Source organism: Alginatibacterium sediminis, from assembly GCF_003610775.1.
GTDB lineage: Bacteria > Pseudomonadota > Gammaproteobacteria > Enterobacterales > Celerinatantimonadaceae > Alginatibacterium > Alginatibacterium sediminis.
This window is the reverse complement of sequence record NZ_RAQO01000006.1, coordinates 288,357-403,699: the sequence shown is the minus strand read 5'-3', so window position 1 is coordinate 403,699 and position 115,343 is coordinate 288,357. Positions and strand designations below refer to the sequence as shown.

113 protein-coding genes and 2 pseudogenes (2 of these 115 cut by a window edge) are annotated in these 115,343 nt (G+C 43.5%); 46 read left to right on the top strand and 69 right to left on the bottom strand.

The window, feature by feature from the left end:
• Positions 1–164, bottom strand: partial view of a phosphate-starvation-inducible protein PsiE gene (locus tag DBZ36_RS12655; protein WP_120355308.1) — the start only. The gene continues 250 nt to the left of window position 1, outside the view; 164 of the gene's 414 nt are visible here — the first part of the coding sequence; it begins with the start codon at positions 162–164; its stop codon lies off the left edge, out of view.
• Positions 165–372: 208 nt separating this feature from the next.
• On the opposite strand from DBZ36_RS12655, the gene DBZ36_RS12650 reads away from it, so the two are divergent.
• The 8 genes from DBZ36_RS12650 to DBZ36_RS12610 all read left to right on the top strand — a co-directional run bounded on the left by DBZ36_RS12650 (position 373) and on the right by DBZ36_RS12610 (position 10,338).
• Positions 373–1,530, top strand: coding sequence for a winged helix-turn-helix domain-containing protein (locus DBZ36_RS12650; RefSeq protein WP_120355307.1), 1,158 nt, complete (start codon positions 373–375; stop codon positions 1,528–1,530).
• Between the two features lie 263 nt (positions 1,531–1,793).
• Entirely contained in the window at positions 1,794–3,335 is a 1,542-nt protein-coding gene (locus DBZ36_RS12645) for a GGDEF domain-containing protein (protein WP_120355306.1), read from the top strand.
• A gap of 88 nt (positions 3,336–3,423) precedes the next feature.
• On the top strand, positions 3,424–4,059 hold the full coding sequence (locus DBZ36_RS12640; RefSeq protein ID WP_120355305.1) for an HAD family hydrolase: 636 nt from the start codon (positions 3,424–3,426) through the stop codon (positions 4,057–4,059).
• A 241-nt stretch (positions 4,060–4,300) separates the two neighbouring features.
• Positions 4,301–5,209, top strand: coding sequence for a LysR family transcriptional regulator (locus DBZ36_RS12635; protein WP_120355304.1), 909 nt, complete (start codon positions 4,301–4,303; stop codon positions 5,207–5,209).
• A gap of 417 nt (positions 5,210–5,626) precedes the next feature.
• Positions 5,627–6,964, top strand: coding sequence for a metal-dependent hydrolase family protein (locus DBZ36_RS12630; protein ID WP_199711859.1), 1,338 nt, complete (start codon positions 5,627–5,629; stop codon positions 6,962–6,964).
• Between the two features lie 192 nt (positions 6,965–7,156).
• The gene (locus DBZ36_RS12625) at positions 7,157–8,059 is read left to right on the top strand and encodes a hypothetical protein (protein ID WP_120355303.1); all 903 of its coding nucleotides are present in this window, start codon (positions 7,157–7,159) and stop codon (positions 8,057–8,059) included.
• A gap of 53 nt (positions 8,060–8,112) precedes the next feature.
• Complete coding sequence (locus tag DBZ36_RS12620; protein WP_120355302.1) at positions 8,113–8,529, top strand: VOC family protein; 417 nt, start codon at positions 8,113–8,115, stop codon at positions 8,527–8,529.
• A 1,038-nt stretch (positions 8,530–9,567) separates the two neighbouring features.
• On the top strand, positions 9,568–10,338 hold the full coding sequence (locus tag DBZ36_RS12610; RefSeq protein WP_120355300.1) for a PEP-CTERM sorting domain-containing protein: 771 nt from the start codon (positions 9,568–9,570) through the stop codon (positions 10,336–10,338).
• Positions 10,339–10,662: 324 nt separating this feature from the next.
• Here DBZ36_RS12610 and DBZ36_RS20525 read toward each other — a convergent pair whose 3' ends face one another.
• The 5 genes from DBZ36_RS20525 to smc all read right to left on the bottom strand — a co-directional run bounded on the left by DBZ36_RS20525 (position 10,663) and on the right by smc (position 18,442).
• Complete coding sequence (locus DBZ36_RS20525) at positions 10,663–10,815, bottom strand: hypothetical protein (RefSeq protein WP_158589095.1); 153 nt, start codon at positions 10,813–10,815, stop codon at positions 10,663–10,665.
• A 101-nt stretch (positions 10,816–10,916) separates the two neighbouring features.
• Positions 10,917–11,657, bottom strand: a complete 741-nt coding sequence (locus tag DBZ36_RS12605) for a copper homeostasis protein CutC (RefSeq protein ID WP_120355299.1) — start codon at positions 11,655–11,657, stop codon at positions 10,917–10,919.
• Positions 11,650–13,662 (bottom strand): NAD-dependent DNA ligase LigA, encoded by a 2,013-nt coding sequence (gene ligA, locus DBZ36_RS12600; RefSeq protein ID WP_120355298.1) that lies wholly within the window; start codon positions 13,660–13,662, stop codon positions 11,650–11,652. Before ligA ends, DBZ36_RS12605 begins: the two co-directional genes overlap by 8 nt.
• A gap of 122 nt (positions 13,663–13,784) precedes the next feature.
• Complete coding sequence (gene zipA, locus DBZ36_RS12595; protein WP_120355297.1) at positions 13,785–14,888, bottom strand: cell division protein ZipA; 1,104 nt, start codon at positions 14,886–14,888, stop codon at positions 13,785–13,787.
• 110 nt (positions 14,889–14,998) lie between these two features.
• Positions 14,999–18,442 (bottom strand): chromosome segregation protein SMC, encoded by a 3,444-nt coding sequence (gene smc / locus DBZ36_RS12590; RefSeq protein ID WP_158589094.1) that lies wholly within the window; start codon positions 18,440–18,442, stop codon positions 14,999–15,001.
• A gap of 209 nt (positions 18,443–18,651) precedes the next feature.
• Between smc and cysZ the strand changes: the two genes are divergently transcribed.
• The 11 genes from cysZ to DBZ36_RS12535 all read left to right on the top strand — a co-directional run bounded on the left by cysZ (position 18,652) and on the right by DBZ36_RS12535 (position 27,507).
• Positions 18,652–19,410: a sulfate transporter CysZ gene (gene cysZ / locus DBZ36_RS12585; RefSeq protein ID WP_120355295.1), complete on the top strand. Its 759-nt coding sequence runs from the start codon at positions 18,652–18,654 to the stop codon at positions 19,408–19,410.
• 282 nt (positions 19,411–19,692) lie between these two features.
• On the top strand, positions 19,693–20,661 hold the full coding sequence (cysK, locus tag DBZ36_RS12580) for a cysteine synthase A (RefSeq protein WP_120355294.1): 969 nt from the start codon (positions 19,693–19,695) through the stop codon (positions 20,659–20,661).
• A 335-nt stretch (positions 20,662–20,996) separates the two neighbouring features.
• The gene (gene ptsH, locus DBZ36_RS12575) at positions 20,997–21,254 is read left to right on the top strand and encodes a phosphocarrier protein Hpr (protein ID WP_120355293.1); all 258 of its coding nucleotides are present in this window, start codon (positions 20,997–20,999) and stop codon (positions 21,252–21,254) included.
• A 46-nt stretch (positions 21,255–21,300) separates the two neighbouring features.
• The gene (gene ptsI / locus DBZ36_RS12570) at positions 21,301–23,028 is read left to right on the top strand and encodes a phosphoenolpyruvate-protein phosphotransferase PtsI (protein WP_120355292.1); all 1,728 of its coding nucleotides are present in this window, start codon (positions 21,301–21,303) and stop codon (positions 23,026–23,028) included.
• Between the two features lie 28 nt (positions 23,029–23,056).
• A complete protein-coding gene (gene crr / locus DBZ36_RS12565; protein WP_120355291.1) occupies positions 23,057–23,569 on the top strand; it encodes a PTS glucose transporter subunit IIA in 513 nt (170 codons plus the stop codon).
• A gap of 216 nt (positions 23,570–23,785) precedes the next feature.
• Entirely contained in the window at positions 23,786–24,079 is a 294-nt protein-coding gene (locus DBZ36_RS12560; RefSeq protein ID WP_120355290.1) for a DUF1840 family protein, read from the top strand.
• Between the two features lie 28 nt (positions 24,080–24,107).
• Positions 24,108–24,419, top strand: coding sequence for a DUF1840 domain-containing protein (locus tag DBZ36_RS12555; protein ID WP_158589093.1), 312 nt, complete (start codon positions 24,108–24,110; stop codon positions 24,417–24,419).
• 201 nt (positions 24,420–24,620) lie between these two features.
• On the top strand, positions 24,621–24,974 hold the full coding sequence (locus DBZ36_RS12550; RefSeq protein WP_120355288.1) for an ArsC family reductase: 354 nt from the start codon (positions 24,621–24,623) through the stop codon (positions 24,972–24,974).
• Position 24,975: 1 nt separating this feature from the next.
• A complete protein-coding gene (gene dapE / locus DBZ36_RS12545) occupies positions 24,976–26,115 on the top strand; it encodes a succinyl-diaminopimelate desuccinylase (protein ID WP_199711858.1) in 1,140 nt (379 codons plus the stop codon).
• Positions 26,116–26,799 (top strand): M15 family metallopeptidase, encoded by a 684-nt coding sequence (locus DBZ36_RS12540; RefSeq protein WP_120355287.1) that lies wholly within the window; start codon positions 26,116–26,118, stop codon positions 26,797–26,799. It abuts the gene before it with no gap.
• A 12-nt stretch (positions 26,800–26,811) separates the two neighbouring features.
• Positions 26,812–27,507 carry a hypothetical protein gene (locus DBZ36_RS12535; protein ID WP_120355286.1) on the top strand — a complete coding sequence of 232 codons (696 nt, stop codon included), beginning with the start codon at positions 26,812–26,814 and terminating at the stop codon, positions 27,505–27,507.
• 135 nt (positions 27,508–27,642) lie between these two features.
• Here the strand turns inward: DBZ36_RS12535 and DBZ36_RS12530 are convergent, their stop codons facing one another.
• Together DBZ36_RS12530 and bamC are read right to left on the bottom strand one after the other, a co-directional pair.
• Entirely contained in the window at positions 27,643–28,113 is a 471-nt protein-coding gene (locus tag DBZ36_RS12530) for a GNAT family N-acetyltransferase (protein ID WP_120355389.1), read from the bottom strand.
• Positions 28,114–28,240: 127 nt separating this feature from the next.
• Positions 28,241–29,401: an outer membrane protein assembly factor BamC gene (bamC, locus tag DBZ36_RS12525; protein ID WP_120355285.1), complete on the bottom strand. Its 1,161-nt coding sequence runs from the start codon at positions 29,399–29,401 to the stop codon at positions 28,241–28,243.
• A 188-nt stretch (positions 29,402–29,589) separates the two neighbouring features.
• Between bamC and DBZ36_RS12520 the strand changes: the two genes are divergently transcribed.
• On the top strand, positions 29,590–30,132 hold the full coding sequence (locus DBZ36_RS12520) for a glycine cleavage system protein R (RefSeq protein ID WP_120355284.1): 543 nt from the start codon (positions 29,590–29,592) through the stop codon (positions 30,130–30,132).
• A 32-nt stretch (positions 30,133–30,164) separates the two neighbouring features.
• Entirely contained in the window at positions 30,165–30,635 is a 471-nt protein-coding gene (gene bcp, locus DBZ36_RS12515; RefSeq protein WP_120355283.1) for a thioredoxin-dependent thiol peroxidase, read from the top strand.
• Between the two features lie 21 nt (positions 30,636–30,656).
• Here bcp and DBZ36_RS12510 read toward each other — a convergent pair whose 3' ends face one another.
• Positions 30,657–31,733: an AI-2E family transporter gene (locus DBZ36_RS12510; protein ID WP_120355282.1), complete on the bottom strand. Its 1,077-nt coding sequence runs from the start codon at positions 31,731–31,733 to the stop codon at positions 30,657–30,659.
• Complete coding sequence (locus tag DBZ36_RS12505; protein WP_120355281.1) at positions 31,727–32,002, bottom strand: sulfurtransferase TusA family protein; 276 nt, start codon at positions 32,000–32,002, stop codon at positions 31,727–31,729. The genes DBZ36_RS12510 and DBZ36_RS12505 overlap by 7 nt, the downstream gene beginning before the upstream one ends.
• Before the next feature lie 106 nt (positions 32,003–32,108).
• Between DBZ36_RS12505 and bepA the strand changes: the two genes are divergently transcribed.
• The 4 genes from bepA to DBZ36_RS12485 are packed head-to-tail and all read left to right on the top strand — an operon-like array spanning position 32,109 to position 35,710.
• Positions 32,109–33,548, top strand: coding sequence for a beta-barrel assembly-enhancing protease (gene bepA / locus DBZ36_RS12500; RefSeq protein ID WP_120355388.1), 1,440 nt, complete (start codon positions 32,109–32,111; stop codon positions 33,546–33,548).
• Positions 33,549–33,575: 27 nt separating this feature from the next.
• Complete coding sequence (gene arsC / locus DBZ36_RS12495) at positions 33,576–33,926, top strand: arsenate reductase (glutaredoxin) (protein ID WP_120355280.1); 351 nt, start codon at positions 33,576–33,578, stop codon at positions 33,924–33,926.
• Positions 33,913–34,308 (top strand): DUF2069 domain-containing protein, encoded by a 396-nt coding sequence (locus DBZ36_RS12490; protein ID WP_233558134.1) that lies wholly within the window; start codon positions 33,913–33,915, stop codon positions 34,306–34,308. The genes arsC and DBZ36_RS12490 overlap by 14 nt, the downstream gene beginning before the upstream one ends.
• Positions 34,298–35,710 (top strand): FAD-dependent oxidoreductase, encoded by a 1,413-nt coding sequence (locus DBZ36_RS12485; protein ID WP_120355279.1) that lies wholly within the window; start codon positions 34,298–34,300, stop codon positions 35,708–35,710. Before DBZ36_RS12490 ends, DBZ36_RS12485 begins: the two co-directional genes overlap by 11 nt.
• A 169-nt stretch (positions 35,711–35,879) precedes the next feature.
• Here the strand turns inward: DBZ36_RS12485 and DBZ36_RS12480 are convergent, their stop codons facing one another.
• From DBZ36_RS12480 to upp, 18 genes are all read right to left on the bottom strand, one after another.
• Entirely contained in the window at positions 35,880–36,620 is a 741-nt protein-coding gene (locus tag DBZ36_RS12480) for a DUF418 domain-containing protein (RefSeq protein WP_233558133.1), read from the bottom strand.
• Entirely contained in the window at positions 36,593–36,955 is a 363-nt protein-coding gene (locus DBZ36_RS20700) for a heparan-alpha-glucosaminide N-acetyltransferase domain-containing protein (RefSeq protein WP_233558132.1), read from the bottom strand. The genes DBZ36_RS12480 and DBZ36_RS20700 overlap by 28 nt, the downstream gene beginning before the upstream one ends.
• A gap of 64 nt (positions 36,956–37,019) precedes the next feature.
• Positions 37,020–37,538 (bottom strand): GNAT family N-acetyltransferase, encoded by a 519-nt coding sequence (locus DBZ36_RS12475; RefSeq protein ID WP_120355278.1) that lies wholly within the window; start codon positions 37,536–37,538, stop codon positions 37,020–37,022.
• Positions 37,535–38,164, bottom strand: a complete 630-nt coding sequence (locus DBZ36_RS12470; protein ID WP_120355277.1) for a LysE family translocator — start codon at positions 38,162–38,164, stop codon at positions 37,535–37,537. Before DBZ36_RS12470 ends, DBZ36_RS12475 begins: the two co-directional genes overlap by 4 nt.
• Before the next feature lie 151 nt (positions 38,165–38,315).
• On the bottom strand, positions 38,316–38,663 hold the full coding sequence (locus DBZ36_RS12465; RefSeq protein WP_120355276.1) for an SH3 domain-containing protein: 348 nt from the start codon (positions 38,661–38,663) through the stop codon (positions 38,316–38,318).
• Between the two features lie 14 nt (positions 38,664–38,677).
• Complete coding sequence (locus DBZ36_RS12460; protein ID WP_120355275.1) at positions 38,678–39,304, bottom strand: LysE family translocator; 627 nt, start codon at positions 39,302–39,304, stop codon at positions 38,678–38,680.
• A gap of 111 nt (positions 39,305–39,415) precedes the next feature.
• Positions 39,416–39,721 (bottom strand): NIPSNAP family protein, encoded by a 306-nt coding sequence (locus DBZ36_RS12455; RefSeq protein ID WP_120355274.1) that lies wholly within the window; start codon positions 39,719–39,721, stop codon positions 39,416–39,418.
• 240 nt (positions 39,722–39,961) lie between these two features.
• On the bottom strand, positions 39,962–40,519 hold the full coding sequence (locus DBZ36_RS12450; protein ID WP_120355273.1) for a YbhB/YbcL family Raf kinase inhibitor-like protein: 558 nt from the start codon (positions 40,517–40,519) through the stop codon (positions 39,962–39,964).
• A 97-nt stretch (positions 40,520–40,616) separates the two neighbouring features.
• Complete coding sequence (locus DBZ36_RS12445; RefSeq protein WP_120355272.1) at positions 40,617–41,414, bottom strand: helix-turn-helix transcriptional regulator; 798 nt, start codon at positions 41,412–41,414, stop codon at positions 40,617–40,619.
• Between the two features lie 59 nt (positions 41,415–41,473).
• A complete protein-coding gene (locus DBZ36_RS12440; protein WP_120355271.1) occupies positions 41,474–41,971 on the bottom strand; it encodes a GNAT family N-acetyltransferase in 498 nt (165 codons plus the stop codon).
• A gap of 39 nt (positions 41,972–42,010) precedes the next feature.
• Complete coding sequence (locus DBZ36_RS12435) at positions 42,011–42,412, bottom strand: GFA family protein (RefSeq protein WP_120355270.1); 402 nt, start codon at positions 42,410–42,412, stop codon at positions 42,011–42,013.
• Positions 42,413–42,424: 12 nt separating this feature from the next.
• Complete coding sequence (locus tag DBZ36_RS12430; protein WP_120355269.1) at positions 42,425–42,925, bottom strand: GNAT family N-acetyltransferase; 501 nt, start codon at positions 42,923–42,925, stop codon at positions 42,425–42,427.
• 2 nt (positions 42,926–42,927) lie between these two features.
• Complete coding sequence (locus tag DBZ36_RS12425) at positions 42,928–43,332, bottom strand: GFA family protein (RefSeq protein WP_120355268.1); 405 nt, start codon at positions 43,330–43,332, stop codon at positions 42,928–42,930.
• Between the two features lie 25 nt (positions 43,333–43,357).
• On the bottom strand, positions 43,358–43,675 hold the full coding sequence (locus tag DBZ36_RS12420) for a heavy metal-binding domain-containing protein (protein ID WP_120355267.1): 318 nt from the start codon (positions 43,673–43,675) through the stop codon (positions 43,358–43,360).
• A gap of 102 nt (positions 43,676–43,777) precedes the next feature.
• Positions 43,778–44,251: a GNAT family N-acetyltransferase gene (locus tag DBZ36_RS12415; RefSeq protein WP_120355266.1), complete on the bottom strand. Its 474-nt coding sequence runs from the start codon at positions 44,249–44,251 to the stop codon at positions 43,778–43,780.
• A 49-nt stretch (positions 44,252–44,300) separates the two neighbouring features.
• Entirely contained in the window at positions 44,301–44,999 is a 699-nt protein-coding gene (gene hda, locus DBZ36_RS12410; RefSeq protein WP_325049095.1) for a DnaA inactivator Hda, read from the bottom strand.
• A gap of 64 nt (positions 45,000–45,063) precedes the next feature.
• Positions 45,064–46,062, bottom strand: a complete 999-nt coding sequence (locus DBZ36_RS12405; RefSeq protein WP_120355264.1) for a DUF2066 domain-containing protein — start codon at positions 46,060–46,062, stop codon at positions 45,064–45,066.
• A 6-nt stretch (positions 46,063–46,068) separates the two neighbouring features.
• Positions 46,069–46,695: a uracil phosphoribosyltransferase gene (upp, locus tag DBZ36_RS12400; RefSeq protein WP_120355263.1), complete on the bottom strand. Its 627-nt coding sequence runs from the start codon at positions 46,693–46,695 to the stop codon at positions 46,069–46,071.
• A 128-nt stretch (positions 46,696–46,823) separates the two neighbouring features.
• On the opposite strand from upp, the gene purM reads away from it, so the two are divergent.
• From purM to DBZ36_RS12385, 3 genes are all read left to right on the top strand, one after another.
• The gene (gene purM, locus DBZ36_RS12395) at positions 46,824–47,867 is read left to right on the top strand and encodes a phosphoribosylformylglycinamidine cyclo-ligase (RefSeq protein WP_120355262.1); all 1,044 of its coding nucleotides are present in this window, start codon (positions 46,824–46,826) and stop codon (positions 47,865–47,867) included.
• 23 nt (positions 47,868–47,890) lie between these two features.
• Entirely contained in the window at positions 47,891–48,532 is a 642-nt protein-coding gene (gene purN, locus DBZ36_RS12390; protein WP_120355261.1) for a phosphoribosylglycinamide formyltransferase, read from the top strand.
• A gap of 166 nt (positions 48,533–48,698) precedes the next feature.
• On the top strand, positions 48,699–49,679 hold the full coding sequence (locus tag DBZ36_RS12385; RefSeq protein ID WP_120355260.1) for an aldo/keto reductase: 981 nt from the start codon (positions 48,699–48,701) through the stop codon (positions 49,677–49,679).
• 71 nt (positions 49,680–49,750) lie between these two features.
• On the opposite strand, the gene DBZ36_RS12380 is transcribed toward DBZ36_RS12385, so the two are convergent.
• The gene (locus DBZ36_RS12380; RefSeq protein WP_120355259.1) at positions 49,751–50,524 is read right to left on the bottom strand and encodes a class II glutamine amidotransferase; all 774 of its coding nucleotides are present in this window, start codon (positions 50,522–50,524) and stop codon (positions 49,751–49,753) included.
• Positions 50,525–50,526: 2 nt separating this feature from the next.
• Entirely contained in the window at positions 50,527–51,126 is a 600-nt protein-coding gene (gene lpcA / locus DBZ36_RS12375; protein WP_233558131.1) for a D-sedoheptulose 7-phosphate isomerase, read from the bottom strand.
• Positions 51,127–51,376: 250 nt separating this feature from the next.
• Here lpcA and fadE point away from each other — a divergent pair, with 250 nt between their 5' ends.
• The 4 genes from fadE (at position 51,377) to DBZ36_RS12355 (ending at position 59,389) form a co-directional block, all read left to right on the top strand.
• Positions 51,377–53,827 carry an acyl-CoA dehydrogenase FadE gene (gene fadE, locus DBZ36_RS12370; protein ID WP_120355258.1) on the top strand — a complete coding sequence of 817 codons (2,451 nt, stop codon included), beginning with the start codon at positions 51,377–51,379 and terminating at the stop codon, positions 53,825–53,827.
• 311 nt (positions 53,828–54,138) lie between these two features.
• Positions 54,139–55,269, top strand: coding sequence for an efflux RND transporter periplasmic adaptor subunit (locus tag DBZ36_RS12365; RefSeq protein WP_120355257.1), 1,131 nt, complete (start codon positions 54,139–54,141; stop codon positions 55,267–55,269).
• Between the two features lie 9 nt (positions 55,270–55,278).
• A complete protein-coding gene (locus DBZ36_RS12360) occupies positions 55,279–58,431 on the top strand; it encodes an efflux RND transporter permease subunit (protein WP_120355256.1) in 3,153 nt (1,050 codons plus the stop codon).
• A gap of 274 nt (positions 58,432–58,705) precedes the next feature.
• Positions 58,706–59,389 carry a hypothetical protein gene (locus DBZ36_RS12355; RefSeq protein ID WP_120355255.1) on the top strand — a complete coding sequence of 228 codons (684 nt, stop codon included), beginning with the start codon at positions 58,706–58,708 and terminating at the stop codon, positions 59,387–59,389.
• A gap of 99 nt (positions 59,390–59,488) precedes the next feature.
• Here DBZ36_RS12355 and DBZ36_RS12350 read toward each other — a convergent pair whose 3' ends face one another.
• Positions 59,489–60,028: a manganese efflux pump MntP gene (locus DBZ36_RS12350; RefSeq protein ID WP_120355254.1), complete on the bottom strand. Its 540-nt coding sequence runs from the start codon at positions 60,026–60,028 to the stop codon at positions 59,489–59,491.
• A gap of 236 nt (positions 60,029–60,264) precedes the next feature.
• Between DBZ36_RS12350 and DBZ36_RS12345 the strand changes: the two genes are divergently transcribed.
• The 3 genes from DBZ36_RS12345 to DBZ36_RS12335 all read left to right on the top strand — a co-directional run bounded on the left by DBZ36_RS12345 (position 60,265) and on the right by DBZ36_RS12335 (position 64,876).
• Positions 60,265–60,924 carry an NAD(P)H-dependent oxidoreductase gene (locus tag DBZ36_RS12345; protein ID WP_120355253.1) on the top strand — a complete coding sequence of 220 codons (660 nt, stop codon included), beginning with the start codon at positions 60,265–60,267 and terminating at the stop codon, positions 60,922–60,924.
• A gap of 446 nt (positions 60,925–61,370) precedes the next feature.
• Positions 61,371–62,249 (top strand): NAD(P)-dependent oxidoreductase, encoded by an 879-nt coding sequence (locus tag DBZ36_RS12340; RefSeq protein WP_120355252.1) that lies wholly within the window; start codon positions 61,371–61,373, stop codon positions 62,247–62,249.
• Positions 62,250–62,584: 335 nt separating this feature from the next.
• On the top strand, positions 62,585–64,876 hold the full coding sequence (locus DBZ36_RS12335) for a bifunctional diguanylate cyclase/phosphodiesterase (protein WP_120355251.1): 2,292 nt from the start codon (positions 62,585–62,587) through the stop codon (positions 64,874–64,876).
• 66 nt (positions 64,877–64,942) lie between these two features.
• Here the strand turns inward: DBZ36_RS12335 and DBZ36_RS12330 are convergent, their stop codons facing one another.
• From DBZ36_RS12330 to DBZ36_RS12320, 3 genes are all read right to left on the bottom strand, one after another.
• Positions 64,943–66,562 (bottom strand): GMC family oxidoreductase, encoded by a 1,620-nt coding sequence (locus tag DBZ36_RS12330; protein WP_120355250.1) that lies wholly within the window; start codon positions 66,560–66,562, stop codon positions 64,943–64,945.
• Between the two features lie 65 nt (positions 66,563–66,627).
• Positions 66,628–68,169 carry a long-chain-fatty-acid--CoA ligase gene (locus DBZ36_RS12325; RefSeq protein ID WP_120355249.1) on the bottom strand — a complete coding sequence of 514 codons (1,542 nt, stop codon included), beginning with the start codon at positions 68,167–68,169 and terminating at the stop codon, positions 66,628–66,630.
• Positions 68,170–68,245: 76 nt separating this feature from the next.
• A complete protein-coding gene (locus DBZ36_RS12320) occupies positions 68,246–69,703 on the bottom strand; it encodes a coniferyl aldehyde dehydrogenase (RefSeq protein ID WP_120355248.1) in 1,458 nt (485 codons plus the stop codon).
• A gap of 140 nt (positions 69,704–69,843) precedes the next feature.
• Here DBZ36_RS12320 and DBZ36_RS12315 point away from each other — a divergent pair, with 140 nt between their 5' ends.
• Complete coding sequence (locus DBZ36_RS12315) at positions 69,844–70,893, top strand: AraC family transcriptional regulator (protein WP_120355247.1); 1,050 nt, start codon at positions 69,844–69,846, stop codon at positions 70,891–70,893.
• 22 nt (positions 70,894–70,915) lie between these two features.
• Here DBZ36_RS12315 and DBZ36_RS12310 read toward each other — a convergent pair whose 3' ends face one another.
• Both DBZ36_RS12310 and DBZ36_RS12305 read right to left on the bottom strand, forming a co-directional pair.
• On the bottom strand, positions 70,916–71,224 hold the full coding sequence (locus tag DBZ36_RS12310) for a YkgJ family cysteine cluster protein (protein ID WP_120355246.1): 309 nt from the start codon (positions 71,222–71,224) through the stop codon (positions 70,916–70,918).
• Between the two features lie 76 nt (positions 71,225–71,300).
• A complete protein-coding gene (locus tag DBZ36_RS12305; protein WP_120355245.1) occupies positions 71,301–72,134 on the bottom strand; it encodes a LysR family transcriptional regulator in 834 nt (277 codons plus the stop codon).
• Positions 72,135–72,254: 120 nt separating this feature from the next.
• Between DBZ36_RS12305 and DBZ36_RS12300 the strand changes: the two genes are divergently transcribed.
• Positions 72,255–72,908: a glutathione S-transferase family protein gene (locus DBZ36_RS12300; RefSeq protein WP_120355244.1), complete on the top strand. Its 654-nt coding sequence runs from the start codon at positions 72,255–72,257 to the stop codon at positions 72,906–72,908.
• 155 nt (positions 72,909–73,063) lie between these two features.
• Here DBZ36_RS12300 and DBZ36_RS12295 read toward each other — a convergent pair whose 3' ends face one another.
• The 7 genes from DBZ36_RS12295 to DBZ36_RS12265 form a co-directional block, all read right to left on the bottom strand.
• Positions 73,064–73,519, bottom strand: coding sequence for a YiiD C-terminal domain-containing protein (locus DBZ36_RS12295; RefSeq protein ID WP_120355243.1), 456 nt, complete (start codon positions 73,517–73,519; stop codon positions 73,064–73,066).
• A gap of 64 nt (positions 73,520–73,583) precedes the next feature.
• Positions 73,584–74,228 (bottom strand): DsbA family oxidoreductase, encoded by a 645-nt coding sequence (locus tag DBZ36_RS12290; protein WP_120355242.1) that lies wholly within the window; start codon positions 74,226–74,228, stop codon positions 73,584–73,586.
• Between the two features lie 121 nt (positions 74,229–74,349).
• Positions 74,350–74,661 carry an EthD family reductase gene (locus DBZ36_RS12285; protein ID WP_120355241.1) on the bottom strand — a complete coding sequence of 104 codons (312 nt, stop codon included), beginning with the start codon at positions 74,659–74,661 and terminating at the stop codon, positions 74,350–74,352.
• Positions 74,662–74,701: 40 nt separating this feature from the next.
• The gene (locus DBZ36_RS12280) at positions 74,702–75,502 is read right to left on the bottom strand and encodes an SDR family NAD(P)-dependent oxidoreductase (RefSeq protein WP_120355240.1); all 801 of its coding nucleotides are present in this window, start codon (positions 75,500–75,502) and stop codon (positions 74,702–74,704) included.
• A gap of 139 nt (positions 75,503–75,641) precedes the next feature.
• Complete coding sequence (locus DBZ36_RS12275) at positions 75,642–76,463, bottom strand: helix-turn-helix domain-containing protein (protein ID WP_233558130.1); 822 nt, start codon at positions 76,461–76,463, stop codon at positions 75,642–75,644.
• A gap of 478 nt (positions 76,464–76,941) precedes the next feature.
• Positions 76,942–77,103, bottom strand: a complete 162-nt coding sequence (locus tag DBZ36_RS20625) for a hypothetical protein (protein ID WP_199711857.1) — start codon at positions 77,101–77,103, stop codon at positions 76,942–76,944.
• Between the two features lie 299 nt (positions 77,104–77,402).
• The gene (locus DBZ36_RS12265; RefSeq protein WP_120355238.1) at positions 77,403–78,473 is read right to left on the bottom strand and encodes a linear amide C-N hydrolase; all 1,071 of its coding nucleotides are present in this window, start codon (positions 78,471–78,473) and stop codon (positions 77,403–77,405) included.
• 176 nt (positions 78,474–78,649) lie between these two features.
• Between DBZ36_RS12265 and DBZ36_RS12260 the strand changes: the two genes are divergently transcribed.
• Positions 78,650–79,537 (top strand): LysR family transcriptional regulator, encoded by an 888-nt coding sequence (locus DBZ36_RS12260; RefSeq protein WP_120355237.1) that lies wholly within the window; start codon positions 78,650–78,652, stop codon positions 79,535–79,537.
• Between the two features lie 279 nt (positions 79,538–79,816).
• Here the strand turns inward: DBZ36_RS12260 and codA are convergent, their stop codons facing one another.
• From codA to DBZ36_RS12235, 5 genes are all read right to left on the bottom strand, one after another.
• Positions 79,817–81,082: a cytosine deaminase gene (codA, locus tag DBZ36_RS12255; protein ID WP_120355236.1), complete on the bottom strand. Its 1,266-nt coding sequence runs from the start codon at positions 81,080–81,082 to the stop codon at positions 79,817–79,819.
• A gap of 2 nt (positions 81,083–81,084) precedes the next feature.
• The gene (locus DBZ36_RS12250; RefSeq protein ID WP_120355235.1) at positions 81,085–82,272 is read right to left on the bottom strand and encodes a PucR family transcriptional regulator; all 1,188 of its coding nucleotides are present in this window, start codon (positions 82,270–82,272) and stop codon (positions 81,085–81,087) included.
• A 10-nt stretch (positions 82,273–82,282) separates the two neighbouring features.
• Positions 82,283–83,542, bottom strand: coding sequence for a cytosine permease (codB, locus tag DBZ36_RS12245; protein WP_120355234.1), 1,260 nt, complete (start codon positions 83,540–83,542; stop codon positions 82,283–82,285).
• A 938-nt stretch (positions 83,543–84,480) separates the two neighbouring features.
• Entirely contained in the window at positions 84,481–85,398 is a 918-nt protein-coding gene (locus DBZ36_RS12240) for a helix-turn-helix domain-containing protein (RefSeq protein WP_199711856.1), read from the bottom strand.
• A 32-nt stretch (positions 85,399–85,430) separates the two neighbouring features.
• The gene (locus DBZ36_RS12235) at positions 85,431–85,817 is read right to left on the bottom strand and encodes a hypothetical protein (RefSeq protein WP_199711855.1); all 387 of its coding nucleotides are present in this window, start codon (positions 85,815–85,817) and stop codon (positions 85,431–85,433) included.
• Between the two features lie 363 nt (positions 85,818–86,180).
• Between DBZ36_RS12235 and DBZ36_RS12230 the strand changes: the two genes are divergently transcribed.
• Both DBZ36_RS12230 and DBZ36_RS12225 read left to right on the top strand, forming a co-directional pair.
• Positions 86,181–86,846: a fibrobacter succinogenes major paralogous domain-containing protein gene (locus DBZ36_RS12230; protein WP_120355233.1), complete on the top strand. Its 666-nt coding sequence runs from the start codon at positions 86,181–86,183 to the stop codon at positions 86,844–86,846.
• 77 nt (positions 86,847–86,923) lie between these two features.
• On the top strand, positions 86,924–87,856 hold the full coding sequence (locus DBZ36_RS12225) for an SDR family NAD(P)-dependent oxidoreductase (protein ID WP_120355232.1): 933 nt from the start codon (positions 86,924–86,926) through the stop codon (positions 87,854–87,856).
• A gap of 434 nt (positions 87,857–88,290) precedes the next feature.
• Here the strand turns inward: DBZ36_RS12225 and DBZ36_RS12220 are convergent, their stop codons facing one another.
• The 6 genes and pseudogenes from DBZ36_RS12220 to DBZ36_RS12195 form a co-directional block, all read right to left on the bottom strand.
• Positions 88,291–89,004 carry a hypothetical protein gene (locus DBZ36_RS12220; RefSeq protein WP_120355231.1) on the bottom strand — a complete coding sequence of 238 codons (714 nt, stop codon included), beginning with the start codon at positions 89,002–89,004 and terminating at the stop codon, positions 88,291–88,293.
• 186 nt (positions 89,005–89,190) lie between these two features.
• Positions 89,191–89,739 carry a hypothetical protein gene (locus DBZ36_RS12215; protein WP_120355230.1) on the bottom strand — a complete coding sequence of 183 codons (549 nt, stop codon included), beginning with the start codon at positions 89,737–89,739 and terminating at the stop codon, positions 89,191–89,193.
• Positions 89,740–89,949: 210 nt separating this feature from the next.
• A pseudogene (locus DBZ36_RS20620) lies at positions 89,950–90,256 on the bottom strand (transposase); the annotation flags it as partial.
• 190 nt (positions 90,257–90,446) lie between these two features.
• Positions 90,447–90,623 (bottom strand): annotated as a pseudogene (locus DBZ36_RS12205) (GNAT family N-acetyltransferase); the annotation flags it as partial.
• 360 nt (positions 90,624–90,983) lie between these two features.
• Positions 90,984–91,499, bottom strand: a complete 516-nt coding sequence (locus DBZ36_RS12200) for a DUF1697 domain-containing protein (RefSeq protein WP_120355228.1) — start codon at positions 91,497–91,499, stop codon at positions 90,984–90,986.
• A gap of 54 nt (positions 91,500–91,553) precedes the next feature.
• A complete protein-coding gene (locus DBZ36_RS12195; protein WP_120355227.1) occupies positions 91,554–91,952 on the bottom strand; it encodes a carboxymuconolactone decarboxylase family protein in 399 nt (132 codons plus the stop codon).
• 294 nt (positions 91,953–92,246) lie between these two features.
• Here DBZ36_RS12195 and DBZ36_RS12190 point away from each other — a divergent pair, with 294 nt between their 5' ends.
• Positions 92,247–92,738, top strand: coding sequence for a DUF2798 domain-containing protein (locus DBZ36_RS12190; protein ID WP_120355226.1), 492 nt, complete (start codon positions 92,247–92,249; stop codon positions 92,736–92,738).
• Between the two features lie 28 nt (positions 92,739–92,766).
• On the opposite strand, the gene DBZ36_RS12185 is transcribed toward DBZ36_RS12190, so the two are convergent.
• On the bottom strand, positions 92,767–93,252 hold the full coding sequence (locus DBZ36_RS12185; RefSeq protein WP_120355225.1) for a GNAT family N-acetyltransferase: 486 nt from the start codon (positions 93,250–93,252) through the stop codon (positions 92,767–92,769).
• A 77-nt stretch (positions 93,253–93,329) separates the two neighbouring features.
• A complete protein-coding gene (locus DBZ36_RS12180; protein ID WP_120355224.1) occupies positions 93,330–94,208 on the bottom strand; it encodes a LysR substrate-binding domain-containing protein in 879 nt (292 codons plus the stop codon).
• 140 nt (positions 94,209–94,348) lie between these two features.
• Between DBZ36_RS12180 and DBZ36_RS12175 the strand changes: the two genes are divergently transcribed.
• On the top strand, positions 94,349–95,539 hold the full coding sequence (locus DBZ36_RS12175; protein WP_120355223.1) for an MFS transporter: 1,191 nt from the start codon (positions 94,349–94,351) through the stop codon (positions 95,537–95,539).
• 70 nt (positions 95,540–95,609) lie between these two features.
• On the opposite strand, the gene DBZ36_RS12170 is transcribed toward DBZ36_RS12175, so the two are convergent.
• Positions 95,610–98,747 (bottom strand): glycoside hydrolase family 2 TIM barrel-domain containing protein, encoded by a 3,138-nt coding sequence (locus tag DBZ36_RS12170; RefSeq protein ID WP_120355222.1) that lies wholly within the window; start codon positions 98,745–98,747, stop codon positions 95,610–95,612.
• Between the two features lie 83 nt (positions 98,748–98,830).
• Positions 98,831–99,703, bottom strand: coding sequence for an AraC family transcriptional regulator (locus DBZ36_RS12165; RefSeq protein ID WP_120355221.1), 873 nt, complete (start codon positions 99,701–99,703; stop codon positions 98,831–98,833).
• A gap of 312 nt (positions 99,704–100,015) precedes the next feature.
• On the opposite strand from DBZ36_RS12165, the gene DBZ36_RS12160 reads away from it, so the two are divergent.
• The 3 genes from DBZ36_RS12160 to DBZ36_RS12150 are packed head-to-tail and all read left to right on the top strand — an operon-like array spanning position 100,016 to position 103,406.
• Positions 100,016–101,413, top strand: a complete 1,398-nt coding sequence (locus DBZ36_RS12160; protein WP_158589092.1) for a ferredoxin reductase family protein — start codon at positions 100,016–100,018, stop codon at positions 101,411–101,413.
• 15 nt (positions 101,414–101,428) lie between these two features.
• Positions 101,429–101,644, top strand: coding sequence for a 4Fe-4S dicluster domain-containing protein (locus tag DBZ36_RS12155; RefSeq protein ID WP_120355219.1), 216 nt, complete (start codon positions 101,429–101,431; stop codon positions 101,642–101,644).
• A gap of 4 nt (positions 101,645–101,648) precedes the next feature.
• Positions 101,649–103,406 carry an FAD-dependent oxidoreductase gene (locus DBZ36_RS12150; protein WP_120355218.1) on the top strand — a complete coding sequence of 586 codons (1,758 nt, stop codon included), beginning with the start codon at positions 101,649–101,651 and terminating at the stop codon, positions 103,404–103,406.
• Between the two features lie 294 nt (positions 103,407–103,700).
• On the opposite strand, the gene DBZ36_RS12145 is transcribed toward DBZ36_RS12150, so the two are convergent.
• The 10 genes from DBZ36_RS12145 to hydA form a co-directional block, all read right to left on the bottom strand.
• The gene (locus DBZ36_RS12145; RefSeq protein WP_158589091.1) at positions 103,701–104,126 is read right to left on the bottom strand and encodes a tetratricopeptide repeat protein; all 426 of its coding nucleotides are present in this window, start codon (positions 104,124–104,126) and stop codon (positions 103,701–103,703) included.
• 394 nt (positions 104,127–104,520) lie between these two features.
• Positions 104,521–104,988 (bottom strand): hypothetical protein, encoded by a 468-nt coding sequence (locus DBZ36_RS12140; RefSeq protein ID WP_120355216.1) that lies wholly within the window; start codon positions 104,986–104,988, stop codon positions 104,521–104,523.
• A 91-nt stretch (positions 104,989–105,079) separates the two neighbouring features.
• The gene (locus DBZ36_RS12135) at positions 105,080–105,271 is read right to left on the bottom strand and encodes a FeoB-associated Cys-rich membrane protein (RefSeq protein ID WP_120355215.1); all 192 of its coding nucleotides are present in this window, start codon (positions 105,269–105,271) and stop codon (positions 105,080–105,082) included.
• 9 nt (positions 105,272–105,280) lie between these two features.
• Positions 105,281–107,284 (bottom strand): ferrous iron transporter B, encoded by a 2,004-nt coding sequence (gene feoB, locus DBZ36_RS12130; RefSeq protein WP_120355214.1) that lies wholly within the window; start codon positions 107,282–107,284, stop codon positions 105,281–105,283.
• A gap of 51 nt (positions 107,285–107,335) precedes the next feature.
• Entirely contained in the window at positions 107,336–107,641 is a 306-nt protein-coding gene (locus tag DBZ36_RS12125; protein WP_199711854.1) for a FeoA family protein, read from the bottom strand.
• Positions 107,642–108,200: 559 nt separating this feature from the next.
• Positions 108,201–109,202 carry an ABC transporter substrate-binding protein gene (locus DBZ36_RS12120; RefSeq protein WP_199711853.1) on the bottom strand — a complete coding sequence of 334 codons (1,002 nt, stop codon included), beginning with the start codon at positions 109,200–109,202 and terminating at the stop codon, positions 108,201–108,203.
• 56 nt (positions 109,203–109,258) lie between these two features.
• Positions 109,259–110,206, bottom strand: coding sequence for an ABC transporter permease (locus tag DBZ36_RS12115; protein WP_120355212.1), 948 nt, complete (start codon positions 110,204–110,206; stop codon positions 109,259–109,261).
• Positions 110,199–111,083: an ABC transporter permease gene (locus DBZ36_RS12110; protein ID WP_120355211.1), complete on the bottom strand. Its 885-nt coding sequence runs from the start codon at positions 111,081–111,083 to the stop codon at positions 110,199–110,201. Before DBZ36_RS12110 ends, DBZ36_RS12115 begins: the two co-directional genes overlap by 8 nt.
• A gap of 18 nt (positions 111,084–111,101) precedes the next feature.
• Positions 111,102–111,935 carry an ABC transporter ATP-binding protein gene (locus tag DBZ36_RS12105; RefSeq protein WP_120355210.1) on the bottom strand — a complete coding sequence of 278 codons (834 nt, stop codon included), beginning with the start codon at positions 111,933–111,935 and terminating at the stop codon, positions 111,102–111,104.
• A gap of 32 nt (positions 111,936–111,967) precedes the next feature.
• The gene (gene hydA, locus DBZ36_RS12100) at positions 111,968–113,407 is read right to left on the bottom strand and encodes a dihydropyrimidinase (protein ID WP_120355209.1); all 1,440 of its coding nucleotides are present in this window, start codon (positions 113,405–113,407) and stop codon (positions 111,968–111,970) included.
• Between the two features lie 425 nt (positions 113,408–113,832).
• On the opposite strand from hydA, the gene DBZ36_RS12095 reads away from it, so the two are divergent.
• Positions 113,833–115,074: a Zn-dependent hydrolase gene (locus DBZ36_RS12095; protein WP_120355208.1), complete on the top strand. Its 1,242-nt coding sequence runs from the start codon at positions 113,833–113,835 to the stop codon at positions 115,072–115,074.
• 53 nt (positions 115,075–115,127) lie between these two features.
• Here the strand turns inward: DBZ36_RS12095 and DBZ36_RS12090 are convergent, their stop codons facing one another.
• On the bottom strand, positions 115,128–115,343 hold the 3' portion of the coding sequence (locus DBZ36_RS12090) for a TetR/AcrR family transcriptional regulator (protein WP_120355207.1). Its footprint extends 438 nt past the window's final position; the window shows 216 of its 654 coding nt (coding positions 439–654); its start codon lies beyond the right edge, outside the window; its stop codon occupies positions 115,128–115,130.

Genomic DNA, 115,343 nt, shown 5'->3' with positions numbered 1-115,343 from the left:
TAGATAAACAGCAGCAGAAGATCGGCTAAGCTTACGCTTTGCTCTTGATACATCGACCAAACTTCGTCGGCCATGGCTATAGTTGTCAGAATAGCGATAATTAGAAGGCCTATATCTTCAACTAATTCAATTGCTTTGTAGCCAAGTCCTTTCATTCTATTCATGTACAATTCCATTTGTCTCACGGTTGCTGGAATATTAACTAGCTTTATAAGCAATAGGTATTAATACTTTTGTAAGTCTGCACGTTCTAGCTACAACTCAGTCGCATGCGTTTGAATTGCTTAAATTTGCTATGTTTTTACGAATACGTTACAAACGATTCATAAATACATTTTTGCCATTAATCGTTGCCTATTCATACTGAGTCTTATGCAATCACTGTCAATCCCCCAAGCAAGAAAACTGGCTTTACTGGCCCAAGGCCTGCCAAAGCAAAGTTCGAAATCAAGCCCACTTTCAAGAACTTTAAGTGCTTTTGAGCGTTTGGGGTATGTTCAAATTGACACCATTTCAGTAGTTCAGCGCGCCCACCATCATACGCTTTGGAGCCGCAACCCAAGCTATCAATTGGAGCACCTCGATCAGCTAGTCGCTGATAAACATGTTTTTGAATACTGGGCCCATGCAGCAGCTTATCTACCCATGCGTGATTTTCGGTATACTTTAGTGCGCAAAGCTGCGATTAAATCAGGTGAACAAAAACACTGGTATAGCAAAGACCACAAACTAATGGCGGAAGTATTAAAACGCATAGAACACGAAGGCCCGCTGATGGCCAAAGACTTTTCAGGCGAAAGCTATAAAAGCAATGGCTGGGGTAGTAAACCGACCAAACAAGCCTTAGAGAATCTATTTATTCAGGGCGACTTAATGATTACGCAACGTAAAAATTTTCATAAGGTCTACGATCTTAGTTCCAGAGTACTGCCCTCACATGTCGACACCTCTATGCCAAGTGAGCAAGAATACGGGCATTTTTTAGTGTTGAGCTATCTAAACGCGCATGCTTTTGGCAATCTTAGCCAAATAACCTATCAGCAACGAAGCTTGAAACCTTTAGTAGTAAGCGCACTAGAGCAACTCTCTGAAGAAGGCAAGCTAAGCCAGCTTACAATTAATGGTGACCCATTTTACGTGCTCACCAGTGCCCTTGTTTTACTCAATAACAGACTCAACAAAAAGCAGGCCAAAATTCTATCGCCTTTTGACAATCTATTGATCCAACGAGCGCGAGCCTCTGCCGTGTTCAACTTTGATTACTTACTAGAATGCTATGTACCTGCGGCAAAGCGCCAATATGGCTACTTTAGTTTACCGATCTTGTGGGATGGTACCTTGGTAGCACGCGCGGACTGTAAAGTAGATAAATCAACTCAAGTATTGAACGTTATTTCACTGACCATAGAGTCGTCAGTGCGTCACAAGGATGCCTTTTTATCAGCCTTAGAAGCAGAGCTAAAGAATTTTGCTAGCTTTAATCAGTGCCTTAGCTATCGCATTAACCTCGTCAATATAATTGAAAACTAATACTGTGTACGATCTTAAACCTAACGGAGCTTTCCTTACACGCTGCAAAGCGTGCGTCATCGGGCTCAACTTTGAATGAGGTAAGTTAATACCAACGCTGTTATTTAGTAACAACCAATCTGATTTATTTCTCCTCAAAATGTGGGTAGAAACACGCTATTTTTTGCAAGCTCAGTACCAGTAAAAGTCATAGCTTATTTACTCTTTACGCATATACTACTTGCGTTTACTTAAATGGAATTTGTCGTAGAAGTGTCACTTAAATGCCAACCTTAGATAATCGCACCCTACTCGTCGTAACCGCTCTTATCGCGATAGGCTCAGCGCTCGCACTAATATCGCTTTGGCGAGCTCAATCAAAACCCAATGGTGCGGGGTTTTGGGCCGCAGGCATGACTTGCGTAGCCCTCGCCAGCATTTTGATTTCTGGCCGTGGGAACATTCCTGATTTTGTATCGCTCGTCATCGCAAATACACTCTATGTACTCGGTTTTCAACTTCTGTACCGGGGAATTCGAGTTTTTACCAATCAACGCCCTCTTCTTATTTTTGACTTTAGCTTGTTACCTATCACAGCATCTCTTTTTTTCTACTTTAAGTATGTTGATGACAATGTAAATATAAGAATAGTGGTGCTTTCGGCAGCATTTGTGGTGATATGCTCAGCAGTTGTGATTACCATGTTGAGGGAGCAAAAAGCCCCTTGGCGTTTTGCCGGTTATGCAGTAGCGACAGTTTTTGCACTGTTTGGCTCAGCCCACTGTACCCGCGGTTTTGTGGCTTTAATAACCCCGTCAGAACAATCGTTTCTAAACCCAAGTGTTACCTCATCGTTAGTTTTTTTGGGTGGCGTATTTATGATTGGGGGTATAGCTATTACCTTGATTTTGTTAACCCATGCAGTGCTTGAATCTGAGTTGCGCATGTTTTCGCTTGCGGTTGAAAAATCGGCATCGTCAATTATTATTACCGACCGAGACGGCTCAATAGACTACGTGAATCCGGCTTCGACTCAAAACAGTGGTTATACATCGGCAGAGCTCATTGGTAAAAACCCTAGAATTTTACAATCTGGCGAAATGCCAAAACAAGAATATGCATCGTTGTGGGGATCTATATCCGCTGGTAAAACTTGGAGAGGTGAGTTTCATAATCGTAGAAAAAATGGAGAGCTATTCTGGGAAATAGCTTCAATAGCGCCAGTAAAAAATAGAAGCGGTGAAATTAGCCATTTTGTTGCAATCAAAGAAGACATCAGCGATCTCAAAGACGCTAAGGCACGCATTCAACATCTTGCTTATCACGACATGTTGACCGGACTACCAACGCGTCAACTCGCAATGGAGCATCTTTCAAAAGCGTTAGCCGCTGCCCGCCGAGATACATCGAAGGTTGCTGTGTTATTTGTCGATTTAGATGGTTTTAAGTCGATTAATGATAATTTTGGCCATGATGCGGGCGATCAAGTACTGAAACAAACGGCTGAACGCTTGAGTTCATGTATACGCGAGGGCGATACGGTTGCTCGCTTTGGTGGCGACGAGTTCTTGGTTGTATTACCTAATGTCATTACCGATGACACAGTGACAAATGTAGCTCATCGGATGATACAAACCCTTGCTACACCTTATAAAGATGGTATGAACAGTCTAAATACCAGCGCAAGTATCGGCATCGCTCTATTCCCCGAGCATAGTGAAAACCCACAAGAGTTAATCAAACTTGCGGATCAAGCCATGTACAAGATCAAGCGCCAAAGCAAGAACAATTACGTAATCTACAAAGCTGAATCAGAACTAGATTAAGCACCATTAAATAGTATTAGTTTGATAGTAAATATAAGGAAAATTGATCTAAGGTGTATAGCCACATTCAACAAATAATAGAACAGCTATGAAACATGTCATGCTTGATGTCGACGGGACACTCATTCAATCTTATGAGCTTGATGAGCGTTGTTTTATAGCCGCTGTGCTCGAGGCCACTGGGTTGCTTATAAATCAGGATTGGGCAAACTACCCGCATGTCACGGACCGCGGCATTCTTATGCAGTTTATTGAAACTCAGGCTCCGCATTTATCTCTCGTAGAGCTAGAACCGCTGGTAAAATCTATTTTCATTGGCAATATTAAATCAGCGCTGCGTCGTGAAGCAGCCCAAGAAGTTTTGGGTGCAAAAACCTTTGTGGACAGTTTGCTTAACAATCCTCAATATGTGGTTTCTATCGCCACTGGCGGATGGGGCGAAACAGCCAAACTCAAGTTAGAGTCTGCTGGATTTGATACAGCTAAGTTAAACATCTCTTCATCTAACGACCACTACTCACGAGTCGAAATCATGAAGCTTGCTAACACGAAGGAGGGCAAAAAGTTAGATCTCCCAGTCACCTATTTTGGGGATGCGCAGTGGGATCTACAAGCCTGCGCAGAACTTGATATGAATTTAGTCATTGTGGGATCAAGAGTCTCTCATCATCAGCGTATACCCGATTTTTCACGGCCTCGCCAAGCCCTAAGTTATTTATACTAAATCAGGTGTATGCTAGCGTAAATATGAAGGCCTTCGTCACGTAAGCCAATACATATCTCCTCCACTAAGCTTATCAATGGAGAGCAAATTTCCGTGGGTAAATCTAGATTATCTTGTGCCTTAACAGACTATCTTTATACTCAAGGAAACAAGCTCACTTTTTTTGAGCTTATTTATATAGTAACAATTACACAGATTAGGTCAGCACACTGGAATATCTTACACGGAACTGTATTAGATTATGAATTTTAGCCTTGAGCAGCTCTCTGCATTTGTCACCGTATACGAAGAAAAAGCCTTTAGAAAAGCAGCTGAAAAGCTTAATAAACACCGTACAACTATTGCCCAAGTAATCACTAATCTTGAGGACCAACTTGCCGTAACACTTTTTGAGCGAAGCGCTCGCTCGGTTGAGCCAACAACCGACGCAGTTTTGTTATATCACTACGCGAAACAAGCCCTAGAACAAGCCAAAACCTTTGATAAGTTTGCACTTAGCTTATCTTTCGGTGGTCTAGAATCAGTGACCATTGCCTATTCAAGTTTAATACCTACGGTTGTCGTTTCAAAAATCCGTCGCCAGATAGATAACGACTTTCCAACAATGCGGGTCAACTTGATAATAAGGTCCAAACAAGAAATCAAAAAAGGTATACAAGACGGAAATATCCAATTTGGCATTGTAAACATCTATGAAAGTCAGGTGATCAATAGTATTGATTATACCTTTCTGGGTAACTTACCTTTCGTCCCCTATTGCCATAGCGACAACAAACTCGCCAAAATGTCTTCTAATAGAACTTTGCAAGCGATGAGTTCAGTACGCCAATTCGTACTTAAATCGATGATTGACGATGGCATGGCCGAAAAAGCGGTTATTGCAGCAAACCATGAAAGTGTGGATCAACTATCGACGATCATTTCATTGATTCAAGATAACTTAGGCTGGGCATTGTTGCCCAAAGCCGTTGTGGATTCAGGTTATGACACCCAGGAACTCGTTGAGATTCAAAGCGATAAACTACTGCAAGATTTTAAAGTACCATTCGCCTTATGGTGCCCTCATTCAAAGCAAGTCTCCGAGCTTAAAAAAACCATCGTTAAAGTACTAGACGCTTATGGCAAGCAACTCATGAATCCAAATAATTAGTTGCCGCTCTATATTGAACAGAATTTTAGCTGAATAAACACCAGTTTCCCTGTCATTTCTGTGCCTTGAGATGACAAAACTAGTTGTCGGTATACGGCTGCCCTATTGATCTACCTGTATTCAGAACCAACTCTGGTCTCTTCGACCTCGTATATCTTTTTTCACCTACAAACAGCCATTAATCTGCTTAGTCATACCCTCTATTCAAAATTGGACGGATCCTATCCATCCAATCGAATTGTTGGATATTTAACAATCGGTTTATTCTTTGGCCGTCGAAACAAGATGCGCACTGAATCGCAACGCTTCAAATAAAATAGACATAAATATTGGTCTTTCTCAATGCATATGAACACTCTGTCATTCATGTTGCTAAGTAGATCACCAATCGCTTAAACATTAAAATGAGACTTCAAAATGAAAACTAAAGTTATGCTGTTAGCACTTATCACAAGTGCAATTTTTGCTGCCCCTGCAGCTTTTAGCAAGGACGATGCATCAACTGCAACATTGATTACCGGTGCTCGTATTTTTGACGGCATATCTGAGAATTTGCTCGAAGGCCAAGATGTATTGGTGAAAGATGGCGTTATTGCACAAATTGCTAAAGATATTGATGCGCCAGCTGGCGCAACGGTTATTAACGCCGAAGGCCGAGTTTTGACCCCTGGTTTAGTATTTATGCATGAGCATCTAATGATGCAATTGTCATCGCCAGACTTACTATTTCGAGATGACCGCTACAAAGCAATTGTCGCTGGCAACATCGCTGAAGATTACCTTGAGCGTGGTATTACCACAGTCCGAGACGCTTCCGGTAATACCTATGGCTTAAAGGCCGCTATCGACGACGGTCAAACACCTGGGCCACGGATCTACCCTTCTGGTCCAATGATCTCTCAAACTTCGGGGCATTCTGACCATCGTTTCCCCACTGATAAATCCGTAGAAATGGGCGGACATCACGACCTGCTTGTTAGCGAAGGCGACTTCGTGGTTGCTGACGGTGTTCCAGAAATGCTAACGGCTACCCGTGAGAACTTACGCCGAGGATCTTCACAAATAAAGATTGCTGTTGGCGGGGGCACGGGATCGGTCTCTGACCCACTTGAAGTTGTAGAATTCACCGACGAAGAAATCCAAGCTGCGACAAAAGCCGCCAGCGATTTTGGTACCTACACGATGGCGCATGTTTACAACAACGAAGGTGTGCGTCGAGCCATCGACAATGGTGTAAAATCAATAGAACACGGTAATCTAATCGATAAAGATACTTTGCAGTACATCAAAGACCAAGGTGATGTCTGGTTATCACCTCAGGTAAGCGTATATACGTTTATTCCTGCTGGTTATACCGAAGGTCAAGCGCATAAACATCACCAAGCCTTTGAGGGCATAGACCATATGTTTAAAACAGCCAAGGAGATCGGTTTCGATAAAATAGTTATTGGATCCGATATCATCAGCAACCCTGAAGCAATTGCGAAAATTAATGAGGAATTCACCTTCCGTGCTCAATGGTTCTCGCCTATCGAAGTGATGCGCCAAGCAACATCTAAAGGTGGTGAATTATTAGAGCTTTCGGGCGTGCTCAATCCATATCCCGGTAAACTTGGTGTGATTGCTCAAGGTGCCCACGCTGATCTGCTTTTGATCGACGGAAATCCGCTAGAAGACCTTTCAGTGATGACTGACCATGAGGCAAATTTTGACTTAATTATGAAGGGTGGCGAGATTTACAAAAGCGACCTTTAAAAGTGCGACTTCGGCTAATACCTTGCTCACTAGGTATTAGCCGACAATCCAATACTAAACTTCCATACATCTAGACCTAAAAAAATCACGAACCGCTTTCGGCCATCCATACCTTTTTACTATAATGACTATGATTATTTTGAAACTCCAAGACTATTGACCAAACGACGAACTTAAACCCATAGAAGAGCAATGACCGAAACCGATCTTTTAGCTAGGGCTTTATATAGCAGCGCAATTATTCATCAACCGCACGCGTTAAAAGCAGTTGTAGCAGCGCAGCATTTGTTTATCGTCTTCGATAACGATGACACTATTTGGACTCAAACCGACGCGCTTATTGCGATTGGTAGTGTCACAACAAACGAAAGCTATTTTAGTGCGATCACAGCGCCGCAATTCTCGCAAACGCGTATAAAAAAAATATTGGCGCAAGGTATCTACCCGGCAGCCTACCAAGCGCTGTCACAATGGCATGATCAAAAAGGTTTCGCTGACATCTTTGAATACTACTTGCCAGTTGCCTTAAGCCATAATGAGTATCTATCACACAATGTAACCTTACTACTAGCCTTTCGTTCGCTCTACCCACAGCTAAATGAGAGGCAAGTACCTCCATTTCTTAATCGTGTTACCGAGTATATTAGTTCCACTTATGGGGGCCTCAAAGCAAGTGCATTAGTTACTCCAAGGGTTTACAGCCAACAACAGCTACTCGAAGTTTGCTTAGCCCAACCCAGTTTCTTTGGTCACAATCTGATAAGTTTAGCTTGGATACTTAGAAGTAAGCACTTATTGGACGAGCAACAGCTCAATATTTTATTATCTAATCTTTACCAACAAGCGACTCAGCCATTAGAGGATGTAGAAGACTGCATTGACGAGGTGATAATGCGCAGCGTCGACGAACAGGCCAATACTTTAGGCCTATTGCACAGTTTACATCACTTGGTTTTTGGGACACGCAGTAACCTACATCAAGTCACACTTGCTGATGCCTTGTATTACTTGCAGCAGCTGTTTCCAGATACAAACCAAGAGCTAGACCGAATCGCACGTTACTATGTTGCGTGGCTTGGTGTTGAAGACCAATAGAGTTTAATGGATTCCGCCAACATACAAGTGATTAAAACAAGGAGCTACATCGAATGAGCAATGTTTTCCACTATGCATTTAAGGTCAAAGACCTAGAGACAACTAGAAAGTTCTATATCGATATTTTGTCATGCAACGAGGGGCGCTCCACCGATACTTGGATAGACTTCGATCTTTTTGGCAATCAGCTCTCGGCGCATGTAGGTGACGTTAACCAAAAACTCGATTATTGCGGGCTTGTAGACGGCGTATCAGTACCAATCCCCCATTTTGGCTGCTTACTGAGCAACAGCCAATTTGAGCAACTAGCGCAGCGTTTAGAGAACGCACAAGTGAACTTTATTGTTAAGCCCCAAGTTCGATATGAGGGTAAAAGTGGTCAACAAAGCACCATGTTTGTACTCGATTTCAGCGGAAATCCTATCGAGTTTAAGTCTTTTGAAAATAGCGACGAGGTTTTTGGAAGCTAGTTAATGCTGGACGAAACAGTGCATACCCAGCCTTGAAACACGCAGACAAGTTTATTAATGCAGCAGTAATTTTGGTCAAACCATTTGTCATCTTGCTTGGCAAGTGTGCTCACAAAGAAAGCGATCAAAAAATAACTGTTTTCTCCATATAATTGGTGACCAAAACGTGAGCTTCTGATGGAAAAGTCGCATAGATTGAAATTTATATAACGCTCATTCACTTGCATGAGTAACTGTTTATTCAATTTAAAGCTTTTTATCCTATCGAAGTTAACGTACGCGTCGAAAGCTAAGCTCTTTTCAAATGCTGGGTATGAACATACTCACAATAGGCAATACAATGGATCCAACGCATCACAATATTGCCGGTGGTATGCACTAGTGATACTGCATAGCAACAATCAAAAACAAATACAGCTTTGGCCTTAAGTATAGGTGTATAATTTTCCGACACTTAGGTCTGTAGCCATGAATGTTTTCCCGTATCACTAAATACATATCATGCAGGCTTTACCGGATTTGGAGTTGTTGACATGACAGCTTATAGCCAATAACTCAAAGCATCTATACCACAAAGCCCTTAATCCGGGGCTTTAAGCAACATTTGCACGAAACCATAATAGTTATTTATTTAAAGCTTATTGGTATTATTTTGAGGATATACCGCAAAAGCAAAATGCAGTTATTTCGTTTGAATTCTGTCGATGTTGAGTATAAAAATCTATAAGCTGAAAAGCATTCAGACTAGTATTAATACGTTGCGAAGTACTTAACAAGCGCGAGAGCGCACAAGACTGCCATTGATTGTCTGCTTTTTGTCCGCTCTAAATCCTTCCATATTAGATTTTAAATCTATGCGAACATACACAAGAAAAATAAAGACTTGCTAAGTGTCAGCTATATTTACACTTTTCACTTTACTAATACAACACCAATTTCTTATGCCATTGTTTTAATGCGTTATTTTATATCTGGTGTTGTTCTTGCTTTCTATTAAATACACGTCTGACCAGTTGCTACGAAAAGGATAATGTAGAAATGAAAAAGGTACTTGTAACGCTAATAGCTATGGGTTCATTAGTCTCAACATTCACATTCGCGGGCCCGATAAATGGTACAGGTTTTATAATCCCAGACGTTATTTTTGGATCTGGTAATGCCAACGGTTCATTCACAGGGACGACCGAAAACAACGTAGAATTAGGTTTGCGCGGTAAAGTGCGATATAACTTACTCGGAGTCCCCGAAAACACCTTTAATTACGACGGTAACCGAACTTATACATTCGATCCTGCTAGCAGTAATGCACCTGCTAATCGCTCGGTATTCAACTTCGAATGGTCAATCAACTCAGACGTAATTGGTAGTGGTCAAACACCGCTCACTTCGTTTTTCTACCAGCTTGATATTGATCTTGATCCAACCGTGGGCACAAATTTTCTGAGTTTCGATCCAATTAATTTAGATGTTGCTGACCATGCCATTGGAAACAATGCCACTGGGAATGGTGAAGGTTCGGTTGCAGGAAACGAAACTGATTACGGCAACATGATTTCTACTTCAAACGTTGGTCAAAACTCTTGGAACCTTGGTTTTTTTAGCCCTGATGGCTTTGACCCACAAACAGAGGGCATGTTTACTATTGGTCTTTCTGCGTTCTTTGCCGATGGTTCGCTTGCGGCATCAACTGATATTGACATCATTTATGGTAATGTACCTTCATCTTCAGTCCCAGAGCCTGCCAGTTTAGCACTATTAGCATTGAGTCTTGTTGGTCTGCGGTTTAGCCGTCGAAAAGCAAAAGCTTAGTTCCGAAAGGTATTTGACAGCAAATGGCTCCATACTGGGGCCATTTGGGTATCCGGGCTTTACTCTAAGAATTAAGCTAAGCTGCCGCTTTAAAGGGTTTTCTGTGGTTACAATGAGATCTTGGGCAGGAATTATTATGTTGAATGGCCTATTACTCAGACTGTTTGCAAAAACTATATAAAGTAAAATATACCTTTATGTGTTCTGGGCTAAAACTTCCAGTTACTGCGTTGCGATTCTAGATAACTATTCATTACCGGTTAGCAAAGTGACTTTTCCAGCTTAGCCTTACGTGGTTTCATTAGAAATACTCTTGCATTTACATCACACTAGCTTATTTTTTGGCTTCTCTGTAGCTAGCGATAACTTTAAGGATTCGAACTCTTGCTTTAAATCTGCGATATCTCGTTTTGCGGCCAAGGCATAAGACAAGCCAGCAAGTCCAAATACAAACCCTATGATTCCCATCGCTTCCATTTTCAATTCCTTATACATTTAAGCTAGATTTAGACCCTTAAGTGAAATCAGCTTGTTTCAATTCAACCCAGCTATATATGGCTTTGGCAAGCCAAGCAAACTTAGAAAAGTCGTCTAACAGCTGCTACTTTCTTAAAATCGGTAACATCTATCCAACGATCAAGGTCCGCGTCTTGCCCCATCACCGCATTCGAGGTCCCCGTGAAAAGTGATTCACGTTTGCCTTTGCCCGAGAGGTGAACTTCACCCGCTCCGGTTTGTTCTACAATCTGCTGCGCATTACTTGCATTAAGTCCTGCGCCGGGCATGATTTTAATGCGGTCATCAGCTTGCGTAGCCATTGCTTCAAGCGTAGCAATACCTTCAATCGCACTGGCTCTCTGGCCAGAACTCAAAATACGCTCGAAACCAAAATCGATTAGAGTTTCTAAGGCATTTTGCCAATCGCTACATAGATCAAAAGCACGATGAAAGGTCAAACCTACGCCGTTTGCAGCTTCCACCAAACGTTTTAAATCAGCTTGCGGCAATAGCCCTTCGGAATCAAGTAAACCTAGTACAACGCCGTGCACGCCTAGGGATTTAAATTGTTCGATCTCAAAGCACATCATGTCAACTTCGGCGGCGCTATATACAAAATCACCACTTCTTGGGCGTACCATGGCATAGATAGGAATGGGGCTATTGGCTATGGCGTAGCTAAGTAATGCGCAGCTAGGCGATAGACCACCGAGTGCTAGCGCGCTGCATAACTCAATGCGATCAGCACCAGCTTCAATAGCGGTGTGCAGCGACTCGATATTATCGATGCAGACTTCGATTTTAACCTTAGATTTACCCATATTTTGCTAATTCATCAAGCATTGTTTGCTCATCCCAAATCTCAAGACCTAAGTCTTGTGCTTTGGTTAACTTAGAACCCGCAGATTCTCCAGCAATGACCACATCGGTTTTCTTCGACACACTGCCGGTGACTTTAGCACCTAAGTTTTGTAGCTGGGCTTTTGCTTCACTGCGGCCCATTTGATTCATGGTGCCCGTAAGCACAAACACTTTACCGTCAAATGGCAATGAGGCTTGTTCACGTTCTTCAATTTCAGGCCAATTTAGCTCAAGAGCCAAACGTTCAACTAAGTCTAAGTGCTTTTCATCTTTAAAAAAGAAGCGTAGATGTTTTGCTACTATTTCGCCAACATCAGGAACTTTTTGCAGCGTTTCCAAACTTGCACCGCTGATGGCAGGCAAGGTTTTAAAATACAGGGCAAGGTTACTGGCAGTCGCTTCACCAACCTCTCGAATACCCAAGGCATAGACAAACTTGGCCAAGGTGGTTTGTCTGGCCTTTTCGATACCTTCTAGCAATTTTTCAAGCGAGCGCTCTCCCATTCGCTCTAGATTCATGAGCGCGCCAACCTGGTCTTTCAAGTAGAAAATATCCAGAGGACTGTGTAGCAGGTTTGCGTCAACCAGCTGTTCAACCAACTTGTCGCCAATGCCGTCAATGTCGAGCGCTTTGCGCGACACAAAGTGCTTTAGCGCCTCTTTTTGCTGCGCCGCGCAACCTAGTCCATTGTTACAACGAATAACGGCTTCGCCTTCAATGCGTTCTAACTCACTGCCGCACACCGGGCACTCACCAGGGAAACGAATATCTATTGCGTCCTCGGGCCTACGTTCTAGTATCACCCGTGCAACTTGCGGAATTACATCACCGGCACGACGCACAACCACTGTATCGTTGATTTTTATGCCAAGTCGTTCAATTTCATCACTATTGTGCAAGGTGGCATTACTCACCGTAACGCCGCCTACAAATACAGGCTCCAAACGCGCAACTGGCGTTATTGCCCCAGTGCGGCCGACTTGAAACTCAACATCTTTAAGTATGGTTAACTCTTCTTGGGCAGGGAACTTATGCGCAATCGCCCAACGCGGCGCTCGCGCAACAAAACCGAGTTGCTGCTGCAAGGCAATGCTATCGACTTTATAAACCACACCGTCAATCTCATAAGGCAAATCGGTTCGACGAGCGCCAATTGACTGGTAGTAATCTAAACAACCCTTTAGTCCATCAACACGCTTAAGTTCTGCGCTGACTGGAAAGCCAAAGTCTTTTAAACGTTGTAGATTATCAAAGTGGCTGCCGGCAAGTGTTTCACTAACAGCACCTAAGGCATAAGCATAAAAGCCCAAGGGACGCTTAGCTGCCAATTTGGGATCAAGTTGACGCAAACTTCCTGCCGCGGCATTGCGCGGATTAGCAAAGGTTTTTTCGCCCTTTGCTAACGCTTCTTGATTTAGGCGCTCAAAACCAGCTTTAGGCATGATAATTTCGCCTCGAACTTCTATTTTTTGCGGAATAAAATCGCCACGTAAGCTAAGAGGTATGGAGCGAATTGTGCGAACATTGGCCGTAACATCTTCCCCTACTCGCCCGTCACCGCGGGTGGCCGCGCGTGTTAGCATGCCATTCTCGTAAACTAAACTGATAGCCAAACCATCTAACTTAGGCTCAGCGCAATACTCAAGCGGCTCATTTAGGGCTAGTCGCTCGGAAATACGTTTATCAAAAGCACGGAGTTCATCTTCGCTAAAAGCATTGTCTAAGGACAACATCGCTTGATCGTGTTCAACTTGGCTAAACGCGCTTAACGCCGCCCCACCCACACGTTGCGTCGGTGACTGCGGATCGCGTAATTTGGGATTACTGAGCTCTAGCGCTTGTAGCTCTCGAAACAGGCGATCGTATTCTGAATCCGGCAGTTTAGGCTCATCAAGTACGTAATAATGATAGTTTAACTCTTCGAGCTGTTGGCGCAGTTGTTGGACTTGATCGGCTGCTGACATATCTAAAACTCTCTTTAATAATTTGCAAAGCAAATGCGGATGACTGCCGCTTTACTAGTAAAAACTGAAAAAAAAGCCCCTGTAAACAGAGGCCTTATTGGATAGCAAGGAACACAAATAGCCTATTGAGCGGCCAACAATTGCTTGCGTTCGTATTCGCGTACCCTTTGCTGATAATGGTTCAAGGTTTGCTGCGTCAGCGGGTTACGTTGGTCGTCGACCAACAAGCCATTGAGTTCGCGAGCAATCGCAAGCGCTGTCGTATGCATCATATTGAAGTTTTTATATGGTTCTCCCGGACCAGGAACCGCCATAAAGAAGGTCATGCCACGGGTTTCAAATTCCTTGATAGTATCCATATTGAATACCCCTGGGTTAAGCATGTTAGCAACGCTATACACCACCGAACCGTGTCCAGAATTGTCCTCATGGCGATGAAATATATCCATTTCACCAAAGAACAAACCATGGCTATCTAAGCAATTAACAACGTCTAAACCACTAAACGCTTTACCGCGCTGGGCAACGACGTTTAGTACAAACACGTCTTCAGGCTGTGGATGGCTAGGTACTTCACTATCTGTGCTGGCGCTTAACTCTGGCTCAATGCGGCTCTCATTTGTCGACGGGCTAAGGCTCGGCTCACTAGGCTCTGGGTTTGCTGCAACGGGCTCAGGGATTGCATCTTCAATTTGCAATTCAAAAGCTGAACGCGTTGGATTAGTTGCAGGGCTTGGGCTTGTTTGAGCAGCTGGCGTTGGCTCAACATTTACAGCACTGGGTTCATCATCAAGAGCCGAAAACGAAAAAGCAGGCTCGCGTCGCTCACTTGGCGTTTCATTAACCGGTACCTGCTCGGCTTGAGTAAGCGCTGGCTCACTATAGGGCGATGGAGCAGATTGAGCCGGAGGAGGATTTGAGATAGTTCCATGGGCTTCTGATTCATCTAAGCCAGAAGCATTAGCATTGCTAACAGATTCTTCTGATTCACTTAAATCCTGAAAAAGAGGATCACCAATTACCCGTGCTTCGCCTAAGCCAAACTCGTCAAATCCTTGATCGTCTCGAGGACCTAAGTCCGCTTTTTTCTTCTTCGATTTAGCTTTAGTCTTAGCATCTTTAAGTTTAACGGGACGATTCTTGCGACTGCTCCAAAATCCATGGGCTAGTAAGGCAACAATTAATATGATCCCGACAACAATTAGGACTATGCGAAGTTCCTGCATGCAATACGTCTCTTTATTTTTAGTCTTAAAATGAAGGCACTAACTCGATTTATACACTATTGTGTAACACATTGCGATAGTCGACATTCGGTTTACTGTTCAATTGCACACTATTCCAACCAAGTAAGTGCTTGTTCTACATCAACTGACACCACTCTTGACACTCCAGCCTCATGCATCGTAACCCCTAAAAGCTGACTGGATTTCTCCATGCTTTGCTTATTATGGGTAATCATCACAAACTGGACCCGTTGCGACATTTGCTCAACCATATTCGCAAACCGCCCTACATTAACGTCATCCAAAGGTGCATCGACTTCGTCAAGCATACAAAAGGGTGCTGGATTTAGTTCAAATATAGCAAAAACTAGCGCTAATGCCGTTAGCGCTTTTTCGCCACCCGATAACGACATAATGCTGCTATTCTTTTTGCCCGGTGGTTGCGCCATGATACGCAAGCCTTGTTCGTTTTCATCGCTATCACCTGCAATGGGGCAGCGCTGTAAATAGGCTTTACCACCCCCAAATACTTGGGGAAACAACACTGCAATATGTTGGTTAATTTGATCAAAGGTCTGGTTAAATTGTTGACTACTTTGTTTATCAATTAATGCAATCGCCGCAGCTAACTGCTCCAGCGATAAGTCTAAGTCTCGGCGCTGTTCTATCATGGCTTCGAGCTCAGCCTGTTTGTCTTTTAGTTCCAGCTCCGCTGCCAAATTGACCGGCCCTAGCCGCTCTATTTTTTGCTGAATGTCTTCAAACTCGTGTTCAAAATCATGTTGTTCAAGCAGCCGCTCTCGGCTTGGTACTTCTAAACTGGCAAGCTCTGGATTTTTTTGATACTGCTGGTCGAGGGCTTCGAGACGCGTTTTTACTGATTCTTGTTTAAGCTCAAGCGCATGCATTAATTTGCGCTGCTTCTCAATGCTCTTTTGTTGAGTTTTAACGCCATGTTGCATCTGATCTATCAAGGTTAACCGGTCACGACGCTGTTCTAAGCTAAGATTTAGTTGCTCTGCGATTTGAGCTAACTCATGCTCTAATTTATTTAGGCGCAATTGGCTTAAGTCGTCTTGAGTTTCGACTTTGGCATGCTCCAGATTGGATAAGCTCTTATGCTGCTCAGCTAGAAAGCTTTGTCGCTGCTCAATTTGAGCGCTTAGTGCGGCAGATTTAATCTGCTGTTGATGCAAATTCCCTAGGCAGTCTTCTTGCGCTTTTTTGGCGTTTGTTAACTGCTTTTCAAGCGAGATTACATTTTGTCTCGCGCTCTCACATTGCGTTTGTAGCTGCTCAACAGCTTGCCCCTTAGCTTGCTCACTAGCGATCTGTTCTAGAACAAGTTGTAAATCTTGGCATTGTTGGCGCTGCTCTGAAAGCTGCTGTTGTATCACTTGTCGTTGCGCTTGAGCTGCATGATCTTGAGCACTTAAAGACTCCAGCTTGGACTTGGCTTGTTGCGCTTCAAGCTCAGCAACATGCTTATTATTTTGATGCGTCACAAATTGTTCTTTGGCTTCATTTAGCTGTTGCTGTATTTGGGCGCAATGTTGTTGTTGCTGCAACTGAGACGTAAGCATTTCACTGACATGCATTTTGGCTACAGCAAGGGTCTTGGTTTGAGTTTCTATATCTTGCTGCAGCCCAGACCAATTAAGGCGCTTAACAGGAAGGTCCATCAGTTGCCAATTCTGACCGATCCAATATCCTTCTGAAGTTATTAAACTTTCATGCTGTTGCAAGTGCGAACGCAAGTCCCAAGCCTGTTGAAGGCTGGTGCACAGTAGTATATTTTCAGCAAATAGCGCTAGATTTCGGGGTTGACATTGACTGGCTAAGTTTGACAGCAATGCTAGGTCGCGATGCCTCTCACCGGATTGGACTTGTTTTGGGTTAGTGAATACAGCACTCATAATGTCACTAGGGAGCGCACTAACAACTGGTACTTTCATCCATCGACTGTGCACTTGCTCAAATGCCATAGCCCAAGGCGCATTTACCGTGACCAATCGTCCCAAACTCTGCTCAGACAATTGAGAGTCACAATCTTCAAGTTGCTGATTTAAAATGTTTAGCGCTAGTTGTTGTTCGTGCTTGCTCATTTCCAATTTTTGGATAGTAGCTTGAATGCCGTCCAAGCTTAAGGACTCGATTTCAACTTGACGCTCTAGTTTTTCCGTAGCCGTTTTGGCTGTTTCAAGTAATAATTCACACGCATCAAGCTGCTGTTTTTTAGCTATCTGTATGGCTTTACTTTGCTGTAGTTGGGCTAGTTCAACTCCCTGTACAGTCATTAACTGTTGTTGCAGGCTCGACAATGATTTCTGTGCAAGAGATAATTCTTTTTGCGCACTTAGATGTTGCGATTGCTGTTGTTGCACAAGCCAATTGCTTGCATCGAATGCCGCTTGATCTTTGGCTAATTGCTGTTGAGCCTGGCTGTATTCACCTTGAATAGATTCAAGCGTTTTCCCTTGCTGTTCTAGCGTTTCAGTATGTTGTTCTTGCACACGCAACAGCTGGGTTTGCTGCTCGGTTTGTTGTTGTAGTTGTTGCTCGGTTTTGTTGATTTCAACGCGCAGAGACTGCATACGCTCCGATTTTTGTAGCTGAGCTTGTTTTGACATCGCGATTGATTGTTGGAGCTGATGCTGCTGCGCTTCTAGCTTTTGCTGCTGCTGCTGTTTTTTCTGCTGATTGTCGTATTCGCGTTCTAAATCAAGACTTACAATTTGTCGCTGATTCTCTTTTAAGGTCAAGGCTTGTTCAAGTTGATGGATTTCAGATTGAAGTTTAGTTATTTGCTGATCGTTATGTTGCGACTGAGCTACAGCTTGATTGCGAGACTGATAGTATTCTAATTGCTTTAATTCACGTTGCTGCTGGCGAAGTTTACGAAAACTAAGCGCTGACTCAGCCTGTACTTTTAGCGTATCCGTTAGCTGACTTAAGCCGGTTTCAATATCAAACAAACGTTGCATGTTGGTTTGCGTGTGCTCAATCCTTAATTGGGTTTCGCGCCGACGTTCTTTATACTTACTAACGCCTGCGGCTTCTTCGATTAGTACCCTTAATTCAGCTGGTTTAGACTCGATTAATCGAGATATCATCCCTTGTTCAATGATCGCATAGCTGCGAGGCCCTAAGCCGGTGCCTAAAAAGATATCGCTGATATCACGTTTGCGGCAGCGTTGCCCATTAAGATAGTAGTGATTACTACCGTCACTTAATAATTCTCTTCGCAAAGCAATATCGGTATAAGCACTGTAAGCGCCACCGAGCTTGTGTTCTCGGTTGTCGAAAATGAGTTCAACCATTGCTCTATTAGCCGCACTACGCCCCGAAGCGCCATTGAATATTACATCGGTCATGGATTGACCACGTAGATTTTTCGCAGATGCTTCGCCAAGCACCCAGCGTACGGCATCTATTATATTGGATTTACCACAGCCATTTGGCCCAACGATTGCGGTTAAGGCACTTGGAAAATCAACTTTGGTTACATCAACAAATGATTTAAACCCAGCAAGACGTACTTGTTTGAGGCGCATTCCAAAACTCTGCATTATTAGACACAGCAAACTGTAACAAAGCTGACTTAGCATCGCGACAAACGTTTTGATCTAAAGCTGACATCAATGTGCCATACCATCGATTACTAGCAAGAACATCAATATCAACTCAAGACTTTGGGTATTAATATTGGCAACGATTCGTAAAATGGTTATCTTGGTGACCTAAAATTTTATAGGATTATTGTGTGAACGCTCATCAGGACGCAAGCCAACAGAGACATCAAGGCTTTGCTTATCTATTACAGGGATTACAACTCATTTCCCAGCCGGGCTTACGCCTTTTTGTTGTCGTGCCACTAGTTATCAATGTTTTACTATTCGGATTGAGTTTCTTTTGGTTGTATCAGCAACTTGGAGGCTGGATTGACCAAGCTTTAGGCATGTTACCTACGTGGCTGCAATGGTTGAATATGATCCTATGGCCGCTAGCTATTATAAGTGTGCTGTTAGTCTATGGTTTTAGTTTTAGCATGCTGGCTAACATTATAGCCGCGCCATTTAACGGACTGCTTGCCGAGAAAACCGAGCAGTTCCTCGTATCGGGAGACGCTGACTCCACCGGTATTTGGGACATGCTAAAAGATGTCCCAAGAATTTTGATGCGAGAACTACAAAAAATTGGGTACTGGTTGCCTAGAGCAATCGGGATCTTTTTGGTGTTTTTGATACCCGGTGTTGGACAGGTTGTAGCAGCGCCGCTGTGGTTCATCTTTGGCGCCTGGATGATGACAATTCAATATGGCGACTACCCCTTTGATAATCATCGAGTACCCTTTAAGACAATGCGCCAACAACTTGCTCAGCACCGACTACAAAATTTGAGCTTTGGTGCCCTAGTCTCTATTTGTGCAAGCTTGCCGATAATTAACCTGATTATCATGCCGGTTTCAGTTTGTGGCGCCACCGCCATGTGGGTTGACCACTACCGTCATCAGAATCATTAATGGCCATGCCCAGGTTGCTGCAGGCAGCATGGGCTAAATTACTTATCATTCATAAGCTTGGCATACCTTCAACAATTGTATCCTTGGTTCGCCTCACTACCTTTAGCTATATCAACTTATCGCTTAATTACATAAGGTTATAAAAAAACGTTCCTTAACCTTCTCGCCCGCAAGGGATATGCTGCATGGGTAACTGAATTCAATAGACGGGTCTTGCTCCTTGTTGCAAAGCAACGGTAGTCCATCGCGATGACCCTACGTACAAATTTTAAGGAAGAATCAATGAGCAAAATTTACGATGATAACTCGCTAACGATTGGCAAAACTCCGCTAGTACGTCTAAACCGCGTTTCAAATGGCCGAGTATTAGCAAAAGTTGAATCTCGCAACCCAAGTTTCAGCGTAAAATGCCGTATTGGTGCAAACATGGTTTGGGATGCTGAGAAAAAAGGCATTTTAACTCCTGGTAAAGAATTAATCGAACCAACCAGTGGTAATACAGGTATTGCTTTAGCATTTGTTGCATCTTCTCGTGGTTACTCCATCACACTGACAATGCCAAACACGATGAGCTTAGAGCGTCGTAAGCTACTTAAAGCCTTGGGCGCTAACCTAGTGTTAACCGAAGGCGCTAAAGGTATGAAAGGTGCTATCGATAAAGCTGAAGAAATTCGCAACTCAGATCCTGAGAAATATGTATTGCTACAGCAGTTCAGCAACCCAGCTAACCCAGAGATCCATGAGCAAACGACTGGCCCAGAAATTTGGGAAGACACCGATGGCGACATCGACGTGTTCGTAGCCGGTGTTGGTACAGGCGGTACTATTACAGGTGTTAGTCGTTATATTAAAAACACGCAAGGTAAAGCAATCACCAGTGTTGCTGTAGAACCTGTTGATTCTCCTGTTATTGCACAAGCAAAAGCTGGTGAAGACTTAAGCCCAGGGCCTCACAAAATTCAAGGTATCGGTGCCGGCTTCATTCCTGGCAACCTAGACTTGGACCTTGTCGATGAAGTAGCACACGTATCGAATGATGATGCAATTGACATGGCGCGTCGATTAATGGAAGAAGAAGGTATTCTAGCGGGTATCTCGTCTGGTGCAGCCGTTGTTGCAGCTAACCAAATTGCAGCTCGACCAGAGTTTGCTGACAAAACTATTGTCGTAATACTTCCTAGTTCCGGTGAGCGTTATTTAAGTTCGGCACTATTTGCTGACATTTTCACTGACCAAGAAAACCTGCAATAAGCGATAACCCGCTTAAATTCTGTATAAAAAAGCGCCAGAACGGCGCTTTTTTTTGAGCTGCATCACAATTCTTATTTCGCAACGAAAATTAACTCTATTTTGTTTTGTCATATTCAAGCCTAATCCTATACTTCACGCAACATTAAAGCGGAGTAAATATTTCCATTTGTAACAAAAAGTTATTTTTTTGATACATATTTCTCGACAAAAAATAACTTTAGTGGAAATTTTCATATCTCCAACTACGATTTAGACTGAGTTTTAGAAATATCACCAAGCTTAGCTCGATTTTACTTTTGCTGAATTGTTCAGCGCACAACCTTAGGAATGCGAATATGTTTGAGAAAAATGTTGTTATCACCGCAGAAAATGGCCTTCACACTCGTCCAGCAGCTCAATTCGTAAAAGAAGCGAAAGCTTTCCCTTGTACTATTACTGTTGCTAGCAATGGTAAATCAGCAAGTGCAAAAAGCCTTTTCAAGCTTCAAACTCTTGGTCTAACTAAAGGTACAGAAGTTACAATTAGCGCTGAAGGTGAAGATGAGCAAAAAGCTGTAGAACACTTGGTTGCATTGATGGACGAACTTGAATAAGCAGTATTGCAACTTGGTTTTCATTGGCAACATAGGTAATTAGATTATGATTTCAGGTATTCTCGCTTCACCAGGGATAGCATTCGGTAAAGCATTGCTGCTCAAGGAAGAGAAAGTCGTTATAAATACATCCAAAGTTGCGACAGCGGATGTAGAAGTTGAAGTAAAGCGCTTTTTCGATGGCCGTCAAAAAACTTCTGAGCAATTAGAAGAAATTAAAGAAATGGCCGGTAAAACTTTCGGTGAAGAAAAAGAAGCTATTTTCGAGGGGCATATTATGCTGCTCGAGGACGAAGAGCTTGAAGAAGAAATTATTGCAAACATTCGCGATAGTCGTATGACTGCCGAAAATGCTGCGCAAAGTATCATCGAACAGAATGCTCAAATGTTGGCAGAGCTCGACGACCCATATTTGAAAGAGCGTGCTGCAGACTTTCGAGATATTGGAAATCGCTTAGTAAAAAACATTCTAGGCATGGAAATGGTTTCTTTAAGCACCATTAGCCAAGAAGTTATTTTAATCGCCAATGATTTAACCCCATCTGAAACAGCTCAAATCAACCTAGATAAAGTTTTGGGTTTTGTCACTGATATCGGCGGGCGTACAGCGCATACTTCGATCATGGCCCGCTCGCTTGAGCTGCCAGCAATCGTGGGTACCAACAATGTAACCGAGTTAGTAAAATCGGGTGACTTCTTGGTTCTAGATGCACTAAACAATGAAGTCGTTGTGAATCCAAGTGAAACACAATTAGCTCATTATAAGCGTTTACAACAAGACCACATTGAGACGAAAGCAGAACTTGCCAAGCTTAAAGACCTGCCGGCTATCACGCTCGATGGCCATCAAGTTGAAGTTTGTGCAAATATCGGAACCATTAAGGACTGTGACGGCGCTCACCGTAACGGCGCTGAAGGTGTAGGCCTTTACCGCACCGAGTTCTTGTTTATGGACCGTGACCAACTGCCGACAGAAGATGAGCAATTTGACGCATACAAAGCAGTCGTTGAGTCAATGCAAGGCCAACCCGTGATTATCCGAACCATGGATATCGGTGGCGATAAAGATTTGCCTTACCTTGATTTGCCAAAAGAAATGAACCCGTTCTTAGGATGGCGAGCGATTCGCATATTCTTCGACCGAGAGAACATTATGTTTGACCAGTTACGCGCCCTACTTCGTGCTTCGGCATTTGGTAAAGTGCGTATCATGTTCCCGATGATCATTTCTGTTGAAGAAGTTCTCAGTTTGAAAGCAACCCTTGCGAAACTCAAAGACCAATTGCGCGAAGAAGGTAAAGATTTCGATGAAAATGTCGAAATTGGCGTGATGGTTGAGACTCCTGCTGCTGCAGCTATTGCACATCACCTTATTAAAGAAGTAGACTTCTTTAGTATTGGTACCAATGACTTAACTCAGTATACGCTAGCCGTAGACCGGGGTAATGAATTGATCTCAGCGCTATATAACCCAATGTCACCTGCGGTTCTTAGCCTAATCAAACAAGTCATTGATGCTTCACATGCTGCTGGCAAGTGGACCGGTATGTGCGGCGAATTAGCTGGTGATGAAACCGCAACCTTACTGCTATTGGGTATGGGACTTGATGAGTTTTCAATGAGTTCAATCTCAGTACCAAGTGTTAAGAAACTGATTCGTAACTGTAACTTTAGTGATGTTCAAGAACTTGCAGAACAAGCGCTACAAGCGCCTACCGCTGATGAAATTACAAGTTTGGTGAACAACTTTATTAAACAAAAAGCGGTCAGCTAGACCGCTCAATCCTGATTAGGAGCACGAAATGGGTTTATTTGATTCATTCAAAAAAATGGTATCCGGTTCAAGTACAGAAACCAAAGCTGGTATTGACATTATCGCTCCAATTTCGGGCGAGATTGTGCCAATTGAAGAAGTTCCAGATGTAGTATTTGCCGAGAAAATTGTTGGCGATGGCATTGCTATTAAACCTACAGGAAATCGCATGGTTGCCCCTTGCGATGGAACCATTGGTAAAATCTTTGAAACTAACCATGCGTTTTCAATGGAAACCAGTGACGGCGTAGAGCTTTTTGTTCATTTCGGTATCGACACTGTTGAACTAAAAGGTGAAGGCTTCACCCGCATCGGTGAAGAAGGTCAAGATGTTAAAATGGGCGATACCATTATTGAGTTTGATCTTGAGTTGCTTGAAAAGAAAGCGAAGTCGACGTTAACCCCAGTTGTGATTTCAAATATGGATGAGCTCAAAGAGCTAGTAAAACATTCAGGCACAGTAACATTAGCTGAAACAGCGGTATTAACAGTAATTAAGTAATTGTTGATATTTTAATTTGAGAAGGCTATCACTGATAGCCTTTTTTGTTTTTGCATATTTGTAAAGCCCTTCACAAGTCCTTAGGTATCCTCTAGTAATCCCCTCACTTATTGTCAAAATAGCGATGACTGGCAAACCTTAGCGCCTTTGATTCCTAGAACATCTAATGCATGGTTTTGTCACCCTTTTTGTCGATGTGTTATTAAGGGTCCGCGTATGTTAGTTACGTTCAAAAGTGCAAATCATGGCGATATTGTTATGTTTGGCAGTGATGCACAGCTTCTTATTCACTGTATGGGATGTAGCGGTAAAGTCCCAGGCGCTATCCATACCTTAGATATTCCCGAAGCAAAGCACCAATTGACGAAACGCCTCAAAATTGTCGAAGAAACCACCGAAGAAATCCATCCGCACAGCCATTGGCAACCAAACTTAAACCATCGCGCTTATCCTTTGTACGAAATGCTGGAAAATGCAGAGAAATACGAGGATATTGTGTATTGGGTTTAACAATTCTTATAAACGCTTGGAAAATACTATGTTGGTCATCTTTAAAAGTAATAATCATGGCGATATCACAATGTTTGGTGATGTGGCTAAGCAGCTTATATTGGCAATGGATTGCAGTGGTAACATTCCTGCCGGATTACATGCTGACGATATACATGATGCGCTCAAGAGCCTTTTAAGTGTCGTCAACGCCCCGGCAACAGATAGCGAACAAGACGATGAAGACGCGGTAGAAAACGAAAACTGGCAACCGTCGCTTAAACAAAGAGCGATTCCACTGATCGAGATGCTTGAAGGTGCGCTTCATCACCAAGACGGAATTACTTGGGAAAACGCATAGCAGCAAGTAATCTTTAGTCGCTATCACCACCCTCTCTCTATTATCTCAATGTACATTTGGTTCGTATTGTCGGCTTAAGCAAAGCTGTTGCTTTAAACCGATAATACGAACGATTGCGTTAACAATTGAGTCCTGCTGCGCAACATGTAACAATTCAGCCGCAAAACAACATAAGATTCTCCAGATATTAAAGGACAAAGAATGCCCCAGATATATGGCATCTCAAATTGCGACACCATTCGCAAAGCAAAGCGCTGGCTTGATGACTCAGGGATTGAATACCAATACATTGATTACCGTAAAGACGGACTCGATGCAGAATTTCTCAAACACCAAGCGCAAGTCTTAGGTTGGGAAGTGCTCATCAACAAACGTGGTACTACTTTTCGACAACTTGATGACGCTGTAAAAGCAGCTTTGGATGAGTCCAGTGCAATTGAATTAATGCTAGCGCAACCCGCTCTCATTAAACGGCCTTTATTAATTCACAAAGACAAAAGCTACTTGGGTTTCAAACCACAGCAGTATCTTGACATTTTTGAAGGTAATAATTGATATGAGCATTCAAGACAGTCCTGTTCTCGCGTTAGCAAAAGACTTAATATCTCGACCTTCGGTCACGCCACTCGATTGTGGTTGCCAAGAGTTAATGAGCGAAAGACTCAAAGCTATCGGTTTTGATATAGAATCCATGGTTTTCGAAGACACTACCAATTTTTGGGCACGACGAGGCTCTGATGGCCCCCTGTTTTGCTTTGCCGGTCATACCGACGTAGTTCCAGCTGGCCCAAGTGAAGCGTGGCATACGTCGCCATTTGAACCTACCATCATCAATGGCTATCTGCATGGGCGTGGCGCAGCTGACATGAAAGGCTCACTGGCTGCGATGATCGTGGCAACAGAGCGCTTTGTTGTCGATTTTCCAAAGCACAAAGGCAGCATCAGCTTTCTAATCACTTCCGATGAAGAAGGCCCGTTTATTAACGGCACCACACGAGTCGTAGACACCTTAATGGCCCGCGACGAAATTATCGATATGTGCTTGGTTGGTGAGCCATCTTCAACTCACAGTATTGGTGACGTGGTTAAGGTTGGACGCCGTGGTTCTTTAACCGGAGACCTTGTGGTTAAGGGGATTCAGGGACACGTAGCCTACCCTCATTTAGCTAAAAACCCAGTACATGACGCAGCACCAGCACTAGCGGAGCTTGCAGCAAGTCACTGGGATAATGGCAACGAGTTTTTCCCGCCAACTAGCTTTCAAATTGCTAATATTGAAGCAGGTACTGGCGCTTCAAACGTCATACCAGGTGAATTAAAGGTTCAATTCAACTTTCGCTATAGTACTGAACTGACCGATAAAGAGATTGTAGCAAGGGTTCATTCCATGCTCGACGCCCATGGACTAGACTACGATTTAACGTGGACCTATAACGGACAGCCTTTCTTGACCCATGATGGGGAGTTTAGAAACGCCGTCAGTTCCGCCATTTCTGATGTCACTAAGACGCCACCAGAGCTGCTTACCACTGGTGGTACTTCCGATGGTCGCTTCATTGCAAAAATGGGAACTCAGGTCGTTGAATTAGGCCCGGTTAATGCCACAATCCATAAAGTAAATGAGTGCGTTAAAGTTTCTGACCTAGAACAGCTATGTGATATGTACTACCAACTACTTAAGCGTCTGTTTAGCTAAATGCCTGTATTCGACTTAAGTTTTGAGCACGTCAGTGGTCAGCTTGATGGCCACTTACAAGCTCATGAGAGCTTTGGCTCACTACTGGGCCAAACTGTGCTTGCTTTACAAAACATGAGCAACGCCGCTCAAGCTGATGGTTTGTCTATGAGCGTTGCTAGCGGATTTAGAAGCTTTGATAAACAATTGCAAATTTGGAATCAGAAATGGTCTGGGCAACGTCCATTGCTCGACGCTCAGAGTCAGACTATCGATGCCGCTGAGTTAAACGATGAACAAAAGCTACTCGCAATTCTACATTGGTCGGCTCTACCAGGCGCGAGTCGCCATCATTGGGGCTCAGACTTTGATATATATTGTCCAGCATTAGTACCGCCAAGCGAACAATTGCAGCTGATCCCCAGCGAATATCAACCAGGCGGCCATCAGTACCCGCTAGCGCAATGGCTGGAACAACACTCTCAAAGCTATGGTTTCTTTTACCCCTATCAATACTTTCAAGGCGGGGTTGCTCAAGAACCATGGCATTTAAGTCACCGAGAACCATCTCAGTCGATCAGCGAGAACTTCGAGTTATCCCGCCTCAAAGCCCTCATCGAAACCAGTAACATTTTGGGAAAAGACTGCATACTTTCGCAATTTGATATGATAGCTGAGCGCTTTATTTTTAATATTTGTCCTTAATTATAGGTAGTTATGATTTCTCCATACCACAGCGTTTACATTTTACTTTTAGGTTTAAGCTTTAGCGCATTTTTAGTACTAATGCTGCTGCTGGAGCGAGGCGAAATTTGTAAAGGTCAGCAATCTAGAATCCAAAATCAAATGGCAACTATTGCCAGTATCACAAGCCTTAGCTTAGTTGCAGGTTTTGCTGCTTCAGTTACTTTGTGGGCTCTACTACCTTTAGTAATTGCCGTCGTTAGCGCTTGGGTGTTATGTGCGAGTAAAAATAAGCTAAAGGAAAAACGTAGCATCGAAAACAAGCTATGGTGGCGTTTCGGAGCTCCGCTAGCCTTGGCTTATGCAATATTACTCTTCAGCCAATTTCCGGCTAGTATCGCAGGTCTACCGGCCGGTTTGGCACTTGGGCATTGCATGTTACTACGGGCCAAATACCGAATTGAAGCCTTCGATAAAATACTTCCTGCGGCTGCGGCTGTACTGGGTATGCTGCTTTTAGTCGTCATTTGCGTAATTGCATTACAACATGAACAAGCTCAACTTTTAGTTCAGCACTGTATTGTTTACGCTAGCTGTTTTTTGGCATCGATTCTGCTTTGGATCTGGCCTCTTTTCAGTCAACGAAAAGCACCAGCTCAATTGGTAATGATCGTCTGCTTAGGTTTATTGGTCAGTGGCTATGCTTTCTACCAGATAAGTATAATTTAAGTTCTAGCGAGAGAGTTTAAGTTTAACAATTCTTGTGCAAGCCTGCGCTATGCATCGATTATGTAGCGCTTTAGCAACAACAAATAGCGTAAAAAACCGTGTTTATAAGCTTAATGCGGTCCGTAATTAGGGCCGCTACAACTGTTTTGACATGTTATAACCGGTCACAGAAAAACCTAGTTCTTGATACAACTTCAAAGCGCGCTGGTTATGATAAGCAACCCTAAGTTTAAGCTGATTTATTCCGACTTTTTTTAGTTGTTGCTCTAATGTTTTTATAGCTTCGCGGCCAATTCCTTGCCCGCGGAAGTTTTCGAAAACAAAAAAGTCGTAAATGAAGCTAGAACTTTCACTTTGGTCAATGCTATGCCACAAGTAACCGCATAACACAGGGCTGTCACCATCGATCGATTCAATACACAGCAAACTATGTTGGTTGCTTTCAAGTTTATTTGGAAAACAGCGATCTAAAGATTCCTTCGCCATCGTAATCGCTGTTTCTGAACTGTAACCTTGGTTTTCTTCGATATCGCGAGCATAGTCTTCGACAAAATAGCAACTATATGCGGCAAACTCTGCATCTTGCATTTCACGTATATTTATCACGTTTTCATCCCTGTACATCCTTAGAGTTAATGTGTTGCTTGTTCCTTGTTCCTTGTTCCTTTTCTATTTTGAAGACAAAAAAAAGCCAGTCAACTTGGACTGGCTTTAAATTTATGGGTCAGCTGCCTTAGTCGTCAACGCCACTATCTAAGAGTATCCGCAAGTTTTCATATAACAACTCTAGAGACTTACCACGCAATACCTTGCCTTCGTTATCGGCAAAGGTTAATACGGTTGTTCGTCCATTAGATCCAATGGTTAACTCAAAGTTTCCTGAGTCAAGTTCCATGGATTGTAAGTCATATCGTGCGTTGGTTTCTTCGCTAGCGCTCTCATAAACCAAGTACATCTTACCTGCATTTTCAATAAAGTCTTCGAGTTCAAAGCCTAAGGTAGGTAACACTTGCTGTAGTCGATTCACGGTTTTGTCAATGTTAGCCAAAGCGACAAAGTTACCACCACCTTGACGATCGTAATCAAGACCAACACTTTGATCAAAATAGGCAGCCCGATCGCTATCACTCATAGCGGCAATACGTTGGCGCTCACGCTCTTCAATTAATCGAAGGTTATAGGCTTCACGTTCTGAGTTTAAGTAACCAATAACTCGGTTAAGTTCGATAACCGAAAGCCGTTGCCGCTCAAAATCATCGAGAACAAATTCATTGTTTTGACCATCAAGTAATTCTTTGGCTTCAAGTAATTCAACTTGGAACCCAGCAGTACGGCCATTCGCTTCATATTTAAACCGATATAAGAAACGTTGCTGGGACTCTAAAGTTTTACGACGAGGCCAAATCCCAGCTTCACCGGTAAAAATCATCCAGTCTGACTCAATGGTATTGTTTTCCATGTCATCCTTGAGGATTTTTGTATTTTGACTAGCTAGGTATTTACGCATTAAGCGGCCAGTAAAATCAATCGTTTCGTCTAACGAATCAACTTCATTGAGATCAAACCAAAATGTGATTCCTTGTGGGTCGTTTTGTACGCGGCTACCTGACACAAGAGGTATAACTTGTGTTGGAGACCGAACATCAACACCAGCACCAATCAAACCCGCTTGCGATTTACCAGGAATATCAAATTCAGGATTTTTACCTGGTTGCTCAACATCGCCAGGGATAATGAGTACAGGGCTAAGTTCAACATCTAAGTAATCAAAGCCACGTTCTGCCTGACGTCGTTGTTGAGTACTCTGAGAACACGCTGCTAACGTAGTGATGATACTTAGCAACAATACCGAGCGAACACCTAGCTTTGGTAGTAGTGGTGACTTTTTATTCATGGAATGACTTCCCACTTTGCATCCTTTCTTGAAAGCGCAAAAAACGACTATTAATAGCAGCGTATACTACTGAGACCGCGTAGCAAACTCAAGCAATAGACGGCTGGCAATTGGTTTTAGTTAGTGCTTTGCCAATACAGATTGAAACAAGTATCCTTGACCCACTCTAAACCTCACCATAGATATTTATGAATCAGCATTTAGTCATTACAGCGGTGGGAAACGATAGCCCTGGTATCGTGAATCAGCTAACTCAGCTTGTGAGTGATTGCGGATGCAATATTGAAAGCAGCCGAGTAGCCTTATGTGGTAGTGAATTCACCCTAGTCATGTTTTTATCAGGTAACCATCGAGCTCGTACCGAAATAGAAATGCGTTTGCCCATCGCAGCTCAAGAAATGGAGTTGATGACGGTAATAAAGCGCACTCAACAACGAGCTAGCGTAGATTTCCCGGAAAGTACTCGCTTTAGCTTTATTGTTAAGGACTCTCCAGGGATCATTGGCCGCTTTACCCAATTCATTTACGACTACCCTATGGATATGGTGTCATTTTATTCGCATTTAACCATGGATGATGGTCAACAACATTTGCATGCTCATTTCATTGCTAAGCTAGACCTAGAGGCAAACCACGAAAGCATAGAGCTTGGTTTTGCCAAATTATGTCTCGAGCTTAAAGTTATATCCCAAGATATTGAATTTATGAGTAGTGTACCCAGTATTATTTGAAGCTGAGCTTTAACTATCCAACAAGGAGTTTTATGGTTTCCCCACTTAAAGCGGGTGATATCGCCCCGCAATTTAACTTGCCTGATGAAAACGGCAATAATGTAGCGCTATCTGATTTTAGTGGTAAAAAAGTGCTGGTATATTTTTACCCTAAAGCATCGACGCCAGGTTGTACCGTGCAAGCTTGCGCTCTACGTGATAGTAAAGCGGAACTAGACCAACGTGGCGTTGTAGTGTTGGGAATTAGTCCAGACCCAAGTAAACGCTTAGATAACTTTATCCAAAAGCAAAGTCTCAACTTCAGCTTGCTTGGTGACGAAGACCATAGCGTTGCCGAGCAGTTCGGGGTTTGGGGCGAGAAAAAATTTATGGGTAAAATATATGATGGTATTCATCGCATCAGCTTTTTAATCGATGAACAAGGCCGCATTGCACACACCTTTGATAAGTTTAAAACTAAAGACCATCATCAAGTCGTTATTGATTATTTAGATAGCCTTTAGTTTCGCAATTTCGCTCAGCAGCTAGCCTGCTGAGCTGTTTTCATCCGAATTTTCATTGTGCGGCCAAGCATTTATAACTGCTTTAACTAAAGTAGCTAAAGGAATCGCAAAGAACACGCCCCAAACGCCCCACAACCCGCCGAAAACCATAACCGCCATTACAATCGCCAATGGGTGTAGATTTACCGCTTCGGAAAACAGGATTGGCACCAATACATTCCCATCAAGTATCTGAATAATCATATAAGCCAAAATGAGATAACCAAATTGCGCAGTAAATCCCCACTGGAATAAACCTACCATCGCCACCGGTATGGTTACCGCAAACGCCCCAACGAAAGGAATAACAACTGATAATCCCACCAATACAGCTAGTAATAAAGAATATCGCAAGTCCATAAATGCGAAAACGAGGTAACTTGCGCCACCAACAATAAGGATCTCAGTCGCTTTACCGCGGATGTAATTTACGATTTGCCCATTCATTTCTTTAGAAATGGCAGTCAATAGCGAGCGATTAGAAGGTAAAAAGCGGGTAATTTGAGATTGAAGTGATTTTTTATCCGCGAGCATAAAAAACACCATTAAAGGCACTAAAATAGCGTAGACCACGATGTTAGCTAAACTACCAATTGAGGTGAACGACCAACGCAAGACATCATTCCCCAAGACCATTAAACGTTCTTGGACACTGCTAACAATGGTTTCTACTAATTTAGCGTCTACTATCTCGGGATAGCGAGCGGGTAAGGATTCTAACCATGCTTGACCACTATGTAGCATTGCTGGGTACTCATATAGCAAGTTTGTCCCCTGGCGAACAATAGTTGGTAGTAAAAACAGTAATGCCACCACCACCACAAACAAGAATAGAAACAACACTAAACTACTTGCCGCTTTCCGACCGATTTTGAAACGAGAGAGAGATTCAACAGGCCAGTCCAATAAATAGGCGATCACTATGGCAACCACCAGCGGAATGAGTACTTTTCCAAAAAAGTAGAAGATGACGATACCAAGCAAGAAGATGACAAGTATTGCTGCGGCCTGAGGATCGGAAAATTTTTGGCGATACCAGCGATTAAGAATATCTAACATGAATAACTGTCTACCTCTTTGTTATTGGCTGTGGAAACAGCTTGAATATACACGTCTACGCCGCCTGAAGCTCGGCTAATTTCAATGACCTGATAGCCAGTGCTTCGAAAGTATTTAGGGATATCACGCAAGGAGCTAGGGTCATCAAGAACTACAAGCAAGCATTCATGCGATTGCAGCGTTTTTAAACGCAGTTTGGTTTGGACTAAAGGATAAGGACAACGGTATCCTTGTAGGTCAAGCTTGGCCGTTTCTCGTGGTCTATTCATATCAATTATTATTGCAGTCTTAGCAACGAGACACAATCTTAAGATTTTGTATCCATGCCCATTTCAGAGTATGCTCAGCAACAATATTAATCATCAATTGGGCTTTATGATCCGTATTCGTAGTTTGTTACTCGCCTTTGTTTTAAGCAGCTCAATATTTTCTAGCGCACAAGCGGATATTCAGATCCCGCAAATCGGAACTGCAGGTGCCAGTGCTTTATCAATAGAGAAAGAATTACAATTTGGCGCAGCTTACATGCGAATAATCCGCGCCGGTAGCCGCATGACCAATGACCCCGTGCTTAGCGAGTATGTCGATGAGCTAGGCCACAAACTGGTCGCCAATGCTGAGCAAGTTCGCACGCCCTTTACATTCTTTATGGTCACCAATGACGAAATTAATGCTGCCGCCTTTTTAGGCGGGCATGTCATGATACACACCGGTTTATTCTTGAATGCCAGCAACGAAAGTGAATTGGCCTCGGTGCTTGCCCACGAAATCGCGCACGTAACCCAGCGGCATATTGCCCGTAGTATTGAAAACCAAGCTGCAAATCAGAATCTAACTATTGCAGGCATGGTTGGAGCACTGCTATTAGGATTAGCCAACCCGGCAGCCGGTATTGCAGTATTTCAATCAACAGTTGCTGCAAATATGCAAAACTCCATTAACTATACTCGCAGCAACGAATTTGAAGCTGACCGCATTGGTATCCGCACTTTAGCCAACGCAGGTTACGACCCAACAGGTATGAGTGATTTTTTTGGTAAACTAGCCGACAAATATCGTTTTGCTAGTAAACCTCCACAAATGCTAGTGACTCACCCATTGCCCGATACACGAGTTGCGGAAGCGCGCGCCCGCGCTAATCAAATGGGGCAAAAATATGTACCGCCTTCATTAAACTACCAGTTTGCTAAATCACGTATTATCGTGCGCCATGGGACCATGGATGCGAAGGCGTCTTTGTCACACTTTGAACGAGCTCTTGAGCGTAAAGAATTTGTACTCAAAGATGCTGCGCTTTATGGGAAGGCCTTGGCCTTATTCGCGAACGAACGCTATAGCGAAGCCAAAACTATAATTTCCGACTTAGATTCGCGTCATCCTAATAACCTCTTTTTGCTTGATACACTTAGCGACATTGATTTATCTACCGACAATACGTCTCAGGCTATCAAACGTTTAGAACGTGCCAATAAACGCTTTCCGCTCAATCAGGTTGTGGTCTTGAACCTTGCAGTCGCGTATCAAAGTGCTAAACAGTATGAGCAGGCAGAAAGTCTGCTGGTTGAGTTTCTTCATGAACATCCGGATAATGTATTGGCTTGGAGTCAGCGACGAACCATCGAACAGCGTTTAGGTAAAACCGCGCAAAGCCATGTGTCGCGAGCAGAATACCTTGCCTTACATAGTGATTATCAGCGAGCCATCGACGAGCTTTACAGTGCGTTTAGCCGCAGCGAGTCCACCTTAGAGCGCGCTCGTATTGAAGCACGGATCGAGCAATTCAAATTAGCTGAACAAAAATTACAAGAGTTTTAAACTCCTGAATATATTAAAGGAATAAGCATGAGTAGTATCCGGATCTATCATAATCCTCGTTGTTCCAAAAGCCGCCAAACCCTGGCCTTACTTGAAGAACAGGGCGTAACAGCTGAAATCATCAAATATTTAGACACCCCTCCGTCAAAAGCAGAGTTAAAGTCTGTCCTTAAAGCCTTAGGTTTAAGCGCTCGTCAGCTGATGCGTACCAAAGAAACCGAGTATTCAGAGCAAGGTCTAAGTAATCCAGAGTTAACTGAAGAGCAACTAATTGACGCAATGCTGGCGACGCCTAAACTGATCGAGCGCCCCATCGTAACCAACGGTGATAAAGCTGCCATAGGCCGACCGCCGGAGCAAGTTCTTGAAATTATCTGATATTCCGAGCAATCGTTGGCGTAGCATTGCATTAGTGAGCTACCTCGGACTAATGCTGTGGGTAGTTCTTTGGCATGTGTTTATATCGCCATCCCCACAACAAAACTTATGGTTTGTATTGGTGCTGTGGTTTGTCCCTTTGCTACTCCCCTTGCGCGGAATTTTAGCCGGAACCGCTTATACCCATGCTTGGGCATGCTACATTTTGTTGTGGTACGTACTCCATAGTGCAACTATTATTGGAAACAATGATCATGAACTATGGTTGGCAATCGTTGAATTAAGTATTGCCTTAGTAAGTTTTACCGCTTGCCTATATTTTGCTAAAACACGTGGTCGAGAATTAGGCCTAGGTCTTAAAAAACTAAAAGATGAAAAGTAAGCCGAGCTCTATAGCTGTTGTCGGCGCTGGTGTTGCCGGGGTAACCCTGGCACTTCGCCTCGCACAAAAACATAAATGTCAGGTAACACTGATTGAAAAGGGTCCAAGTTTTGTCAATGGGCCGCCAATCTGTCACCTGCATGCTGGCGGAAATCTATATCGAGAAATAGACCAACAGCAATGCATCACCTTACTTGAGCAATCAATCGATACACTGCGTTTCTATCCTTTTTGCGCCAATATCCGTCCGACAGTGATCGCGGTACCTATCGATGATTCTGGCTCGCCTAATGACCTAAGCCAGCGCCTTGAAGTTTTGCGCAAACACTACGCTGCTCTAGTTGCGAAAGACCCCCTCAATCGGGTACTTGGCGACCCTAATGATTATTTTCAGTATTTTTCACGCGAGCAAATGTCACAACTGGCACTGCAAAGCCAGCCGCAACAACTTGATAAACCTGAGCATTGGATGATTGAGCTGGCAAAACAACTCGATTTCGATTCCGTTCAATGGCCTTTAGTTTTAGTTCAAGAGTATGGTTTAAGTGTGTTTCGACTCGCCGCAAGTGCCGAGTTGATGCTCAAAGAAATCCCAAATTGCGAGTTACACTTAAATACTGAAGTCATAGCTTTAAAACGCCATGCAGATCAGTGGCAGATCCAAGTTCAACGCCACAGTGAAACCTTTGATATTGAAGCCGACTATTTGATTAACGCTTGCGGATATCAGAGTGGGCAACTTGATGATATGGCCGGATTCTCTCGTCAGCGTATGGTTGAGTTTAAAGCGGCATACGTGGCGCGCTGGCCGCAGGTATCTGGACATTGGCCCGAACTGATTTTCCATGGTCAACGCGGTACCCCCAAAGGAATGGCCCAATTTACTCCTTATGCTGAGCAACATATTCAGCTGCACGGTATGACTGAAGACATTACCCTGTTCAAAGGTGGCTTAGTCACAAGCAATCTTAGCAGTGCTCAACCACAGCTTTCAGCCGAACTACAACACAAACTGAGTCATGGTTGGCCGCAAGCGGTGATTGAACAGCGCAGCCAAAGAGCAATTGACCACATTAGTCGATTTTTACCGGCCTTTAGCCAAGCCAAAGTGGCTGGGAAACCTCTATTTGGTGCGCAGCAAATTCCTGGTGACGACGCAGAACTACGCGCGGCTGATGTTTCGTTTGCTGGTGAGTTTTACGCACGGGCTGAAATCGTAAAAGCGAATTCAGCGCTCGCCGTAGCCGATGCAATCGCCGGGGAACTAGGTTTAGAGTTGCAAACCAATCCTCCATGCCTAGATTGTGCTTTAAACGCAGAACAAATCGAGCAACGAGCAATTGTCATAGCAAGACTGCGACACTACCCGGTTGCATTAGCTAAGTTTCTACCGACGACTTAAACGATCCGCAGGGCAACTTTTAGAAGGTCTTCTACCAAACTATCATGTAGCTAGCATGGAAATTTGCCTAATCAAGTACAATATGTAGGCAGAACATTCGAATTTATTGCGAATGCGCACAACCCACTTCTGATGACTTAAAACGATTCAACATGTTTGAGTTAGTTTGCTAACTGACAAATTTTCTAAACACTGACTCCAGTGGGCCCCGCTTAAAAAACCTTAGCCACAACACGCTAAGTCCAAGCGCAACCACACAAAATAAGGCCGAGCAGATAAGCGAAAACTCAATACTCTGATTTTGCAGTCGACCCATAGCTTCAATCACGCCTAGGCCAAAAATAACGTGCCCAACATAAATACTCAAGGACAGCTGCCCAGTTTGACATAGCCAAGTCACCAGCCTATTACCCGCAAATAATTGCGATATATACAAACAAATGACAATGACTAGAAGCGCTGAACTTCCAGCTGAGACAAGGTATTGTGGCAGGGGTGGAATCATTGATGTCGAGAATAGAAAAGTGACTTCTTCGCTCTTCATAGCCCAAACATCCCCGTTTCCAAGCCATTGTCTTAACTGAGAAAAACTGAACTCGACAAGCAACAAGCTTAGACTTGCGACGAGTAGCAAGCGAATACGTATTTTGGGTTGGCCTAAATCTAAACGACCTAGCCACATTCCGAAGACTAAAAACGCGGCCCAAGGAATCACGGGGTGAAAACCATTAAATAGAACATGCCGTATCATGCCATCCAAACTCCAAAAGTTCTGATAGCTTAATGAGTCCCAGTCCCAGTTTTTCTCATAATCGAAGACCAGCAATAACAGCGGAAAAAGTAGGCTTAGGAGCACTGTAATAAACAGTAATTGACGCGGCTTTAAATTAAATACAGCTGCTGCAAACAAAAAATAGAAGCCATAAAATGTAGAATGTCTGCTGGCCAGATGGGGATAAATAACAGCCCCAATGCAATGAGAACGAGGCCACGTTTGACCAAAGAACGACGGCATGCCAGCAGCTCGGAGCGCCTTCCGGACATACCACGTCGAAGCAATAAACTCACGCCAATACCTGCCAACATAACAAACAACGCTGACGCACGACCTTCCAATAAAGCGGTGGACCACAACAAAAATTTCGAGCCAGATTCAGCCTGCATGGCAATTTTAAAATTAACAATTACCATACCAAAAATAGCCAAGGCTCTGGCCAAATCAAAGCCTGTAATTCTTTGCTTCATCAATAAAATTCCTAATTGAATGTCAAAAGGAATACCCTTTGATAACTAGCCATATACCTTGTATTTAGCAGACACCCGTTGGTGATCGTTTGAGTTGCCAACATTGTAGTGCTTCGCCATCGCTATCGATCACATCGTTTTGGTAGTGGAAATTGTTATTCGCAATCACATGTAGCGATGCTTTATTTTCTGGAGCAATCAGGGCCACCACCGCGCTTACTTCGCCACTACTGAATGCCAGACCAGTCAACAGATTAACTGCTGCACTTGCCACACCTCGACCTCGCGCATCAGGTGCTACGTTGTAACCAATCTCAAGCTGTCCGCTTTGCGCTGGCCCCTTGAAGCCACAGCTACCGACAACGTGAGTGTCAGTGACGATTAAGTAGGGGTAGGCCCACCGTGCCGCTGCCCCCTGCTCAACTAACTTAGAAGCGCGCGCTAATACATGAGCTGGAGGTAGCGCTTCTTGATGAACCCTATAGCTGCTGAACATAGTTGCAGATGCATCTAGCTGCGCGAACTGCGCTTCACTGACTTGGATTAGTTTGATGGCTATGGGTCGTGTACTTTGACAATTCACACCGATTTGCTAAACGCTATTTTGCCAGCCAAACCAATTAGTAATGCACCAGAGCAGCCCTCAATGCAACGAGCATAGCCTGACACTTTAGGATTACTAAATAGCAAACTTCCGACAAGAGCATAGAGTAAGTTACAAACTGTGGCTAAAGCTGTAAAAACTAGCCCGAGCAATAACAGTTGTCCGCTGGCTGTATCACTAGATAGGTCAACAAATTGTGGTAAAAACGAAAGAAAAAACAAGCCCACTTTTGGATTAAGAATACTAACAATAAGCCCTTGTTTGAACACACCGCGCTCAGACGTAGAGCTGTTGGGTATCGAAAAGGAAGAACTTCCTTTAAGCATATTACTAATTGCGCATAGACCTAAATACAGTAAATACGCAGCCCCCAGATACTTTATAAAACCAAATGCTATAGCTGAGCTTAAAATTAAAGCAGACAAACCCAGTACAGCCGCCAAGGTATGAACAAAATAACCAAGCCCTAAACCTAAAGCCGCCATTATCCCGGCTCTGAAGTTAGCTTTCATGGTATTGGATACTATATAAACTACATCTGGGCCAGGGATAAGATTTAAAGCCAGAGAAGCCACTACAAATAGGGCAATTGAATGTAAGTCCATTTAGTTTTCCTTATCCTTTGTCGCTGCTTACCATGTTAGTAAGTCTGTGATTTTAGACGTTGTGAAGCTCAGTTACTAACCCTCGTTATCTCCTTATAAAGCATCAATAGATATGAATCAATGACTTACTTTGGGTGACGGACTTAAGGAATTACAGTTCTTCAAGACAATTTAAGGGAGCCCAAGCAAACATGTCGCAATTGTCCTGTTTTGCCGCGTATGCCCATCCATTCAAGCTATCTTTACCCAACAGAATATCGCCTACTTCAAGATTGTGTTCTTTAGCACTATAGTCCTGCATGCAGGTGACCAATGAGTCATCGAGCTTCAAAATCTGCTTTGGAACCCAGCCTTGCTTGTCTATACCTTGGCAATAAACCCAGTTTGGCCAATCGCCATTGGGATCTGACGCTTCAATAAATTCTAGTACTTCCCCCCTTTGAACAACAATTGGCTGCTGAGGAGCATCAGAATAGGCTTTGATCGCTTTATATTTCATCATCCCTTCCAATATTATGATTTGGCCGTACTGGCTATAAATACACTGTTGCCGATTAGAAAACTCCCCCCTGAATAACTGAAATATTGTTTAGAGCGCTCACTTTGAAAAAGGGCGCGAGCACTTGAAGCTAGCAGCGCGTAGGCGACTAAAACAAGCCCTGTCACCAGCGACGAAGTAAGGATTAGTATAGAAAACTGAAGCAAGGGATCTTTGTCAGCGTTCATGAATTGGGATAGAAACGCCATATAAAAAATAATCGCTTTTGGATTAAGTAAGGATGCAATAAAACCCGCTTTAAAACTGCCCATGTTTAGAGCCTGCGTTCTACAATCCGCAGACTGCGCTTTGGTGTTCTTGGCCTCTAGAATTTGACAGTAACCAAGGTAGGCCATATAAAATACGCCTAACCATTTAAAGATTGCGAATAATGTCGCAGATGCCGCAAGAATAGCGCCAACACCAAGCAATGAAAGCATCATAAGGACCGCCCCACCGACAATGTCTCCAAAAATACACATCAAAGACGCAGCCACCCCGCGCGTCAAAGCTTGGCTTATAAGCAATACTACACAAGGACCAGGTATCAGTGTCAGAATAGAAGTTGCTATTACAAATGCAAGCCACCTTTCTAGGGTCATAACGAACCTTGGTTAATTAAATAAAATCATAAACAAAGGGGGCAACATTACTATAACGACTGAAACTAGTTCGCTATCTCAATATTTACCGAGGCTTAGTGTGAATAACACTTAGTCAAATAGAGGACGAAAGAAACTTCGTTCATAACTAATAATGCACCTTGTCTCTTCGGCATAGTTAAACGCGCTAATACACGCTTTATCTAATAGCGATAAAGTCCGGTATTCTTCGTAAGCAGCTAAACTGGGGAACGAAAACAAAGCTAGGGCTTTGTTACTAGCACCTTCTGATGGCAAAAAATAGCCGTGATGCTGGCCACCAAATTTATTTACAAGTGGGATCCACAACTTAGCGTAGTGTTCAAACTCAGCACATTTATAAGGATCAATCTCGTAGTTCAAATAGCAGGTAATCAAAATAACACTCCATGTCTATAATGACTTATTGGTTAAAACTTTACTGGAAACCTAACGCGATAGTAGCAGCTTTCAGGCCAGCAATGGTCTAAATGAGCAAAATATCGGCTTTCAATAAAAGGATGATAGACGCGAGTAATTTTAACCCACATTGACGTATTAGAAGATGAGAAAACACAGCTCAACTGAGCTGTGTTGCTGGGTGCATTAGCGTTGTTCTAGCCAATAAAAACGAGCCTATTACTCGCGTTTATATAAGGCCTCTATTGAACTCGACGCGATGGTATTGGCATTAATCATATAACCAGCTAAAGCACCTGAAGCGTCGCTAGGTAGTTCCAGTGTCTCTACCGAAAGTGCATGTACGGTAAAACGATAGCGATGTACCCCATGACCAATGGGTGGACATGCACCGCCATACGCCTGGCTACCATAGTCATTGCTTATCTGGGTGCTGCCACTTGGAATTTCACTATTGGCCGCGTCTCCTGCGCCACTAGACAACTGCGAAATATGCTTCGGTATATTCACCACTTGCCAATGCCACCAACCACTGCCTGTAGGTGCATCGGGGTCAAACGCTGTGATGGCAAAACTTTTGGTCCCCTCTGGTGCTAAAGACCAACTTAGCTGCGGAGAAATGTTGTCGCCAGAGCATCCAAAACCCTGAAACTCTTGCGCTTTGCTCATGTACTCGCCCTGCGCGATATCATTACTCGATAAGCTAAAGGGAGTAGCAATAGCTAAAGTCGAAACGCTCAGCGTCATGAGAGATAAAATCTTAAGTGTGCGATACATAGTATTCCTAATTAATTGTCCATAATTGAATACTTAGCTTAGCCACTTCAGAACTCGATAATTAGCACCAAAACAATCATCTTTTTGCCCAAATCCGTCATTTTGTATTTCTTAGCTCTGAGGGCGTCAAACCAAAGCGATGCTTAAAACGTTGGGTGAATCGGGACTGGGATTGATAACCACAATCGCTAGCGATGCTACCAATAGGCAGAGCAGTGCTTTGTAGCAGATGTAAAGCAAGGCCAAGTCTAGCTTGGTCTTTTATTGCCTGTAAATTTGTACCCTCAAGCTTTAATTTCCGGCGCAGTGTTGACTCGCTCATCGCTATGGCATCACAAATACTGTCGGTACCGATGTCCAAAAAACGTTTATCCACGAACATATTATGTAAGGTGTCTTTTAACTGCGGACTGCCTAATAACGACAAGATTTCGCTGTGGCCAAGATGACATAACAAGGAAATAATCTCTCTTTTACGTGCCGACCATAATGCTTTGGGAGCCCAGCGACCACTTTGCACAAATTGCTCTAAGCACAGCTCTAGAGCCGCTGTAGTTTTACCAATATAGTAATCACGAGACGTCGAGATATTAAGCTCAAGACCGTCAAAGTCCTCAAAATCAAATTCAATAAGAAGCGCAAAGTAGCTTTTATCCTGTGGGATGTTACGCATATAAATCGCTGGACTGGCTGAGAAAAAAACAAATTCACCGGCGTGACAGGTTGCGCCCCCCGCTCTATCTAATTCTTTATCACCTTTTAAAACTACAATTAGTAGCGGCTTAGCAATGGGAACATTTAACAGCTTTTGCTCTTTAACAGAGCTATAGACTGAAAAAGCCTGTTCGTTTCCCTCATTCACTACCGTTTGAATAGTTCGGTGCAAAGCTTCCATGACATCCTTTGATATTGGTCTTAGTATGTAGTCTGTGCGTTGTTTAAAAAGCACACTCGCTAAGGCACTGCTTTTATTAAACTATAAATGTGTTCATTGTAAAATCGATCATGTTTGAAGATCGCCATTTTTTGTATAGATTCAAGCTCAAAGCCACATTTAGCCAGAACAGCCATGGACCCCTTATTCGGCGAGAAAACGCTAGCAAACAGTCTTACAATATCGCTAGTTTCAAATACCAAATCACTTAAGTCCTTCATCGCTTGGCTTGCAATCCCCTGACGCCAATAATCATCGGATATCCAGTAGCCGACTTCAGCACTGCGTCGGTGTTCAAACTCGCCTCGACTGGCGGCAATACAGCCAACGAATAAACCATTAACGGTAATCGCTTTGACTATCCCCTGTTTACTACCCGTAACAATCCACCATTGCGCATCTTGCTCGGTATAAGGATAAGGGATTTTGCTGGAAAGGTATTTGACAACACTAGGGGTGTTTAAAATTCTAAGAAGGTGCGGAGCATCCTCTAACTGAAATTCTCGAAGACTAATCATGATCGTTGTTACTATTTCCTTAAGGTCAGCACTACAGGTTTATACTGGGGGCATTTCATCAAATTGGACGACACCTTCAGGTATCAACTCCCAAGCGGCTTTAGAACCCACAAATATATGCCGACTAATGGATACTTTGGGGTCGCCATTCACACACCCCAGAGTAACGCCGTGAACTTGGTCCTTAAAAACACCCGTTAAGGTAGATCCACACTTGGAGCAAAACTGAAGACCAAAACCATGCTCTCCCACGTAGGATGTTAATAATTGTTCGCCCGTCACCCATGAAAATTCGTGTGCGCGTACCACAGCATAAGCAGATGCTTGAGCGCTGAAGGCTTTTCGACAACGCGAACAATGGCACGAACGCGCATCATGCAGACCACCTTTAACTTGGTAACGTATTGAGCCGCAAAAACACTCACCAGTAATATCACTCATGATTGTAATTCCTCAGATTGATTCATGATCTTTCTCCCAGCGCATATAGATTTGAGCCTCATCCATTGACGTTTGATAAAACCCCGCGCGCAAATATGTATTTAAAGCAGCTTGATTATGTGGATAGACGTCCAAACACAAGGCTTTATGACGCGGGAAGTAAAGACTCAAGTATTGCTTGGCTAATGCCAGTAGGCCCTGAGCAACGCCCTGACCTTGCACACTTCGACAGACATACATTTGAGTAATGGTCAGCAGGCTAGAATCATTGGCCGTTAAGGCGCATATGCCAAGCAATTGATTGTCGTTAAAAGCGCCTAGCATGCGCGCATTACAGCTACTTTGTTCAATATGTTCTTCAAAATAGAGCTTTTCCAGCTTTTTTTGTTCTACATAGTTAGAACCAAAACATTGCGGATATTCTTTAAGACTCTTTAAACGAAGGGCTCGATAGTTAGCGCTCTCAAAGGGCAGTAATTCACGAAAATCGAGAGCGGTTGCATCAGCTGCCAATGTTAGTCACGCCCTTGTGGGTAGCTTGGCAACTTGGGCAGCAACTGACTCCAGTTAGCTTTATTATGGGTATAAATTTGAGCATCAATCACAACCGGAATATCCTCATCAAAACAGCTAATAGCTATTTCGAGATCGTTTGCTTCGCTTCCCTTACTTTTAAAACCTAAACTTGAGCCACAAACCAAACAAAAACAGCGAACTGTGCCGTTGGCTGCCGTAAAATGGGTAAGTAAGTGCTCACCGCTATGCCATTGTAAGCCACTAACACTCACCAGTGTACCAAAGGCAGCACCATGAAATTTACGGCACATGCTACAGTGGCAATTAGCGGCTAATGAGCTAAATCCGCTAACGCTAAAGCTAATCTGCGAACACAAACATGAGCCTTGATATCGTTTGGTCATGGCTGTAATTCCTTAGTGCGTAGAACTAATCTTTAAGTGTAACCGCTGTACCAAAGACCATAATCTCAGACGAACCATCCATAATGGCACTGGTGGTGAAGCGGATCCCAACGACGGCATCAGCGCCTTTGTCATGAGCACTGGCAACTAAGCGCTCCACTGCCACGTCGCGCGCATCGGTGAGCATTTCTGTGTAGCCGCGGATTTCTCCACCGACGATGCTTTTTAAGCCCGCCATAAAATCGCGACCAATGTGCTTAGACTGAACAACATTACCAGTCACCACGCCGCATATCGCATCAATTTCACGTCCAGGAATGCTGTCAGTTGTAGAATAAATCATGCTTTTCTCCATCAATTTAGTTGAGGTAATACGTAGATACCTAAGCGCTAACTTTAGCGTCTGGCTGCTTTGGCTAAACTTTGATTCTAGTTTCTATGAAAACTAACCAAGCTTAAAGCTCAAAATATGCTGAGGCCCAACCGGTCCACCGAGATGCAAGTTGCCATGGTCTACAAAACCGCACTTCACATAACAGTTATATGCCGGCTTATTTCGGCAGTTTACGGTCAAGTATAGCGATTCAAAGCTCGAGTAAGCTTGCTGAGCATAGCTGGGAAGTTGTAGTAATGCTTGCTGAGCAAACCCTTTGCCTTGATGACCTTGGTCAATGAGCAGCGAGCGTATACCTAGGGCCCGTTCAGGAGAAAAGTCATTGTTCGTTGAAAATCCGAGATCAAGGATAAAAAAGCCCACCACTTGCGAGTCAGCGATGATCACATGCGGATGCTGCTGGCTATTTAATTCGGCAATGCGTTGGGGAACATTAGCTGCTGTAAACTGTTGCTGCTCCGGCATCACACTCAGTTTTGCAACATCATTTACTCTAAGCGCGGTGTACTTCTCAATGACTACCATGTTTATCCGTAATGGTGTGCTTGTTAAAAACGCTTAGCCTTTATAAAAACTAGAGGCTTAAGCTTTCTTTTACAAACGGCAAGGTTAACTTGCGCTGCGCTTGAATAGAGGCTTTATCGAGTTCATCAAGATGACTAATCAGGGTTTTCATATCTCGCGATAACCGTTTTAGCAGGTACTTTGCCACGTCCAACTCAAGCTTCATGCCGCGTTGATCGGCTCGCATTTGCAAGGCCTGTACTTTTTGAGCGTCGTTTAGCTCATTTACTTTGTAGCTTAAGCCCCAATTAACCCGAGACTCAAGATCGGCAAGTTGCAATCCAAGTTGATTCACCGGAGCCGAACCTGAAATGACAAGAGGCGCTGGCGAGTCGAGCTCTAAACGGCGATTATAGAAATCAAACAGTGCTTCTTCCCAAATGGGTTGCCCTGCGATGGCGTCTAAATCGTCGAAACAAACGAGTGCCACATTTTCTAGTCCCTCTAACACCAGAGGTGACATTTGGTCAAAACGTCGCAATGGCAAATACGCTGTTGCTAGGTTCTTTTGACTTAATAGCGCACAACAGGCATGCAACAGATGGCTACGCCCACTGCCAGGTTTTCCCCAGATGTAGGTCGCTTGGGTTAAATCTTGATCAGCTAAACCCAACAATTGATCAAGCAATTGCTGATTATCACCAGCGAAGAAACTATCAAAAGTTTCATCATCAGGTAGATGGACGGCGAGCGACAGCTGAGAGTTCAAGATAAGATCGAATCAAGCTAATAAAATATGCAGGTATTGTATCAGCTTGATCCGTGTTAAAAAACTACTGGAACACGAAGTGGTATTGATCTGCTGGATCCGCAGCCAATCGAGGCTCTAAATCGAGTACTTTTTGCAACTCTGTCCAAGAACCAATCAATTTCAATTCAAAACTAACTGAGTTACTGGTCTTGTTGAGCATGGTTAATTGCGAAATCGCTGTTTGCGAGCGCAAAAACTGCTCAAGTTGCAGTAACTTATTCAGGTTATCCACTTGCGTAACTTTGATGACTAAGGCTTCTTCGCTTGCGCTTTGCTTAATTAACTCGCCAAAGTGCTCCACCATCTGTGCGTGAACTTTTACAATCGTGTCATCAAAAACCAAGGCATTTGGGCCTTGCACTTGACCGCGTAGCACTGTTTCCAAACTCTCCGTTTCAACAATGCGCCACTGTATTTCACTATCACTGGCCCCTTCAAATTGTTTGATGACCAGCATTAACGGTAAACCATAACGCGCGGCAACTTTGGCCATATTCGAGTCAAAACCGCCCCATACATCATTAGCATCGAGCAACATCAAATCTTCTAAGTCATATACTGGTAGCAAGACATTAAGCCCAAGATCCTGCATTTGCGCATCAAAGTCTGGACTAAAGGTTGAGAGCTCACTCTGAGAATAAAGCTTACGCTGAAGCTGCTTTGACTCGGCGACGTAAAACATCAGCATACTTGGGCGTGCACTGCCCCAGTATTTGATCTCAGCTTGACGCAGTAAGGTTTCAACTTTTTGACCATCAAAACCAATAACCCGCTGTTTGTCTATCGTTGCAGAGCTTAAAACTAAGGCTTCAACCTCAGATTGGGCTTTACTTAATATCTCCGCGCGGTTCAGGTTATCATCGGCGCTTAAACGCAATATCAATTGAGCGAAAGCTTGTTTTTGGTCTTGCTCTAAGTTTTGGCTTTGCGCAACATTTACTTGGTAAAAGTCTTGCGCTGCCAAGGGCAAGCTATGCAGCGCAAAGCTGCATAGTAGGATAGTCAATAGTTTAGTCATCATTGCTACTTACTTGGTGCCAAAGATTTTGTCGCCTGCATCACCCAAACCTGGAATGATGTAGCCTTGTTCATTTAGATGGCTATCAATTGACGCTGTATAAAGCTCGAGATCTGGGTGTGCTTTTTCTAGTGCAGCGATACCTTCAGGAGCTGCAACCAATACCAACACCACAATATGTTTACAGCCAGCCTTTTTGAGCAGGTCAATGGTTGCAATCATGGAACCGCCAGTGGCCAACATTGGGTCAACTACAAGTGCCAAACGCTCGTCAATTGAACTGACCAACTTATCAAAGTAAGGCACAGGTTCGAGGGTTTCTTCATCACGATAAATACCAACCACACTGGTTTTTGCCGACGGCATATGTTCTAGAACGCCATCCATCATGCCCAAACCAGCACGAAGAATTGGAACAACCGTGGCCTTTTTACCTTTGATTTGCTCAACTTGTACGGGACCGTTCCAACCATCAATTTCAATTGATTCCATTTCTAAATTGGCAGTCGCTTCATAGGTCAACAGACTTGCAACTTCGCGAGCTAACTCACGAAAACGCTTGGTTGAGATGTCGCCTTCTCGCATTAAACCAATTTTGTGACGGATTAGAGGGTGTTTCACTTCAACAACTTTCATGGGGGATCCTTAGCATAGGTAAACACGCGTATTCTAATCGATTTTCAGCGCAGTTCCTAAAATTCTGTTCGAGGGATGCAATCACTGCTAAAATACCGCCGATTTTTGGCTATCAACAAGGTACTGACGTGGAAAAACAAGATTCGTCCCTAAGTTACAAAGATGCTGGCGTAGATATTGATGCTGGAAACGCATTAGTTGAGCGCATTAAAGGTGTTGTCAAGAAAACACACCGACCTGAAGTAATGGGTGGGCTAGGTGGATTTGGAGCTTTATGCCAACTGCCTACAAAATACCGAGAGCCGCTATTAGTAGCTGGTACAGACGGTGTTGGTACCAAATTACGTTTAGCGATGGATCTTAAAAAGCACGACACGGTAGGGATTGATTTGGTCGCCATGTGCGTCAATGACCTTATCGTTCAAGGTGCTGAACCCCTATTTTTCCTAGATTATTATGCAACTGGAAAATTAGAAGTGGATACTGCGGCGCATGTTGTTGCTGGTATAGGTAAAGGCTGCGAAATTTCTGGTTGCGCATTAATTGGTGGCGAAACAGCTGAAATGCCAGGTATGTACCATGGCGAAGACTACGATATTGCCGGCTTCTGTGTTGGTGTTGTCGAAAAGTCAGAAGTGATTGATGGCTCAAAAGTAGGTGCTGGCGATACAATTATCGCACTTGCATCTAGCGGTCCACACTCAAATGGTTACTCTTTGGTTCGCAAAATCTTAGAAGTATCAGGAGCGGATCCTCAGCAAGCATTCGGCGAGTCGACCCTTGGTGAAACTCTACTTACTCCAACACGTATTTATGTGAAATCAGTACTCGACTTGCAATCTCAAGTTGACGTGCATGCGATTTCTCATATCACCGGCGGTGGTTTTTGGGAAAACATTCCACGGGTTCTGCCAAAGAACACCAAAGCAGTGGTTGATGAAAGTTCTTGGCAGTGGCCTGAAATTTTCAATTGGCTACAACAAGCAGGGAATGTTAGCCGCGAAGAAATGTATCGTACCTTTAACTGTGGTGTTGGCTTAATTATCGCACTACCGCAAGACCAAGCTGACAAAGCCCTCGCCATATTAGCTGAGCACGGTGAGAAAGCATGGGTTATTGGCCAAATTGCTGATGCAGCAACAGACGAAGCACAAGTTGAAATTAACGCTTAACTTCGCCTAAGTATGGATACGCTATGTCAACAGCAGTAACAAAAATTGCAGTGTTGCTTTCGGGAAACGGAAGCAATCTGCAAGCTTTCTTAGATAGCACTTTGCGCGACAATATTGCTTTGGTGATCAGTAATAAAGCTGATGCCTTTGGTTTGCAACGTGCGATCGATGCAAACATAGAGCATTGCTTTATCGACCCTAAAGTCTTTGAAAATCGCGAACAGTTTGACGCGGCAATCGCAGAAAAACTCAATAAAGCGGACATCGACTTGGTCATACTGGCCGGATACATGCGCATATTAAGCGATGAATTTGTGGCTGAGTTTGAAGGACGAATGATCAACATTCACCCTTCATTGTTACCCAAATATCCAGGTTTGAATACTCATCAGCGAGCCATCGATGCTGGCGACGATACCCACGGTTGCAGCGTGCACTTTGTCACTCCAGAACTCGATGCTGGGCCGGTGATACTTCAAGCCAAGGTTCCAGTATTTGAAGGCGACGATGCAGATGAACTTCGCGCACGCATTCAAGTTCAAGAGCATTTGATTTACCCAATGGTAGCTCAATGGTTTTGTCAAAATCGGCTAAGCATGCAAGACGGACAAGCCTACTTAGACGGCAACGTTCTACCAGATGCCGGTTACGCCAACGAAGAATAGCCCCCCCAAAAGGCCTGATAAAACAGGCTTTTTTTCTTATTCCCCTCTAATTTATTTGCTCAGATATCAACCACTGCCTTTTAATCAAAATCTTAGTCTAGACAACAGTTTTGAGTTATCTAAGTTGCTAAGCTTAGCGAACTTCAACTTCCATCGAGGATTATCGATGCAATACAGAACTTTAGGCCGTAGTGGCTATCGCGTAAGTGAAATTGGGCTCGGATGTTGGCAGCTCGGCAATGATTTTGGCTCGCTTGAGCAAGACCAAGCACAGGCAATTTTAGACATGAGCCAGCAACAAGCGGTAAATTTTCTTGATACAGCGGATGTCTATGGAGGTGGTCTTAGTGAGCAACGCATAGGCGGTTGGCTCAAGACTCAGCCAAAGCAGCCTTATGTAGTTACTAAAGTCGGCCGTGATGGCGCGTTATTCCCCGATGGCTACACTAAAGCTAAAGTGGCCAAAAGTCTCAACGATTCAGCACAGCGACTTGGCGTAGACTGCATTGACTTGGCCCAGCTACATTGTGTGCCCCGCGATATTCTATTTGATGGCGAACTACTGAGCTGGATGGAAGATTTCCAAAAAGAAGGACTGATCCATCATTTTGGTGCCAGTGTAGAAATGATAGACGAGGCGGTGTTTTGCGCCGAACAACCAAAGCTCAGCAGCATTCAGATCATTTTTAATATATTCCGCCAAGATGCCGTAGAGCAACTATTTCCTAAAGCTCAGGAAAACAATGTCGGTATTATTGTCCGCCTCCCCCTAGCTTCCGGTTTACTTAGCGGCAAAGCTAGCTCACAGCGTGTATACGCTGACAACGACCATCGAAACTACAATAAAGACGGCGCAGCTTTTCATGTTGGCGAAACCTTTAACGGCATCCCTTTTGCTAAAGGCTTAGAATTAGTTGAAGCACTTAAAGGCTACTTACCAACGGGGATGACAATGCAACAGCTAGCCTTGCGCTGGATTTTGGATCACCGCGCGGTAAGCAGCGTTATTGCCGGGGCTTCAAGTGCCCAGCAGTTACAAGCTAATGCGCTATGTAGTGAGTTACCTCCCTTGCCAAGCGAACTGCATGAACAGCTAAGCCAATTTTACTTTAGCGAGGTCCGCCAGCATATTCGAGGTGGGATTTAGAGCGAAACAGACAACAAGAACACAAAGGAAGTAAGTTATGACTTACTTCCTTCTAATCAAACTGCAATAGCTTAGCGCTGGGCCAACAATACCCCGTCATGGAACAACACCGCATCGCCTGAATTCATTTTGTGCCATTGTTCGTTTACGGTTAACGGTTGCGTAGCAATCACCGTTACCACGTCATTGGGCGTAGTTTCTTCTTGGAAGTCAATGGTTACATCAGCGTCGCACAACTGCGCTTTTCCAAAAGGTGCCTTACGTGTTATCCAATGTAAATTATTACTGCAATAGGCAAACACATAGTCACCATTGCTCAGTAGCATATTGAATACGCCCAGTTCTTGTAGGCGCTTACCGCAGCGATGCACAAGTTCAAATAACTGTTGAACATCGGTGAAGCCATGGGGAAACTCATGTTGAAACTGATGTAAAATCCAGCAAAACGCCAGTTCACTGTCTGTTTCACCCACCGGTGTAAACATGCCAGTGTCTAAGGCATCATAATCGCTAAGTTGACCATTATGAGCATAGGTCCAGTTTTGCCCCCACAATTCGCGAGTAAACGGATGAGTATTCTCTAAGGCAACGTGACCTCGATTGGCTTGGCGAATATGACTGATAACCGCTTTACTCTTGATCGGAAATTCTCGAACGAGCTCGGCGATTTTAGACTGACAACTAGGCTGCGGATCTTTAAAACTACGACAGCCTTTACCTTCATAAAAAGTAATCCCCCAGCCATCAACATGCGGTCCAGTGACACCGCCGCGCTGCACCAAACCAGTAAAGGAAAAACAGATGTCAGTAGGCACATTGGCACTCATGCCTAGTAATTCGCACATACTTAAGCTTCCTGAGCCAACATTAGCTTTTCAATAAGCTGAATGAGAATATGAATAACTTTAATGTGGACCTCTTGCACCCGATCGGCATAGCCCATGTGCGCAACTCTTACCTCTACATCGGCAAGGCCGGCCAATTGACCGCCGTCTTTACCGGTTAGCAATACAACTTTCATCTGCTTTTTACGCGCGGCTTCTACGGCCTTAATGATGTTTTTGGAGTTACCACTGGTGCTGATGCCAAACAACACATCGCCAGATTGACCCAAGCCTTCGATATAACGTGAAAATACGAAATCGAATCCAAAATCGTTACTCACACAACTCATATGACTCGGATCTGAGATAGCGATGGCTGGATAAGCTGGACGGTTTTCGCGATAGCGGCCGGTTAACTCTTCCGCGAAATGCATAGCGTCACAATGAGAGCCGCCATTACCACAGGCTAAAACCTTACCACCAGCCTGAAAACTTGTTGCTAAGGTTTGAGCGGCCTGCTCAATAGCCAACAGATTAGACTTATCGGCTAGAAAGTTGTTTAAGACTACAGCCGCTTCTTGAAGTTCGCTTTTTATGATTGATTGCATGACATTAATTCGCATTGAGAAATTGCTCTTACTATAACCTCTGCCAAGATCTCATGCCATATCGAAGCCTAAATTGTGCTTGAAATCACTATTTCAACAATCAAGGCCCATCAATGTCGGCAGCTAAGTATTTGTAACGTAAGGAAGTGGCGTAATTTGTGAGTAAATTGAGTGTTATTTTTTTGTGAATGACTTGCTAATGGATGGGTCTTGAATCTACAATACTGGTTAGAGGTCTGACCTCTTAAAATTATAAGGAGATAATATGTTCACTACCCTCACCCTCATTGGAACCCTCATTGTTTTGGGAGTTATGTCTTACCACCGCGCTTCATTGCTGGCATTTAGTATCGCGGCTTTAGTGATTACTGCTGCTGTTTCAGCACTATTCTCAGTGCATGAACTTACTTGGGTTTTCTTGGTATTGTTCATCGCCGTGCTCAATGTACGCGCATTACGCCAAAGCCTAATCACCAAACCATTGTTTAAAGCCTTTAAAGGTGTCATGCCTGAAATGTCTCGCACTGAGCGCGAAGCCATAGAAGCTGGTACCACCTGGTGGGAAAGTGATTTATTTCGCGGTGCTCCCGATTGGCGTAAGCTTCACAGCTACCCAGCGCCTCGTCTTAGTGCCGAAGAACAAGCCTTTATGGATGGCCCCGTAGAAACCGTATGTAAAATGGTCAACGAATGGGAAATTTGCCATCGTGACGCTGACTTATCTCCTGAGATTTGGCAATACCTAAAAGATGAAAAATTCTTCGCCATGATCATCAAAAAAGAATATGGCGGCCTTCAGTATTCTGCATATGCGCAATCACGTGTACTTCAAAAGCTTAGTGGCGCTTCAACGGTTCTTTCTAGCACCGTCGGTGTTCCAAACTCCTTAGGCCCTGGTGAGCTGCTACAACACTATGGCACTAAAGAACAACAAGACTACTACCTACCGCGCCTCGCCACTGGTTTAGAAATTCCGTGTTTTGCCCTCACCAGCCCAGAAGCTGGCTCTGATGCCGGCGCGATCCCAGATACAGGCATCGTCTGTATGGGTGAATGGGAAGGCGAGCAAGTGCTTGGAATGCGCATCACTTGGAACAAACGCTACATAACGCTTGCACCTGTTGCGACAATTTTAGGACTTGCGTTCAAATTGGAAGACCCCGAAGGATTGCTAGGTGGTGAAGAGCACTTAGGAACAACTTGTGCTTTAATCCCAACCGATATCGAAGGCGTAGAAGTGGGTCGTCGTCACTTCCCGCTTAACGTACCATTTATGAATGGTCCAACCTCAGCTAACGATCTGTTTGTGCCTATCAGCTTCATTATTGGTGGCCAAAAAATGGCGGGTCAAGGTTGGCGTATGCTGGTCGAGTGTCTCTCTGTTGGCCGCGGTATTACGCTGCCATCGGCTTCAACAGGTGCCACCAAAACCGCAGCCTTAGCAACCGGTGCTTACGCTCGAATTCGTCGTCAGTTCAAACTACCCATTGGTAAAATGGAAGGCATTGAAGAACCGCTAGCACGCTTGGCTGGTAATGCTTACATGATGGATGCCGCCTCAAAGCTAACGGTTACCGGTATTGATTTAGGCGAAAAACCCTCGGTAATCTCAGCAATCGTTAAGTATCATCTAACCCATCGCGGTCAACGTTGTGCTATCGATGCGATGGATGTTGTGGGTGGTAAAGGCATTTGTTTAGGTCCGAATAATTTCCTAGGTCGTTCTTATCAAGGCGCACCAATTGGCGTGACGGTTGAAGGGGCAAATATTCTAACTCGCAGCATGATTATTTATGGTCAAGGCGCTATTCGCTGTCATCCATATGTACTCAAAGAAATGCAAGCTGCGGCCAACCCTGATGCAGAACTTGGCCTAAAAGATTTTGATAATTCTCTGTTTAGCCACATTGGTTTTGCCATTAGTAACTTTGCACGTAGTCTTTGGTTTGGATTGGGGGGATGGCGTTTTATCTCTGCTCCTCAAAAAGACCAAACTGCCCAGTACTATCGTCAAATTACGCGATATAGCACCCATCTTGCACTATTGTCTGATGTAGCTATGGCGACACTAGGTGGTAACCTAAAACGTAAAGAGCGTGTTTCTGCTCGTTTAGGTGATATTTTGAGTCAAATCTACCTAAGCTCTGCTACCTTGAAACGCTATGATGACGATGGCCGTAACGTAGCAGATTTACCACTACTGCATTGGTCAATTCAGGACGCACACTTCCAAATGCAACAAGCAACCGATGAACTATTGCGTAACTTCCCAATTAAGATCGTGGGCAAGTTAATGCGCTTAGTTATTTTCCCATTGGGTATGAGCTTTGAAAAACCAAGCGATAAACTAGACCATACGCTTGCGCAAATTCTGCAAACCCCTAGCGAAACCCGTGACCGTCTCGGTAACCTACAGTACCTTAGCCGTGATGAAGGCAACCCGGTTGGTATGCTAGAGCAAGCTTTGGACGATATGTTACTTGCAGAGCCAGTCTACGATAAGCTTTGTAAAGCAGCAGGCAAACGCTTTGTATTTATGTATCTCGATCGCTTGGCGCAACGCGGCCTTGATAATGATTGGATCACCGAAGATGAAGCTAAAATCCTACAACGTGCGGAAGTTGGTCGATTACGTACCATTAATGTCGACGACTTTGATCATGATGAATTGGTAGCTGGACGCCAGCCAGTTGTGGCGCAATCCAACGCAGCATAATTGCATAATGATTCACTAATATAAGCCGCTGCAAATCAGCGGCTTTTTTAGTTGCTCGGCAACATAAAATCAAATAATCGTACTTCCTTCCCAACATACTTAGCCTTCCTCCGATTTCAGTAATCACTAAAATGTCAACATTAGCATTACTATTGGTAAATTTTTAGGTATATTCCTCGCTCACCATTGTTACGACTGTGCATAAAAATGCATAAACTTGGGTCGCTACGGCAAGGAAAGCAACTACACATACAACGTAGGTAAAAGGAACGATAAGCACGGCCCTCTATTATTTATAGGGGAACACCTTCATGCAAATACGCTCTATGTTAACCAGAGCTTTTCCAATCCTAGTTTTATTCTTGGCAGCTTGTGATAATAACTCTCAAAGCAGCTCACAAGCGCCAACGGTATTGGTTAAAACGCAAGTCGTTCAACAAACTCAGTATTCCCCTAGCCAAGAATTTATCGGGCGAATTGAAGCCTACGAAGATGCCGCAATCAGTTCGCAAGTTACCGGTTACCTTCTCGAACAAGCATTTACCGACGGCGAGATCGTTGAGCAAGGTCAGCTTCTATATAAAATTGACCCTGCCGTTTATGAAGCGCAAGTTGCCCAGGCAAAAGCGTCTGTATCTCAAGCCCGCGCAGCAGTTATCAATGCCGAACTCAATTGGGAGCGCGGTAAAAGCTTGCTTCCAAATAATAGTATCAGCCGCGCAGAATTTGATGGTCTTACAGCCCAAAGGGCTAGCGCACAAGCCCAACAAGAAGCGGCGCAAGCCTTATTAAAGAACGCTTTAGTTAGCCTTGGTCATACTGAGATTAGAGCGCCGTTTACTGGACGTATGGGTCGCAGTTTAGTTTCAGATGGTGACCTTATTCGCGCCGGTTCAGGGCAATTAAGTGATTTAGTTAGCCTCGACCCTATTCGAGCTAGTTTTCGAATGTCGGAAAATGAACGCTTGGAGTTTGGCCTAGACAATCGCAATGATTACGCTAAAAAAACTGGCGAGATGGCAAGTGTCGAACTATCACTCAACAATCAAAAAACTTACGCCAAGCGTGGAGTTTTAGATTACATCGGTAACCGTATTGAATTGGCCACCGGCACTATCGAGTTAAGTGCGAACTTTTCCAATCCCAATGAGCAACTTTTGCCAGGGCAGTTTGTAAAGGTTCGGGTAAATGCAAACCAGAGTGAATCAGCTCTAGTTATCCCCCGCAGAGCCGTTCAAAGCGATCTCGAAGGTGAGTTTGTTTTAACGGTTGACCAAGACAATATTTCGACCCGCAAAAATGTGGTTCTGGGTTCTGTAATCGAACAAGGCGTGATCATTCAATCCGGTTTAAATGGTGATGAACAAATTATTACCTCGGGGCTGCAACGTGCCCGCGCGGGAACACCAGTCACTGTGATTAACGACCAAGCTGAAGGTTAAGGAAACGCCATGTTAAGTCGATTTTTTATTCAGCGTCCCAAATTTGCATTGGTCATTTCTATTTTGTTGACCTTAGCCGGATCCATCGCCCTATTTATTATACCTGTAGCTGAATACCCACAGATCAGCCCTCCTTCGGTAAGTGTATCCGCCGTATTCATAGGTGCCAGTGCTGAGACCGTCGAAGAATCTGTTGCCGAAGAAATTGAGTCCGCGGTAAACGGCGTTGAAGACATGCTCTATATGAGCTCCAAAAGTGCTAATGATGGCTCGTATAGTCTTACTATCACCTTTGATATCGGAACCGACCCCGATATGGCCCAGATCAACGTGCAAAACCGCGTTAGTCAAATTGAGTCGAAACTGCCTGCAGAGGTTAGACAACTGGGTATAAGCGTTAAAAAAGTCTCGCCAGATTTACTTATGGTCTTGAACTTTTATTCGCCAAACGGTCATTACGATGACACTTATATCAACAATTACATCAGCTTAAACGTTGAGGACCAACTACAGCGCGTCACCGGGATTAGCGATGTAAACATTGTAAGTGCTGGTGAATACGCAATGCGGGTTTGGACCGATCCGCTAAAAATGGCCAATTTGTCCATCACCAGTACCGACGTACGCAATGCTTTGACTGAGCAAAATGCTCAAGTTGCAGTTGGGTCGATCGGGGCACCACCTAACCGAGCCAATAACGAAGTTCAGTTCAATCTGTTAACCAAAGGGCGCCTTGAAACCGTTGACGAATTTGAGCACGTGGTACTGCGCGCCGCAGATGATGGCTCGACCGTTTATCTTAAAGACGTGGCTCGTGTTGAACTAGGTAAAAAAGGCTACGCTGCATTTGGGGAATATAAAGGCCAAGAAACGGTATCAGTCATCTTAACCTTGCAACCGGGCGCAAATGCTCTTGAGAGCGGTTCTGAACTCAACAAATTAATGCAAGAACTTGGCTCAGCAATGCCTGAAAATTTAAGTTGGGACATTGCTTACGATACAACGTTGTTTGTATCTGAGTCGGTTAAGGGCGTCATTAAAACGCTTATTGAAGCAATCGTGTTGGTGATCTTGGTCACCTATCTATTTTTGGGCAACTGGAGAGCAACCTTGATCCCGGTAGTTGCGATCCCAGTATCATTGATTGGTACCTTCGCAATCATGTTGGCAACCGGATTTACGATTAATACCATTACCTTATTTGGCTTAATTTTGGCCATTGGTATTGTGGTCGACGATGCCATTTTGGTGATTGAAAACGTCGATAGCACCATGAAAAACAACCCAGAACTTCATCCGCGGCAAGCAACGCTGCGCGCGATGAAAGAAGTAACGGGTCCAATCATAAGCTCAACATTAGTGCTACTTGCCGTATTTTTACCGGTAGCAATGCTACCAGGCATTACCGGCGTCATGTACCGTCAGTTTGCACTTACAATTTGTATTTCGGTGGTGATTTCATCCATCAACGCGCTAACCTTATCTCCTGCAATTTGTTCCTTGGTGCTTAAGCAAGGAAACGATAATCAGGCGCGATGGTACAAAGCTTTTAATCGCGGATTAGATTCAGTTACCCATCGTTATGGTCAAGCGGCTGGATTTTTAGTCCGTCGAACCTCGGTGTTACTGGTATTTTTTACCTTAGCACTCGGGGCAGTCATTTGGCTAAACTCCAACATTTCCACTGCCTTTGTACCGCAAGAAGACAAAGGCGGTTTGTTAGTTAATATTCAATTACCCGACTCCGCTTCACTAGAGCGAACTGCTGAAGTTAGCACTGAACTACGCGCTCAAATAGAAGAAGAGCCTGGCGTTGAGGCCGTTACACTGGCAAATGGTTATGGGTTATTGATTGGTGCATTACAATCAAACTCCGCCACCATGTTTATCAAACTTAAAAGCTGGGATGAACGAAACGCATTAGCCGGAGACCATAGTGCTGATGCAATCAGTCAGCGTATCAATAAGCGCGCATTTACCACCATTCAGGACGCCGTTATTTTTAGTTTTGGCCCACCGGCAGTCCCAGGTATGGGGGCAGCCTCTGGTTTTGAGTTTGTATTGCAAGACTCGCTTGGACGTTCGCGAACTGAGCTTGCCCGGGTTATGCAAGAACTAGTTGTTGCCGCTAATCAAGCACCTGAAATTGGTAGTGCATTCACAACGTTCCGTTCTGATGTACCGCATTTCTTTATCGATGTGGATCGCAGTAAAGCCAAACAATTGGGGGTCAATCTAAGTGACGTGTTTTCGACCATGCAAGCAAATCTCGGCTCTTTGTATGTAAACGACTTCACCATGTATGGCCGAAGTTTCCGAGTCACCATTCAAGCCGAAGATGAGTTTCGCTCAAGCTTGGATAATCTGGGGCAATTCCATGTGCGAAGTGGCAACGGCGACATGATTCCACTAAGTACTTTGGTATCGGTAGAGCAAGTTTTTGCACCCGATGTTGCTTGGCGCTACAACATGTATCGCTCGGCAGTACTGCAGGGTCAACCCGCTGACGGATTTAGCTCTGGAGACGCAATCGCTGCCATGGAGCGCGTTGCACAGCAGGTGCTAGAAAACGGCTACCAGTATGAATGGACAGGTATGGCCTTCCAAGAAAAGCAAGCTGGAAACCTTGCCATATTTGCCTTTGCACTCGCCCTGTTGTTTATCTATTTATTCATGGTCGCTCAGTACGAAAGCTGGACAATTCCTTTAGCCATTATTTTGGTGGTCCCGGTCGCCTCATTAGGCTCATTTATTGCGTTAAACTTAGCTGGTTTACCGATGAACCTATATGCGCAAATTGGTTTGGTGTTACTGATTGCCTTGGCCAGTAAAAACGCAATTCTAATCGTCGAATTTGCGCGCTTGCAACGCGATGAGCACGGTCAAGACATAGCCGATGCGGCGGTCAAAGGAGGTACGCTGCGCTTTAGAGCCGTGAATATGACCTCTTGGTCGTTTATCTTTGGCATGATCCCTTTGGTACTTGCCAATGGCGCGGGCCATATAAGTCAAAACTCGCTCGGTGTTTCGCTGATTGGAGGTCTGCTATGCGTGTTATTAGTAGGAACATTCTTCATTCCAGGCTTCTACGCAATGATCCAACGATACCGTGAAAAGTTCCATGGCGGCTCAACGAAACTGATTGAGCTTGAAGACGAATAAGACGCTAAGCAACAACAGGCACTGTGACTCAAACACAGTGCCTTTTTTATTTTTGTGGCCTCGTTTCAAAGCTCACCGATTTTCTCACTCAATGACACTGTCAAAATAAATATAGTATTTACTAAAATATCATTCGCAATTGCAGCGACTTTGGGCATAATGGCGCTGTTTTGCGATTTACGATAAGGACCTCATTTTCTGCCATACTTGGAAGGCTGTGCTGTATAACATCCGTTAGTTTTGTTTGCCAACACCACCCATACCAAGGATCCCAATGTCTATTCGTATTGCCCTACTCATCTGTTTAGTTGCCGCACCAAGCTGGGCCGATCAAAAACACCAAGAAGATCCAACAAAAATCGTCACCAAAATCGGTGTCGGCTACAATGACGAGTTCAGCTTATCAGGCTCGATTGGACTTGATGCAACACGAATGCTGAATGCTCGTATCAATGAGGATGCTAGCGAATGGCGTTTAGGCGGTTCATGGTTGTTCGAATTAGGTATTCTCAATTTTAACTTTAGCCGCTCAGAATACGATGATGGCGGCAGCAAAAATAATTATAGTCTTGGAACCTATGTACCTTTAAGTACCTTTGGCATTGAACCTTATGGTTGGATGATCTTTCCAATGGCAGGTTATAGCTATAATGACGGCGAATTTGCAACGACAACTAGCGATCCAAATCTAGGGCTTGAAACAACCTACATTCCCAATACAAGCCAAGGCGCTTATCTTGGTTTCTTTACCATTAAACCCTTGGCACATGAATTTAGTCTGATGAGCTTTGGTGGTGCGAGTAAGGGTACTGACAATTACGGCGGGTATTGGTTGGGCGCAGGTCTAAGCTATAAAATTAATACCAATCAGTCGGTTAATGGCTATGGTTTTGTTAGTGATGATGACTTTGGTCGCAAACAGAAAATTGGTTTATCTTATAGTTACCAATTTAACTAAAACTCGTATTGTTCCTTAGCTAAATATCTCACTATCTGGCGCTGCCAATAATTGCAAGCAATGGCACCCATGCGCTAGATAGTAAGCCTATCGATTTGCTTAAATTAATAGCATCTTAAAACCTAGTAAGATTAACACTACCCCACCAAAGGCTTCTGCTTTACTTTCTAGCCAAGTACCACTGCGAGCACCAATCACAACCCCCAGAGCACTAAACACAGAGGTGGTTGCAGCAATGATTAAGCATGCTACAAATGGATGGACATCAAGAATTGTTAAACTAAAGCCTGCTGCCATTGCATCAATACTTGTGGCAATGGCAAGTACATAAAGAACCCTGTGGGTGATTTTGCAAATGTCCTCACCAATCTCTTCTTGAAACGATTCATACAGCATTTTTAAACCAATGAGCGCCAATAGCACAAAGGCGATCACATGGGCATACGCTTCAACCCAACTTAACACCCCCTTTCCACCTAAATAACCAACTAAAGGCATAATGCCTTGGAACCCGCCAAAATAAGCAGCGCACCGAATCGCAAGCGAGCGGGTTTGGCTTTGATGCTTAGCTCCTAATCCGATGGATACGGCAAAGGCATCCATACTTAAAGCTAAGGCCAGTACTACAAGTTCTAACATTTACAACATCACTTCTTATCAAAACGCATTAGCCACACAATAATCAGGGCATTTTACCTAGCTTTATTCACTTGCCAAGTAGACGACGACATTAAAATTGTATTATCAAGGCAATAAGCTTTGAACACTCTGATTATGGACATCTACAACCATAATGTTTGGATCATTCGGCACTTTATCCTTATCTATTGAGTCCCTATACTGCGTCCATTATCAAAACCCAATTAGGAAATCACATGTCGCATCCCATTATTAACGACCTTAATGCTCGCTATACCGCTAAAGTTTATGACCCTAGCAAACGTGTGTCGTCGGAAGACATGCAAATATTACTAGAAGCAATTCGTCTATCTGCGTCGTCAATCAACTCCCAACCATGGAAGTTTATCGTGATTGAAAGTGATGAAGCCAAGCAACGCTTTCACGACACCTTTGCAAATAAATTCCAATTTAACCAGCATCACGCAAAAGCCGCATCTCACATTATCTTGTTTGCCAACAACCCTCGCTTCACTAAAGAAGACTATAAGAAAGTGGTTGATGTAGAAGTGAGTTCAGGACACCTTCCGGCAGAAATGTATGACAACATGCTCAACGGTGGCTTCACGTTTGCTGAATCCAATACAGACGCAAGCGGTTTTAACGGCAACTGGACCAAGGCCCAAACCTATATAGCGCTAGGTAACACCTTGCACGTATTAGCTCGTTTAGGAATAGCTTCAACACCAATGGAAGGTGTAGATAAAGAGCTAATCGGTGAAATTTTTGCTAAAGAACTGGGCGGTTTCGAATGTGAATTTGGACTCGCAATTGGTTATCACAAAGACGGCGAAGACTATAACTACGGTTTACCTAAAGCACGCTTACCGCAAGAAGATGTCATTACTGTTTTGTAAAAACGACCTTCGATTTGTATTTCTTCATTAAAAGCTAGGTTCATCCTAGCTTTTGTGTGACAAAACTAGCTTGTGTATATTATGCTCCTCCACACTCATCGAGCCAACTTAGTCCTAACGAGCAAAAACGCTTAAACTCAATCGCGATCGTCCAAAACCACCGCTTATTTCTTCGAAGTAAAGCCCTTGCAGCTCTTGTTAGTCTGTGTATTTCACGCCAAGCATTGAACTAAGCAGTTCAGTAGCAATCAAAGATATATAGATAAACAAGCCACAGCGCGTTTTTGTCTTCTATACTAGATATCTAACTGCAGCTTTAATGAGCTAAATTGTGCATTACTTCTCAATTTGAACCAGACTTCGGCTTAATCACTGATTGCAAAAATATCAGGGCGCGTATATTATAAGCCCTATAAACCATACAATAGTATTTTTAGGAGATAGAAATGACCAAACCTGTCATCGGTTTCATCGGCCTTGGCCTTATGGGCGGCAACATGGTTGAAAACCTTCAAAAACGAGGTTACCAACTAAACGTAATGGATCTTAACAAAGAAGCCGTTGCTACTTGTGTTGCGCGTGGTGCTACTGAAGCGACTTCGGCAAAAGAACTAGCAGCGTCTAGTGACATTGTTATGCTTTGCCTTACTACTTCTGCTGTTGTTGAAAAAATCGTTTACGGCGACGACGGTATCCTAGCAGGCATTAAGCCTGGTGCTGTTTTAGTTGATTTTGGTACCTCAATCCCAGCTTCAACTCGCAAGATCGGTGCAGACCTTGCAGCTAAAGGTGCAGGCATGATCGATGCGCCGTTAGGCCGTACTCCAGCTCACGCTAAAGACGGACTTCTTAACATCATGGCTGCTGGCGACCAAGCAACATTTGATAAAGTTAAGCCAGTTCTTGACGAGCAAGGTGAAAACGTATTCCACCTTGGTGCGCTAGGTGCAGGTCATACGACTAAGCTTGTAAACAACTTCATGGGTATGACGACTGTTTGTGCTATGTCTCAAGCCTTCGCTGTTGCTGACCTTGCTGGCGTTGATCGTCAACAACTATTCAACATCATGTCTACTGGTCCTTCAAACTCACCATTTATGGGCTTTTGTAAGAACTACGCAGTAGACGGCGTAAGTGACCTTGGCTTCTCAATTGCTAACGCAAACAAAGATCTAGGCTACTTCCTACAAATGGTTGAAGATCTAGGTACAGAATCTAAAATTGCTGAAGGCTCTTCAGCTAACTTGCAAGCTGCATTTGATGCTGGCATGGGTAACGGTAACGTACCAGAAATATTCGACTACTTCCTTAAACTAGCGAAGTAACTCGAAAAAAGACTTGCAGCGGCGACCTGACCTCCTAGTCCGTGTCGTTGCTGTAAGCTTTGCTATAAGTACTCCCATACCTCGCTGCCAACAACGCTCCTAAATCCCAAGCTTCCAACACCCTATCGACCCATTTCATTGAACTCTTCATAAAATGCTGCTCTATGTAGCGTTGAATAAATAGCAATTCTTAATATCGGCTTTTAGAGCTACAATTATGATAATCATATGGGTAGTTTAAATGCCAGATCTTTGGATCTTTTGTTGATTGCTCAGCTCATTTAGTCTGAATAACCGACTCACTTGTAAGTGGTAAACCTGCGAGGTATTTTTGAATGGCCTTACTTAACAAAAATATCTGGTTAGCATTTTATTTTGTAAGCGCTATTTGGGTTATTTTTTTAGGCATATCTTCCTATAGCACTTATAAACAAGTGTACAACGAATATGTTACCGAACAAATCAGTCATACCAGCATCACTAGAAGCGCACTAAGATCGTCTTTCGAACAATATGAAGTACTGCTTAATATCGTCTCAAGCCAAATCATAAAAAATGACCAAGTTGCTGATAAAGAAGATATTTTGTCGCTACTGCAGGCTGCAACTAATCTTGACTCCAGTGTGGTGGCATTTGGGTTATTCAATTTGGACGGTGAACTTTATGTGAGTGTCCCCGAAAATCCAATCCCTAAAGGCAGTTCTTTACTCGATTTTAAGCAAAGTAAATCGAGTTTTCAGAATACAACCGAGCGTGAGGGTATGCTAATAGGCCGAACCTACTACCTTGAAACCGTGGACAGTATTGTTGTTCCATTTCGCATTGCAGTTCGTGATTCTGCTGGTAAAAGCCGATTCGTGTTATCACTTGCAGTAAGCTTAGAGAAGGGCTTTACTTTTTTTGGAAATAACGTCGTTGAAAACAAACTAAAAAACACTTTCCTATATCGAGAAACTGACCGTTACTTTCAATTGGCCCCCATTGATAGAATCAACAACCCAACTATTTATCAATATCAGATCCCACAAGCGCTGGTTGATGCCTCCGTAGAGCATTTAGTCGCAAATATCGACTTTACTTACTCACAAATCAAAGAGCGGGAAATAATAGTCACTAGCGATAACCGCGATAGAGCAGGCCAAAGTCTAATGGCTTCTGTATACATGAAAGACTACAAGTTGTGGCTAATTACTGAGGTCCAATACAGTGTCATTGTTCAAACCTTCATCCAAAAAGTGAGGGTCTTGGTTTTAGCGTATTTGATCTCAATTGCCCTTATATTTTTCTTATTTCGAAACATTGCTAACAGTGAAAAAGACAAAACTATAGAGCTAAGCTATCAAGCCAATCATGACTATTTAACCAAGTTGTGGAATCGGCACTTTTTCGACCGATACTTAGCGAGTGTAGACATAAATACAGTATTTTCTTTAATTTACTTAAACATCGATCACTTTAAAGCGGTCAATGACAGCTATGGGCACATCTATGGTGACAAACTTTTAGCCATAGTGGCAAGTCGAATCAAATCAAGCGCAAAAGCAGATGAGATGCTAATTCGCTTTAGTGGGGATGAGTTCATTCTACTCAGTTTCAACAAAACTAAACAGCAAACCAGCGAGATTTGCAGTCAACTCTTGACCTGCTTTGATACGCCTTTCTCAATAGGTGAATCAGAAATTATACTCAGTGCTAGCATAAGTGTTTCCCTTTATCCAAAGGACAGTAACAATCCCAATGACATCAAACGCAATGCCGATTTAGCAATGTACAGTGCTAAGAAGGAAAAACGCACTGCTATTTTCTACGATGAATCAATGCTTTATGACTACTTGCACAAGCGAGACATTGAACATGAACTTAATAAAGCAATTGTTAACGACGAACTTTATATGGCTTACCAACCCCAATACTCGGTAGATGGAAGCGTTGTCGGTGTCGAGGCTTTAGTTAGATGGCAAAGTCCAAAATTGGGGTTTATGCCGCCAGATAGCTTTATTTACATCGCCGAGTCCATCGGGAGTATGGACCAAATTGGCACTTTCGTTATTGAACGCAGCTTAACTGACATGCTTGCTTTGCAAAAAAGTACTGGAGTACGATTCAGTGTCTCTGTCAATGTCTCGGTGAAACAGTTCAAGAAAGCCGATTTTTTTGAAAACCTTATGGCGATCATCAACAAAATTGGCTTTTGTGCGGAACTTCTGATTTTGGAGGTGACCGAAAGCGTACTCATTGAGGACATCGAGTCTATTCAACATTTAATGCTCAAAATAAAACAGCAGAATATTCGAATTTCCTTGGATGATTTTGGGACTGGATATTCATCCTTGAGTATTTTGAAAAACTTGCCAATAGATGAACTAAAAATCGACAAGTCCTTCATAGCCGACATAACGACTGATAGAGAATCGCGAACAATGATCAATGGCATCATTTCGATTGCAAAAAATAAGAATATAATCACCGTTGCGGAAGGAGTCGAAACCAAAGACATGTTAGTAGAATTAAGCAAACTAGATTGCGACGTGTTCCAAGGTTACTATTTTTCTAAACCCATCGATAAAGCACAACTAGCGTCACTGTTAAGTTCTCAGGCTACGTCAGCCACAGTTAATAAGCTGTGATTTTAACAAACCTAGCAATACTCGCTTAGTACATGCAGTTTGTTTCACTGGCAAGTACTACCCTCATCAACTAACACGCTTTAACGCTTTTCGCTGCTTAATAATAAGCGCCGCTATTTTCTCAGCGATCATAATCGTGGGTGCATTGGTATTTCCACCGACTAAGCTTGGCATAATTGAGGCATCAACTACCCGTAATCCCTGCAATCCGTGAACGCATAGTTCATTATCTACGACAGCCATCGGGTCGCTACTCGGCCCCATTTTGCAAGTGCCAACGGGGTGATATTGGGTGTCGGCTCGATTTCGAATGTCTTCAATAATAGCTCGCTCGTCATTTGGATCAACCGGGTAGAGCTGCTGTCCTCGAATGCCCTCAAAGGCTTCACTGTTAAGCATTTTATGCTGTAGCTTCCATGCCTTGATCATTAACTCCATATCTTCTTCGCTATCGAAAAAGTTAGGGTCTATGCTCATTGCAGCAAAAGGATCTGCACTGGCAAGCTTTACACTGCCTCTACTTTTAGGCCGAAGTAGTGTTACGTGGTTGCTATACCCATGGCTTAGGTGCAAGTGCCGAGCATGATCGTCGACAATGCCCACCACAAATACAAACTCAAGATCAGGCACAGCCATGTCCACGTCTGACTTAACAAAGGCGATGCCTTCAGCGAAGTTACTCGTTAGTTTTCCGCGACGTTTCAAAAACCATTGCGGCAAGGCTTTGGTTATTCGAGCAATACCACGAGGGGTAAAGCCAAATGCATCCAGCTTAGAGTCACAACGATAGGAGCTCACTAAATCAATGTGATCCTGCAGATTTTCGCCCACACCTGGCAGTTCGTGCTGGCAAGCAATGCCGTGATCACTTAAGGCGTCACTATTACCAATCCCTGAGAGTTGTAAGAGTTGCGGCGAACCAAAGGCGCCAGCCGACAAAATGACTTCTAGATTAGCAAAAAGCTGTTTTGTTTCTCCTTTATGTATGTACTCCATACCCACCGCTTTTTTACCTTTAAGTAAAACTTTTGAACTAGTAGCACCGGTAATCACGCTTAGGTTTGAACGACTAAGATGCGGGGTTAAATAGGCTTTCGCTGCGCTACAGCGCTCACCATTTTTCTGAGTGACATGGGTTTGCATGACACCAAATTGTTCGGCGCCATTGATATCCGGATTGTGGGGCACTCCAATGCTTTCGCAGCCAGCGATAAAGCAATCAACTAAGTTACTTGGCTCAATAAGTTTTGCAACGTTTAAGGGCCCGCCTTGGCCGTGATATTCGTCGTTGATGAATTCGTGATTCTCAGATTTTTTAAAGTAAGGTAAGCAATCTTTGTACGACCACCCTTCGTTACCAAGGCTTTGCCAATGGTCATAATCCGATTTATGACCACGCGCATACATCATGGCATTGATGGAACTAGAGCCACCTAATGCTTTTCCGCGAGGCTGATAGCCAAGGCGTCCATTGAGTCCTTTTTGAGCGGTAGTATCAAAGGCCCAATTGTGTAATTTAGTTGGCATAATTGCTATTACGCCAGTGGGAACTTGAATAAACGGGCTTTTATCGTTTCCCCCAGCTTCCAACAAGCAAACACGTACGTTTGGGTCTTGTGATAATCGGGACGCAAGAACACAGCCCGCCGACCCAGCGCCGGCGATAATATAATCAAAATTTTGCATGATAATTCCTTGGTAGTAACGGCACTAACAATGCCGCTACTTTGTGATATTGCACCTTGGTTTACTTACAGTTTTCTCTTTAAAATCTTGCCGGTTGCCGTCATCGGTAGGCTGTCTCGAAAATGAAATTGGCGTGGGTATTTATAATCAGCTAAGCGTTCTTTACACCAATTGGTAAGCTCACTGGCGTCACTAAAGTCATCTACAGCAATAACATGTGCATGAATTTCCTCACCAAATTTAAAATCTTCGGTACCAATCACAGCCACCATTTGAACCTTAGGATGCTGCATAAGTACTTCTTCAATCTCTCGTGGATACACATTAAAACCACCGCGTACAATCATCTCTTTGATGCGATCAACAATGTAGAGGTTGCCATGCTCGTCTATCCGGCCTATATCGCCCGAGTGGAACCATCCGCCAGCCAATGCCAGCTCTGTTGCTTCAGGACGCTTGTAGTAGCCTTTCATAACGTTCGGTCCTTTAATCAGCACCTCGCCTTTTTCGTTGGCAGCGCAGGTTTTGCCATCGCTATCCACCGTCTTAATCATTGCCCCACAAACAGCTTGCCCTACACTGCCCGCAATTCTCGGCCGATCAGGGTAGTTAAAGCTTGCGACCGGGGCCGTCTCGGATAAGCCATAGCCTTCCAAGATAGGCACATCAAATATGCTTTCAAACTGCTCAAGTACTTCGACCGCTAAGGACGCTCCACCTGATATACCTAAGCGCATATTTTGGCGAATTTGAGCGATGGATTCAGATTGCGCAGCAGCCGAAATCAGTGCGATATACATGGTAGGCACGCCAGCAAATACAGTAACCCCATGTTGATCCAGCAAAGTAAGTACTGCTGTGGGGTCAAATTTAGGCACGAGTACCATGCTTGAGCCGGACAATATAGCTGCGTTCATCAACACCGTTTGTCCAAAACTATGGAACAGTGGCAAAGTGACAAGTGCTACGTCGTCGCAACTTAAACGCATTAAGTGTTGGGACGCCATGGCATTGCTAAGCATGTTGCTATGGCTTAATTCTGCGCCTTTGGCTTGACCGGTTGTGCCTGAGGTATACAAGATAACGGCGGTGTCGTCAGCCTGCTGGCTGCTGGTTTCAAAATCAGAACCTTGCTTCGCTAGCCAAGGCATAAAGTCGATTTGTCCCGCCCCTTGAGCTAGTTGTTTGCTCTTATCAGATAGGCAAATAGAGATCATGTGCAGGCACTCAGGAGCCTGTGCAAAGCCCTCTGCCCCCATACTTTGCATGGGTAGTTCAGCTGTCCCTTCAAAACAAAAGTAGGCCTTGGCTTCACTGTCGCGCAAATGATAGGTTATTTCGCGAGCTTTAAACAACACGTTAAGCGGCACGACTACTGCGCCTAGCTTTAATATTCCATAGTAAATGGCAGGGAAAAACGGCAAGTTTGGACAGCCCAAGGCCACTTTGTCGCCAGCTTGGATCCCAAGTTCAAGCAGCCCATTGGCCACCTGATTAGCCATCGCATTGAGTTGTTGGTAACTCAAGCTTTGCGGACCACATACTACTGCCGTTTTTTCAGGGTCTATGTTTGCGATTCGTTCTAATCCTGACGCCAAATTCAACATGAAATATTCCTTTTCCACTTGTTATTTACAGCCAGCTCACCAGCAAAGGGTGAGTTGGCTATGCCAAAAATTAAGATTATGTGTCGTATCGTGTTAGATTTTTGTCTGCTTTGGAAATCCAAAGTTTTAGTATGAAGTTTTGCAACGCGCCGTTATAAGGAGCTGTAAATAAATGTATAGGGAACCAAGGCCGCATTTTAAGTATAGAACGTGCATGACTAAGTTCGCGAAAACCCTCTTCGCCATGGTAATTGCCCATACCTGAATTACCGACACCGCCAAATGGAACGCCGTGGTTAAAGGCATGAAATCCCCAATCATTTATGGTCACTCCCCCGCTATGGGTTTTAGCTAAAAGCTGATCGCATCGCTGTTGATCGCTGGTGAATGGATAGATAGCTAAGGGACGAGGACGCGCATTAATGTAGGCTTCAACTTGGTCCAAATTTTGGTAGCTCATCACCGGCAAAATGGGACCAAAAATTTCTTCTTGGCAGATCCGCATTTCAGGTTTGAGATTGCTTACGACTTGCAAAGGGTATTGACGTTTACCATTACTAGAGCCTGCGCTAGTAATGGTTGCACCTAAGTCACGTGCATCTTGTAGCAACTCTAAGTAACGCTGTTCCTGATTAGCATCAACCAGGCTGGTGTAGTCGTCATTCTGGGCGATATCTGGGTACATCTTTTGATGAGCCAACACTACCGCTTGCACAAAAGCCTCTACTTTCGCCTGTGGCACCAGTGCATAGTCTGGCGCCAAGCAAATTTGACCACTATTAAATCCTTTTCCGTGGGCAACGCGCTCGGCGGCTTTTTCAATTGAATAGTCGTCAAACACTACCACCGGCGATTTACCACCAAGCTCAAGGGTTACCGGAGTTAGGTTTTTGGCTGCATTGGCCATGATCAGCTTGCCACTAGTTGGCGAGCCGGTGAATATCAAATGATTGAAAGGCAAATGGGATATTTCCATTGCTTGCGGATGATCTCCAGCGACAATACAGACCAAATCTCTTGGGTAAATCTCATCGAGCATTTGAATCAAAACAGCGGTGGTATTTGGGCAATTAGGCGGCATTTTTATCATCACCCGATTACCAGCAGCAAGAGCGGTAATCATCGGTCCAAGTGACAAAAACAGCGGAAAATTCCACGGGCATATTACGCCCACAACACCTTTTGGCTGATAGCTCACTTGCAGACTATTGCCAGTAAACATAAGCTCTGTTCGGCGCTTCGATGGTTTCATCCAACGCTTGAGGTGCGAACGAACATGGTTGATATCTAGGATAGGCCCAAGAATGTCTGCAAACTTTGATTCCGTATGTGCACGATTTCCAAAATCTTGACTAATCGCAGTGGCAAACAGGTCTTGGTAGCGCTGTAATTGTCTTTTTAAATCCGACAAGTAATTTAGCCGCTGGTTCAAGTTTGGATACGGATTTGCGGCAAAAGCGTCTGACATACGCTCAAATAGTATTTCGAGGCTCATTTCGCTTTGTTGGTCTTTTTTATTAATCGTTTGAGACATATAAATTCTTACAACATGTAATTATATTGTTAAATTACGTCATAAATAGTAGGGTTTACAATGGTTTTTGGGGACATTTTTAGGTTATATTCGGACATGTTCGCTTTAAACTAAGGTTTTCGTAGATGCAGGAGTGAGTTGTGGAGTATTTAGCGAAGTACAATCCCGACCCTAGCCAACAAAGCTACGGGATCTTGGACTTACAATTGTTATACAAAGTGTTGCTATCCCAGCACATTGATACTCAACATTTGCTGTTGGGCAGTGGTATTCAAATAGAGCAGCTTTCATCGTCTAAAACTGCCGTTAGCTTTAATCAAAAACTGCATGTCTATCGAAATGCGCTGCAACTTAGCGGGCAGCCGCATCTTGGGCTTGAAGTCGGTATCAATTCCCGCGTTAGCGATTTTGGCATGCTTGGTTATGCTTTTTTTAGCTCAGCCAACCTTGGTGATGCCTTGCTGCTGGGGTTTAAATATCTGCGCTTGGCAGGTCCAGTATTGCGTAAGCGCATGGGTGTAGAAAATGGGATCTGTTATTTCCAAGGCGAAGGGCTGTTAGAACTAGACGAAATGCTACCGTTTTGCACCGAGTATTGGTTTAGCGCTATTTACTCGCTATGTTGTGAAGTATTAGGGGCACCTATTCACTCCATTAAGCTTAGTTTGCCCTACCCCAAACCCACTTATGCCACGAGATATGCTGACATTTTTAATTGCGAAATTGAATTTGATAGCCCGATGATGGAGTGGCAGTTTGACGCCTCAATTTTAGCGATGGATATTCCAAGTGCCAATGCTGCCACGCTAAGTACCTGTATACAAAGCTGTGAGCAAATTCAAAGTAAACTGCGCGGTGCGCATAAAACCAGTGAGCGAATAGCCGCATTACTGTTAAGTCGACCCGGACAATATCCCAGCATTGAACAAACAGCGCTAGAGTTTGGCATGAGCTCGCGCACTTTAAGACGCCACTTGGATAAAGAGAATAGCTCCTACAGCGCTATAGTGGCCGACACTCGTTTTGCAGTTGCCAGCCAGTACTTAGAACAACATCAATTGTCACTGGACGAGATTGCTAGTCGGGTAGGCTTTAGCGACGTTTCCAACTTTAGAAATGCCTTTAAAAAATGGGCTGGATTAAGCCCAAGCCAGTATCGAAAGTCGATGGCGGATCAACACCTAGCCTAAGTAAGTTAGGTGTGACTTAGGTTTAGTCTAGAATGCTGTCTAAGCCTTGAGACTTTCGTTCACTGCGGCACTCAAATGATGCCATTTCAAATTCGCGGCAAATCCAAGGTCGGTTTTCGTAAATCGAGCACATTAGCGTCTCGCGATCTAAAGCGGAGCACCAACCATCATCTAAACGTAGCATGGTTTCTGAACCCCATTGGTCGCGAGCAATATGCTCATCGGGGACACCGGTATCGCTAATAATCATTACTTCTAGCTGACAGCAGCAGGCCTGGCAATTGCCACAGGTAATTTCAGCTTCAGCTATATTCTTAATTGGTATTGTCATACGCGTTGTCGTTCGAAATCATGCTGCACTTTACCTCAAAGCAAGTTAATTGGTAATCGCTTTCATAAACCTAGATTTACGCTTTTAAAGCCAATAGTAAGTTTTCGAGTTTAGATTGACTTAATAGCGGGTGAGTTTGAACGCCAGTGAGCAGCACAATATCTACCGTTGGCAAGGCAGGCATATTATCGAGGATCTTAAGGTCACCGCTTACGCTAATTCGACCCATAGCGCCAATTGCTATGCCTTCTCTAACTATCGCTCGCTGAGCCGAAGCTGTATTGGTACAGGCCAGTAACTGATAGGGTGTGCCCCGCTTGCTTAACCCATCAATAGCAGCCGCGTGATACTTACAATCTGACTGAAACAAGGCTAAAGGCAACACCTCACAACTGTTCATTTTAAAATTCGGGTTGGCTATCCAAACCCCCTCATCTTGAGCAATCCAGTGCCCTTCTTCACTGGTTGGAGCGCGTGTCACAATGGCGGCATCCAGTTTACCTTCATCAAGCCAGTCGCGAAGCACAACACTGGGTTGATTAAACACTTGAATAGAACACAGAGGCTCAGCTTGTTTAAGTAGCCCGATTAACTTTGGCAAAATGACGTCGTTGTAGTCTTCAGGACAGCCTAAGCGCAAGGCCCGTTTATCTTCAAAACGCGAGACTTCGTTCAAGGCATTATTGTGCAAACTAACTAACTGCTGCGCATGTGAACGCAGGCTTAACCCCGCTTCACTGAGTACTAAGTTACGCCCTTCCTTGGCAAAAAGGCTCACACTCAACTCTTGCTCAAGTTTGCGCATTTGCGCACTAAACGCCGACTGACTGCGATTGATTTGCTTAGCAGCACGGGTAAAGCTACCAGTTTCAACAAAGGCCAAAAAGCTGCGTAAGGCATCAATATCCATGTCGCTGAATTATCCATCGTTTTTGTAAATAGGTGCTATCAAAACTATCCGTTAGTGCAAAAGAAAACAATCCCTTAAGCTCATTGCATCGCTTATTTAACGCTTAACAAGGACGAAACGATGCAACTCTTTATTGGAAACCAAAACTACTCCAGCTGGTCACTGCGCGCCTGGCTTATCTTTACTCAGTTTGACCTAGAGGTAGACATCAAAAAACTTAAACTGTTTAGCGACGAGTTTTACCAGCAACTAAGCCATGTCACACCGACTGCAAAAGTACCTGCTCTGGTTGATGGCTCGATTACAGTCTGGGATTCTTTAGCTATTCTTGAGTACATCAACGAAGCTTACTTAGACAACAAAGCATGGCCAAACGCGCTTAGTGAACGCGCTCATGCACGCGCTATCGCCGCTGAAATGCACTCCGGTTTTAACGATGTCCGTAATGAAATGCCGATGAATTGCCGCGCTACTCGCCAGGTTAAATTAAGCCTTGGAGCACAAAAAGACATTGCGCGAATAGATGCCATTTGGTCACAACAAATGCAGTTACACCCAAATGAATGGTTATTTGGGCAATGGTCGATAGCCGACGCCATGTACGCACCCATTGCGCTACGCATGCAAACCTACGGCATTGAGTTGTCAACTCCAGCTCAGATTTACCAGCAAAAAGTACTCAATTCAAAGGCGGTACAATTGTGGCTCGCCCAAGCCAGTTTGGAAACCGACACGGTGATGGAAGACGAAGCTGGCGAGTCATTAGTGGATTAGCTGCGTAGGGTTACTAATGGGGAGACTAGTCATCAATATGACTCCCCAACTAACTCTGGCAACCCTATAGCTACAGTTGTTCCTAACTCGTATTTGGACATAAATGAGTTACAATCTTTAGAGCACTCTTACTTTACAGGTTACTTTTTGTATTGCTAAACATTAAGTAATAACTTCTTATTAAAAACGACATATACACCCTCAAAAGTAGCAACCAACTCATCAGCACAAAATAGATTACAGGCTATTTGAACACGTCCTTTGCCTTTACGTTGAAACGCACGATGAAACCGAGACCACATTGTATGGTTGTCATACTTACATATTGCACGAACATCACCATTGGCGGGTTTCAGGTATCGAATGTTATTTTCTTGAATAACAATTTGATGCTTTTCAGCCTCCAATTGGGCATAAACTAAAGACCAACCAGCTAGAATACCGACAACAGATAAGCTGCCACCAAACACCGTATTCATGTGGTTGATGTTTATTTTCAATGGTGCGATAAGCTCGATATTTTTGACGCTACAAGTATTCACCCCAATACCCAGAGATTTTGATACTGGTATATGATGATGAAGGTAGGCTTCAAGCTCTCTATTTTTCATATAGACCGTTACCTTTTCAGAGCGCCAAAATAGTGTAAAAGTTCGATTGAGTGGGAGGCAGAAATTACGTCTTAGCTAATTCAGTTAATACTTGCTTATACGTATCCACTGATTGGGCTCCAGATATAGTACTCTCACGATTGAATACAATCGTTGGAACTCCTGATATACCCGTTTGTTTCCATTGTTGTTCCTGCGAACGGACATGATTTCGCAGAATATCGTCATCCAGACTTTTCATTGCTTCTTCTACATTGAGACCCACACTTTGCAGTTCTTGCCTGAGAATGCTTTTGTTAGAAATATCTTTTTGCTCGCTATAAAACGAAGCAAATAATCGATTTTTAAGCTCGGTTTGCTTACCTACTTTTTTTGCGTATTCGAGAAGAATATGAGCATCAAGCGTATTTACCGCTTTTAGTCCGTCAAAGTAATCGAACTTAAATCCAACGTATTCTCCAAGCTCTGTCATCTCTTTTCTGAAACGAATACTGTCTTCTAATGTGGTGCCGTACTTTCTTTTGAGGTGGGCACATAAGTCTTCACCTTCAGGCGGCATATCTGGATTTAGCTGAAACGGTTGCCACTCAACCTCAATGTTATCTTCCATACCAAGCTCTTTTATGGCGGCATCTAAACGCTTATAACCGATAATGCACCAAGGGCAAACCACATCTGACACTATATCTAATTTGATTTTCTTACTCATATTTTTCCTAATACTCCCATGATGTTAGCCTTTGATTTATTTTCTAAAATAACATTAAGCAGAACACAAACTTATTGACCATTTGTATTCTGCTCATTTTCACAGTAGAAAACTGGCGGTTTTATAATTTTTGCTCGCTAAGCTGCATTATAGGAATAGCATTGGTGAAATTCGGCACATCGGCTTTAATTTTTTCTGCATGTGGGCCAAAAGCTGTTTGAAATGACTCTATAGAATCAAATGAAATGGTACTGATTGCCACATATGGTGCGGCTTCTCCGGGAACAACACTGGCAATGCCTGCATCGACAGTAGCCCCTGTTACTGCCTCTCCCAAAAGCCCTACGATCATAGGAACATGTTTATTGCAGTAGTAATCAAAGTCAAAAGTGACATCATCTTTATTTGGGTACAGTACGTGTACTTTAATCATTGTTTTTACCTTCTTTAATCTGAGTTTTAAGTTATTGGTTTTACATTTTGTTCTTGGGCATTGCTTTGCCAATCATTGACTCACCCATTGTGGCCTGCTTTTGGTGGGAGATTATTCCAGAAAGAATAGCCGCCATTCGATTTCGTTTACCGGGAACCACAACCGCTTTTTTACCTAGACCATTGATGGCCATTTCAGCTACTTCCGCAGGGTCTTTTGCAACCATTGGCAATTTAGACCAGTCAATGCCATTATCAGCAGTCATCGGTGTGCTAGTTAGCCCCGGAGAAAGAACGGTTACATCAATACCCTTGGGTTTAAGCTCGCCATGAAGAGAAGCACCTAGTTGAAGAACATAGGCTTTAGTACCTGCATAATTTGAAAAATATGGAGAAACCATATGACCAGAAAGGCTTGATACCATTAGAATGCCACCGCGTTTTCTTTCCACCATAGCGGGTGTAAAGTGGTGGGTAAGTTGTAATACAGAGGTAACATTAAGCTGCACCATCTGTAATTCTTTAGCTAACGATGTCTTAGCAAATGAACCATTTATTTCAACACCTGCTGCGAGTACCAACAAACCTATTTCTTGCTTCACGTGCTTAACTTTTTCAACCCCTTCAGTAGTAGCTAAATCTGCTGAAACAATCATTGTTTTAATTCCATAGCGTTCCACAAGCAATGCTGCGTGCTCTTCAAGTTCTTTTTCTCGACGAGCAACCAAAACAATATTCAATCCTTTTGCTGCAATTTGACTAGCCATTTCAGCACCGATGCCAGACGTTGCACCTGTGATAAGAGCCCAATCACCATATTTTTCTTTAAAGCTGATACCCATTATTCGTTACCTTTATCTGTGTTTAGCTGATGGGGTAACTATATGGAAAGTGGAGAAGGTAGGCTCTTCAGAAAAGTTCAAATATTGCTCAGATTAGCTCAAAAGAGCCAACAGGTACGGAAGGAATAGGTGTATGGCGTCAGGCTAAACGAAATTCAGAAGGAGATAGACCGGTTTGTCCTTTGAAGGTACGGTTAAAGGTGGAAATCGATTCGAAACCCGTTTCAAAAACGATGTCAGAGATACGTAAGTTATTATCTTTCAGTAACACCTTAGCTTTGTTGATTTTTAATTTGGTTATGTATTTCATTGGTGGTTCTGAATACACCTCTTTAAACTTACGTTTAAAGGTAGAAACACTCATATGACACAATGCCGCCAACTCATTCACGCTCAGATCCGCATACAGATTACTTTGGATAATATCTTCAAATTTGGCAAAATTAGGTTTAAACATGGAAGCAAGAAAATCGAGTTCAGACGGGGCATTGGTTCTTTTCGCCATAAGAATGACAAATTCACGTAGCTTACTCTCGATAAGTAAATCATCCGCCAACTCTGGAGAGTCTAGCAATATGCTAATGCTGTCGCGATAGTTCTCAAGCAATCTATCCACTTCAACCTGCATAATATTATAATCAACCCTGTAGTTTGACTGGCTAATATCAAAGTTAAACAGTGACTGAAATATTTCAGGGTAAAGCAAGATGCCAATCGCTTCACCTACACCGTCATCATTATGGTAGCTGGTATTTTCATAAAAGTAGTTGGTGCATTTTGCTAGTACTCCGCAGTTTTTGTTCAATGAAACAGATTCTGTCTGCTCCCTGACGTTAAAATCGCCATTAGTAACAAACGCAAAGCACGCTTCGCTGTCTACAAATACACGTGGCATACGTTTGAAACTGGGTATATCTTGTTTTTGAAAAACAACACGTCCGTTATATTTGATTGTTTTCATTTTAAAGGCACCATTCAATAACACTACGATAAGGATAAATCAGATTAAAGTTGTCTACTCGCTGGCTAACTGACTACATAATGCGCCTTCTAATTCAACACCAAGGTAGCGGAGCGTGTTACCTACCTTTGTATGCTCGGGTGAAAGCTGTACCACTCGAATGTCTTTAGTTTTTGTATAGACAAGTGTTGCTTTGGTTCACCTCATAGAATGATTGCCATACAGGTTAGCGGCCAACCCAAGATTTGACGCCCATTTTCTAAGTAGGGAGCGATAGTACGAATAGCTAATCGCTTTGTGCTCACGTCTTTGGCTTGGTAAAAAGAAAGTCGCTGTTACTTAGCGAAGTAATCAAAATCCATGTCTGGTAAGGCCTGACAACACCCGACACTTTTTATGGAAAAAATGTAACTAACCTAAATCTAAACACGTTTTGGGGCAGAAATGTGTCATTGCTCCACGCTGTGACGAAAGATGTTTAAGACAGAGGAACGCTTGACTTTTCAAGTGAAAAGCTACCATCTTGATTGTCTTTCCAAGTGATCTCGTCACCTTCCTGCCAATCGAGCTCCTTTAGAAATTCGTCTGGAATTTCGAAGTAATGATTGCCTTTTTCGGTTACTTTTATCGGGACTCTCATCGATTAACTGCTCCTTAAACGATTACTCGATAGCCATCACTATAGTTTCATTATGAAAAGTTAGTCAAACCTTGCATGAAGGTTCGATGTGAACAATGGGTGCTAGCACACTTTGGGGCATAACCTAGTTAGGATGTTGTGAATAGCCTAGTAATTTAAGATTAAAGATTTTAAGTAAATAGTAGAATTGCCCCTAATTTTGGCCAATCAGCTATTCAATTAGAAACCGTACTAGGCTCACATTGGTGAAAATAGTGACTCTTTCAATGAGCCACTACTTTATTGGTCAAATGTTTAGATTAACTACAAGTAGACCACGTGATTTTTTGATCCGCGCGCGCTTGCTGGTAGATATCGGCACACATGGGTTGAGTAAAATCGACCGTTTCTGCGAAATTAATGTTGATTTGTGAACCATTCCCTTCGTTGTAATAGGTCGTGTTACCGGTTTCTAGGTTGTAGACGTAAGTCTCCCAGGTTGCATAAGATTCTTGGTTAGTAGGGTCAATCAGGTCTTGAGGGACCTTATTACCAAAGTCGAATATGCCTTTCATTTTTCCTCGTACATCAACCCAGTCAGCGTCGCCATCTAAGCTAATGTTAGCCGTAGCATGCAGGCCACGTATGTAGCGATCGGGAGAACTAATTGAACCCGGTAAGGTGGTAGCATCATCAAGGTCAAATTTTTCCGCGTACTCAAGCATGTCTTGACGTAAAGGTGCATTCGCCATCACTCTTAAGTCACTATTAATGTCTCCACGGTGAACGACCATCTTGCCACCTTCATTTAGTTGGAATAAGGCAATGTCACCCGACTTATCTTGAACCGAGAAATGAAAGCCGTGTTGATGACCTCCGATACCAGTAATCCATGCCGCTTGAAATTCACCCGCTTCAAATGCGGTTACCGCTTCTTCAACAGTGGCAAACTGAGTCACTAAAAATTGAACGATATTCGACATATGGACTGCTGGAGCCCCGGTGTCGGTCGCACTATTCACAAATTCTACGGAAGGGTTTTGGTACAACATTGAAGCAGACAAACCTTTATCGTTAATCGCTTCGCCAGAAGTGCTGTGGAACGTTTCTACTTCTACATAATCAACAGTGTGATGCTTTACTGTCCAAGACGCTGGGCTTTGGTATTCCGGTACGTCGAAGGTCGTTATTTGGGTGCCAACGGGAAGTGCCTTGGCAATGGATTGCAGTTCAGAACCGCCCCAATCAAACGAGCGAGCAACCGTTACGCCATGGGTATCGCCGCCATCCATTATAAGGCGTGAACATGCGCTTGCTGTTGAAAGGCTACCAGCAATAGAGGCCGCAGCAATGGCCGCCAAAGCAATTTTGTTGAATTTGAAGTTTTTCATGATCGTTCCTCTTAGGTTTTTTTGTAATCAGCTGATATGAAGCAAAGCAACAATCTCATTGCTGATTGATGGTGCTATCATGCAACAGAGTAGTTAGACAAAGAACAAGGCCAAGGATGGGCTAAACCCTTTCTTGTGCTAAGATTAAAACCCAAGTAAAGAATCCGGATTTTTTAATGGCAGCAACTTTAGAGCAATTAAACGCTTTTGTAATAACGGTTGATAAGGGTAGTTTCAAACAAGCGAGCTACCAGATTGGGAAACACACGTCTACCGTGAGTGGCTTAATCGCTAATTTGGAGGCAGAGCTTGGGATTGAGCTGTTTATCCGAAAACCACGATCTTTAGAGATAACGCCCGCTGGTTCTGAGCTGTATCAATATGCGAAATCGGTACTACGAGAATTTGACCTGCTCGATGTTAAAGCAAACAGCCTCATCGAAGGGCTTCCAAGCAGCCTCACCATTGCTGTTGACAGTGATCTTATGGGGGCAGAACTAAGTGCGGTTTTCGCCAGTATTTTATCCAACTACCCCGCTTTAGAGCTCAAGGTACTCAGCACCGATCCAATGCAAGTGCGTGGGCATGTATTAAATGAACAAGCAGATGTTGGCTTTGGAGTTTCACTCTTTAGCGGTCATCATGAACTGACGCTCGCTGATGGGTATTCTTTCGATGTCACCTTTGTTGCCTCACCCGCATTAGGGTTCAAAGAGCAGGTAGTCCCTTTAGAGCGAGTTCGCGGGCAGTTACAAGTTGGGGCTTTGTTTATGAAGCAACTAGGCAAACAAGATACTCACAATCTGAGTTCACGAATCATCTATAGTAATAACTCTCGTAGCACTCTGGAGTTACTCTTGCAAAGCAATGCCTGGGCTATGCTGCCAAGCTTTATTTGCGAACGTGCAATTGCCGCTGGTGATTTGGAAGAGTTCTATATCTCTCCGACAGGCTCTGTACGAGCGAATCAATGGGCAACGGAGCTGAGCTGGCTTACTGCAAAACCTAAAAATGCAGCAATGGACTTGTTTATCAAGAAAGTTGCACAACTGCCAAATCGGTAATTAGTACAAAATAATAATGATGACTTAGTCGCTCAAAATGACGTTTTGTGCACTTGATTCGTACTCAGCTTAGGTATTTTTGGACAACAGTGTTTCAGAGACGTTGCTAAATTAGCGAAGTGCGGACTAATTTATTTATGGATGAACTCCAACGATTTGACCACATTTATTGTGACACGACAACCCTCCCCCTGTCGCAGATTCTCCGGCATGAACATCGTCTGCATTGACCAAAATAGAATTAACAAGACAGTCATAATTTGGTTTATGTCTTTACGTCTAACTTACTTCAAAGCTGTGGCGTTTCAACAATTGCGCGGCTTGCCGTTGCATTAGTATGTTGCCATTGCGTACCGATAGTAGAACCTCGCCTTGACGCTGTATCACAGACAGGTCATCGCTCCCTTCGACTATGATAAAATTGGCAGGCTTACCTTGTTCTATTCCGTATTCTTCTTCTACTTGAAGTGTTTTAGCTCCATTGATTGTAATCAAGTCTAAAGCACTAGAAAGTTCGCTATAGCCCATCATATGGCAAATATGTAAACCCGCATCCAAAACCCTAAGAAGTTTGCCGTTGCCTAAGGTATACCATGGGTCTTGTATCGAGTCTTGAGCAAAGCAAACGTTCATTCCCGCTTCGCGTAATTCTTTCACCCGTGTCACTCCTCGGCGTTTTGGATAGCTATCAAAGCGACCTTGTAAATGAATACTTTCAGTTGGACACGATACAAAATTAATCTTGGATTTTTTTAGTAGCCTAAATAATTTTGAACAATAGGCGTTGTTGTAAGAATGCATTGCGGTAGTATGACTGGCTGTCACTCTTTCACCCATGTCCAATTCCAGTGCTGCGCATGCGAGTACTTCTAAGAATCGAGAAGCTTCGTCATCTATTTCGTCACAATGCACATCGACTAGTAGCCCATGTTCTTTGGCTAAAGCGACCACCCAATACATCGACTCGACACCATATTCGCGAGTATATTCAAAATGCGGAATACCTCCAATGACATCGGCACCATGGACAATGGCTTGTTCCATAAGCGCTTTACCATTAGGGAATGACCAAATACCTTCTTGAGGAAATGCGACAATCTGAAGATTTACCGCAGCAGATAGTTTTGGCTTGAGCTTAGCAATGGTTTTCAAGGCTGTGAGTTGCGGGTCAGTCACATCAACATGCGTGCGGATATACTGAACTCCATTTTCGACTAACAACCCCACTGTTTTTAGAACCCTTTGTTCGATATCTTCGGCGGTGAGTAAGGGCTTGCGTTCACTCCAGCGCTCTATCCCTTCAAACAACGTTCCGCTCATATTCCAATTAGGTTGCCCGGCTGTAAGTACAGCATCCAAATGAATATGAGGCTCAACAAATGGAGGACACACAAGGTTTTCTGCGGCGTCGATCAACGCATCTTTTGTCGTTGAACTATCAACCACTGAGGACGATTGAGGCTCGATGAGGGTAAAGACGCCGTTCTCGACAACTAAGGTATAAAGAGACGATTGGCCCCTAAGTCGTGCGTTAATTATTTTCATAGTCATCCTTGTGATAGCTGCTGACGTAGAACCGCCAAAGGTTCCATCAGTAGCGCATTTTGTAACTCTAGGCGCTGTTGAGCTTGGTCTAGTTGGCAGCCAGTAAGTTGTTGAATTTTATCCAAGCGATTGCGTAGGGTATTCCTGTGAATATTCAGTTCGTTGGCGGTTTGACGCTGGCATCCTAAATTGTCGAAGTAGCAACGCAGCGTTTGTTTTAGTGTGTTTAGCGTATCCGATTGACTATTAAACATCGGCCCTAAATGATGTATACAAAATGTAGTTAAAATTTTAGGGTCCTCAATGGCTGCAAAAACACGACTAATACCTAAATCATCATAGTGTAAGATCGCTCTATTGTGGCCATGGATCTGAGTGAACTCTGCTGCTTGCTTTGCCTGGACAGCAGCTGACGCCAAGTTACTTAATCCGAGCAAGCTGGCGCTAATACCAATATTGAATTCAAACTTAAACTGTTCCAAATAGTCGCTAAGTTCTTGCCATTGGGAGCGCTGTTGTTCAGTCGAGTCTTTAGCATCAATGCTAATTAAAACATACCAACCACTATGGTGTTCAACCGTAGGATATGGGCTCCGCATTAAGCGTAACCACTGATTTAGCTGAAACAACCAGCTATCAATCTTTATTATGTCAGTTTGCCGAGCTTGCAAAAAAGCAATCGCAACTGGACTATTTAAATCTAAGCCAAATTCAGAAGCTCTTAATTGCGATAACGATGATAGTTCACCGCTACTATTGATAATTTGACTAATAAAATGCTGAAGTGAATGTGTCATCAAATTGTCTTGTATTATCGCGTTGCAGATGAGTTCGGTTACCTCTACCATCGGCAAAGAATAGGGCTGTTCCAATATTGGAAAATGGTGCTGGCTGGCGTAGCTCAATACAACTTTAGGAATACTGGCGATGAACTCTGATTGGGTCAGAATAACCATTCCCGCTGCAGATTCCCCCATCGCTTCATCAATTAATTGGCAGAACTCTTGCTCACTACGTTGTAAATTAATTCCGGTAACAAACACTAGTTCCCCTCCTTTCAACCAGGGAGAGAGTTCTTTGTTTTCAACTAAATACGGCCATCGAATAACTTGCTGGCTGTTTTTACCGGTCAGTAGCTTTATGCTACTTAGACCGGGAATTTGTGGGATGTCCTGCGCACGTATAGGCAAGGCCTACCTCCTAATCAACCGCATGATTAATCATAGGCTGGGCAGAGCGTATGTGGATAAGTAGGCAATAGAAAACGGCTGAAACGACAATGCCGACTAAAGGTGCAATCCATGGAGAGAAATAAGCTGCGCTAGACCCGACAACGTAGGCCGCCAAACCACAAGCATCGAAATTAGGAAGCTTAATTTGGTCCAAAGCTGGTAGATCCCCGCGGTGCTTCACCCAAAAATCAGCCATTATGATTGCACCAATTGGAGGTATAAAGGTCCCTAATAAAATTAGAAACGGAATTAGTAAGTTATACATTCCAAAAATGGCTAATACGGTACCAATTGCGGCTCCTATAACCGTCACAAGCCTACGTTTGTCGGTTCGAAATAGGTTACACCCCGCCGCTGCAAAGTTGTAAATGGTGTTGTCTTGGGTTGTCCAAATATTGGCAAATAACATCAAGATTGCGATAAGCATAAAACCCTGGCTTACCAGTACGTCAACAATGTCAGATTGCTGATATACCATTGCACCAAATGCCCCAACAAAAACCATCAATCCGTTGCCAATAAAGAATGCGAGTAACGTGCTTATAACGGCAATCGGTCCTGACTTTGCAAATCTACTCCAGTTAGTTGCTTGAGTCCCTCCACTTACAAATGTACCGAAAACAAGGGTAATGGCTGCGCCAAACGCGATTGTATCGCTAGGAACTATCTTACTGAGCTCCGAAAAACCACCTATATCAACACTGCCTTTATATATTGAAATGGCTATAAACATCAGCATTGCGGGAACAGAGACTTTGGAAAGAATTTCTAAGGCTTTGTAACCAATAAAAGCTGTAATACAAAAACCAAAGCCAAAAACTAACATTAATACCGTCGCATAACTTTCTGGCAAAGCTAGCAGCTTAACTAAAATGGTTGCAATGGTAGCGGTTCCCCAGGCATACCAACCAATTTGTGTGAAACCCAGTACAAAGTCCGATAGTTTACTCCCTTGCTCACCGAAGCAATATCGTCCTAGCAGCACCGAGTTTAAACCTGTTTTATAAGCGACATATGCAAGTCCCGCTGAGTATGCGCCCAGCAATAGATTACCGATCAAAATAACCCAAAGTAACTGACTAAAACTTAAGGAACTACCTAGTGTGCCTCCTGCCCACATTGTAGAGGTGAAAAACGTAAATCCTAATAGTACAAATGCGGTAGACCAAAACCCTTTCCGTGCATCGTGGGGTACTGCCGATAATGGATAATCGTTAGTTTGACTCATAGTCATTGCTCCATGTCATAGAGAGAACACCTATGTTTAGGGGCTCTCAAGCTGGTAATTTATGTTTTCCTTTTCTTATAGAGTCCAATATTTGTGCCAAGGGGGGGTAAAAAATTAAGAAAGTAATGTTTGTGCGTTTGGATGAGTTCACAGCAAGTAATTTGTACCGATTGCACATTTTCCCGCTAAAAAATAACTTACAAAAAAAACCGCTTAACTGCGCTTCGAATAAACGCACACATCTAGTGCACCAGTGCATGGTTTTGGGTATTAGATGAGTCAATATTAGATTGATATAGATAACTCTTTAGCCAAAATTCCAAGCCTAACTATCCAATCGTGATATGCCCCTCGAATAACATACCCGGGTTTGATGCTACTCAGCTTATGTTTATGTCGTTGAACATCGTCAAGTATAGGGGCTAAGTTCGCGTTCAGATATAAGTTAAGATAGGCCAGAGTCTACAGATTGTTTTGTGCAGCAGTGTTAACGCAGTGGACGTCGTTCATTGACCAACAGAGGGCTCGTCGTTAATTCACATGCAACACTAAGTGGATACCGCATAAAGAAGCGTAGTGCATTCAAAGAGAAATACAATGCAATAAGAAGTATCCGAATATCTAACTTTCACCTTACGTAGCCTTGGCATCACAGAACTCTTATTGATTAAGTTGCCACTTAAGCCTAGACCATCATTTCATGAGTGCCACTATCATGGGTGTCTTGTTATTACATGAGTGCCACTATTATGGGTGTCTTGTTATTACCTCCACTATTATGGGTGTCTTGTTATTACTGTTGATTTTAATCATGTTACCCGTCAACAAGGTTGCGTTATAAGTCGGTCAATTCGGGTTGCTTGCCACTACTTACAAGTAACTACAACGTTAGAATCATTGAAAATACATCTGCTCTAGGAGTAACTAACCAAATTTTTCTAGTGTATTGCTGTTGGATCATTTCGAAATTGCCGTGGGCTTATTCCTGTTTTTGCTTTGAACAGTTTTGAGAAATGCTGTGGGTACTCAAAGCCCAACTCATATGCTATTTGAGTAATGCTGTCGCTGGTATCCAAAATCTGGCTCTTTGCTCGCTCTACTAAAAATAGGTGTATATGCTCTAAAGCTGTCTTTCCTGTTTCCTTTTTTAGTAGATCACTTAAGTAATAAGGGGACAAACCAATCTCTTTCCCACAGTATTGAACCGTTGGAATACCTTGCTCAAAAGGCTTCTCTCCTTGGTAATATGAGTCTAAGAACTGATTAAAACGCCTCATATAATCGTGATTTAAATCTCCACGCACGATGAATTGGCGATCATAAAATCTCGAACAATATTTCAACAACAACTCAATGCTAGAGCAAATTAACGACTGAGTGTGTTTGTCCATATTCATTTCGGTTTCATTTCCGATACTAGAAGCAATATCAGTGACCATCACTCGCTCACATTCAGATAGATGCAACGCTTCACTATTTTGATATTCGAAGAAGGTAAACTGTGACAGTTTACTGCTAAGGTCTGACTTTCCAATCAGTTGAGGATGAAAAGCAATAGTCCAACCTAACGAGCTTTCTAGCGGCTCAGTTGCTTCAATAACCACTTCCTGCCCTGGAGCAAGAAAGGTCATCGTCCCAATATCAAAGTCATAGCTTGTATGACCATAGCCAACCATGCAATGAGCAGAATCCTTTAAGGACATCAGATAGAGATCAAAACAAATTTTGACGGTCTCCGTAATCCCATGCTTAACTTGGGATGGATTGAAAAAGCTCACCAGCGGGTGAGCGGGTGCACCCAACCCTAATGCAGCATGTAGCTCCGAAATAGAAGTGATATGCAGTGTATTGGTCATTTCGCTACTCCCTCAAAATTTATCTAATCGACCTAAAAGGCGACAGTTTTCATCGTTTTTTCCAATTCGGTATAAAAAGGGTTCCAAGTTAGTCGAGCATGAATACGACCTTTTTCAATGTAACCCCATGCTGAAAACCAAGTTTGCTCACCCTGATTGCACGCCTCTACATCAGATGTACTCGTACTATTTTCGCAGATTATTTTCTCACCATACTGTTCATAGTAGCGATTATCGGGTGCAAATAAAGGACTCATGTGAGAGGCAGTACTAATTCTAAGATCATCTCTTTGCATCGAGTAGCTTTCTACTTTGGCGGTAAGAGTAAAGTCTCGGTTCTCACCATAACAAACCAGTTTACTTTTAGAGTAAGTAAAATGATGGTCAAAGTATTTATTGAGAGCATTCGCTTCAATCACGCTATCAGCCTCCGATAATCATGAATAAAGTCGCTAAAAGTAAGGTCAATGAAGACTTAATGATTTTCATCGCTAAGGGATCTTCTGCTGTGCTTAGTTACAACGCATAAGGGGATTCTAAGTGAAACGGCCAATCAAAACTTATTCATATCCCAACAAGTTATCATTCTTGAAATAGCAGAAAAAACCACTAACGCGTTGATTAAATGGAACTTACAAGCCTGTTTTAACAATTATGGAAATGTATAAGTTTATGACAGGGTGACCGACTAAACTTACGACATATTTACAGCAGCCTTAAGTATTAGGTTGATACTGAGGGGCTAAATAATGAAGAAGTACATTTTATCCATAGGAGTCTGCATGGTTTCCGCAACAGTTTCATCAGCTAACGACATGAATAAAGAGTTACATCAACTAGAAGATACGGTTCAAGATGTTGAAGGTAATATCTACCGTACTGTCATCATTGGCGATCAAACCTGGTTAGCAGAAGGTCTTAGGAGTACCACATTTCAAGACGGTTCCGCTGTAAGAACAGGGGTTATCCCTAAAGATGAACCAGATAACTTATTGAAGTATGGCAGGTTGTACGATTGGCATGATGTTTCTGATCAGCGAAACCTGTGCCCTGTAGGTTGGCGTGTAGCAACCGATGATGATTGGAAGCAATTAGAGCGCAATATAGGCATGTCTGAAGAAGAAATTAACAAATTTGCTTGGCGCGGTGGTAAGCAAAACCTTGGCGTTCAACTCAAAGAATCCCAAAACGATGGCTTATTTAAGAAGTTTTCCCCATCAATCGTAAATAAACACCGATTTTTTGCTCGACCTGCCGGAGTGAAGTGGAATGGTTTCTACATCACTCAAGGTGCTTACACTGAATTTTGGACAGCGAGCGCTTCAACTGACAAAAAAGCCATTATTCGAACCCTTGCTTACTCTTGGTGGAATGCACATAAAGGCGAAATCCGCCGAGCTACAAGTACCAAGGATTACATGTTTTCCGTTCGGTGCGTAAAGATATAGGGATAGTTTTCAACACACATTAACGATTAATTCATGGCCTTGCGCCACCTTTACACTTTTAATTATTGGTAAATACTATGAGCTATTCTTCAGTTTTAATAACAGGTGCAAACTCCGGACTTGGATTTGAAGCAGCACGACAATTCGCCGAAAAAGCAGGCATTTCGAGAATAATATTAGCATGCCGTGATAAACGCCGAGCTGAAGAGGCGCTTCGCCAATTAGAAATCTCAACAGGTAAGAAGATTTTTGAGATCTTAATTGTTGATGTTGGAAACGTTGAGTCATGTCGTCAAGCTGCTGAGAGCCTTGAGAACCCAGTAGATGCAATCATCTTAAACGCTGGAGGTGGTGGAGGAACGACGCCAACTCAGCTCACTAAAGATGGCGTAATGTTTATTTTTGCGATAAATGTTTTAGGACATGTCCATTTCACTAATCACCTGATTAACAACAATAAACTCTCCTCTGGTGGTTCAGTTATGTACGTAGCAAGCTTTGCTGCGAGAGGAGCGCCTGAAGTAGGTGCGAGTCGACCCCCCATTAAAGAAGGTTCGATTGAAGAGTGGACAAGCGTGATCAACGGTGAAAAGTTTACTGAAAACAAAAACTATACGGATATTTACGGCGCTGTGAAACTCATGGGAGCATTATGGACAATGAGTATGGCACGGGAGCATACCGATAAAAGGTTTATCACTGTTGACCCCGGAATGGCACGTGGTACATCTGGTACGGCGTCACTACCTTGGCATCAAAGATGGATCATGAATTCAGCAATGTGGGTTATGCAGAAGCTTGGAAAGGCACATTCTGTAGATGTAGGTGCTAAACGTTACGTTGATGTGCTGCTAAACAGCGATGAATTCAAGACAGGTGTTTGGTGGGGAAGTAAGAAAGGGTTGACTGGTCCACTGGCGAATCAGGTAGACCACTGGCCCGAAATTATAGGTAGCCAATCAGCACAAGACAACGCTAATACCGTCATCAATCAATTTTTAAAAGAATAGTATCATTGTTCTCTTTGGTGTTGACCATGGCGTGAACACCGAAAGTACCAAGCCGAATAAAAGCATTTGAATAGCTACCGACTTGATTATACCAATCCCATTATATTTTTGGTCTTTTACTTGTTGTACTAAAACGCTTAGCTTTAGGAAGAAGTCGCGGTTATTAGCGGTCTAATGACAAGAGTTAGGACGACAAGATTGGTGTTTTAGTCAAACAATAGTGATCAATAAATTACTGTGATTGGTATTAGAACCTTTTGGGCCGAAATAGAACTATGGATGCGTTCTGGAGCTCGACTGGGCAAAGGTATCGTCGATTAGTTTCTGTATGGCTGGACAAAGTTAACGTCTGCTTAAGCGAGTCAAATTGGTTGGCTATAATTGTGGTGCGAAGCGGAACGTAGCCATGGTTATTGTTACACTTAATAGGCCCGTTACGCGTTTATCACATAAACAATGTTCTGAAGCAAAATGATTAACAGCCCCAAAAAGCCTAATCCATAAAAAATGAAAATAGCTTGCCGAGCTACAAGGGATAAATCTTCAGAGAAGTTATATATGTAATTAAATGCTTCCTGCATTGAATCATGTTTAATTTTTGCTTTGAATAGAACATCACCTACAACATGCTTATTCAAAAGATTTCTCCCATCAATAAGTTGTTTACCATTTTCAACATAATCACATATAAATACTTCCAAGGCTTTATCACTTTTGCATTCTGAAATGTGCCGATAGTCTTTCTTCGAAAGGATCAATCGCTCAAAGTTACTTATAATTGTTCGCGACGCTTTACCGTTAGATTTAAAGTCTGGGTAATTTTTATATTTTTGAATCAAATAAGGACAAAAACAGAGGTAGGTCAAAGTACCAATTAGAAAGAACAAAGACGAGTACAAAAGCAATTGCCAGTTGAAAGGTAGTCCTAACTCAAATACAAAGGCCTTTCCTCCAAGGCTTATTTCTAAATCCTTACTCTCCCCTATTAACTTCGCCATAAAAGGAATCACAAAAACCCATATCGATGTTGATTTTGCTAGTTTACTTTGTCCAATGGCTCGTAATTCGCTCCATCTAGGAGCGTTAAAAGAATAAAGATGTTTTCTCAACATTCTATTGATTCTTACATGATTTTTTCTACTTAACATTAGCAACTTCCAGAAAGTGAAAAATTGAGACATATTGAAAATGTAGCCTAAAGAAAGCAAAGATCCAGAAGAGTCGGAGGATTGGCAGAGTGCTAGCGGTAATCGCTATAGTAAATAACTGGACAGAAATGAGTTACGGGGCTCAGTAAACGCTTCGAGTATTTTACTCGCCGGCCCTAGCTGCGCTTAATCGAGCATTCTAATTTTATCTAATACAATAAACTCATGATGATAAGCTTCGTTTGTTCTAATCATGGTCGCTCGAAACCTATGTGTTCCCGTTTTTTTATTTTCGCCTCCCATGTAGTTTAGCGAAAAAAAGACGTCCAAATCAGCAATCCATGTATACACACCGTTTTTTACTCCACTTTCCTCTAAAATTACGTTTGTAGGATAACTTGCCGAAAGGCTAGTAAGTTGTTCTTGAGCAAAAGCTTTCACCCAACCATTCGTGTCAGATAATATTAGTATATCCTGAATTGCTTGCTGCGTAAGTCTCGAGTTCACCTCTGCATTTTTATATTGATTGAATGTATACGTCGTCATGGAAAAGGCGCTACCGAAATATGAAGCAATTATCCCTTTCGCTTTTTCATCCGAATAAATCGCTTCGGTTAAGGGGGTGGGGTTTGCCTTTATTGCTTCTGCAAACAGGTCCCGCCTTTCAGCGTTAACATATTGAGTTGATGAAAATGCCATTAGTACAGAACAAAAGACAAAGACTTGGTATTTCATGGTTTTTACCCAGCAGAATTAAGTAATAATTGAACAGCAAAAAGAAGGCCAAAAATAGGAATTACCACCACCACAATGACTTAGGTTTCTTTGTCATGAGTTAGTCTCACTAGGTGTAAAAAAAACTGTCACAACAATTTTCGGGAGCTGGAGGTGGCTTGACTCTTGGGCTGTGTGACCCAGTGGATGGTTCTTTGGAATTGCTTTATGTTACAAGTATTCTGTAAGTCGGTTTTCAAAGAAAAACATAAATCTATTGAGGGCTTGTCGCCAGTTCCTTTTGACATCGTCCATCCTTTGATGCATCCATAATCGCTAGATAGGCAACCTTCCTTGCAGATTCGTCTGTGGGGAAAAGCTTTCGTTTGTTCGTAGCTTTACGTATCACGCTGTTAAATGAATCTATCGCAATCGTCGTGTAGATCGCTTTACCAATGTCTTAAGGATAAATGAACAACTTACTCAGGTTATCGCAGTATGCTGCCCAAGAGCGGCCTATTCTGGGATATTTTTCATCCTACCAGATGCTGAACTCGTAGTTGGACATAAACGTGTTAGGAAAGTGATCTTTGCTGTGATCTTTTGGGTAAACCTAAGCTAGGTATGCTCAGTATCAACGCCCAATTAAGCGGACGAGAATAGTTGGCTATAATATGGAGCGAAGCGGAACCGAGCCAACTGTTTGAGTTCCGACTTAAATTGACTTGTTATGTTTTGCTCAATTCCATATGCAACAATGGAAATGGGTTACCTTGTCCATCTAATGGAGAACGATTTACAACCTTAAAGCCCAAGTGTATATAAAAACTAATAGCTTCAGGATTTTGTTCATTTACATCAACTTTATTAGCAAATAGATTTTCGATTGCATATTTAAGTAAAAGTGCGCTGCCCCTTTTTTCATATATCCAATGGGTTGCAATGCGCTTTTTATCACTACCTTGCAGTATTAATGTGGCTTTAATGCAGCTTTAAGAAAAACCATAAAGCCCGTAGATGAACCTTTAAAGGCTATTGACTGGACTCCCCCTTCAAAAGGTAAGAGCAAACCCAAGAGAGTATCTACTGGTACTCTCTTTTAATAGCCGTGTATTTTCATAAGTATATGTATGGGAAAATACAGTTAACAAGCACAGAATTTTAAAGCTCTAAACTCGCAGTGGGGTAAAAATGAGTCAGCGACGAACCCGCCAACTAGAATCTGGGCATAAACAAGTTAAACGACTCAAGCCCATTACCAATATTCACTGTCTCAACATCTCACATAGCTTATTTACCGTATTCAAGTTGCGTCCGGTTGAGCTCACACCTAAACAAGCTTCAATGTTTTTGACCAATTTTGAACGGCCAATGCCATTGGGGGCATGTAAGTAGAAAGTGTTGCCCACAACTTGATAGCTTTCGCTTGGGTCGCGCGTGACTTCAATTTTTTGCAGGTCAAGGTTAGGCTGTTGCTGACAAAAATAGCAATGGATGGTTTTGGGCTCGCCAGCAGTAAACGGATTAGCCTTTGCTGCTTGAACAAAATCTTCGTCCACGAGCGCTATGATCTGGGCTTCAAAGCCAAAATTATCAGCGATTAGTTTAGCTACATCAGCTAGCGGATTACTTGCGGCACACAAGATAATATTTCCACTTTGAATATAACTTTGGACACCTTGGTAGCCAGCCTGTTGCAACAACAGTCGAAGCTCTTGCATGGGCAAGCGGTTTTTACCACCGACATTGACAGCGCGAAGCAACAGTACATACCTATCCATTATTACACGTCCTTTTAGTATTAAGCCTGTAAAAAATCTGACTGTAAGTTGTTATCAATCACCAGATTTTTGAGCCTGTTGTTCAAACTCTGCAAACACTTCTTTGGCGGCGTTTAACGCGTTGATCATTGCTGGCAAACCGCCATAGAGTGACATTTGAAAAATCACTTCGCTAATTTGGGTTTGTGTAACGCCAAGCTTTAATGCGTTTTTAATGTTCACCCGCAGTTGTGGCAAGGTTTGTGCGCCTTGTGACGTTAAGGCCGCAATGGTGGCGATATAGCGGGTTTTAATATCCAAGCCTGGTCGCGAGTAAACTCGGCCATAACTCATTTCAATTAGCGACTCGGCAAACTGCGGTAGTAGCTCGTCATATCGTTCACTTAAAACGGTCTCTAGTTCGGGATCCACTTGTTGTAGTATTTCACGGGCTCGAGTTAAGGCTTCGCTCATTTTTGACAGCTCCTTAGTCATTTTGAATTCAGTTCGTAGAATAGGTAGTTGCAGTTTAACTTGCGTATTCGCTCATCCACTATAGTTGGCATTTATGACAAGCGTGTCAATTTCCAGCAGTATGCTGGGCTCTTAATCCTTATCGAGCCATTAAAAAGCCAATAAACTTCTATGCCCAAGGCTAGCTTTATAAAGAAGTTTGAAAACAACAAAAAGTAGTTGACCTTATCAATCACAGCCAATATAGTTGACAACATCAACCAGATAATTACATCTAACCATCAAGGGTCAAACATGAATATGCAAGCAACACTTAACGCCACAGCTTCTGAACCTACCAAAAACCCGCTGATTTATAAAATAGCAGTGGTAATGGGTTTAATGATGACCATAGGCGGCTCGCTTACAGGCGCAATGACCTATATGCAACTTGGCTTTGATCAAAGCTTTTTTAGTAACTGGCTGCAATCATTCATCGGTGTCGCCATTTTCATGATGCCGCTCGGTTTTGTATTCACCACAACGCTAACGCTGCTCACCAACAAATTATTACCAAAGCTCAGCGAGATGAAACGCAACTTAATTGTTGGATTGTTGATGGCTGTACTGATGGAATCAATGATGGCTTTTGTTACCACTGTGAATAACATTGGCTTGGAGAGTCGCGCTGATTTTATTTCCGGATGGATTGACGCTTTTGTGGTTGCGATTCCAATTGGATTGACGCTTATGGTCACTATGTCACTAACCATTAAGCCAAAAATAGAGAACTTTCTGAAGAGTTAACTTGTGCAGAAGTATAGGCTTATGGCTGCTACCTGATTAGTGCTTTATGCATAATGTAACTATCGACTAAACCAAGTTGCGCATGCCGATAGGCTTCAGGAATAGTTCCGATAATAGTAAAGCCAAGCTTTTGCCATAGCTTTATTGCAATCTGGTTGGTTGATACAACTGAGTTAAACTGCATCGCACTATAACCTAATGCTTTCGCTGTGGCCTGAGAGTGTTCACACAGCTTGCTAGCAATGCCTTTGCCTCTGGCAAGCTCACTGACCATGTAACCGCAATTGCAAATATGATCAGAGGGACCCATGCCATTTGATTTAATGTAGTAGCTTCCCAATATTTGGTCGTTTTGAGTAAAGACGAATGAAGCGCGGGTTTGTTTGCACCACAGTTGATAGGCGGTTTCGATATTAATTTGAGGGTCAAAGGCATAGCTTTCTTGCGCCACAACAATATCTCGAAAAGTCGGCCAAAAGATTTCAAAATCAGCTTTAGTCATTTCTCTAATCAAAACTATATTCCCCTACTAAATCATCAAACTAGAAGCCAAACACCAACACCTTAACCTACGCGATAACGAGGCAGGTGCTACAGGTTTAAACGTACTTGAATAAAATCAAGAAAACTAGAGATGCGTTTTGATACCGCTGAGGATTTATAAAACACTGCATTTATTTGTTCTCTATCATTGTGAGCTTGTTTTTCGTGCTCTAGCACCGCCACCAGCCTTCCCTGCTCAATGTCTTGCTTCACCATAAAACCCGATAAGCAGGCAATACCATTCCCAGAAAGTGCCAACTGACGCACTGTCTCGCCGTTGCTTGCTCTAATATTGGGCGTAATATGCGGCCCTGGTATGGGCCAACTATTGAGGATCTTTGCGCCACTAAAACCAATCAGCTGATGATTAGCGAGATCACCGCAGGTTTTGGGACTTGGATTCGCGCGCAGGTAGTCCGGTGATGCAAGCATATATAGTAAGCTACTGCCAAGCTTGCGCGCATTTAAACTCGAGTCAGTTAACTTACCAACCCGGATTGCGACATCGGTTCTTTTTTCGAGTAAATCTACAAAGCCTTCATTAGATGTTAACTCAAGTTCGATATTCGGATAAGCCGCGTAAAAGTCTTGGATTAATGGCACTAACTGATGAAAAACAAAAGGGCTTGCAGCATCAACTCGAAGTAGACCTTTTGGAACATCGCCCACAGATATCAACTCATTTTCTGCCAATTCTAGTTGCGCAATGCCGCGTCGAATAGAATCAACAAACTGACGGCCATCCTCACTTAGCTCCACCCGACGCGTGGTTCGATTAAGAATCGATACGCCCAGTTTACTTTCTATTTTGCTCACCGCGCGCGATATTTTCGCTACTTGAATATCCAAGCTTTGGGCTGCTGCCGAAAAACCACCGCAGTCCACCACGGCTAGTAACATTTCTAAATCATCTGATCGAGTAATCATCACGCTTCTTATTTTTGCAATATTTACAAAAGTAATTTGCCATAAACACTATTTTTAGCAACAAATTTTTACTAGATACTCCACGGTAACTTAACCCAGCTTGTAACCAAGCTGTTTACTTCAAATCAGAGATTAGCTTTATGCCCATTGCACTATTCGCATTGACACTCAGTGCCTTTGCCATTGGAACTACAGAATTTGTCATTGTCGGCTTGTTACCCACAATGGCCTTGGACTTAAACGTAAGCCTTCCTTCAGCGGGATTGCTTGTTAGCCTTTATGCACTTGGTGTCGCCATTGGTGCTCCAGTGCTCACCGCACTAACCGGAAAATGGAACCGCAAACATCTATTACTGGCTTTAATGAGCTTATTCGTTGTCGGTAACTTGTGCGCTTGGTTAGCCCCTGATTACAACACCTTGGTTGTTGCTCGTATTATTACCGGCCTAACCCATGGAGTATTCTTCTCCATCGGCTCAACGATCGCAACGGGTCTAGTGGCTAAAGAGAAAGCCGCAAGTGCCATCGCGATTATGTTTACCGGTCTTACTGTCGCTTTGGTCACTGGCGTACCTCTAGGAACCTATATAGGGCAACTGTTCGGCTGGCAAACAACTTTTTTGATCGTCGCCTTTCTTGGATTTATCGCCTTAGTGGGTAGCTTCTTGTGGATCCCAAGCAATTTAAAACAATCACCAAGCGCAAAAATTTCAGCCCAGTTAAAGGTACTAACCCAACCACGCTTACTCTTGGTTTATGCAATAACAGCGCTAGGATATGGCGGCACATTTACCGCGTTTACTTTCTTAGCGCCGATATTGCAGCAAATATCAGGGTTTAACGCCAGCACGGTTGGTTTAATTATGTTGGTCTATGGGGTGTCGGTTGCTTTTGGCAATATTTGGGGCGGAAAAATGGCCGATAACATGGGGCCAGTGAAAGCGCTAACCCTCATTTTTACCGGTTTGGCGCTCGTATTAGTGCTGTTCTATTTTACTGCGCCACACCCTATCGCCGCAGTGGCCACCATTTTAATTTGGGGAGCGTTTGCTTTTGGGAACGTACCGGGCTTACAAGTCTACGTCGTTAAACTTGCTGAGAAGTATGCACCCGATGCTGTTGATGTTGCTTCAGGGCTCAATATAGCTGCTTTCAATATTGGCATTGCGCTAGGGTCTTGGGGAGGTGGGATTATCGTTGCTGATTCAGGCCTGATGAACACTCCCTTAGTCGGGGCAGGAATAGTAATTGTAGCCTTGGTATTAACGCGCTTAAGTGGCTATTTAGATAAGAAAAGTACAAACTTAAGCCAGTGCGCGAACAGTCTTTAGTTAAAAATAGGTGTTAATTCGCAACAACAGACCCACCGTGTTGGTTGGGTCTGTAAAGTTACCGGTTTTGCTACTCAGCTTTTAAATAGACTTTGAACTGATAGGCATCTGGTTCAACCGTGTACTCGTCGCGGGTTTGTGGTCCGCAGGATCCGGTTCCAACACCGCGCTGCTGATAATCGATACTGATGATAGTTTGGTCATTGGCTATCAATTCATGCACATGACGTTTTTGATAAAGCTCCTGAGAGCTAAAGTGACTGACTCCAAACTCCATTGCGTAATCACCTCGTATACTTAAACGGCTTAGTCCATTATCTAAACTAAACCATCTCACATCAGTTTTGTTACCGTTCTCTTGCGGGAGAATGTAAGGTACAAATTGCGCATCAACGCTTGACTGATAGAGGCCTACAAAGGCCGCAGCATCTCGGTCACGGTAGTTCTCAAAGGGTCCGCGCCCAAACCACTGCAAGTTTTCAAAATGAGGCCCCGTATTAAAGCGTATCCCTACCCGGGCTAAGGAAGGTAAACGTTGGTCAATATCTATAAGATTTTGTATTTCCAGCTCGCCATTATCAAGAAACTGGTAGCGCTGGATGTGGATGGCCTCTTTATTCGGATCGCGGCCTACCCATACATGATGTACTTCAACGCTAGCTTGCCCCACGTCTGCTTGGTAAAGTTTTAATGATGATGATTTAAGCTGTAGATTATCCAAACCAGCAGCTTGCCAAAGCCCCATAGGTTTGTCGTCTTGACCATCCCAGCCTCGAATACCGTCATTGTCGGTAGTTGCGCGCCATAAGTTAAGCTGCAAAGCCGAATCTAGTATAGGCAGCTCATTGCAACTCAAAGCCATAAAACAATGAGTACTGCGGCTGAAGCTGGCTTCACAGTCGCCAAAACGCAATACCAAACGATCCTCACTGTCGATAACTTGCACAGCTTTTGCGTAGCTTGAGCTTTGCTGCAATTGCACTGTCGCTGCCGGCAGAGAAAATTGCTCACTGGCAATGATGTGACCAGCGCAGCACCATGGCTGAGCTTGCTTATAGCGAAACTCCCAGTTCAAATGGTACTCAATTTGGCTATCTTGATTAAGTTCAGGCAAGCTGATGCTTAAAACAGCTGTCTCACCCGGAGCAGCCTTTAAACCCGAAACCACTTCCTTCGCCAACAGCTGACCATTTTTAAACAAGCTCCATTGCGCTTCGATTCCTTCCAAATCAATAAAATCGTGCTTATTATGAATTGAAAACTGGCGTTCTTTCCAAGAGCTAAGGGTGATGGCTACAGGCTGCGCAAGCTTCTTAAACTCATACATAGCCGGGTGTGGTGTGCGATCGGGCCAAATCAAACCGTTGATACAAAAATCAAAGTCATGAATAGACTCGCCGAAATCACCACCGTAGGCCCAATATGTTTGTCCGTTCTCATCAACGGCGTTCAAGCCTTGGTCTACCCAGTCCCAAATAAACCCACCTTGTAAGCCGTGATAGTTTTCAAAGGCATGCCAATAGTCTTTTAGGCTACCGTTGCTATTTCCCATGGCATGAGAGTATTCACAACTGATGTATGGGCGGGGGTCATCAACGCTGCTTACCCACTCAATCATTTGTTCGATAGTCGGATACATCGGGCAATAGACATCAGTTGCCAAGCTACCGCGTCCAGGCTCCATGGAGCTTTCTGCTTGCCCATACTCCAAGCGCGTAGCCCCTTCGTAATGCAAAACGCGGCTATCATCAAATCCGCGGATCCAACCAGCAACAGCATCATGATTAGCGCCGTAACCTGATTCATTGCCTAATGACCACATAATAATACTTGGATGGTTTTTATCGCGATGAACCATACGCGTAACCCGATCGATAAAGCTTGGCAGCCAACGCGTATCGCGACACAGCTGGTCGTAATAATCGTGACATTCAATATTGGCTTCATCGACTAAGTAAATTCCGTATTCGTCACATAAGTCGTACCACTGCACATCATTGGGATAATGGGCGGTACGAACTGCGTTGAAATTAAATTGTTTGAGCAGTTCAATATCTTTGATCATGGTGGCGCGAGAAACAGTCTTACCCGTTTGCGGATCGTGGTCGTGGCGATTAACACCTTTAATCATGACCGCTTTATTGTTGACCAATAGTTGTTTATCGCGGATTTCAACCCGTCTAAATCCTATCCGCGTTGAAACCGACTCAACTAGCACACCTTGCTCATCACGTAAGGTTACCAATAAGGTATAAAGATTTGGAGTTTCACTACTCCATTGAAGGGGTCTAGAAACGTCGAAGTTTAAACGTACATTATGGTCTAAAGGTTTAAGCTGTTCTGCGCTGGTATGGGTGATCGGAATTCCAAAACATTGCTTAGCTCTCGGTTTATCTAAAACCCTAAGCCCTTGCGCGTTATATAACGTTACATCAACGTTAAATTTTCGTTGGTCACCGATGCAATTTTCGACCTTGAGTTTTACATTCAAATGGCCATTTTGGTAGTCATCATCTAATCCTGCTTTAGCGAATAGATCCTGAATATAGGCACTATCGGTGCTATAGAGATACACTTCGCGGTGGATACCCGCCATAAACCAGTGATCTTGATCTTCTAAATAGGTGCCATCTGACCAGCGGATTACCAGCACAGCGATGTGGTTAGTTCCGCTTTGAAGTAAATTAGTGATATCAAACTCAGCGGGAGTTCGGCTATCTTTAGCAAATCCCGCCTGTTCACCATTCACGTATACATAAAACGCGCTTTCCACCCCACCAAAATGAATAACCGTGCGCCGTTTATCCCAGCCTTGTTGTAACTCAAATTGACAACGATAAACGCCACTTGGATTGTGTTCGGGCACCATCGGCGGATTGAGAACAAACGGCATTTGTACATTGGTGTACTGGGGCTTGTCACCAACGTCTTGCATCGTCCAATTACCAGGTACAGTTAATACGCGCCAATGGGCGTCATCGCAATCAATTGAAAAATCTGATTCAGGGACCTGTTCAGGGCTATCATAAAGTTTAAACTTCCATTGCCCATCTAATGACTCGAACCAAGGGCTTGCCTCTCGGTCCCTCGCCAATGCCTTTTCTACGCTATCATAGGGATATAAAGTCGCTCTCGGACACAGTTTATTAATTGCGGGAAGTTCCGGCGACTGCCAAGGTTTTGCTAAATGGTTCAGAAAGTGGGCCATGATATGCGCTCTTTAGGATAGTTTCCTTAAATCTAAGTCAGACCTAAGAAAAAGCCCATGCCTACCTTGGTAAGTTTTTTATGCTAAATGGTATTCATGCTACGCCGATAGCTTTTGGGGCTTGTTCCGGTAATGCGTTTGAACTGAGTTGAAAAATCATGCTGTGAACAGTAGCCAAGCTCATCAGCTATTTTACTGATACTACGCGCTGAAACTGACAACATTTGGCAAGCCATATCAACTCGACGATGAATAATGTATTGGCTTGGGGAGACACCTAAAGATTTCTTAAAACTTTTTCTAAACGATTCATAACCCACACCATTGTCGGTGCAATATTGGCGTAAATCGATTCTTTTATGGTAATTAAGGGTGAAGTCTTTGCAGCTTTTCTCAATGAAATTATGACTGCTTTCTTGAAGCCCTACATGTAGTTCACGATTTAATATCCGCCTAAGCAGCACCGAGCTTTGCAACAGTAAATCCGCCAAATTGTGTTCACTGGAAGCCTGTAACTCGACTAATAGTCGATAAGTCTCAGCTTCTATCATGGGGTCTACAGGGCCGTTTGCTACAACTTGTTCGGGATTTATGATGTTCATATTTACCATAAATTGGTAGATCTGCTGCCCAAAATCGATATAGCACTCTGCCCAATCACTGTTTGGGTCTATCGTTGTAGAGTGCTCCACTTCGGGATGGCGCTGGAACAAACTGCCGGGTTTGAGTTGGTAGTTTTTTCCCAAAGCATCGGTATAAACGCCTCGCCCACGAATGACATAGCATGCAGAGTAGTAAGGTAGTTTATAGTTCGCAAAATCAATGGTAATACCCGGTTTGAACATAAAACCAAAACCAAGCTGATTACCTGACTCAAAGCTGCCGATGGTTCTAAAACTAACTAATCGCTCTCGTTGTGCTAGGCATTGCTGCACATTTAGTGGCACATTCGACATTGGCAGGCTCACGGTTGTAAAACTAAGGCTATCCGCGCTCGCAAGCAACGGAATTTTATGCGAATTGGTATTTTCACAAATTAGAGTCAAAAATAAAATACAAATTGTTGGCTTGTGGGTAATGACTCGCTATTTAATCAACTTGCTGCAAAACATCAACGTTAACAACTAAAGCCGTAACAGCTAATTCAAATGTTGCTTGGGCAGCCCAACTCCTCATTTTCTCCATACTTTGCACACATTTTATTTCTATATTCTTCACTAAGAAATGCACTGATAAAGCTTATTAGTGCTAAGCAACAGGAGCGAGAAATGAGTCCTTCCGCGATGATAAAAAGCTGGCAAAAAAATCAGTACTTCGAAGCGAGCAGTTCTAGATTTAAATTGAGTACAGCCTATACGCTATTACTACCTCTGCCGTTTATTGCCACACTATTTTTAAGTTTAGATTTTAATGGTTACTACTTTGCAGCAATCAGTTTTATGAATCTTTTAGCAATGATGGCCTTTTACCTACAATTTCCACTCGCGGGTCGGATTAAAAATATACCTTTGTTTGCCAACATTGATTGGAGCATGACCCAACATAAGCAAGTCGGTAAAGCTTTAGCGCTGGTGTTCTTACTGCATCCCATTTTGATTTTAGCGCCGCGCTTTATGGCATCGACCGACGATGGGCTGACAAGTCTTAGAGCCATTGTAACTTCCCCCAATACCCTTTCGGGGATAGTAGCCTATTTACTCATGCTGGTTTGGATCACCCTTTCCATTTTCAAAGACAAGCTACGCATACGCTACGAAACTTGGCGAGTGTTGCATGTGGTCGGCTTTATGCTTATCGCTATTCTTGCAACTTCCCACATCACCAGTATTGGCAGTCATAGTCAGTTTAATTCGCGCTTCGAATGGCTATGGTGGAGTCTATGTGCCTTAAGTTTACTAGGCACTGCTTATAACTATTTCATTAAACCCGCCAAACTTAAACATCGCCCATTTACACTTGAGAGCGTGGAAAGAGTCAGCTCTCGTGACTGGCAACTCACATTGACAGCGCCTGAAAACGCTAACTTTAGCTTTGAAGCAGGGCAATTTGTTTGGCTAAGTACCAGTGATAATCGCTTTGGCTTGCAAGACCACCCATTTTCGATTGCGTCTAGCGCAACACAACTACCAAGCTTGTCGTTCATCATTCGTGAACTTGGCGACTATACCTCAACTCTGGATCAGTTGCTTACGGGCCAAGAAGTGTACGTTGATGGCCCCTATGGAAGTTTAGATTTAAACGCGAGTAATCAAGCTAAAGGGATTACTTTGATAGCCGGTGGCGCTGGAATTGCTCCCATGTTGAGCCTACTTCGCGCTTTGGCCGACAAAGCAGACCCTCGCCCTATTCGATTGATATATGCCGCAAAAAATTCAACACAATTAGTGATGCAAAACGAAATAAATGACTTTGAGCTAACAATGCCCAACTTCAAACAGCAACGGGTTTGTGAAGAACTTCTAAATGAAGAACTATCCAGTGGTGATAGCACTAAGCAAGGCTTTGTCGACATCGACATCATTCGCAGTACTATCGCCCCCCAGCAACTCCGTGATTGGGCTGTATATGTATGCGGTCCAGAGCCAATGATGGAACCGGTAGGTAAAGCGCTCACTGCCCTGCAAATTCGTAAATCCAACATTCACTTTGAACAACTTTCGTTCTAAGTCACGGAGCATCTTATGCCTATCGAACAAATTTCTGGATGCATCGCCTGTAAAGCGTGTATCGAAAGCTGTCCAACCGATGTTATTCAGTTAGACAAGAGAACCAACAAAGCAGTAATTGCTTACCCCGAAGATTGCCAAATCTGTCATCTGTGCCGTCTTAACTGCCCAGTGGGCGCTATTACCATCAGCCCAGATAAAACAATTCCGGTTATGGTTTCTTGGAGATAATGATATGCAAGACAATATAGAACTTTCACGCCGCCAGTTTATCGGCGTAGCCGGTGGCGTCATTGGCGCATCCGCACTCGCTTCGATTCCATTAGGTGCTGAAACCATAGAAAATCCAAGTGATACTCAAGCCAGTGATTTTACAATAGAGAACCAACATACCGATGTGCTCGTTATAGGCGGCGGCATGGCCGGTCTGTTTTGCGCGGTGAAAGCCCATGATGCCGGTGCCAAAGTGATGCTTGTTTCTAAAGGTCGTGTTGGAAGCTCAGGGCTTACCCCGTTTGCCAAGGGCATTTTTTGCTATGACAAAGCCACCAGTGAAGTCAGCATTGATGAATTTGTCGCCCAAGTGTCAGAGTCAGCGATTCAAACCAACAACCCGGTGTTTACCCGCCAACTTGCGCTGCATTCTTACGACCGCGTTCAAGAACTAAAACAATGGGGTTTTTTCGACTCCGCTTTGTGCAATACCTCGTTTATGCGGCCAATCAACGAGCGCAATATTCCGGTATCAGAGCGCATCATGATTACGCACCTACTTAAAGATAAAGGCCGCGTGGTCGGCGCCTCTGGTTTTAGCCTGAATGAGAAAAAGATTATTCACTTTCATTCCAAATCTGTGGTTTTATGCACTGGATCTGGTGGCTTTAAACCGAGCGGATTTCCAGTGTGTGATTTGAGCCATGACGGCACTATTATGGCCTATAAAGCTGGCGCCAAAGTAACAGGCAAAGAATGGAATGATGGCCATCCAGGTTCTGCAGAAAATTCAGGTTCTTGTTATGACAACTGGCGCGGACAGATTGAAGAAAAGCCAGGTCTCACCGGCGTGCAAGTAAACCATCACTTAGGTGTCGATAGTAACTATCAAGCGTATACGCAAGGGGCTCCGGTAACCATGGGGCCAGGTTCTGCCCCAAATCAAGCTGGCACAAGCAATGTTACGTATCCTCAAGGCCCTTATACACCCACCGCTTTTCGAGAAACTGATAAACCCAAACCACCACCACAAGAAAGCGGAATACTCTCGATGTTTCGCAGTAAAGGTCATGACGGCCCACCTGGAATGGGTGGCGAGCAAGTTGGTGGGTCAACCGCGGGTATGGCCATTCATAAATCAGAAGGTTTAGTACCCATCGACGAAGCGGGTTTAAGCACCCTGCCCGGCTTATATGCCGCAGGTGATGCATTAGGAAGCTATATGTCAGGCGGTATTTATACTCAAATTGGGTCGTCATTAGCGGGTAGCGCTGTCCAAGGTGCTATTTCGGGAGAGGCCGCGGCAAAAGCCAGCTTAGCTCTGGAAATTGACGCGGTAAGCCAAGCCTCGCTTGAGCAGATTGAACATCAAATTTTAGCACCAATGCTACGCAAAAAAGGCTATAGCCCCGCCTGGGTCACCCAAGTACTGCAGGGTATTATGATCCCCAATTTCGTGTTGTACGTTAAAAAAGAAAGCTTACTTAGCGCAGCCATGGCTTATATTAGTGAACTGCGTGACCACCATGTACCGATGCTTATGGCTGATGACTTGCACAAACTTCGCTTGGCACATGAAACAGAGAACATGATTATCACCGCCGAAATGAAGCTAAAAGCATCAATCATGCGCAAAGAAAGTCGTTGTAGTCACTATCGTCTCGATTATCCTGATATCGATTACGAAAATTGGCAAGCCTGGATCAACATTTACCAAGACCAAGATGGAAGCATGCAGTTCGAAAAGCAGGCATTTGATGCTTGGCCTAATTTTGCCTAGTTTCATGTAATCTGGCATTGGCATGGCTAGCGGATTAAAACTGTTAGTCGTGCCACACTCAAACCATGCAGTCGCATAGACCCATACACCATAGTAGCCAATAGATAGTGGCGCTTCATGATGTGTCCTAGTAAGCTGCGACAATACAAGCAATGGCCCTACTTTTAGCAATCGATAAACCACTTTAACGACATTCACTATCAACTGACTGGGACTGGGGAAACCATCGAAATTAAGATACTAAGGCTCATTAAAACCCTAGAGAATAAACCCCACCTTCTGTACATGAGGAGATCAGTGGTAAGTCGGTTCATCTCGATAAGCTAGTTGTGCTTGTAACTCCAGTTGCTCTAAACATGATTCACATGGTGGATAAAGCGAGGCGAACTTCAATAGCGGCGTTAAGGTGATTTTAATTGCGCTTAGCGCTATTAACTGCAAGTCGGGATCTTTGTTATGGTTATATACGTGCAACATCGATTGGTGCGGTATCAGTAAACAACGCTGCGCGTCTTCCAACTTTCCAACATTTTGAAACATTTCTGCCAAGTTATGATGCGCACCGATCCAACCTTGAATAGACGCCACACATCTTGGATTTTTGGAAAGAATTTCTTCTAGCATATAGATGGCTTCCTCAAAATGTCGCTCAGCCTCGGCCCAATTTTGCTGATTTAAAAAATGATTCCCGATTCCCATGACCTCTTTCCACGTATTCATGTTCTCTCCCCTTACCATCACGAATGAAAATCATTATCATTCAACAAAGTTGGTATTGCAACGATTAATGCTGATTCACACGATACTGTTGCCTTTTAAAGGCCTAAAAATTAGCAGCCAAAAATGTAAGCTAATTTCTTAGACTCATTAATACATCGGTTTGTGAACAGACTAACAACGTGGGCAATACAACAGGCCATGCGTTCATTACATTGAATGTCCAATGTAATGACGCCCCTCTTTTTCGAAAATATAAAATAAATGTCGACCATGGGAACATCTAGACTGGCAGTGATTGGAAATGGTTTTGGAATGAAATAATAAGTCACCTAAACAACAGGCTCTGTATGGGTAAATCTTGGCATTGCTAGCCAATTATTGAGCCTTTAAAACGTTAGTAAAACAGCCCGTGTACCCCAGCAACCCCACAAAATACAGCAACGAGGCTAATCGATAGCAAAACGGTATGCATTATTTGCAAAAATTTAAATGCCCTTTCGTTATTTTGGTTCGCTTGTTGATGAAACCATCGATGTAAAAATAGCGGCTCTAGAACAAACAGTACTAGCGTGAAAATTGCCCATATTACGATCATCAACACAAGCCACCATGACATGGTTGACCACCCATTCATGACATACAGCATATAGAAACCAGTGGCTGCAGTAAGTTGGGTTGTTAGCTTGGCTTGAAAGCTAAATTTTCCTTCTAGCTGTTCAAAAATAAGTATCCGGTTTTGAGCACTTTGAGAGCTTCGAATGGCGGGTATTAGAACGGTAGTGACAAAGGCAACGCCACCTATCCATAATACAACTGCAACAACATGTAGCGCTCTTGCAAGTACAAAATACTCGTGTTCCATTGTGATGACATCAATCCTTTTGGTTGTTGCCAATCGAGGCAACTTATCACAGCCCATCGTTTGCTAAAGCATGGGCTGTGACTGGCAGTATTTAGGTAAGTTGTTTGATCTTTATGCGCTTATCAATCGAATGTTTACCCGTATCTTGTATTGGTTTTGTTGAACACGAACCACCTTCTGCGCAACCGGTACAGCTTTTACCTTTGCGTTTGTCACTTAAAATCCGCATCACCGATAGTGAGAGAATAACTAGGATAGTGAACGCTACTACTATATTTGTCATAGCTTTCTCCTACGCGGCACTTAGTTCAAGTTTTTGCTCTTCGTCTTCGCCACCTTTTCTAACGAAGTAAACAAGGATCCCAACTAAAATGAGCGATGCTATCAGGCCATATATAAACCCTTGGCCAAGTAAGCCAGTAACCAAAAGCGTTCCGATTTGATAGGTCATAAACGCGACGACGTAACCAACACCAAACTGAAATGCTACGCCTCCCCATAACCACTTTTTGTTCTCAAGCTCTGCGTTCATCGCGCCTATTGCGGCAAAACATGGCGGTGTGAAAAGATTGAAAACGAGATAGGATAAAGCAGCAACAGAAGATAGTCCCATGATTGAAGCAACGTCTGCTCCTCCGGATACCAAGGCTAATTCTTCTGTATCAATAAAGTTAGTGATCCCATAAACGACAGCCAAAGTACCAACAACATTTTCTTTTGCGATAAAGCCGGTAATAGCCGCAGCGGCTAATTGCCATACCCCAAAGCCAAGCGGGATCAATATAAACGCGAATGGCGTTGCAATCCCAGCCAGAATACTAGTATCAGCAGCTCCCTCAGCGACAACCTCAAATTGCCAGTTAAAGGTTTGCATAATCTGAACAACAGCGTTACACACCAAAATAATAGTTGCTGCTTTTATAACAAATGCTTTAGCACGCGAAAGTGTTGATACGACAGCACGTTTCACACTAGGGATGCGGTATTCAGGCAACTCGAGAATAAAAAATGAGCGCGAGCCTTTCTCGCCGGTAATTCTTACAACCATTAGCGCGCCAAAAATTATCAGAGCGATTCCGGCAAAATACATGCTGGTTCCAACCCAAGCAGCGTTTTCAAAAAAGACGCCAGCAAACAATGCAATAACAGGTAACTTCGCACCACAAGGGATAAATGGCGTCAACATCGCCGTTGTGCGGCGCTGGCGTTGATTCTGAATCGTTCGTGTTGCCATGATCCCCGGAATCGCACAACCAGTGCCTATTACCATTGGGATGATTGATTTACCTGAAAGCCCAACTTTTTTGAAAAAGCGATCCATGATCACCGCAACGCGGGCCATATACCCACTGTCTTCGAGTAATGCTAGCAAGAAAAATAGCACCATAATCAGCGGTAAAAAACCAATGACAGCACCTACGCCGCCAATGATCCCATCCAATAGTAATGCACTGAGCAAAGGCGAGACTTCATCGCCCATTAGTGTTTCAACCAAAGCGTATAAGCTATCAATCCACCCGACGAATACGTCAGCCAGTACTGGACCCACGTGGGTTTGCGAAATAGAGAAAACTGCCCACATAATCACTGCAAATATGGGTAGCCCTAGCCATTTGTGAGCTAAAATTCGATCAGCTTTGTCTTGAAATGTTTGAATGTTACTTTCGATCGGTCGCGTTACTGTTCTAGACACAAGCGCTTTTACAAAATCAAAGCGTTTCGTATCAAATGAACGAACTGATTCTGGATTTTTGAGGTCAATACCAACATCGCTAAAAGGCGCGGATTGTTGATGACCATCAAGCTCAATTGCGGTTGCAATTAATGCCTCCAAGCCATTAAAGTTGCCGCTAGTGGCGGTCGTCTCTACAACTGGACACCCGAGAACCTCACTGAGCTGATTTAGGTCAATTTCTGTTTTCCGTTTGTTACTGATATCAGTTTTGTTTAAGGCAACAACAAGCGGTATACCAAGCTGTAGAAGCTGAGTGGTAAAAAACAAGCTTCGACTTAAATTGGTAGAATCTACAACGTTGATAATCACATCGGCTTGCGCTGATTTGACGTAGTTACGGGTTATCGTTTCTTCTGAAGTGAACGGCGACATCGAATAAGCGCCAGGTAAATCGACAGCAATGATTTGTGAGTCTGATTTACTTATCGCGGGCTTTATTGGCCCTTCCTTCTTACTGATGGTGACGCCAGCCCAATTACCAACGCGCTCAATTTTTCCTGTAATCGCGTTGAAAAGCGTTGTTTTACCGCTATTTGGGTTCCCAGCTAATGCAATTTTCAAGGTTATCTCCTCCCTGATAAAGTTTTAAATTAGTTCGATAATGCCTGCACACTAAAACAGCAAAATGGCTTTCGATAAGTCGGCGTCAATGCTGTAGCGAGCATCTTTGACGGCAATGACATAAGTGTCTGATAAAACGGAAATAACGCTAACACTTTCACCTTTGTAACAACCTAGCGTGAATAGGAAATCAACAATCTCCTTATCCGTAGACTCAACGGCTTTTATGGTATAAGCCCTATTTAATTGCGCCTCGAATAAGGACTTATCGCCACCTTCAATGTTGGTTTCAACATCGCAGGCTTGGAATAATTGCATCAACTTGCTGGGTAGCAGGTTTAGAATTGATTGGCTCATATTGCCCTCTCAAAGTGTCAAACATTTAAAAGTCACTGTGCCTACAGTGCGAAGATCAGAAACTGAAGCAAAGCTAAATGACATTGATTTTCATTTATATTTGCAACTTAGTTTATATTTATCTTAAGAACAATGATCTGAGGCTTTATATCTCGTAGAAAACCAAATCAGTGACCTTTTATTGATATGGATCAATCATTAGCTGTACTTCTATTGCTTGGCAGCATCAAGCTATTCCAGTCCATTTTGATAAGGACTCGCATCACAAGAGCATCTATTTGCAAGCCTTGACTGGCGTAACTTGGGAATGCGGGTTGAGCAAATAACTATAGCTATGCGATGCCCAAACATCAGGCTTAAACGATGTAAACAGGGAAAGGCGGATTAATAACAACATAGATAAAGGCGCTAGCAGCGCCGTTCAAATGCAAGCTTTATAAGTTAAACCTATATTTTCTCAATCGGGTATCGCAAACAAAGAACCCCGACTAAAGCCGGGGTTCTCTGTTTTAAAGCATATTAAGGTAAAGATTAAGCTACTTTATGACTACATTGATACTTAAAGTGCGTTCATTTTATCGAATACTAAATGCGAATAAGCACCTTCAGGTTTTTGGGTAATCACTGGAGTTCCTTCGCTATCAAGCAGTACACTAACGGTGCGCTCAAAGGCTTCGGGTTGCAAATAACCTATTCCTTCAGGGCTACCACCGAGTAGTTTTGCTATTTCACTCATCATACGAACCTGATGAGCCTCAGTTTGAGCACCTGTATCATCATATTCTAAGATGAGTTCACCCGCTGCTTGTGGATTTTCAGCAGCCCACTCCCAACCTTTGATAGAAGCTTTTAAGAACTTAGCATAAAGCTCAACTTTAGCAGGATCTGCCAACGCATCTTCAAGCACGTATAAGCCATCTTCCAAGGTCGCAACCCCTTCGTCTTCATACTTAAACAAGACCAACTCATCATCACTCATACCACCATCAAGCACTTGGCCATATTCGTTGTAAGTCATCGTTGAAATACAATCCGCCTGCCCTTGGAACAGCGGGTCGACGTTAAAGCCTTGCTTAAGCACGGTTACACCATCACCACCGGTCGTATCGTAACCAAGTTTAGACATCCAACTTAGGAATGGATACTCATTACCTGAAAACCACACGCCTAAGGTATGCCCGGCAAAGTCCTGAGGTGTTTTTATGCCACTTGATTTCAAGCAAGTCAGCATTAAGCCCGATTTCGCATAGATTTGCGCAATATTGACCATGGGTAAACCTTTTTCACGAATTGCCAAGGCTGATGGAAGCCAATCGACAATGACATCAGCCCCTCCACCGGCTAACACTTGCGCCGGCGCAATATCAGGACCACCTGGTTTAATGGTTAAATCAATCCCTGCTTCTTCATAGTACCCCTTATCTAAAGCAACATAATACCCAGCGAACTGCGCTTGAGTGACCCACTTAAGTTGCAAAGTTAGTGGCTGCGATGCCGATGCATAAAAGCTGCTACTCGCAACACACGCGGCTATTGCCCAGGTTTTAAACGTTTTATTCATCATAAGTTCCCTCTTGATTTTCCATGTGCAAAATAAACGTACTGTTGATGTAAAAACTAGCGAACAGATGGATGCCAAAATAACAATCGCTTTTCTAACAAAGCCAGCAATCCATAGCTCAGTGAACCAGCAAGTGCCGCCACAAGAATCGTGGCCCACACCATATCCATATTCATCCGACCTACCTCAGTTGAAATTCTAAATCCCATACCAACGATTGGCGTACCGAAGAACTCAGCCACAATTGCGCCGATCAGAGCCAACGTTGAGTTGAGCTTGAGTGCATTAAACACAAACGGCAGCGCATAAAAGAACTGACATTTGACGAAGCGTTGATTCGAACTAGCCCCATAGGTATGCAGTAAGTCTTGGTGCAAGTGGTCAACTGACTGAAGCCCAGCTAAGGTATTAATAAACATCGGGAAGAAAGTCATAACCACAATAACAGCGGCCTTGGATTGCCAATCAAAACCAAACCACATCACCATAATCGGGGCGATCCCAACAATCGGAATCGCAGACATAAAATTACCTAGTGGCAGTAAACCATTGCGTAAAAATAAGCTCTTAGACGCTAATTGCGCCACGATGAAACCTGAACTACACCCTAAAACATAACCAGCGAGTACCGCTTTCAAATAAGTTTGCTGAAAGTCAGCCCAAAGTAGGGGCAGATTATTTACAAAGCTGATGACTATCGATTTTATCGAGGGTAACAATACGGGGGAGACAGCAAAACCAAGCACCAGACTTTGCCACAGCATGACCAGCATCATCGCGAAAATGCTGGGAACAACCGCTTTTAATCCTGAACCCGCATTCGGTTTAGCATCGACATAAGCGGTCATTTCAGTCATTAAGCGAATTGCCGAAATCAACGCTGCAACTAACAAAAAAAGATAACTAGGCGACTGTAAATAGCTGCCGTCAGTTAAATTAAACGCCAACAAAAACTGCAAAGAAAAAACTAAAAAGGCGAGCATATTAAGCATTGATTTACGCATTGGCATTGCCTCTTTGGCTAAGAATGACTCGCTCAGCAAGACCTACCACAAAGACCAACACGGAACCCAACAACGCAGCCATTAGCAGCGCGGCCCAGATTTGTTCGGTTTGACCATAATAAGAACCACTCAGTAGGCGCGACCCTAATCCACCTTGAGCCCCAGTGGGTAACTCGGCCACAACAGCGCCAACTAATGCTGCAGCAATCGCGACTTTTAAACTTGAAAACAGGTAGGGTTGAGCACTAAACCACCGCAACTTCCAAAACAATTGGGTTTGAGTTGCGTTATACGTTCTCATCAACTCCATATGCATCACGTCAGATGAACGTAGACCTTTCACCATGGCAATCGTCACTGGGAAAAATGACAAGTACATTGAGATAACCGCTTTAGGAAAGACTCCCGTCATATTGAGAGCCCCTAGTACCACCACAATTATCGGGGCAATCGCCAAGATAGGGATGGTTTGCGAAGCAATAACCCAAGGCATTAAACTTGACTCCAAAGTTCGGTTATGAACAATTCCAACCGCAATCAAAATTCCTAAAATCGCACCCAATACGAAGCCTAATAAGGTTGATTGCAATGTGATTCCAGTGTGGTAAATCAGCGAACGTTTGGAATCAATTGCAACTTGAAACACCGACTTATTTAACTGTGCTGCTACTTGATGTGGCGCAGGCAACATTGGACGTGGTATTTGGTACGCTTGCGACGCCACTTGGGTATAGGTCCAGTCTTGCTTTTTACGCTCCAAGGTATTTATCAGTTGCTTGCCATTCATAAGCAGTGCAGCAAGGTACCAAATAACCACAATACCGATGATAAAGCTTAGTAAGGCAAACCAAGGCTTAGTGCTTATCGTTGATGACATAGGACTCATTCTCCTTGGTTAATCAATGGCATGGTCTTGCGCCAAAGCATCACGAATTTCGCCCGCTAGAGCGTGAAAGCGCTCATCATCGCGTAGCGCTAAGGTTTTAACTCTTGGTAAAGGACTTTGGATAATTTTGGCTATTCGCCCCGGTCTAGGCGACATCACTACAATATGCGTTGATAACAACACCGCTTCTGCTATCGAATGGGTTACAAATACCACTGTCTTTTGCGTTTGCTGCCAAATTTGCAACAATTCCATATTCATGTGGTCGCGAGTAATCTCATCTAAAGCGCCAAAGGGTTCATCCATCAGCAATAATTCAGGTTCAATACACAAAGCTCTCGCAATTGACGCTCGCTGTTGCATACCACCTGACAACTGCCAAGGGTACTTATTATGGAAGTCTTGTAAGCCAACCATTTTTAGGTACTTATCGATTTGCTCTGCCTGGTGTGGGCCACTGCGTCCGGAAATCTCCATCGGCAATGCACAATTGTCATAAATACTGCGCCAAGGTAGTAAGGCCGGTGCTTGAAATACGTAGCCATAAAGTCGATTAAGACGCGCATCTTCAGGACTGGTACCGTCAACCAAAATATTGCCTTCGGTCTGTTTTTCCAGATCGGCTATGACACGTAGCAATGTGGTTTTTCCGCAACCCGAAGGACCGATAAACGAAACAAAGTCACCTTGTTTTATGCTCAAATTAATGTGGCTCAATGCATGTACATCACCATCAGCGCTTGGAAAGACCAAAGACAAATCTTCAATCCCAATCATCTGACGACGACTCGAACGTAATACATTAAGTTGCTCAAAATCTTCGCTTTCATGAACAGCTAGCATAGCTCTACCTTTTGTATTGATTTATTTAGCAACTAACGCTGAACCGCTGTCGGAATTTGCTCTGCGTTGTAACGCTCAACAGCTTCAAAAATTGTGGGGTAAGCCGGCCTTTTTACATAGCTTCCCGCACCTTCCACGACATTAAGTTCACCATTGGCGTAGACCAGCTTGCCTTGGCTTATGGTATAGGCAGGAGCACCTTTGACTGTGCGACCTTCAAAGATATTGAAATCAACATTCTGATGATGAGTTTTTGCAGAAATGGTGTGCTCAAGACCCGCATCCCAGACAACGATGTCAGCATCAGAACCTATTGCTATATGTCCCTTACGCGGATAGATATTGAAAATTTTGGCGCTATTGGTAGACGCAACTGCAACAAACTCATTGGCCGTTAATCGGCCTTTGTTAACCCCAGAATCCCACAACACCATTAAACGATCCTCAACCCCAGCCGTTCCGTTCGGAATCAAAGTAAAGTTGTCTTTACCCGCTGCTTTTTGGTCGGCGCAGAAACAACAATGATCGGTTGCCGTGGTCTGAAGCGTTCCGCCTTGCAGGGCTTTCCACAGCACTTCTTGATGGCCTTTAGGCCGAAATGGAGGACTCATCACATGAGCGGCAGCCCTGCCCCAGTCTTTATCCTGATAGACACTGTCATCAAGTTCCAAATGACCTGCTAAGCATTCTCCGTATACACGCTGACCTTCTTGGCGGGCGCGAGCTATTTCATCAACCGCCTCTTTACACGAAACATGAACAAGATACAGCGGAACACCTAAGGACTGAGCAATGCGGATAGCGCGATTAGCCGCTTCACCTTCAACTTGGCTTGGACGTGACAGAGGATGAGCTTCCGGTCCAGTGATGCCCTGCGCCAATAATTTCGCCTGCAAATGTGCTACCAGTTCGCCATTTTCAGCATGTACAGTTGGCATCGCTCCCAATTCTAAACATCGATTGAAACTATTAACTAGGGTTTCATCTTCGGCCATTATTGCGTTTTTATAAGCCATAAAATGCTTAAAACTATTCACCCCTTCTTGCTCGACTAAGTACTCCATATCTTTTGCTACACTGTCATCCCACCAAGTAACGGCAACATGAAATGAGTAATCAGCAACGCTACGAGCGGCCCATTGTTTCCAGGTCTCATATGCTTCCACTAGTGATTGTTGTGGATTTGGGATAACGAAATCGATAATCATGGTGGTGCCACCAGCTAAAGCGGCGGATGTTCCGGTAAAGAAGTCTTCACTGGCTACGGTTCCCATAAACGGCAATTGCATATGCGTATGTGGGTCTATGCCACCAGGCATCACAAGTTTGCCACTCGCATCTACAATTTCACATTCCGCTTCAACTTGTAGGTTTTCGCCAACTTGAGTTATCAATCCATTTTCACAATAGACGTCGGCTTTGAAACTACGATCCGCATTGACTACAGTTCCGCCTTTAATCAGTAAACCCATTCCACTACTCCTATCGAAAACCACAACTTGTTCAAAATGGCGAGCCCACAAATATGGAAACGCTGATGTACAAGCCAATGCAATTAATTGACCAAGAGGACAATCGATTTAGTAAAAATTGCTTTAAACCCAATGACAGCGGGCTTCACATAGAAATATTGTGATAAATAGAAGCGAATACAGACATACGTTAGTAAGCACACAGAGAAGTTAACTACCTATTTGTGGGCACTTTCTCACCATTTTCGTGCAGCCTATCGATATAACTACGCGTAAGAGTATTTGTAAACAAGCTTAAAAACACATCAATTCCTTTTAAATTAGCAACTTAGGGTGAAAACAAAAATGCGCTGTCCAAACGGTCAGAAGATTGCATCAGTATTCGCTAGTAAATCTTGACTTGAACGACTCAAAAAGGAACTGCTATGCAAACTTTCTCGATTAATGGTGAACGCCTCTGGGACAGCCTCATGGAAATGGCTAAAATCGGAGCCACTGCTAAAGGGGGTTGCCGCAGGCTAGCGCTAACCGACCTTGATAAGCAGAGTCGCGAACTTTATATAAGCTGGGCAGAAGAAGCGGGTTGTACTGTAACCGTCGATCAAATTGGTAATATTAGTGCCACCCGACCTGGTACAGATATGAGCCTAGCCCCAGTAGGAACCGGGAGTCATTTGGACACCCAGCCTTCTGGTGGTAAGTTCGACGGAGTATTTGGTGTGCTCTCAGGACTAGAGGTGATTCGGTCTATGAATGACCATGGCATTGTAACGCGTCACCCTATAGAAATTTCGGTTTGGACCAATGAAGAGGGTTCCCGTTTTGCTCCGGCGATGATGGGATCAGGGGTTGTCTCAGGACGATTTACTCTACAAGAAATCCTCGACTCAGTAGATGTGGACGGAATTCGCTTAGGCGATGAATTACAGCGCATTGGCTTTGCCGGCGATGCTCCAATAAGCGGGCGAAAGTATCATGCTTTTTTCGAAACTCACATTGAACAAGGCCCCTACCTAGAAGCTGAAGAAAAACAAATTGGTGTGGTCACTGGAGGACAAGGGCAACGCTGGTATAACGCAACTTGTATCGGTAGAGAATCGCATGCAGGAACTACGCCCATGCATCTACGAAAAGATGCCTTAGTAGCCGCCTCTGAACTCATTCAGAAAATTGAATCGATCGCCAAAGCACATCCACCGGGCTGCGGCACTGTTGGTTTTGTTCAAGTAAAACCAAACTCTCGAAATACGATCCCTGGAGAAATTGAGCTCAGTATTGACTTAAGGCATGAAAATGATGACGCCCTTAGCGCCATGGATTACGAGCTAAGTGCAGCAATAGCCGCTATTGAGCAACAAACCGGCGTAAGCATCGAACTTGAACCAATCTGGTATTATGAGCCGATTGCCTTTGACAAGGATTGTATAGCCGCGGTGAGCCTGGCCACCAAACAACTAGGTTATAGCCACATGCCTATCATCGCCGGTGCCGGCCACGATGCTTGTTATGTATCTGATTTCGCACCCACCAGCATGATTTTCACCCCGTGTTTAAATGGGATCAGTCACAATGAAATCGAAAGCACCACCCCTGAGGAATGCGAGGCAGGATGCTCTGTGTTACTAAATGCAATGTTAAGCATGGCTGTTGTTGAATCGACAGCATAAACAAGAGAGTGCCAAACTTGCATAGAGCCTGCATACAATCATGTGCGCAGGCTTTATATTTGACTAATACCACAGCCCTTTAGCACTAAACGGGTTATTAATTCAATTCCGGCTTCGTAATCGCTGTCATCCAACTTAGATTTATCCATCAACACACTGCTTTGCAAACTGAAATCCGCGTAAGCTTGGGTTGAAGACCACAGCAAAAACAGTAGGTGCTCTGGGCTAATTGGATCCATCCACTGTTTAGCAATCCAATCTCTAAACAC

What these genes read in the sequence shown, in the direction of transcription:
- DBZ36_RS12650 (WP_120355307.1), top strand. Translation starts at nt 373, where the DNA reads ATGCAATCACTGTCAATCCCCCAAGCAAGAAAACTGGCTTTACTGGCC.
- DBZ36_RS12645 (WP_120355306.1), top strand. Translation starts at nt 1,794, where the DNA reads ATGCCAACCTTAGATAATCGCACCCTACTCGTCGTAACCGCTCTTATC.
- DBZ36_RS12640 (WP_120355305.1), top strand. Translation starts at nt 3,424, where the DNA reads ATGAAACATGTCATGCTTGATGTCGACGGGACACTCATTCAATCTTAT.
- DBZ36_RS12635 (WP_120355304.1), top strand. Translation starts at nt 4,301, where the DNA reads ATGAATTTTAGCCTTGAGCAGCTCTCTGCATTTGTCACCGTATACGAA.
- DBZ36_RS12630 (WP_199711859.1), top strand. Translation starts at nt 5,627, where the DNA reads ATGAAAACTAAAGTTATGCTGTTAGCACTTATCACAAGTGCAATTTTT.
- DBZ36_RS12625 (WP_120355303.1), top strand. Translation starts at nt 7,157, where the DNA reads ATGACCGAAACCGATCTTTTAGCTAGGGCTTTATATAGCAGCGCAATT.
- DBZ36_RS12620 (WP_120355302.1), top strand. Translation starts at nt 8,113, where the DNA reads ATGAGCAATGTTTTCCACTATGCATTTAAGGTCAAAGACCTAGAGACA.
- DBZ36_RS12610 (WP_120355300.1), top strand. Translation starts at nt 9,568, where the DNA reads ATGAAAAAGGTACTTGTAACGCTAATAGCTATGGGTTCATTAGTCTCA.
- DBZ36_RS20525 (WP_158589095.1), bottom strand. Translation starts at nt 10,815, where the DNA reads ATGGAAGCGATGGGAATCATAGGGTTTGTATTTGGACTTGCTGGCTTG.
- DBZ36_RS12605 (WP_120355299.1), bottom strand. Translation starts at nt 11,657, where the DNA reads ATGGGTAAATCTAAGGTTAAAATCGAAGTCTGCATCGATAATATCGAG.
- ligA (WP_120355298.1), bottom strand. Translation starts at nt 13,662, where the DNA reads ATGTCAGCAGCCGATCAAGTCCAACAACTGCGCCAACAGCTCGAAGAG.
- zipA (WP_120355297.1), bottom strand. Translation starts at nt 14,888, where the DNA reads ATGCAGGAACTTCGCATAGTCCTAATTGTTGTCGGGATCATATTAATT.
- smc (WP_158589094.1), bottom strand. Translation starts at nt 18,442, where the DNA reads ATGCGCCTCAAACAAGTACGTCTTGCTGGGTTTAAATCATTTGTTGAT.
- cysK (WP_120355294.1), top strand. Translation starts at nt 19,693, where the DNA reads ATGAGCAAAATTTACGATGATAACTCGCTAACGATTGGCAAAACTCCG.
- ptsH (WP_120355293.1), top strand. Translation starts at nt 20,997, where the DNA reads ATGTTTGAGAAAAATGTTGTTATCACCGCAGAAAATGGCCTTCACACT.
- ptsI (WP_120355292.1), top strand. Translation starts at nt 21,301, where the DNA reads ATGATTTCAGGTATTCTCGCTTCACCAGGGATAGCATTCGGTAAAGCA.
- crr (WP_120355291.1), top strand. Translation starts at nt 23,057, where the DNA reads ATGGGTTTATTTGATTCATTCAAAAAAATGGTATCCGGTTCAAGTACA.
- DBZ36_RS12560 (WP_120355290.1), top strand. Translation starts at nt 23,786, where the DNA reads ATGTTAGTTACGTTCAAAAGTGCAAATCATGGCGATATTGTTATGTTT.
- DBZ36_RS12555 (WP_158589093.1), top strand. Translation starts at nt 24,108, where the DNA reads ATGTTGGTCATCTTTAAAAGTAATAATCATGGCGATATCACAATGTTT.
- DBZ36_RS12550 (WP_120355288.1), top strand. Translation starts at nt 24,621, where the DNA reads ATGCCCCAGATATATGGCATCTCAAATTGCGACACCATTCGCAAAGCA.
- dapE (WP_199711858.1), top strand. Translation starts at nt 24,976, where the DNA reads ATGAGCATTCAAGACAGTCCTGTTCTCGCGTTAGCAAAAGACTTAATA.
- DBZ36_RS12540 (WP_120355287.1), top strand. Translation starts at nt 26,116, where the DNA reads ATGCCTGTATTCGACTTAAGTTTTGAGCACGTCAGTGGTCAGCTTGAT.
- DBZ36_RS12535 (WP_120355286.1), top strand. Translation starts at nt 26,812, where the DNA reads ATGATTTCTCCATACCACAGCGTTTACATTTTACTTTTAGGTTTAAGC.
- bamC (WP_120355285.1), bottom strand. Translation starts at nt 29,401, where the DNA reads ATGAATAAAAAGTCACCACTACTACCAAAGCTAGGTGTTCGCTCGGTA.
- DBZ36_RS12520 (WP_120355284.1), top strand. Translation starts at nt 29,590, where the DNA reads ATGAATCAGCATTTAGTCATTACAGCGGTGGGAAACGATAGCCCTGGT.
- bcp (WP_120355283.1), top strand. Translation starts at nt 30,165, where the DNA reads ATGGTTTCCCCACTTAAAGCGGGTGATATCGCCCCGCAATTTAACTTG.
- DBZ36_RS12510 (WP_120355282.1), bottom strand. Translation starts at nt 31,733, where the DNA reads ATGTTAGATATTCTTAATCGCTGGTATCGCCAAAAATTTTCCGATCCT.
- DBZ36_RS12505 (WP_120355281.1), bottom strand. Translation starts at nt 32,002, where the DNA reads ATGAATAGACCACGAGAAACGGCCAAGCTTGACCTACAAGGATACCGT.
- bepA (WP_120355388.1), top strand. Translation starts at nt 32,109, where the DNA reads ATGATCCGTATTCGTAGTTTGTTACTCGCCTTTGTTTTAAGCAGCTCA.
- arsC (WP_120355280.1), top strand. Translation starts at nt 33,576, where the DNA reads ATGAGTAGTATCCGGATCTATCATAATCCTCGTTGTTCCAAAAGCCGC.
- DBZ36_RS12485 (WP_120355279.1), top strand. Translation starts at nt 34,298, where the DNA reads ATGAAAAGTAAGCCGAGCTCTATAGCTGTTGTCGGCGCTGGTGTTGCC.
- DBZ36_RS20700 (WP_233558132.1), bottom strand. Translation starts at nt 36,955, where the DNA reads ATGAAGCAAAGAATTACAGGCTTTGATTTGGCCAGAGCCTTGGCTATT.
- DBZ36_RS12470 (WP_120355277.1), bottom strand. Translation starts at nt 38,164, where the DNA reads ATGGACTTACATTCAATTGCCCTATTTGTAGTGGCTTCTCTGGCTTTA.
- DBZ36_RS12465 (WP_120355276.1), bottom strand. Translation starts at nt 38,663, where the DNA reads ATGAAATATAAAGCGATCAAAGCCTATTCTGATGCTCCTCAGCAGCCA.
- DBZ36_RS12460 (WP_120355275.1), bottom strand. Translation starts at nt 39,304, where the DNA reads ATGACCCTAGAAAGGTGGCTTGCATTTGTAATAGCAACTTCTATTCTG.
- DBZ36_RS12450 (WP_120355273.1), bottom strand. Translation starts at nt 40,519, where the DNA reads ATGTATCGCACACTTAAGATTTTATCTCTCATGACGCTGAGCGTTTCG.
- DBZ36_RS12445 (WP_120355272.1), bottom strand. Translation starts at nt 41,414, where the DNA reads ATGGAAGCTTTGCACCGAACTATTCAAACGGTAGTGAATGAGGGAAAC.
- DBZ36_RS12440 (WP_120355271.1), bottom strand. Translation starts at nt 41,971, where the DNA reads ATGATTAGTCTTCGAGAATTTCAGTTAGAGGATGCTCCGCACCTTCTT.
- DBZ36_RS12435 (WP_120355270.1), bottom strand. Translation starts at nt 42,412, where the DNA reads ATGAGTGATATTACTGGTGAGTGTTTTTGCGGCTCAATACGTTACCAA.
- DBZ36_RS12425 (WP_120355268.1), bottom strand. Translation starts at nt 43,332, where the DNA reads ATGACCAAACGATATCAAGGCTCATGTTTGTGTTCGCAGATTAGCTTT.
- DBZ36_RS12420 (WP_120355267.1), bottom strand. Translation starts at nt 43,675, where the DNA reads ATGATTTATTCTACAACTGACAGCATTCCTGGACGTGAAATTGATGCG.
- DBZ36_RS12415 (WP_120355266.1), bottom strand. Translation starts at nt 44,251, where the DNA reads ATGGTAGTCATTGAGAAGTACACCGCGCTTAGAGTAAATGATGTTGCA.
- DBZ36_RS12405 (WP_120355264.1), bottom strand. Translation starts at nt 46,062, where the DNA reads ATGATGACTAAACTATTGACTATCCTACTATGCAGCTTTGCGCTGCAT.
- upp (WP_120355263.1), bottom strand. Translation starts at nt 46,695, where the DNA reads ATGAAAGTTGTTGAAGTGAAACACCCTCTAATCCGTCACAAAATTGGT.
- purN (WP_120355261.1), top strand. Translation starts at nt 47,891, where the DNA reads ATGTCAACAGCAGTAACAAAAATTGCAGTGTTGCTTTCGGGAAACGGA.
- DBZ36_RS12385 (WP_120355260.1), top strand. Translation starts at nt 48,699, where the DNA reads ATGCAATACAGAACTTTAGGCCGTAGTGGCTATCGCGTAAGTGAAATT.
- DBZ36_RS12380 (WP_120355259.1), bottom strand. Translation starts at nt 50,524, where the DNA reads ATGTGCGAATTACTAGGCATGAGTGCCAATGTGCCTACTGACATCTGT.
- lpcA (WP_233558131.1), bottom strand. Translation starts at nt 51,126, where the DNA reads ATGCGAATTAATGTCATGCAATCAATCATAAAAAGCGAACTTCAAGAA.
- fadE (WP_120355258.1), top strand. Translation starts at nt 51,377, where the DNA reads ATGTTCACTACCCTCACCCTCATTGGAACCCTCATTGTTTTGGGAGTT.
- DBZ36_RS12365 (WP_120355257.1), top strand. Translation starts at nt 54,139, where the DNA reads ATGCAAATACGCTCTATGTTAACCAGAGCTTTTCCAATCCTAGTTTTA.
- DBZ36_RS12360 (WP_120355256.1), top strand. Translation starts at nt 55,279, where the DNA reads ATGTTAAGTCGATTTTTTATTCAGCGTCCCAAATTTGCATTGGTCATT.
- DBZ36_RS12355 (WP_120355255.1), top strand. Translation starts at nt 58,706, where the DNA reads ATGTCTATTCGTATTGCCCTACTCATCTGTTTAGTTGCCGCACCAAGC.
- DBZ36_RS12350 (WP_120355254.1), bottom strand. Translation starts at nt 60,028, where the DNA reads ATGTTAGAACTTGTAGTACTGGCCTTAGCTTTAAGTATGGATGCCTTT.
- DBZ36_RS12345 (WP_120355253.1), top strand. Translation starts at nt 60,265, where the DNA reads ATGTCGCATCCCATTATTAACGACCTTAATGCTCGCTATACCGCTAAA.
- DBZ36_RS12340 (WP_120355252.1), top strand. Translation starts at nt 61,371, where the DNA reads ATGACCAAACCTGTCATCGGTTTCATCGGCCTTGGCCTTATGGGCGGC.
- DBZ36_RS12335 (WP_120355251.1), top strand. Translation starts at nt 62,585, where the DNA reads ATGGCCTTACTTAACAAAAATATCTGGTTAGCATTTTATTTTGTAAGC.
- DBZ36_RS12330 (WP_120355250.1), bottom strand. Translation starts at nt 66,562, where the DNA reads ATGCAAAATTTTGATTATATTATCGCCGGCGCTGGGTCGGCGGGCTGT.
- DBZ36_RS12325 (WP_120355249.1), bottom strand. Translation starts at nt 68,169, where the DNA reads ATGTTGAATTTGGCGTCAGGATTAGAACGAATCGCAAACATAGACCCT.
- DBZ36_RS12320 (WP_120355248.1), bottom strand. Translation starts at nt 69,703, where the DNA reads ATGTCTCAAACGATTAATAAAAAAGACCAACAAAGCGAAATGAGCCTC.
- DBZ36_RS12310 (WP_120355246.1), bottom strand. Translation starts at nt 71,224, where the DNA reads ATGACAATACCAATTAAGAATATAGCTGAAGCTGAAATTACCTGTGGC.
- DBZ36_RS12305 (WP_120355245.1), bottom strand. Translation starts at nt 72,134, where the DNA reads ATGGATATTGATGCCTTACGCAGCTTTTTGGCCTTTGTTGAAACTGGT.
- DBZ36_RS12300 (WP_120355244.1), top strand. Translation starts at nt 72,255, where the DNA reads ATGCAACTCTTTATTGGAAACCAAAACTACTCCAGCTGGTCACTGCGC.
- DBZ36_RS12295 (WP_120355243.1), bottom strand. Translation starts at nt 73,519, where the DNA reads ATGAAAAATAGAGAGCTTGAAGCCTACCTTCATCATCATATACCAGTA.
- DBZ36_RS12290 (WP_120355242.1), bottom strand. Translation starts at nt 74,228, where the DNA reads ATGAGTAAGAAAATCAAATTAGATATAGTGTCAGATGTGGTTTGCCCT.
- DBZ36_RS12285 (WP_120355241.1), bottom strand. Translation starts at nt 74,661, where the DNA reads ATGATTAAAGTACACGTACTGTACCCAAATAAAGATGATGTCACTTTT.
- DBZ36_RS12280 (WP_120355240.1), bottom strand. Translation starts at nt 75,502, where the DNA reads ATGGGTATCAGCTTTAAAGAAAAATATGGTGATTGGGCTCTTATCACA.
- DBZ36_RS12275 (WP_233558130.1), bottom strand. Translation starts at nt 76,463, where the DNA reads ATGAAAACAATCAAATATAACGGACGTGTTGTTTTTCAAAAACAAGAT.
- DBZ36_RS20625 (WP_199711857.1), bottom strand. Translation starts at nt 77,103, where the DNA reads ATGAGAGTCCCGATAAAAGTAACCGAAAAAGGCAATCATTACTTCGAA.
- DBZ36_RS12265 (WP_120355238.1), bottom strand. Translation starts at nt 78,473, where the DNA reads ATGAAAAACTTCAAATTCAACAAAATTGCTTTGGCGGCCATTGCTGCG.
- DBZ36_RS12260 (WP_120355237.1), top strand. Translation starts at nt 78,650, where the DNA reads ATGGCAGCAACTTTAGAGCAATTAAACGCTTTTGTAATAACGGTTGAT.
- codA (WP_120355236.1), bottom strand. Translation starts at nt 81,082, where the DNA reads ATGAAAATAATTAACGCACGACTTAGGGGCCAATCGTCTCTTTATACC.
- codB (WP_120355234.1), bottom strand. Translation starts at nt 83,542, where the DNA reads ATGAGTCAAACTAACGATTATCCATTATCGGCAGTACCCCACGATGCA.
- DBZ36_RS12240 (WP_199711856.1), bottom strand. Translation starts at nt 85,398, where the DNA reads ATGACCAATACACTGCATATCACTTCTATTTCGGAGCTACATGCTGCA.
- DBZ36_RS12230 (WP_120355233.1), top strand. Translation starts at nt 86,181, where the DNA reads ATGGTTTCCGCAACAGTTTCATCAGCTAACGACATGAATAAAGAGTTA.
- DBZ36_RS12225 (WP_120355232.1), top strand. Translation starts at nt 86,924, where the DNA reads ATGAGCTATTCTTCAGTTTTAATAACAGGTGCAAACTCCGGACTTGGA.
- DBZ36_RS12220 (WP_120355231.1), bottom strand. Translation starts at nt 89,004, where the DNA reads ATGTTAAGTAGAAAAAATCATGTAAGAATCAATAGAATGTTGAGAAAA.
- DBZ36_RS12215 (WP_120355230.1), bottom strand. Translation starts at nt 89,739, where the DNA reads ATGAAATACCAAGTCTTTGTCTTTTGTTCTGTACTAATGGCATTTTCA.
- DBZ36_RS12200 (WP_120355228.1), bottom strand. Translation starts at nt 91,499, where the DNA reads ATGGATAGGTATGTACTGTTGCTTCGCGCTGTCAATGTCGGTGGTAAA.
- DBZ36_RS12195 (WP_120355227.1), bottom strand. Translation starts at nt 91,952, where the DNA reads ATGAGCGAAGCCTTAACTCGAGCCCGTGAAATACTACAACAAGTGGAT.
- DBZ36_RS12190 (WP_120355226.1), top strand. Translation starts at nt 92,247, where the DNA reads ATGAATATGCAAGCAACACTTAACGCCACAGCTTCTGAACCTACCAAA.
- DBZ36_RS12180 (WP_120355224.1), bottom strand. Translation starts at nt 94,208, where the DNA reads ATGATTACTCGATCAGATGATTTAGAAATGTTACTAGCCGTGGTGGAC.
- DBZ36_RS12175 (WP_120355223.1), top strand. Translation starts at nt 94,349, where the DNA reads ATGCCCATTGCACTATTCGCATTGACACTCAGTGCCTTTGCCATTGGA.
- DBZ36_RS12170 (WP_120355222.1), bottom strand. Translation starts at nt 98,747, where the DNA reads ATGGCCCACTTTCTGAACCATTTAGCAAAACCTTGGCAGTCGCCGGAA.
- DBZ36_RS12165 (WP_120355221.1), bottom strand. Translation starts at nt 99,703, where the DNA reads ATGTCGAATGTGCCACTAAATGTGCAGCAATGCCTAGCACAACGAGAG.
- DBZ36_RS12160 (WP_158589092.1), top strand. Translation starts at nt 100,016, where the DNA reads ATGAGTCCTTCCGCGATGATAAAAAGCTGGCAAAAAAATCAGTACTTC.
- DBZ36_RS12155 (WP_120355219.1), top strand. Translation starts at nt 101,429, where the DNA reads ATGCCTATCGAACAAATTTCTGGATGCATCGCCTGTAAAGCGTGTATC.
- DBZ36_RS12150 (WP_120355218.1), top strand. Translation starts at nt 101,649, where the DNA reads ATGCAAGACAATATAGAACTTTCACGCCGCCAGTTTATCGGCGTAGCC.
- DBZ36_RS12145 (WP_158589091.1), bottom strand. Translation starts at nt 104,126, where the DNA reads ATGAATACGTGGAAAGAGGTCATGGGAATCGGGAATCATTTTTTAAAT.
- DBZ36_RS12140 (WP_120355216.1), bottom strand. Translation starts at nt 104,988, where the DNA reads ATGGAACACGAGTATTTTGTACTTGCAAGAGCGCTACATGTTGTTGCA.
- DBZ36_RS12135 (WP_120355215.1), bottom strand. Translation starts at nt 105,271, where the DNA reads ATGACAAATATAGTAGTAGCGTTCACTATCCTAGTTATTCTCTCACTA.
- DBZ36_RS12125 (WP_199711854.1), bottom strand. Translation starts at nt 107,641, where the DNA reads ATGAGCCAATCAATTCTAAACCTGCTACCCAGCAAGTTGATGCAATTA.
- DBZ36_RS12120 (WP_199711853.1), bottom strand. Translation starts at nt 109,202, where the DNA reads ATGAATAAAACGTTTAAAACCTGGGCAATAGCCGCGTGTGTTGCGAGT.
- DBZ36_RS12115 (WP_120355212.1), bottom strand. Translation starts at nt 110,206, where the DNA reads ATGCGTAAATCAATGCTTAATATGCTCGCCTTTTTAGTTTTTTCTTTG.
- DBZ36_RS12110 (WP_120355211.1), bottom strand. Translation starts at nt 111,083, where the DNA reads ATGTCATCAACGATAAGCACTAAGCCTTGGTTTGCCTTACTAAGCTTT.
- DBZ36_RS12105 (WP_120355210.1), bottom strand. Translation starts at nt 111,935, where the DNA reads ATGCTAGCTGTTCATGAAAGCGAAGATTTTGAGCAACTTAATGTATTA.
- hydA (WP_120355209.1), bottom strand. Translation starts at nt 113,407, where the DNA reads ATGGGTTTACTGATTAAAGGCGGAACTGTAGTCAATGCGGATCGTAGT.
- DBZ36_RS12095 (WP_120355208.1), top strand. Translation starts at nt 113,833, where the DNA reads ATGCAAACTTTCTCGATTAATGGTGAACGCCTCTGGGACAGCCTCATG.